Origin of the sequence: Nannocystis exedens, assembly GCF_002343915.1 — a bacterium.
GTDB lineage: Bacteria > Myxococcota_A > Polyangia > Nannocystales > Nannocystaceae > Nannocystis > Nannocystis exedens.
Genome location: NZ_NETK01000002.1, coordinates 173,015 through 288,357, shown reverse-complemented (window position 1 = coordinate 288,357; position 115,343 = coordinate 173,015). Strand labels below are relative to the sequence as shown.

Sequence of the window (115,343 nt, the reverse complement as noted above, 5' to 3'; positions counted from 1 at the left end):
TGCGCGTGCTCGACATCCTCCGCCTGTTCCGCGCCGACGTCGACCAGCCGCGCGACGACAGCCTCACCGAGCTGTTCGAGCGCTGCGACCGCGGCGAGGCCAGCGTCCTCGGCGACGTCACCTACCAGCACCTCATCGAGCAGGCCCGCGAGCGCCGCGGCGCCGGCGGCGGCAGCTCCTGACCGTTCGGACCTGCCCCTTCGGGCCTGTCCCGGCGGACCTGTCCCTTCGGGCCTGCCCCTTCGGGCCTGCCCCTTCGGACCTGCCCTCAGTACCAGGTGAACGTCAGCCCGAGCGTCCCTGCCGCGCGCAGCCCGAGCTGCGGCGCCGCCATCCCGTCGCTGCGGAGCATCAGCCCGAGGTTGAAGCGGCGAGCCAGCCAGAACTCGTAGCCGAGCCCGAGGCCGAACGCGATCCCGACGGCGGTGCGGCTGAAGCCGGCCGACGGATGGACGAGGTCGGTCACCTCGGCCTGAACGAAGGCGCCGAGCCCGGCCGCGCCCTGCAGCACCAGCCCCTTGCCCTTGATCGGGTAGCCGATGACCTCGGCCAGCACCGAGAACACCCCCTGGCCGCGGCGGGCTCCGCCGAGCGTCATCGACAACAGCCCGCCGACCAGCAGGTTGTCGCGGATCCGTCCGCCCGCGCGAACCTGGCCGAGCAGCGCCACCGACAGCGCGTTGCGCCCGGTGTCGGTGCGGCGCAGGTTGCCGACGCCGAGGCCGACGCCGAAGCCCGCGTACCAGTTGTGGCGCACGCGCCGGGCCGCCTCGACCTCGACCGCCGGCGGCCGCGGCTCGCTCGGCGCCGGCGCCGCCGCGGGCCCCTCGGCCACCGGCTCGGGCGTCGCAGGCTCCTGGGCCTGCGCCAGCGCCGGAGTCAGCGAGAGGACGACGATCACGGCGACGCGCGTGAAGGCGCGCCCGTGCAGCGACGAGCCGGGCATCGCGGCGACTATACCGAAAGTCCTGCGCCCCCGTGAAGCCGCGGCGGCGCCGGTCCCGGCGGTCTCGCGGACGCGTCGCGAAGCACGCCCGATGATTCGAACACCGCCCTTCCCGAGCGGCGTGAGGCAATTATCGGGGCACCCCGCTTTACAAGCCGCGTGAGCATTGTGTCAAATTCACGCATGTCCGACACGTCTCTGCGCCCCGCCCGTGCCCCCCTCGCCGCGGCGATCCTCGGCCTCCTCGCGCTCGTCGGCTTCGACGCCGCCGCGGCCGCGCCGAGCAGCGCGTCGACGAACCTCGCCGCCGCCGCCCCGGCCCCGCCCGCATTGACGCCGGCCCCCGCCCCGAGCGCCGCGCTCGGCACCCCGAGAGGCTCCGGCGAGACCAAGCCGCGCATGTGGGCGGTGAGCCTGTCGAACATGGTCGTCTACGAGAACGGCAGCGGCTACCTCTACGGGTTCTGGCGGCAATTCGGCGAGGCCGTCGAGAAGCCCGCCCGGCTCTACTGGGGCCGCGGCTGCCCCGACATCAGCGATCGCGTCTACCACGTCCTGCAGGCCGGTTTCGCCCAGCAGCAGCAGTTCTTCCTGATCGTCGACCGCGACCCCGACCCGCGCCAGCCGGGCGCCTTCTGCGTCCGCGGCGTCGAGCTCGAGAGCCGCTTCGGCGCCCCGCCGCCGGCGCCCGCGAGCCCCCCACCGCCCGCGCCGAAGACCGCGCCCGCGCCCGGAAGCAAGTGAGCGGCGCGGCCCGTCCGCGCGAATCACCGCTCCACCGAGTTCGCTCGCGCCGCACCGGCAGCCGCGTGCTCGCCACGCCGGCGCGGCCTCACTCCTGCGCGTGCAGTCGCCTCGCCTGCGCCCCCGCGACCCACGCTCCAGTCGCTCGCCGGCGTCCCGCGACCCACGCTCCAGTCGCTCGCCGGCGTCCCGCGACCCACGCTCCAGTCGCTCGCCGGCGTCCCGCGACCCACGCTCCAGTCGCTCGCCGGCGTCCCGCGACCCGCACCCTGTTCGCCTCACCTGCATGCCCGCGACCGACGCGGCGGTCGCCCGCCTGCGCCCCGCGACGTCGCCCCCGGCGCGCGAGGCCCGGCCTGCCCGGACGCGCGTGATCGCCTCGCAGCGATCGGCGGCCGGGCGACCGGCGCAGGCCCTCCGCTACGCGGCGCCAAGACGCCTGGCTTCCCCTGCAGGCCGCGGGGGCGCAAGGCCGCGGGCGCTCGTCGTCCTATCGCAGGACCGGCGAAGCTGCGATACTGCGGGCTTCGGACGGCTGCGCCATGAGACATCCCCGCCCCCTGCTCTCGCTCTCGCTGCTCATCCCCGCGCTCGCGGCGTGTCCCGGCGACCCTGGCGACACCGACGGCGGCACGACCACCGAGACCGGCACGGCCGCCGACACCGACTCCGACACGACCGCGCCCACCACCGGCGAGCCCTCGGCGCCGCAGCTCCCGACCGACCGCTTCTTCCTGCGCATCGACGACACCCCGCCGCCGCCGGTGGTGCTCGAGATGGACAAGGCCAAGGCGCTCGAGATCTTCGGCGAGGCCGCGGCCAAGGACATCACGCTGATCGAGCTCGACAGCGGCCCGCTGCTCGACAACGTCCTGGCGACCATCCAAAACTCGTGCGGCGACCAGTGGAACGTCTACGACGACACGGTCAAGAACGGCGACCTCCCGGTCAGTCCCAATCACGACTGCAACCTCACCGCGCTGGGCAAGCTGTACGACGGCGACCCGATCGCCAACGACCCGAACAAGTGGCGCACCTCGCCGCAGTTCGCCATGGTCCGCCTGCTCACCATGACGCCGCGCAACGCGGTCGTGGCGACCACGGTGATGGAGGACTTCCAGTACCTCTTCTCGCTGTACGACAACGAGACCGTCAACGGCCTCACCTTCAGCGACGTGCTGGCCGCCAGCCTGTTCTGCGGCGACCACGAGCTCGGCTCGGTCCAGTGCACCGAGAAGCTCAAGGACTCCAAGCTCGACAAGGTTCACGAGGGCGACCTGCACACGCGGCCGTTCATCCCGGTCGCCGTCCTGCGCGACGCCCTCAAGGTCACCCTGCTCGCCTCGCACCCCAACATCGCCAACAGCGAGGGCAAGCTGCCGGTCACCCTCTACGACGCGTTGATGGACATGCGGCCGCTGTCCGACAAGCTCGGCCCGGTCGGCGACCACCCCGGCCTGCTCGTCCCCGACGACGCCGACTTCACCACCTACAGCGACGCGCTGACCCCCGAGTTCAAGATGGTCGCCACCGCCGACAGCAACCTGCGGCGGGTCGACGGCATCGACGCCTCCGAGGGCGCCGGCGAGATGTTCCTCAGCCTCGCCGATGCCCCGCTCGCGTTCGACTTCAACGACCCGGTCAAGGTCGTCATCGAGGGCATCGCCGCCAACCCGACCGTCGACATGCGCATGGCGATCGCCGAGCTCGACACCAAGGTCCCCTCGTGCGTCGACGGCAACGCCACCTGCGCGCCCAACCTGCCGGACAGCCCGCTCGGCGACACCTACGTGTGGTCGCAGCCCGAATGGTCGCTCGAGCGGATCATCGCCCAGGCCGCCTACCTCGCCTTCAAGGACCTCGACTACCCGTTCTACTGCTTCGCGCCCGGCCTGCCCTGCCTCGCCGGCGCCTCGGTCGGCATGGTCGACCCCGGCTGGGCCGAGTTCGACATCCAGGTCCCGAACCTCGTCTCGCCGGCCCCGCAGTACCTGTGGGAGATGCTCCTCGACGTCGCCCAGGACATCATCCACGACCCCGCCGGCAACGACGCCTTCATGCGCGACATGAACGGCAAGATCGTCGGCGCCGAGCAGAACACCGCCGACAACCTCGAGGAGGGCGGCGCGCGCCCGGTGTTCGCGCTCAAGGGCGTGCCGATCGGCTTCACCGCCGACGAGATGATCGCGCAGATCCGTCCGACCCTGCAGAGCCAGGCCGACAAGATCGCCGACGTGATCCTCGGCAACTACTGGACCTCGAACGGCCGGCTCGACTTCTACTACCGGCGCGCCGCCGACGGCGGCACCCCGTACCTCTTCTTCGTCGGCCTGAACGACAAGCGGCCGGCCGCCGACGATCCGACCCAGCTCGCCGACTACACCTACACCAAGCCCGGGTTTTTCGCCGACCCGGAGCTGAAGGACAAGGTCTCGTCGACGACGATCGACGGCGTCGCCGACACCGAGCACGAGAAGTACCGCCTGCCCGAGGGCGAGTCGACGCTCTACATCCAGGACGACGTCGGCGACACCTACGAGCTGCGCTTCACCGTCCCCGCCGGCGCCGACCCGGTCGAGATCGTCGTCCGCGTCCGCAAGCTGTGAGCAGCGGGCCCGCCCCCACGGCCTCCTGTCCCTTCTTTCCTGTGCGATCCGCCATGTTTCGAAACACCTCCTCCATCCCTCTCCTCCTCGCCGCCCTGCTCGCGCCCGCCTGCGTCGAGGAGGTCACGGTGCCCGAGGCGCCGGCCGCCGAGCCCGTCGAGCTCGGCGACGAGCGGCGCGTCGAGCTGCGGTTCCTCCGCCTCGACGCCAAGGACTTCGTGCAGGAGCTGTCGCTCGAGGACATCAAGCAGCGGTTCCCGGAGAAGATCTTGCGCGAGACCTGGCTGCTCGACATGGACCTCGAGCCGCTGATCCGCAACGCCCTGCTGACGCTGATCGCCACCCCCGAGGCCGACGTCCCGCACCTTCCGCGCAGCGCCCAGAACATGTGGAAGCTGCTCAACATGACCGCCAAGTCGACCAGCCTCGACGGCACCTCGCTGGCGCCGCTGATCGGCGTCGGCGAGGCAGTCGGCCTCGGCCCGGCGACCATCCTCGCCGACCTGATCGCCGTCGATCCCAACGAGCCGATCATCACCGTCGACCTGACCACCCGCGCCGTCATCGACAACGTCGTCAGCACCCACCCGAACGCCCAGTTCCGCCCCGGCCCGGTCGACGCCGAGCACCCCGACGGCAAGTACCCGGTCGCGCCGGGCAGCCTGCCGGTCAGCCTGTGGGACGTCGTCACCGACTTCGCCGAGATGCCGGTGCGCTTCGGCCCGGCCGAGGCCGCCGACCCCGACGACCCCGATCACCCCGGCTTCATCGGCGGCGCCTTCAAGTTCAAGGCGACCACGCCCGACTTCAAGATGGTCGTCAAGGTCGACCTCAACGCCCTGCCGTACAAGGGCCTCGACCTGACCGACGGCACCGTCGCCAACGTCAACAGCACCAAGAGCCAGATCCTGAGCGCCTTCGACTTCACCAGCGAGGACTGGATGAACATCGAGGGCCTCGTGCCCGCGCTGGTCGTCGAGGAGATGACGATGACCATCGACGAGGACAAGGAGTTCGTCGCCAGCGGCACCAGCCCCGATCCTGCCCCGCTCGGCGACTCGGCGGTGTGGCAAAAGCCGCGCTGGCTGTTCGAGCGCCTGATCGCCGAGGTCGCGGTCGCCCGCGCCGGCAGCATCCCGGCCCACTGCACCGAGTACGGCCCCAAGGGTCAGGTCGACCCGCCGTTCATCGCCGTGCAGGCGTGCATCGGCCAGGGCGCCTTCGTCGACGGCGTGTTCGACCCCGACGCCGCCGCCCCCGAGTCGTGGACCTCGATCGCCATCGACGACAGCGTCCTGCTCGACTCGCCGCCGCCGCCGCCGTCGTACTTCTGGGACGTCCTGCTCGAGGTGGCCCAGGTCCGGCTGCACGACGGCGGCCTCGGCGAGGGCGAGGGCGACATCAGCTTCACGCTGAAGCAGGTCCCGGTCGGCACCACGGTCGACGACCTGGTCGCCCAGATCAAGACCAACATCCAGAAGAACCCGGCCGCGCTGTCGGCCATCGCCGAGCTGCTCAACGAGAACACCGAGGGCCGGGCCGACTTCTACTACTACGTCCCGAAGGCCGACAACCCGCCCGAGCTGCGGGGCGACTGGCTGTACTTCGTCACCGCCGCCGACATCGAGAACGACGCCGACGGCGAGCCCGTGCGGCCCTACGGCTACAAGAAGCCCGGGTTTTTCCGCGACGCCAAGCTGACCGACAAGGCCTCCGAGGTCGTCGCCATCGACGGCGACACCAGCCACGAGAAGGTCAAGATCGCCGCCGGCGACGTCCTCTACATGCTGGACGACGAGCAGCGGCTGTTCAAGCTCGTCGTCGAGGACAAGCCCGCCCCGCACAGCATCGCCCTGACCGTCACGCGCTCCCGCTGAAACCTGTCCTCAAGGCCAGCCTTCCATGACCACGCGTCGCCGCCTCGCCCTCGCCACGTCCGTCGTCACGGCCCTCCTCGGGCCGGTCGGCTGCATCGACGAAGTCGCCGTCCCCGCGGCCGAGGTCCCGACCGAGGCGCCGGTCGGCCAGCCGAAGCGGGTCGTGCTGCGCTCGCTCCGCTTCGAGGTCGACGACTTCGAGCAGGCCGTCACCCTCGAGCAGATGCGCAAGCTGCCGCGCAAGGTGCTCGACGACCTGTGGCTGCTCGACTACGACCTGACCGAGTCGGTCACCGTCGTGCTCGACGAGCTGCGCGCGCTGCCGCCGGAGGAGGCCGACGCGCTGGCGCCCGCGGCCCAGAACCTGCGCCGGCTGCTCAACATGAACCCCGACAACGTCGACCTCGAGGGCACCAAGCTCGAGGAGCTGATCGCCCTGTCGGCGTCGGTCGGCGTGCCGCCGGCGCGGGCCCTGGCCGCGCTCATGCAGATCGGCGTCACCGACGACGCCATCCCGCCGAAGGTCGTCTCCGAGACCTTCCTCGACGAGCTGCTCGGCTCGCACCCGGCCGCGCAGACGCGCAAGGGCACGGTCGACGCCGACCACCCCGACGGCCTGTGGCCGATCGCCCCGCGCGCCCTGCCGATCACCCTCGGCGACATCGTCTACGCGTTCGAGAGCCTGCCCGACCGGTTCGGCCCGGCCTCGCTCGACCCCGACGATCCCAACGCGCTCGTCCACCCCGGCTTCGTCCTCGCCGCCTCCGGCATCACCGAGGACGCGTTCACCATGTACGTGCGCGTCAACCTCAACGCCCTGCCGTACAAGGGCGTCGACCTCACCACCAACTACGTCGCCAGCGTCAACAGCACCGCCAGCCAGATCCACGAGGTCTTCGACTTCTCCGACCCCGACTGGATCCGCGTCGAGGGTCTGTCGGAGAACCTCACGATCTCGGAGATGACCGTGCGCGTGCTCGAGCACGACACCTTCGTCCCCGGCGGCGACAGCCGCGAGCCGCTGCCGACCGGCAACTCGCCGGCCTGGGACCTGCCGCCGTGGCTGTTCGAGCGCCTGATCGCCGAGATGGCCCGCCGGCGCACCGTCGAGGGCATCGGCCCGCACTGCGACGAGTACAAGCTCGGCACCGACGTCGTCGCCTTCGAGGCCTGCGTCGACGCGACCGGCTGGACCGAGATGACGACCTTCACCGACGTCGGCAACCCGCCGCCGCCGGCCTACCTCTGGGACCTGCTCAGCGAGGTCGCGCAGATCCGGCTGCACGACGGCGGGCTGGCCGAGGGCGACGCCGACGTCGAGTTCACGCTGCGCGACATCGTCATCCCGCTCGATCAGGCGACCATCGTCGAGCAGATCAAGGCCAACCTCGAGCGCAACCCCGAGGCGCTGATCGGCATCACCGAGCAGCTCAACGACAACGCCGACGGCGACGCCGACTTCTACTACTTCAAGCCCGCCCCGACGGCCGGCGGCGAGGGCGGCGACTACCTGTTCTTCGTCACCGAGGCCGACCTGCGCAAGGACGCCGACGGCCTGCCGGCGCGCCCCTACGAGTACGAGCGGCCCGGCTTTTTCGCCGACCCCGAGCTGACCGACAAGGTCTCGTCGAAGGCCGACATCGACGGCGACACCAGCCACGAGAAGGTCCGCGTCGCCCCGGGCGACGTGCTCTACGTCGAGGACGACGACCGCCGCCGCTACCGGCTCACCGTGCTCGACAAGCCGAGCGCCAACAACCTCGCCCTCGAGATCACCCGCACCCGTTGACGCGCCCCGCTTCACCTGCGCTTTCGGACCTGCCCCTTCGGACCTGGCCTTCAGTACCTGGCCTTTCGCACCTGTCCCCTGCACCCGCCCCCCAGCCACCCGCCATGCGTCTCCTCTCCCTCCGCGCCCTCGTCCCCGCCTGCGCCCTGTTCGCCCTCGCCGTCCCCGGGAGCGCCCGCGCGTCCGGCCTCGACGCGCCGATCGTCACCAGCGGGCAGTCGCACCCGACCGCGCGCGACGCCGCGGCGGTCTACTGGAACCCGGCCAACCTCGGCTACCTGAAGAAGGGCGAGGTGCTGGCGGGCGTCGGGCTCATCGTCGGCGACATCCGCTACGACCGCGAGCGCACCGGCACCTACCAGACCCCCGACACCCTGCAGTTCAACGCCCCGATCGACCCGGCCTACATCGACGCGATGAAGACCGGGCCGAGCGACCAGGTCAAGGCCAACCCGGTCGCGCCGAGCGGCAACTTCTTCTTCGCCTACCCGGTCGTCAAGGATCGCTTGACCCTCGGCCTCGGCATCTACGTCCCGTTCGCGGCCGCGCTCAAGTTCCCCAAGACCGGTGCGCAGCGGTGGCAGGCCCAGCAGGCGTTCATCGCCACCTCGCAGATCCACCTCGGCGCCGGCGTGCGGATCAACGACTTCGTCTCGCTCGGGGCCGGCGTCGCCTACGTGCTCGGGTTCGCCGAGCTGAGCAAGCTGCAGGACTTCGCCGGCGTGCAGGAGTTCGCCGACGGCCTCAACACCCTCGGCCAGAAGAACTCGTTCGGGCCCGAGGCGCCGACCGAGGTGCGCGAGCTCGACGTGCTGTCGCGCCCGTTCTCGCTCAAGCGGGCGATCGCCCACGGCGTCACCTTCAACGTCGGCGTCACCGTCAATCCGACCAAGCGCTTCAACATCGCCCTCACCTACTTCCACAGCACGGCGATGCGCTACCGCGGCAAGTTCGCGGTCGACCTCAACGACCCGTTCTTCACCCAGGACCTGGCCGCGCAGGGCCTGCAGTTCAAGCCGCTGGTCCGCGGCGACGCCACGCTGGAGTACACCCTGCCCAAGCGGATCACCCTCGGCCTCGGCTACGACATCGGCGAGCGCTGGCGCGTCGACGGCTTCGTGCAGTACGTCCGCTACTCCGAGCTCGACGCCTTCCGCGTCACCGCCAGCTCGCCGGACCTGGCCCAGCCGAAGCTCGGCATCGGCGACACGCTGGCGGTCAACCTGCCGCGCCTGTGGAAGGACACGATCTGGGTCGAGGCCAGCGGCCGCTTCCGGGCCACGGAGCGGATCCTCGTCAGCGCCACGCTCGGCTACCAGTCGCCGGCCTCGCCCGAGAAGACCATCGACACCGCCTCGCCCGACGGTCAGCGCATCATCGGAGCGCTCGGCGGCGTGCTCGACGTGAGCCCGCGCGTGTCGCTCCTCGCCGACGCGCGCTTCCAGGGGATCGCCCCGCGCGAGGTGCGGGGCTCCGACTACGACCTCGGCAACGGCACCTATCGCCTGTTCATCGCCGCGATCGCCGGTCATTTGCGGGCGCGCTTCTGAGCCGCCGGCGATTCCCCGCATGCCCCCAAGGACCTGCTTCTCGGGACAGCTGGGCCACGCGCCCGCCGCGTCGGCGAGCGCCCCCGCCGCCGCCCGGGACGCCTACAGGCGCCGTCCTTGACAGCCGTCCGGCGCGGCTCGTAGCGTGATCGACGAGGGGGTCGCGTGTCGCAGAGACATGGCGGGGCTTCTGCGCAGACTGCTTGAGAAGCCGAAGTTCGCGGACGAAGAGCTGGCCCGGATCGCCGGTGTCCTGCACACGATCCTCGTCATCAGCATCGCCATCTGCGCCGTCTCCGGCGTCCTGCAGGTGCTGTACCTCACCGACAGCGCCGCCGCGCTGATCATCTACCCCGGCCTCGGCCTGCTGAGCTTCGGCCTGCTGGTGCTCGTGCGTCGCGGCTGGCTGCGGCTCGCCGGCGCGATCTTCCTCGGCCTCTTGTGGCTCGCCGTCACCTTCGGCTCGCTGACCCATGGCGCCGTGCGCAGCCCGAGCATCGGCGGCTACATGCTGGTCGTCATCGTCGCCACCCTGCTGTTCCGCCAGGTGTGGATGCTCGTGTTCATCGGCCTCAGCGCCGCCGCGATCACCGGCTTCCTCGTGCTCGAGCAGATGGGCGTCGTCGTCCCGCAGCTCACCCCCGACACCCCCGAGCTGGCCTTCATCGCCCACCTGATCCACTTCAGCGCCGGCGGCGTGTTCCTGTCGATGGCCGTCAAGGGCCTGCGCAACGCGCTCGACCGGGCTCGCGCCGGCGAGCTGCGCTCGGCCGCGCTGCTGCTCGAGGCCCAGAGCGCGCGGCGCTACGCCGACAACATCCTCGCCTCGATGGCCGAGTCGCTGATCGTCCTCGACGCGCAGGGCACCGTGCAGACCGTCAACCGCGCCACTTTGCAGCTGCTCGGCGCCCCGCCCGAGCAATTGCTCGGCAAGCCGTTCACCGCCATCCTCCCCAGCTTCCGCGCCGCCAAGAACGGCGGCCGCGGCACCCGCGAGGGCCCCGCGCTGGTCGAACGCGCCTATCACACGCCCGACGGCCGCGACATCCCGGTGCTGTTCGCCCGCTCCGACCTGTTCGACGACGACGGCACCCCGCTCGGGGCCGTCTGCGTCGCCTCCGACATCACCCACCTCAAGCGCGCCGAGGCCTCGCTGCGCGAGGCCAAGGAGCTGGCCGAGGAGGCCAACCTGGCCAAGAGCCGCTTCCTCGCCAACATGTCGCACGAGCTGCGCACCCCGCTGAACGCCGTCATCGGCTACGCGGAGATGCTCATGGAGGAGGCCGACGAGCGCGGCCTCGACGACGGCATCGACGAGCTGCGCAAGATCCAGTTCGCCGGCAAGCACCTGCTGGGCCTCATCTCCGACATCCTCGACCTGTCGAAGATCGAGGCCGGGCGCATGGACATCCACCTCGAGACCTTCGACGTCGCCGACATGGTCGGGGCCGTGCTCGACACCGTGCGGCCGCAGCTCGACAAGGGCGGCAACAAGCTCGAGGTCGTGTGCCCGCGCGACATCGGCTTTGTCCACGCCGACCTGACCAAGACGCGGCAGATCCTCATCAACCTGCTGAGCAACGCGGCGAAGTTCACCGACAAGGGCGTCGTTCGTCTCACCGTCGCGCGGATCGGCGTGGAGCCGCCGCGCATGCTGCAGTTCATCGTCGCCGACACCGGCATCGGCATGACGCAAAAGCAGCTCGCGCAGCTGTTCCAGGCCTTCACCCAGGGCGACAGCGGCACCGCCCGCAGGTTCGGCGGCACGGGCCTGGGGCTGGCGATCTCCAAGGCCTTCTGCGACATGCTCGGCGGCAGCATCGAGGTGACGTCGCAGCTCGGCGCCGGATCGGCGTTCACCGTGCGCCTGCCGTACATGGATCCGCGCGAGCTGTCGACCAGCCGCCGCGGCGGGCCGGCCGAGGTCGTCGCCGCCGCCCGTGCGGCCGCGATGCGTGCGGGCCTCGTCGACGCTGCGAACGCTGACCTGCCCGATCAGCCATCCCCTGAGAACCTCGCCACGCGCCGCCGGTGATTTCCGCGCCGTCCGCCGAAGGTGCGCTTGACCGCGCCCGCGGCCCTGGTAGGTTGATTTCGAGCCGATGACGTCGCCTGCGCTCCAACGGCTCCGCCGCCTGTTCGAGGGCCCGCGGTTCGCGGACGAGGAGCGCACGCGCGTCGCCGGCATCGTCCACCTCGCGCTCCTCGTCGCCACCTCGGTCGGCATGGTCGGCGTGGTCGTGCAGGTCGTGATGGTCACCCGCGGCGCCGCCTTCTCGCCGCTCGACCTGCTGTTCCCCGCGCTCAGCCTCGGCCTGCTCGCGCTGCTGCACCGCGGCCACGTCTACTTCGCCGGCTACGCGCTCCTCGGCCTCGCGGGCAGCACCATGGTCGCGCACGCGGCCTACACCGGCGGCCTGCGCAGCTCGGCGCTGGGCGGCCTCATTCTCCTCGTCATCGTCGGCATGTTGTTGTTCGGCCGGCGCACCTTGCTGGCGATCCTCGGCCTCTGCCTCGCCTCGCTGGTCGGGCTCTACTTCGCCGAGGTCGGCGGCATGTTGCCGGCCGACGCGGTCCTCGAGGACGGCCCGCGCGCGTACCTGTCGCGCATGCTGCACCTCGCGGCCGCCGGCGTGTTCCTCTCGCTCGCCGTCCACAGCCTGCAGGACGCGCTCGGGCGGGCGCGGGCCGGCGAGCTGCGAGCCGAGCAGATCCTGGGCGAGGCCCAGCGCGCGCGCCGTTACGCCGACAACATCCTCGCCTCGATGGCGGAGTCGTTGGTCGTGGTCGACGCCGAGGGCCGGATCCAGACGGTCAACCGCGCCACCTTGAAGCTGCTCGACGTCCTGCCCGAGCAGCTGCTCGGTCGCCCCTTCGCCGAGCTCCTGGCCGACTACGCGTCCGAGCTGCCGCTGCCGCACGAGCCGCAGCAGGGCCTCGTCGAGCGCGTCTACCGGTCCCCGGGCGGCCGCGAGATCCCGGTGCTGTACGCCCGCTCCGAGCTGCGTGACGACCGCGGCGAGCCGATCGGGGCCGTCTGCGTCGCCTCCGACATCACCCACCTCAAGCGCGCCGAGGGCTCGCTGCGCGAGGCCAAGCAGATGGCCGAGGAGGCCAACCTGGCCAAGAGCCGGTTCCTCGCCAACATGTCGCACGAGCTGCGGACCCCGCTCAACGCCGTCATCGGCTACGCCGAGATGCTCATGGAGGAGTCCGAGGAGCGCGGCCTGCAGGGCTCGGTCGACGAGCTGCGCAAGATCCAGTTCGCCGGCAAGCACTTGCTCGGCCTGATCTCCGACATCCTCGACCTGTCGAAGATCGAGGCCGGCCGCATGGACGTCCACCTCGAGACCTTCGACGTCGCCGACATGGTCGAGGCCGTGCTCGGCACGATCCGCCCGCTCGCCGACCGCGGGCACAACCGCCTCGTCGTCGTCTGCCCCGCCAGCATCGGCTTCATCCACGCCGACCTCACCAAGACGCGGCAGATCCTGCTCAACCTCCTCAGCAACGCTGTCAAGTTCACCGACCACGGAGAGATCCGCCTCACCGCCAGCAAGACCCTGCGCGACGGCACCCCGGCGATCCAGTTCATCGTCGCCGACAGCGGCATCGGCATGACCCAGCAGCAGCTCGGAAAGCTGTTCCAGGCCTTCTCGCAGGGCGACAGCGCGACGGCGCGGCGGTTCGGCGGCACCGGCCTCGGCCTGGCGATCTCCAAGGCGTTCTGCGACATGCTCGGCGGCACCATCGAGGTCAAGTCGCAGCTCGGCGTCGGCACCATGTTCACCGTGCGCCTGCCCTACAGCGACCCGCACGAGCTGTCGCTGTCCCGCCGCTCCGGCAGCTTCTCGCGCACCGTCGCCGAGGCCGCCCGCGCCGCCGCCGCCCGCGCCGCCCAGCTCAAGGTCTGAGGGTCTGTCTTTCGGGACAGGTGCCAGGCGCCCGCGGGCCGCAGCTCGCCACGCCACTCCGGGCTGATCGCCGTCCTGCCGGCTCGAGCACAGCCGCCTCGGCGCCCGCGCCATTCTGCGGCGAGCGCCTGACCAGCGACAGGTTTTGCGCGCGCCGCGCCGCTCAGGGCGCTTGCTTCTCTGTCTCGGAGGACATGCCCTTCGCGTCCTGTCCCATCGCACAGGCGCGGACGAGCGCGATCAGCTCGCCGACCAGCACCGGGCTGTCGGCCAGGTCGGGGTTGGCCTGCATGTGCGCCGACAGGCCGACCGCAGCGCCGCCGCCGACGATGACCTTGCGCAGGTGGGCGTCGTCGACGCTGGCCTGCCAGGCCCTGTCGCCGAAGTCGCGCGGGCGCGGCGACAGGGCCCGCCCCGCCGGCCCGTCGCCGCGGCCGTGGGGGCCGTGGCAGTTGGCGCAGCGGCTGTCGAACAGCTGGCGGGCCGCGCGGACCAGCTCCGGGTCACCGGGCTTGAGCTCGACGCGCGGCTCGCAACCGGCGGGCGCCAGCAGCAGCGCCAGCGCGGCCGTCAGGCCTCGTCGGTCCATCGCCGGCCCGCCTTGGTGTCGCCGCGGCGCTGCTTCGCGGCCAGGCGGCGCTCCACCGAACCGCGCGTCGGTCGGGTCGGCCGCCGCGGCCGCGGCTGGCGCTGGGCCGCCTCGAGCAGCACGCGCAGCTTGGCCAGCGCGTCCTCGAGGTTGCGGCCCTGGTCGCGCGTGCGCTCCGACGTGATCACCAGCTCGTCGTTGCCGACCAGCCGGGTCTTGGCCAGCGCGCGCAGGCGGGCACCTGTCTGTTCGGTCAGCCCCTCGATGCACGCGATCGCCACCCGCAGCTCGACCTTCGACGCCACCTTGTTGACGTTCTGCCCGCCCGGCCCGCCCGAGCGCACGGCCTTCCAGCGCAGCGCCCACACGGGCACCCGCAGTCCAGGCTCGGCGATGAGCGGCCCCTCGATCACGCGCGGAGGGTGAACGATCGCCGGCCCCCGCGCAAGCTCCCGCGCGGTCGCCTCAGCGGAGTCTCCTCAGACCGCAACCGCGCCCCGGTTCGCTCGTTCCGCGCGGTCCAGCCCCGGCCCGCCCGCGCCGCCGGCGAGCCCGACGCACCGCGATCGGCTGCCCCTTCAGACATGTCCGAATCGCCATCTCACCGCCACGCCCGCCGCCCCGGCCCACGCTCGCGCCCGACGCCTCGGTTCGCAAGCCGAGCGCTGGCTCCCACGCGACGATGCGTCGAAGGCCCGTCCGCGCGGAGTGACGGACCGTCCAGGACCTCCCTTGCGCCGCACGCTTTCGCCGGCCCGTCCGCGTCCGTGACCTCGTGGACTTCCCGTCCGCCGAGGCCGACCGGTCGGCACGACGAGGGCCACCGCGGAGCGCCGCCGATGCAGGCGGCCTCGCCCGCTTGGACTCCCCCGTCGCTCACTCGCCGGAGCGGAGCGCCTCTTCGGCCCGCTCACGCAGCGCCAGCGCCACCACCTCGGGCGCGAGCGCGGCGGCAGCGAGCAGACACTCGGCCGCCTCCGAACCGCGACCTGCGGCCCTCAGCGCTTCCCCGGCGCGGGCCAGCGCCTCGCGGCGACCGACGACGTCCTCCACGGGCAGCAGCCCCGCCGCGTCGCGGTACAGCTCCGCCGCGCGGCGGAACGCCAGCGCCTCGGCCGCGTGCTGGGCGGCCACGCGGGTGACCTCGGCCGCGCGCACGCGATCGCCGGCGGCGCGGAGGTGGTCGGCCAGCAGCTCGGGCGGCACGCCGGCGCGGCCGAACAGCTGCTCGGCGATCTGGCCGTGAATCGCCCGCGCCTTCTCGTCGCTCACCCCGGCCAGCACCGCCAGGCGGATCCGGTCGTGATACGCCTCGACCAGCTCGCCGCGCGGCGACTTGCTGACGCGCACCAGGTGAGCCGCGCGCAGCTGCTGCAGCTCGCGCCGGCCGCCGCCGGACAGCGCCGACGCGATCTCGAGCTCGAGCGGGCGTCCGGCCACGATCACCGTCGCCAGCATCCCGCGGGCCGCCGGCGGCAGCCGTCCGACGCGCTCGGCCACCATCGCCTCGAGCCGCACGTCGCTGAGGGATGTCTCACCGACCATGGTCGTTCGGACATGGTGGGCCAGCTCGCGGACGAACAGCGGCACCCCGCCGGACTCGCCGGCGATCGCCGCCGCGCGGGCCTGCAGCTCGTCGGCCTCGAGCTCGCACGGCCCGCGGCGCAGCAGCACCTCGGCCAGCGTCGTCGCCTCGTGCAGGCGGAGCGGCTCGAGCCCCAGCTCGAGCACCGGCCCGTTCGCGCGCAGGCGCTCGACCAGGGTCGTCAGGTCGACGCTCGGCAGCGCCTCGCCCTCGCTGGCCGCGAGCACCACCAGGCAGCGCGGCGCGTCGGGCCCGCGCAGCAGCTCGACCAGCAGCGACGCGCTGTCGCTGTCGCCCCACTGCACGTCGTCGACCACCACCAGCAGCGGGAACCGGTCGGCGATCCTTCGGAACATGTCGCGAAGGACAGCCGACGCGTGGCGCAGCGACGCCGCGTCGACGTCGCCCGGCGGACCGGGCGGGCACGCCTCGGCGATCGACACCACGCGGCGGAGCACCGGGAACAGGCGGGCCACCGCGGCGATGTCCGGCGGCACCAGCGTCGCCAGCTCGGCCGGCCCGACGCCGAGGAGCAGCCCCGTGAGCGCGTCGATGACGCTGTCGAACGCGTTGAACGGCACCTGCTCGCGCTCGTAGCAGCGGCCCGCGAGCACCACCGCCGGCATCTCCAGCCCGACCGCGCCGGCCTGCGCCGCCTCGGCGAAGGCCCGCAGCAGCGCCGACTTGCCGAGGCCCGATCGGCCGCGCAGCAGCGTCACCACCGCGCGCTTGCGGCTCTCCATCAGCGCCGCGCCGATGGCCGCGAACGGCACCTCGCGACCGATCAGCCCACCGGGCGGGACCATCGACGCGTGGCCGCGGTGATTCGGCGGCACGTGCGCTCGCGGGAGACGAGGACTGTCGGCCTCGCGGAGCAGCGCAGCGATCTCCGCCCCGCCGGCGCGACGGTTCGGCTCACGCTCCAGGAGCGCCGCGCACAGCGCCGCAAGCGGCGGTTCTGCCGCGTCGCCGAGCGCCGGCGGCGCCACGCGCTCGCACTTGTCGCGCAGGACCTCGTGCATCGGACCCGCGAACGGCAGCTCGCCCGTCAGCGCCTCGAACAGCATCACACCGACCGAGTACCAGTCGCACGCCGGCGTCGGCGCTGCCCCGTACACGTGCTCCGGGGCCATGTAGGCCGGTGTTCCGACCACTTCGACGCCGCGGCCCGCGGTCAGCTCGTGGACCAGACCGAAGTCGAGGATCACGACACGGCCTTCGCGGGTCACCAGCACGTTTGACGGTTTGATGTCGCGGTGGAGCTTGCCGGCCGCGTGCAGGGCTTCGAGGCCCGCGGCCAGCTGCGCGAGGCACGCTCGCAGGCGTGCGGGGTGCTGGCGCACGTACGTCAGGAAATCGACCCCGTCGACCAACTCCATCGTCAAAAACGCCTGATCGCCGCGGACCACGAGGTGGTGGAGGAGCGACAGGTTCGGGTGCGAAATGTCGGCCAGGGCGCGGAATTCCAGCTTGAAACGGTAGAGAGCGGCCGGTTCGAAGCCGCGGAGGACCTTGAGCGCCACCGTCTCGCCGTCGCGTCCGACCGCCTCGAACACCGCTCCCGTGCCGCCGCGGCCGATCATTCGCCGCAGGGTGTAGCCGCCGAGGGTCGGCGCGCCGTCGAAGGTCCCGAACAGGCGCGCGCGCACGGACGACTTGATCTGCTGGATCTCCAGCCCGGGCGCGAACACGCGAGCGGCTTGGATCTGCTCGCCCAGCGTGTCTGCGCCCGACCTACCCTGCTGCACGGCCCACCTTACCATGGCTTCAACTCGGGCGGTGGCGGTGATAGAAATGATCGCGTAGCCACGTGGCGACGGATTTCGAGCTCCTGGATGCCTGGCGGACCGGCGACCGAGAGGCCGGCAACGCGCTGTTCGAGCGTCACTTCGACGCCGTCTGTCGCTTCTTCGCCAACAAGGTCACGCACGGCGTCGACGACTTGATCCAGAAGACCTTCCTGGGCTGCGTCGAGGCGCGCGACCGGTTCCAGAAGCAGTCGAGCTTCCGCACCTATTTGTTCGCGGTGGCCCACAACATCTTGCGGGCGCACTTCCGGGAGCGGCGGCGCGAGGGCCTGGCCTCCGACCTCAGCGAGACGTCGACCGACGAGCTCACGCCGTCGCCGAGCGCCGTGTTCGCGGCGCACGAGGAGCAGCGGCTGTTGCTCGAGGCGCTGCGGCGGATCCCGCTCGACTATCAATTGGTCCTGGAGCTCTATTACTGGGAGGACATGGCCGCGCCCGAGCTCGCGCAGGTGCTGGCCATCCCCGAGGGCACGGTGCGCAGCCGGTTGCGCCGCGCCAAGGAAGCGCTGGCCGACAAGATGAGCAGTCTGGCGCGGACCCCCGAGCTGTTGCGCGCGACCTTCAGCGATCTCGACGGCTGGGTCCGATCGTTGCGCGCGCAGTTGTCGGGCGAGTGACCCGCGGCGGTCCGGAGTTCGTTCGCCTCGGCGCCCTCGAGCGTGCGGGCCAGTGGTCGCGCGGCGGTCGTTCGCGACGGCCCGATCCAGGTGGCACCGGAGGCGGATTCACGAGGCATGTTGGAGGTGGCAGGTTCGCCGCGACGACGCGGAGCTCCCCCGGTCCACGCGTGTTGGCCAGGTATTCCGGCCAGTTCTTCATCCTGAGGGGTTTTCAGAAGAAAGTGGGATCGACCCGATCGCCACCCGCACTACCAGGACCGATCGACGGGGCAGCGGGCCCCATACGCGCTTCGGCCTTCGGGCCTGAACTCATCACCTTCGAGTCACTCACGCGGAACCTGGTATGCAGCTCGATAGCACCCATCCAAGCACTGTGGACACTGCCGCTCGCGGCGCAGCCAACTCATGGTCCAAGAGCCAACCCGAGGTCGACGCCAAGGAGACGCGGTCCGTGTCCATGGTGTCGGTCCTGACGGAGTTGGTCCACGGCTACCGACGTCCGGCCGTCGTGCTCACCGAGCAGGGGGCCATCCTCTGTATGAACGCCCCGGCGATGCGCGCCCTCGATCGCAAGCCGGGCGATCCGGAGCCGGCCGCCCCGGCTGACCCGAAGGACTGGCCGCGCCGCGCGACCATCCAGACCGACGGTCAGGTCTACACCCTGGCGATCCCGGACATGGCCATGGAGACCCAGAGCTCCGCGCCCGAGCCGCAGCTCCCGCCGCGCCTCGCCAAGATCGCCCGCCTCGTCATCTCGGGTTGCACCGACAAGCAGATCGCCACCCGCACCGGCCTGTCGTTCAGCACCGTGCGGACCTACGTGCGCCAGATCTACCGCCGGATCGGCGTCCACAGCCGCGTCGAGCTGGTCCACGCCACCAACCCGCACAGCATGACCCGCGGCCTCGACTGAGGCGCGGTCCCCCCGCGTGAGCGAAGAGCCAGGTACCGAAGACCAGGTACCCAAAGCCAGGTGCTGACGACCAGTGCCTTCAGAACAGGAACGGAGGGCCATGTCCCTCCGTTCCTGCGTTAAAAGCGTGCTTGATGGGCCGCCGCCGCGGCGACGCGGGAGCGCCCCTCGCCCCGCGGCGCCGGGCTTGCGCGCCGACGCGCTCGTGAGCCCGCCGGCGTCGGGCTCGTCCGCCCTGAGGCAGCGTCGCGACGCGGCCTCAGACGTCGAGCGCGTCGGCCTCGGCCGCGCGGTCCATGATGAACGAGTAGCGCGCGCCGGCGTCCTTGCCCATCAGGCTGCTGATCGTCTGATCGGTCTGCAGCTCGTCGCGGATCTTGACCTGGATCAGCGAGCGCTTCTTCGGGTCGAGCGTCGTGTCGCGCAGCGTCTCGGGCATCATCTCGCCGAGGCCCTTGAAGCGCTGGATCTCCGGCTTGCCGCGGCCCTTGTCGGCCAGGATCCGCTGCAGGTGGGCGTCGTCGGCGGCCCACAGCGTCTCCTTGCCGATGTCGACGCGGTACAGCGGCGGCTGGGCCAGGTACACGTGGCCGCTGCGGATCAGCTCGCGCATGTGGCGGTAGAAGAAGGTGAGGAGCAGCGTGGCGATGTGATGGCCGTCGGAGTCGGCGTCCATCAGCAGGATGACCTTGCCGTAGCGGAGCTGCTCGATGTTGACGTCCTTGCCGACGCCGCAGCCGAGCACCTTGACGATGTTGCCGAGCTCCTCGTTCTCCAGCACCTTGGCCAGGCTGGCCTGCTCGGTGTTCAGCACCTTGCCGCGCAGCGGCAAGATCGCCTGCGTCTTGCGGTTACGGCCCATCTTGGCCGAGCCGCCTGCGGAGTCGCCCTCGACGATGAACAGCTCGCACTTGGCGGCGTCGCGCTCGGAGCAGTCGGCCAGCTTGCCCGGCAGGCCGAGGCGCACGCCGCCGGGGCCCTTGCGCGAGACCTGCTGGCTGGCCGCGCGGGAGGCCGCCCGCGCGCGCGCCGAGGCGATCACGCGGGCGACGATCGCCTCGGCGGTGCTGCGGTTCTCGTGCAGCCACTGCTCGAGCGCCGGCCGGATCGCGCCCTCGACCTGCGACGCGACCTCCGGGTTGTTGAGGCGGTTCTTGGTCTGGCTCTGGAACTGGGGCTCGAGCACGTAGGTGCTGAGGATCGCGACCATGCCCTCGCGGATGTCTTCGAGGCCGATCGACAGGCCCTTCGGCTCGAGCTTGTGCGTCTGCATGTACGCGCGGATGCCCTTGCCGAGCGCCGCCCGCAGGCCCTGCTCGTGGGTGCCGCCGTCGGGCGTCGGCACGCCGTTGACGAACGAGTGCATCGCGTCGTCGGTGCCCTCGGTCCAGGCGAACGCGACCTCGAGCTTCGGGTCCTCGGCGCGGTCGAGGTAGAAGATACCGGGGTGCACCGCCGGCTTGGCGCGCACCTCGATCAACTTCTTCAGGTACTCCGACACGCCCTCGGCGTGGTGGAAGGTCTCGGTCTTGCCCGCCGCCTCGTCGACAAACACGATCTTGAGCCCCTTGTGCAGGTAGCTCTTGGCCTCGAGGCGGTCGCGGATGACCACCGCGTCGAAGGCGGTCGCCTTGCCGAAGATCTGCGGATCCGGCCGCAGATAGACCGCGGTGCCCGATCCACGGGCGTTGCCGAGCTTGCGCAGCTTGCCGTCGGGCACGCCGCGGACGAACTCGATCTCCCACATCGACCCGTCGCGCCAGACCTTGGCGACGAGCTGCTCCGACAGCGCGTTGGCGACCGCCGCGCCGACGCCGTGGAGGCCGCCGGAGTGCTTGTAGCTCTGGCCGTCGAACTTGCCGCCGGCGCCGAGCTTCGTATACACCGCGACGATCGCCGGCACCTTCAGCGTCGGGTGGAGGTCGACCGGGATCCCGCGGCCGTTGTCGGTCACGCTGACGCCCTTGCCGTCCTTGTCGAGCTTGACCTCGATCTGGCTGGCGTGGCCGTTGATGACCTCGTCGACCGCGTTGTCGAGGATCTCCCACAGCAGGTGGTGGAGGCCGTCCTTGCTGACGCCGCCGATGTACATGCCGGGGCGCTTGCGGACGTGGTCCACGCCCTCGAGCACCTGGATCGAAGACGCGTCGTAGTTGGTTGCCTTGGCCATCGCTAACGTCCTCCCCCGCTACGCCTTCTTGGTCTGCTTCTTCGCCGCCTCGGCCGCCTCGAGGTCGGGCAGCGCCGGCTCGGGCAGGACGATGCGCTTGACCGCCCCGCGCTTCCACAGCTCCGCCCCCTTGCCGCCGCGAGCCGTCGCCTTGACCGCGCCCGGGCCGACCTTCATCGACCCGCCGGTGGCCTTCTCGACCTCGACCGTCGCGGCGGCTGGGAACGCCCCTGCGACCTCGTCGCCGTCGTCGAGCTTGATCAGGATGACGCCGAGGCCCGGCCCCGACAGCAGGCTGACCTCCTGCGCCGTGCAGCACAGAAGCCGCCCCGACCGCGTCAGCGCGCACACCTCGTCCTCGGCGTAGACCTTGAACACCGCGACGAACTCGTCGCCCTCGCGCAGCTTGCCGAACATGCGCCCGCGCGTGGTGCTGACCTCGCGGTGCGGCCACAGCGTGAACCGCAGCGCCATGCCCGAGCGCGTCACCGCCAGCATGTGCGGGTACGGCTCCTCGTACTCCTCGCCGAGCTCCGGCTTCGGCATGCCGAACTCCGGCATCACCCGCGGGTCGGTGCCGACGGCCGCGACCAGGCGCTCGCCGTCCTTGAACTTGAACAGCTGCTGCACCGGCGTGCCGTGGCCGGTCGACTGCGGCACGTCGTTGATCCGGACGTTGTAGGCCGAGCCCTTGTTGGTCAGCAGGATCACCGACTCGGTCGTGCTGCCGCCGACCAGCGCCAGCGCCTCGTCGCCCTCGCGCATGCGCGTGCTCGCGAGGTTGATGGTCCGCTGGCGCTTGATCCACCCGTCGCGGGTGACCAGCACGATCGCGTCCTCCTTGACGATGAAGCTCTCGGCCGTGAACTCCTCGGTCACGTCCTCGTCGGAGATCCGGGTCCGCCGCGGCTCGGCGTACTCCTCGGCCAGCGCCTCGAGCTCGCCCCGGATCTCGGCCCACAGCTTCTCGGGGCTCTTGAGGATCGCCTCGATCTTGCGCGCCGCCTTGCGCTTCTCCTCGAGCTCCTCGCGGATCTTCTGGATCTCGAGCTTGGCCAGGCGATAGAGCCGCGTCTCGAGGATCGCGTCGGTCTGGACCTCGTCGAGGCCGAACGCCTTCATCAGCTTCTGCCCGGCGTCGGTGCGGCCGTCGCTGCGGCGGATGATCTTGATCGCCTCGTCGAGCGCGTCGAAGATCTTCTCGAAGCCCTCGAGGATGTGGATCCGCTCGCGCAGCTTGCGGAGGTCGTACTCGAAGCGGCGGCGGACGGTCTCCTGGCGGTACAGCAGGAACTGCTCGAGGATCGCCGCCAGGCCCAGGCGATCGGGGCGGCCGACGTCCGCGCCCGCGATCGGCACCAGGCAGGTGAAGTCGTACTTCACCGTGACCTGGAGGCGCGTGTGCTTGAACAGGTAGGCCATGATGAGCTCGGGCTCGGCCCCCGACTTGCGGCTGACCTCGAGCTCGATGTGGACGTCGCGCGTGCTCAGGTCCTGCACGCCGACCAGCTGCGGCAGCTTCTTGGCGGCGATGATCTCGCCGATCTCCTCGACCAGCGCCGACTTCTCGATCCCGTACGGCACCGAGGTGATGACGATGAAGGTCGACTTGTCCTCCTCGCGGACCTTCCACTCGCCCTGCAGCTTGCACGAGCCCTTGCCCTCCTCGTACAGCTCGGCCAGCTCCTTGCGGGTCGCGACCAGGCGCCCGCCGGTCGGGAAGTCGGGGCCCTTGATCGCCTTGAGCGCGACCTTGAGCGCCTCCTTGCGCCGCTTCTCGGCCGCCGCCTCGTCCTCGCGCGCGGGCGGCAGGTGGGGGATGAGCGCGATCGCGGCGCGCACCACCTCGCCGAGGTTGTGCGGCGGCACGTTGGTCGCCATGCCGACGGCGATGCCCGTGCTGCCGTTGACCAGCAGGTGCGGGAAGCGGGCCGGCAGCGTGATCGGCTCCTTGCCGGTGCCGTCGTAGGTCGGCCGGAAGTCGACTGTCTCTCGGGTCAGCTCGGTGAGCAGCTCCGACGCGACCTTCGTGAGGCGGGCCTCCGTGTAGCGGTAGGCCGCCGGCGAGTCGCCGTCGATCGAGCCGAAGTTGCCCATGCCGTCGACCAGCGGCGCGCGCATGACCCAGTCCTGGGCCAGGCGGACCATCGCCTCGTAGACCGCGGTGTCGCCGTGCGGGTGGTACTTGCCGATGACGTCGCCGACGACCTTCGCGCTCTTGCGGTGGCGGGCGTCGTGGGTGAGGCCCAGGTCGGCGAACATCGTGTAGATGATGCGGCGCTGGACCGGCTTGAGGCCGTCGCGGACGTCCGGCAGGGCGCGCGAGGTGATCACGCTGAGCGCGTAGTTGAGGTACTTGCGCCGGGCCTCCTCGGCGAGGTCGCCGGGCGTGACGGGGATCGGGCCGCCGCCCTCGTCGTCGTCGTGCGTGCGCGTCGCCTTGCGGCGGCCGCGGCTGGAGGGCCCTTCTTCGTCAGACGTCCGGACAGTCATCCTGCGCTCCCGAGGTTGGTCGCGCCGGAAACTGCTCCTGCGCGGCCTGCGACGCCCGTCTCGCCCGTATCCGGGGCCTGCCAGGCGGGGCCGAAGGTTTACCCGTGGGGCGATCCAGGTCAAGCTCCCCGCGCCGCGTTTCTCGGCGCCGGCCGCGGCGGATCGGCCTGGGCGCGGCCGGTCCGGTGTGTCATAAGTGGAGGTCCCTTGAACCAGGTCGCGACCAACGTTCGCTGGCACCATGCCGCCGTCGGCCCCGAAGAGCGCGCGCAGCGGCTCGGTCAGCGCGGCGTCGTCGTCTGGCTCACCGGCCTGTCGGGCGCCGGCAAGAGCACGATCGCCGCGCAGGTCGACGCCCAGCTCCACGCCCGCGGCCGCCACAGCTACATCCTCGACGGCGACAACCTGCGCTTCGGCCTGTGTCGAGATCTCGGCTTCTCCCCCGAAGATCGGGCCGAGAACGTGCGCCGCCTCGGCGAGGCCGCGCGCCTGTTGCAGGACGCCGGCCTCATCGTCCTCGTGGCCGCCATCAGCCCCTACCGCGACGACCGAGCCCGCGTGCGCGAGCGGTTGCCCGCGGGACGATTCCTCGAGGTGTTCGTCGACGCCCCGCTGGCCGTGTGCGAGTCCCGCGATCCCAAGGGCCTGTACCGTCGCGCGCGGGCCGGCGAGATCGCCGGCTTCAGCGGCATCGACGCCCCCTACGAGCCGCCGGAAGCGCCGGACCTGCACCTGCTGTTTCGCGCCGACGCGAGCTCGCCTGACGCGCCCGTCGACGCGAGCCCGGCTCATGCGGAGCACGGGCCCGGCGGCGTCGGGGAGCGCCGCGTCGCCGTCGGCGCCTCGCCGGACGAGCACGCGGCCGCCATCGTCGCGCTGCTCGAGGTTCGCGGCCTGCTCGCGCCGCCGGCAGGCGCCTGAGACGGGTCCATGGCGTGCGAACGGCCGCCGCGACGTCGCGCGCAAACGCACGAGTTTTCCGGGCCATGCCTGCGTGACGGTGCCTCCGGTCGGTGGCGTGCGTGACGGGGCTCCGGTGAAATCCCGCCGCCCCCCTGTTGCGCGACACCGGAGGGACCCATACTCTCCCCCGCGAATGAGCAAGGACGATCTGATCGAGTTTGAGGGAACCGTCACCGAGGTTCTCACAGGCGGTTTGTTCAAGGTGGAGATCGATCCGGACCACCACGTCCTCGCCCACCTCGCCGGCAAGATGCGGCGCTTCCGCATCAAGGTCGTGCTCGGCGACCGCGTCACCGTCGGCGTCACGCCGTACGATCCGACCCGCGGTCGCATCGTCTATCGCGCGCGTTGAACCCACCTGTCCTTCGGGACAGATCACGCACGCGCGAGCACGTCCTCCGGCGCAAGTGGGGGTGGCAAGTGGTTCGAGGTCGGCGCGGAGGCCTTTCAGGCGCTCCGCGCTTCGTTTATGCACGCGTCGCGCGAGCGCCCGCGGTTGCCGGCCCCCGGGATCGGTGGTAGTGGAAAAATCATGGCTTGGGCCGGACGCGGCGGAAAACGGGTGGGTTTGGTGGCGTTGCTGGCGGGCGTCGTCGCGCTGCAGCCGGGGTGCTCGAACGACACCGGCCAGACCCCTGTCACCGACGCCACCGGCTCGCCCGTCACCGAGGGCGACCTCACCGGCGACACCTCGACCGGCAGCACCGAGCCGACCACCACGATCGACACGAGCACCGGCCCGGTCGAGCAGTGCGGCAACGGGGCGGTCGACCCCGGTGAGACCTGCGACGACGGCAACCTCGACAACTCCGACGCCTGCCTGAACAGCTGCGTGCTCGCCGTGTGCGGCGACGGCTTCGTGCAGAACGGCGCCGAGGCGTGCGACGACGGCAACTCCGACAACTCGGACACCTGCACCGCGCTGTGCCAGGAGGCCCGCTGCGGCGACGGCTTCGTCCAGCTCGGCGCCGAGGCGTGCGACGACGGCAATTCGCAGGACGACGACGGCTGCACGACCGCGTGCGAGGCCGCCCCGGTGATGCTGTGCGGCAACGGCGAGGTCGACGAGGGCGAGCAGTGCGACGACGGCAACGCCCTCGACGACGACAACTGCCTGTCGAGCTGCGTGCCCTACTCGTGCGGCGACGGCTTCACCCACGCGGTGTTCGAGGAGTGCGACGACGCCAACCTCAGCACCGACGACGCCTGCGTCGAGTGCATGGCCGCCTACTGCGGCGACGGCTACCTGTGGCCCGACATGGAGGCCTGCGACGACGGCAACCTCGACAACAACGACGACTGCCTGGTCGACTGCTCGCAGGCCAGCTGCGGCGACGGCTTCGTCCACAACAGCGACGAGGTCTGCGACGACGGCGTCAACGACGGCAGCTACGGCGGCTGCGCCCCCAGCTGCGCCGCGCTCGGGCCCCACTGCGGCGACGGCCAGGTCGAGCTGAACATCGAGACCTGCGACGACGGCAACGTCGTCCCGCTCGACGGCTGCGACGACGAGTGCCAGAAGGAGCTGCCGGCCGAGTGCCTCACCTACGTGCCGCTCGCCGAGCCCGACCGCAACTCCACCTTCAACGACGGCCCGGGCAAGGTCACCAAGTGTGACAAGCTGCTCGAGAACAAGTGGTACCGCCTCACCGGCCCGGCCGGCACGCTGATGCCGACCACCGCGCTCGAGCCGTTCGACTGCGGCACCGACGCTCCCGGCTGGATGGTCGGCGTCCATCCGACGGTCGACGAGGGCGTCGTCGATCGCCAGGTCTGCTTCGCGTGGGACACCGACTGCCAGTGGGAGTCCACGATCCAGGTGCGCAACTGCGGCGATTACTACGTGTACAGGCTCGCCGATCCCCCCGACGAGTGCCTCCGCTACTGCGGCCTCGACGGCTGACGTCACGCCAGCCCCCGCGCGAGCCTCCGCTCTCCGGCGCGGCGGGCGCGATTTCGCTCACCCGCCCGACGGCCCGATTCGGCCCCGACGACGGCGATCCGTTGTACGCTGGCCGCGGAGACGCGCCATGCACCTGACCCCCGAGCAGGAGTGGATCCTCGTCGCCTGCGGCCTCATCGCCCACGCTGACGGCGAGATCAAGCCCGGCGAGGCCGACCTGATCCTGACCATGCTGGACGAGCACCTCGACGAGGCCGAGAGCCGGCGGTGGTTCAGGATGCTCGGCGACCTCAACGCGCTCCACCGGCTCTTCGACGACCTCCCGCCGCCGCTGCCCGCGTTCACCGAGACCACGCTCGAGCGCGCCTGGGCGATGGCGCTGGCCGACGGCGAGGCGAGCGCGGCCGAGGTGGCGATGATGGAGCGGATCGCCGCGCAGCTCGGCGTCACGCCGAACGAGCTGGCGCGCTGGCGACGGCAGTGGACGGAGCAGGCCGCCGACCTCGGCGAGCACATCGCCGCCTTCGCCGCGGTGATGATCCACCTCGACGGCGTGCTCGACCCCGAGGAGATCGATCAGTACCGCGCGCTGCTGGGCCGCCTGCCGCTCACGCCCGAGCGCCGCGACGTGCTCGCGCGCGAGTACCTGTCGAAGCGGCCGGAGCTCGACCACGTCGGCGCTCGCCTGGCGGCGCTCCCGCGCGAGCGCCGCTTCGCCGTCCTGCGCGCCATCGGTCCGCTCGTGTCCGCCTCGAGCCGCGCCGACCTCGGCCGCGACTTCTTCCTCGAGCTCGCGGCCTTCGCCGCGGTCCCGCGCGAGCAAGCGCTGCGCCTGCTGTACGCCTGAAGCGCGCGCGGCTTGCCCCGGCGCCCGACCGCGGGGACACTGTGAGCATGCCGGGTCCCGAGCCGCGCGCCGCGTCCGACAACCTGCTGTGGCCGATCGATCGCGTCTTCCTGTTCGGCTTCGCCCCCGCCGGCCTCGCGACCGCCGGGACGCTGGTGATCCTCGCCCTGCTGGCGTGCACCTGCCCCGACGCCCACGAGGCCCTGGTGACCGCCCTGTTCGTCGGCCAGGGCGCGCTGTGGCTGGTGTTCGCGCCGATTTACCTGCTCGGCTGGGTCCACCGCCACCCCCGCCGCGCCGTCGCCGAGACCGGCTGGCTCGGCTCCGCCGCCCTCGCCGCGCTGGTCTGGCTGCTCAACATCCTCGTGTTCGCCGCCCTGATGGCCGCCTTCGGCTGGGGCGAACGTGTCCCGTGGGTCATGCTCTGAGGAGCATGACGCCAAGGACATGACGCGAAAAGCATGCTTTTCGCGACATGTCCCGGAGAGCACCTCAGCGGGTCACGCTGAGCTTGCTGCGCGCCGCGTGGTGCGCGAGGGCCAGCTCGCACAGCTGGCTGATCAGCTCGGCGTAGGGCACCCCGGCCCGCTCGACCAGCTTCGGGTACATGCTGATCGTCGTGAAGCCGGGCATCGTGTTGATCTCGTTGAGGTACGGCTGGAGCGTCTGGCGGTCGACGAGGAAGTCGATGCGCGCCAGGCCCTTGCAGCCGGCGACCCGGAACGCGCGCAGGGCCAGGTCCTGCAGGCGTTCGGCGGCGGTCTCGGGCAGGTCGGCGGGGATCTGCAGGGTCGCCGCGTCCTTCAGGTACTTGTTCTCGTAGTCGTACCACTCGCCGGGCGGCAGCCCGATCTCGCCGGGCGCGCTGACCAGCGTGTGCGCGTCGCCGTTGCCGAGCACCGCCAGCTCGATCTCACGGGCGTCGATCCCCTTCTCGACCACCAGCTTGGCGTCGTAGCGCGACGCCAGCGTCAGCGCGCGCCACAGCCCGGCCTCCTCGTCGACGCGGCTGATGCCGACCGAGCTGCCCTGGTTGGCCGGCTTGACGAAGCAGGGGAACCCGACCTCCTCGACGATCGCGTCGACGATCTCTTGCCGCTGCGCCGCCGTGCCGAGCCCGTGGGCGTCGACCTCGAGCCACGGCACGACCGGGATCGCCGGCGACTGCGTCGCGAGCACGTGCTTGAGCAGCGCCTTGTCCATGCACAGCGCCGACGCCAGCACGCCCGAGCCGACGTACGGCAGGCCGAGCACCTCGAGCAGCCCCTGGAACGTCCCGTCCTCGCCGTAGGGCCCGTGCAGGACCGGGAACACCAGGTCGGGCGCCAGCTTGCGCAGGTCGGACACCGGCTCGCCGGTCTCGAGCACCGCCTCGAGCGACCACTCGGCCGGCCCCGTCCACCAGCTGCCGTCGCGCCGGATCCCGAGCAGGATCGGCGTGAAGCGCTGGCGATCGATGGCCTTGAGGATCTCGGCCGCGCTGCGGAGCGAGATCTCGTGCTCCGAGGAGCGACCGCCGAAGACGATGAGGAGACGTCGGGCTGGCATGGGCGGGTGGACGCTACCACCGCGCGACGGCGATGGCGATACGGCGCCCCGCCGTGACGCGCTGGCGCCGGCGGACATTCCCCGGCCGCCCGTCGCGCGCCCGGCGACCGATCTCCTCGCCCCTCGCGCGCCCGTGGCCCGCGGACGAGTCCGGCCGCCGCCGCCGCAGACCTGTCTCATTCGCCAGGTCGGCCTCGGCGACCGCGACCTCGCGCGGCCGCGGAGGCCCGGTCCGGACATGCCTCCGCTCGGCCGCTCGCCGCCCGCTCGGCGTCCGCGTGGCAGCCCTTCGGCGCGCTCGCGTCACCGGGCATCACCGTGTGGCCGGCCGTTCGGCCCGCGGAGTCGCGGCCTTTCGACGGGACGCGCGGTCGGGGGCGGGCCAGCGAAGGACGAGGCCGCGCGCCGGGCCGCCCACCTGTCCCCTCCGCCAGGTCGACCGCCGGACCTCGGGCTCATCCCGCTCGCCCGACCGCGTCTCCCGCGGCGGCGCTCAGCCTGCCCGTTCGATCATGTCCTCGCGTACCTGTGCGATTCACCAGGAACAAACGCACAGGTCCGATCGGTCAGCCCGCGTCGAGGTGCTCCAGCAGCGCCAGGACGATGCGATCCTGCAGCCGGCGGCTGCGCGGCATCGCCAGGTTCTTGCCGTTGATCAGCACGCTGAAGCCGAGCGCGCGGCGGCCGTCGGGTGTCGCCGCGATCCCCGACAGCGCGCTCACTCCGCCGATCGTCCCCGTCTTCCCCCGCACGCGCCCGTGGCCGCCAGGCATGCGCAGGCGCAGCGTCCCCTCGCCGCCCGCGCCTGCGAGCGCCGGCACGATGCTCGCCGCCGCCCCCCCCTCGTCGCGGGCCAGCGCCAGCACGCGGACCAGCCCGCGCGCGCTGACCCGCCCGCGCAGGCTCAGGCCCGAGCCGTTCTCCGGCTGCAGCTCGCGCGGATCGTTGCCGGCCGCGCGCCAGAACGCCTGCAGGGCCGCCCGGCCGTTGTCCCACGAACCTGGCGCTCCGGACATCCGGCGCCCGAGCGTGCGGACCACCTGTTCGCTCGTGAAGTTGTTGGAGTACTTGAGCGCGCTCGCCAGGATCTGCGACAGCGGCGGCGACACCAGCGTCGCCACCTCGCGCGCATGGGCCGAGGCCGCCCCGCTCTCGACCGGCAGCAGCGGCCCGCCGAGCTCGTGCAGCACCGCCGCGAACGCCTCGCCGGCGAACTTGCCGGGGTCACAGATCCGCCGTCGCACCGTGATCGGCTTGCGCTTGGCCGCCCCGGTCACCGTCAGCACCGTCCGTCCGCCCTCGCACGTGCTCGTCACCTCGAGCGCGCGCCCGCGGAGCGGCCGGGCCTTGTTCACCACCGTCACGTGCTCGCTCGCCGGCGTCACCTCGACGTGGACCGCCTTGCCGTCGGTGCGGACCGTCGTCTCGACCGTGTTGAAGCTCAGCGACAGCGCCCCGCTCGGCGCGAGGTAGCTCGGGCCCGGGCCCGGCGGCTCCTCGTAGCCGGGCCCGACGCGCTCCGGCGAGAAGGCCCGCTCGTCGATCACGATCCGCCGCACCCCGGCCAGCGCCTCGGCGGCCAGCGCCTTGCTGGCCAGCGCGTGCAGCCCTTGCAGCTGCAAGCTCGGGTCGCCGTCGCCGATCAGCACCAGCGCGTCGCCGTCGCGGACCAGGCGGGTCTCGAACCGGTAGTCGGGCCCGAGCAGCTCGAGCGCCGCGACCGCGGTGAGCACTTTTTGGTTCGACGCCGGGTTGAGGCGGGCCGCGCCGTTCTGGTCGAAGAGCCATGTCCCTTCGTCCAGGTCGGCGACGTGGACCGCGACCCCCGGGCCGGCGCGGCGGACCAGCTCGGCCAGCTTGCGGCGCAGGCTCGCGTCGCCGGTCGGATCGGCCGTCCAGTCGCGCGCTCGCGCCCGCGCCGACACGTCGGCCAGGCGCACGGCCACCCGCTGGGGCCACGTCTGCGCCGCGAACGGCGCGCCGGGACGCGGCGGCAGCACCGGCTCCTCCGGCTCGACGGCCTCGCGGATCGACTGCGGCGCCGGGGCCGGGCCGGGCGAGCGCGGACCGGCGGTCGCCAGGCCCGCATACGCGGTGATCAGGGCGAGGGCGAAGCTTGCGAGCTGCGGGAAGGAGCGGGTCACGGCGGGATATCCCACCATGGCGTACCCGCCCTCAGCGCTCAAGAAATCGGACTTTCCGCCCGTTCGGGGCCATCGCCCCGACGCGCGCCCTCGGATCGACGAGGGACGCGGCCTGCCCGGCGCGCTTTCGCGCTGACCTTCGGGACAGGCCGTCACCTCGGCGGGACCGACTAGCCCTTGTCGGTCTTCTTCTTGGCCTTCGTCTTCTTGCTGCCGGACTCGGCCTGGACCTGCTGCTTGTTGGCCAGGCGGGTCGCCTTGACCTCGGCCGCCTTGCGCTTGAGGCGGGCGATCAGCTTGTTCCGGCTCCGGCGCTGGCGCATCTTCGGCGTGTGGCGGTTATCTCCGTATCCCATGGCGGCAAGGACCTCTGTGGCGGCAAATGTTGGTCTGCGGGGCCTGATTCGCCCGTATTCGGGCAATTGGGCGGCCCCGGGCCGGCCGGGGGCCGGCGCTTTCGGGCGGCGTAGGATGCGTGAGCGGCCCCTCAGGGTCAAGCGCTGATTTCCGGCGCGGCCGCTGGCGCCGCGCGAGCGCCCCCTTCCCCCGCGCGCGGGGCCTGCTAATGTCCGCGCCCCATGCTCGACATCCACGTCCTCCGCGAAGACAGCGCCCGGATCGCCCAGAACCTGCGCGACCGCCACGCCCGCGTGTTCGAGGACCTCGCCCCCGGCGCGGCCGCCGACCCCGCGGGCGCCGACTGGGCCGCGCAGACCGTCGCGCGCCTGGTCGACCTCGACGCCGCCTACCTCGGCCTCCTCCGCCGCCAGGACGAGCTCCGCCAGCAGCAGAACCAGACCAGCGCCGCCATGAAGTCGGTCGGCTCGCTGCCGAAGGACCAGCAGGCGGCCGAGCGGGCCCGCCTGATCGAGCAGGGCAAGCAGCTGCGCACCGACGAGAGATCTCTCGTCGACCAGACCGAGGCCGCCCTGCGCGCCCGCGACGAGGCCTGGGCTCGCGTCCCCAACCTCACCCACCCCGACACCCCGCGCGGCCGCACCGACGACGATCACCGCGAGCTGCGCCGCGTCGGCACCCCGCGCGACTTCGCGGCCGAGGGCTTCGCCCCGCGCGACCACCTCGCGGTCGCCGAGTCGCTCGACCTCGTCGACTTCGAGGCCGGGGCCAAGGTCGCCGGCCAGAAGTTCTACTACCTCAAGCACGAGGCCGTGCTCCTCGACCTCGCGCTGCAGCACTTCGCGCTCGGCGTCGCCGCGCGCCACGGCTTCGCGCTGCACACCACCCCCGACCTCGCGCGCGACGAGATCCTGCGCGGCCTCGGCTTCCAGCCGCGCGGCGAGTCGACCCAGGTCTACAGCGTCGCCGACAGCGACCTCTGTCTGGTCGGCACCGCCGAGATCACGCTCGGCGGCATGCTCGCCGACGCGATCCTCGAGGAGGAGCAGCTGCCGCTGCTGCTCGCCGGCCTTTCGCACTGCTTCCGCACCGAGGCCGGCTCCGCGGGCCAGGAGTCGAAGGGCCTCTACCGCGTGCATCAGTTCACCAAGGTCGAGCTGTTCGCCTTCACCACCCCCGAGCAGAGCGAGGCGATGCACGAGCGCCTGCTCGCGATCGAGGAGGAGATCTTCCAGGCCCTGAAGATCCCCTACCGCGTCCTCGACATCGCCAGCGGCGACCTCGGCGGCCCGGCGTTCCGCAAGTTCGACCTCGAGGCGTGGATGCCCGGCCGCGGCGCCCACGGCGAGATCACCAGCACCTCGAACTGCACCGACTACCAGGCCCGGCGCCTGCGGATCCGCTACCGCCCGGCCGGCGAGGGCAAGCCCAAGCCGCGCCACGTCCACATGCTGAACGGCACCGCCGTCGCCACCTCGCGGGCGCTCGTCGCCATCCTCGAGAACTACCAGCAGCAGGACGGCACCGTCGCCGTCCCCGAGGTGCTGCAGCCGCTGGTCGGCAAGCCGGTGATCGGCCCGCGCCGCCGCGCCTGAACTCCTCGACAGGTTTTCCACGACAGGTCCTTCACGACAGGTCCCAAGCGCCATGTCCCAAGCGCCATCCCCTGCTCCGCGCGTGCTGTCGGGCATCCAGCCCTCGGGCGTGCTCCACCTCGGCAACTACTTCGGCGCGATCGCGCAGCACATCGCCCTGCAGGACCGCTACCCGGGCGAGGCGTACTACTTCATCGCCGACTACCACGCGCTCACGACCCTGCGGAACCCCGAGGCGCTGCGGCAGAACGTGTTCGACGCCGCGGTCACCTACCTCGCGCTCGGCCTCGATCCGGCCAAGGCGCTGCTGTTCCGCCAGAGCGACATCCCCGAGGTCCACGAGCTCGCCTGGCTGCTCGCCTGCGTGACGGGCCTCGGCCTGATGGAGCGGTCCACCAGCTACAAGGACAAGATCGCCCAGGGCATCAAGCCGAGCGCCGGCCTGTTCAACTACCCGCTGCTGATGGCCGCCGACATCCTGATCTACGACGGCACCCTCGTGCCCGTCGGCAAAGATCAGCTCCAGCACGTCGAGTTCGCCCAGGACATGGCCACCTACCTCAACGAGGCCTACGCGGCCGGCGGTCCGCCGCTGCTCGTCCGGCCCGAGGCGATCCTCGGCAGCGCGCCGATCGTCCCCGGCTTCGACGGCCGCAAGATGTCGAAGAGCTACGGCAACCTCTTGCCGCTGTTCGAGTCGGGCAAGAAGCTGCGCAAGCTGGTCGGCCAGATCGTCACCGATTCGACCCCGCTCGGCCAGCCGCTGAACCCCGACACGTGCAACGTCTACGCCCTGCTCAAGCTCCTCGCCGACGAGGCCGAGCTGGCGCAGATCGCCGAGTGGTACCGCGCCGGCGCTCGCGACGGCCAGCCGTTCGGCTACGGCCACGCCAAGATGCTGCTCGCCGACAAGCTCGACGCCCACTTCGCGCCCGCCCGCGCCCGCCGCGAGCACCTGCTGCAGCACCCGGACGAGGTCGAGGCCATCCTCCGCGCCTCGGCCGAGCGCGCCCGCCCGATCGCCCGCGCGACGATCGACCGTTGCCGCCGCGCCGTCGGCCTCGCCTGAGCGGCCGGCACCGCGCCGGCAGAGCTCGGCCGAGAACACGGTCGTCCTCGCCTCTGAGCGCACGCCGCCGTGCCGCTCGGCGCAACCGCGCAGCTCGTCGCCTGCGCAGACCTCCTCGCTCCCGAGCGCACGCCGCGGTGCCGCCCGGCGCAACCTCGCGGCTCGTCGCCTGCGCTGGCCTCCTCGCTCCCGAGCGCACGCCCCCGTGCCGCTCGTCGCAACCTCGCGGCTCGTCGCCTGCGCAGGCTCCCTCGCTCCCGGGCGCACGCCGCGGTGCCGCTCGGCGCAACCTCGCGGCTCGTCGCCTGCGCAGGCCTCCTCGCTCCCGGGCGCACGCCGCCGTCCGCCTGTCGCGACCCCGCGGCGAGCAGCCTCCTGGCTGTCGCGGACCGCCGCCTCGCCTCGCCCGCGCGGCTCGCCTCTGCCAGACTCGCCGCGCCATGGACGTCGAGCTCCGCAGCCTGCGCGGCGTCGCCACCGACGCGCTCACGGCCCTCGCCGAGGACATCTTCGGCCGCGGCGAGCGGGCGCCGGGGTGGTTCGCGCGCAAGCTCGAGCGCGAGGGCGTCGACCGCGAGCGCTCGGTCCTGGCGGTCGCCGCCGGTGCTCCGGAACATGTCCCTCATGACATGCTCTTCGGATACTTCCTCATCGGCCAGGATCCATCCGACCGGATCGCCCACTCGGCCGGCCTCGGCGTGATCGCGGCGCGCCGCGGCGGCGGCCTCGGTCGCGCGCTCGTCGAGGCCGCCGCCGCCCGCCTCGCCGGTCGATTCACGGCCCTGCGCGTGCTCGCCGAGCCCGAGCGCGAGGCCTTCTACGCCCGCCTCGGCCTCGTCGTGACCGCCCGGCGCCTGACCCTCCTGGCGCATGGGACATGCCCGATCTCCCATGCCCGATGGGACCGTGAGCTCGCCGATCAGGCCAAGCAGCCATGGTCCCCCGCCCCCACGAGCAGCGACGCGATCGAGGTCTGCGCGTGGCGCCCCGGCGCGTGGGCCCGCACGCCGCCGGCGCTCGCGGCCACGCTGGAGCCGCTGCCGGGCGCGTGGGCCCACGTCTCCCGCGAGGGTCGAGCGCTGCTGGTGCAGCGCATGCTCGTCGCGCGCGGCGTCGATCCGCTGGCTGCGGTCGCGGCCTTGCTCGCGACCACTCCCACGACCATGCCGCTGCTCCTGTACGGAGTCGACCCGGTGAGTTCGATCACCGCCGCGTTGCTGCGAGGCGACGACGCCGGGCGCTCGCGGGACGCCTTGCGCCCCGCGCAGCAACTCGCCGAGTTTCGCGTCGCGCAGCGGTTCGCGGCCATGGATCTCGCGCTGACGCGTCAACTAGACAAGCTCGCGCCGGGCGATGGATGATGCGCGCGGATCGATCCGGAGCTTCACCGTGACCTTCGTGCATGACCTCGCCAAGACTGCAGCCTTCGCCCTCACCGCCGCCCTCACCCTCGCCGCCTGTCGCGGCGAAGATCCGCTGACGAGCGCGAGCGCCGGCACCGACACCACGACCACCAGCGGCGGCGACACGAGCTCCACGACCGGCACGGACACGCCGACCACCAGCAGCACCTCCACCACCAACGACAGCTCCACCACCGCCGTCGATCCCACGACCGGCACGCCGACCACCACCAACATGTCGGCCGGCTTCATCACCACCGACACCACGCAGGGCACCACCGGTCCGGGCAACCCGCAGCCGAACGGCGGCATGTGCCAGACCGACGACGACTGCGAGTCGATGAACTGCTACACGAGCCCGCTGTTCCCCGACGGCGGCATCTGCTCGGAGTGCAACGAGGACGCCGACTGCGTGCGCGCCGGCACCGGCATCTCCTGCTCGCTCGGGCCCAGCGGGGCCACCTGCGCCGCGGGCGGCTACGGCAACCAGTGCATGTCGCAGGACGCCTGCCAGGACGGCCTGATCTGCGGCCCCGCGGTCGACCTCCCGATCCCCGGCATCATCCCCGACACCTGCGGCGAGTGCTCCGAGTCGGCCGACTGCGACATGGGCATGATCTGCACCCCCGAGCTCGACATCCAGGCGTTTAGCGGCGCCAAGAAGTGCGTCGAGCCCGGCAGCGTCGAGAACGGCGCCCTCTGCCCGCTCGGCGAGGACGACGCCGACGCCGCCTGCGCCTCGGGCAAGTGCGGCGAGGTCGACGTCATGGGCTTCTTGACCCTCGGCGTGTGCGGCGAGTGCAAGACCGACGCCGACTGCATGAACGGCACTTGCACCCCCGGCTCGCTCGGCCAGGGCGGCGCGATGGGCAGCGTCTGCCAGTGACCCGTCGTTGACCCGCGAGGTCCGCGCCTCGCGCCCGCGGGCCTCGTCCGTTCTCCATCGCCGCAGGAAGAGACATGTCCACATAGACATGTCCCTCGGCACACCTTCATCACGAGGTCGTCACCCGGGCGCTGATTCCCGCGACGACGCGCCCTCGATGGCCGTCACTCGCGGGTCTCCCCGCGCCGCCTGCGACGCCGAAGCGACCGGCGAAGCTGCGGAACGAGAGCGGTCGCCGAGCGGCTGTACCTCCATCAGCGTTTCAGCCGCTCGCGCCTCTCTCTCTCCCGCCCCGCACCGACTCCCGCGCTCCGTCCTCGCGGTCGTCACCCGCGCCGGTCGCGACGCACCGCTCGCGCTCAGGCCGCTGCGGCGCCCCGCGGCTCGTCCGGCCTACGGACGACCAGGCCCGGCGCGACCGCTCACTCCCCCGCGCGGCTGAGCCACTCGCGGCGGCCCTTGCTCCCGGCCTGGAACGCGATCCCCGCGGCTGCCTCTTCGGCCATGTTCCACACGCCCTGTCCCCAGATTCCTGCCCCGACGAGCATGCCCGAGAGGACAGCCGCCACGACCAGCGCCGCTCCCCGCGGTCGCGCCGGCCGCTCCGCCTCGCCGGGGGCCGGGGTCAGCGCGGCGAGCAGCGGGCGCAGGCAGGCCCAGCCGACCAGCGCCGCGCCGGCCGCGGCGGCCGCGGCCATCGCCCGGACCAGCACGTTGCTGTCCTCGAGGACAGCCGTGAACAGCCACCAGCGCCCCGGCAGCCCCGCGGTGGGCGGCGCCCCGGCCAGCGCCAGCGCGCAGATCGCCAGCGAGGCCGCCAGCACCGGGCTGCGCCGGACCGCGCCGGCCAGGTCGACCAGCCCGCGGTTGGCGTGGACCGAGGCGGCCGCGGCCATCGCCGCCGTCGCCGCCAGCACGAACACCGCGTGACCGATCACGGCCGCCGCCACGGCCGCCTCCGCCGCCGTATGACCCCAGAGGTAGTGATCGGCGACCTCGAGCCCGCCGGCGCGCAGCCCCGCGTGAGCGACGAAGTTGGCGGCCGCGGCGATCGCCAGCAGCGTCAGCCCGACCTGCGCCGCCCCGGCCCACGCCAGGAGCCGCCGCAGGTCAGCGGCCCGCACCGCACGGATCCCGCACACGACCACCGAGACGCCGGCGACCACCGCCGCCGCGGTGCCCCAGCCGTAGGGCGCGTAGACCACCCGCGGGGCGTGCAGCGCCGCCACGAACACGCGGATCAGCGCCGCCACCGCGGCTGTCCTCACGACCAGCTCGGTCGCCACCCAGCCGCACAGCCCCGCGCGCCCGGCCACCCGCGTGCGCCCGGCCAGCAGCGGGAACGCCCCCGCGCGGACCAGCAGCCCCGCCAGCACGAGCAACGCCCCGGGGACGTACAGCGCCGCCGGGGCCATGCCCTCGACGGCCGCGTCGCGCGCGTGGGCGATGAGCCCGGCCGGCATCGCTTCCTTCGCCTGCAGCACGTCGACCGCGGCCTGCGTCGTGTTGGCACCCCAGCGCAGGAACACCGCGCCGACGCGCGCCCCGAGCTCGTGCAGCCGCACCGTCCCGGTCGCCGCGACGACCAACCCGACGCCGAGCCACAGCAACCCCGCGCCGACGCCCTGTCCCAAGAGCCAGGTCCGCGCCGACTCGCGCCCCGCCGCCGTGGCCCCCTCCGCCGGCTCGCCCTCGCGGCCGGCCGCCAGGCACAGCCCACCTGCGAGCGTCGCCAGCTCGAGGCCGACGCACAGGCTGGCCCAGTCGGCCGCGCGCACCGTCAGCATCGCCCCCGCGCCCGCGAGCAGCAGCATGCCGCGGCCCCAGGTCGCGCGGGGATCGGTCCCCGACCGCGGGTCGGCGACCACCGCCGCCAGCAGCACGGTCACCAGCAGCGCGTCGAACAGCGCCGCCAGTCGATCGACGACGATCGCCCCGCGCGCCTGCAGCTCGCCGATCAGCTCCGGCGCGGTGAGCCCCGCCAGCGCCGTCACCAGCGCGAACGCCAGCCCGCCCGCCGGGACCGCCCGACCGAGCGCGAGCCGTCCGAGCGCGGTTGGTTGCCCCGCTCGCGCCGCGAGCAGGCTGAGCACGCCCCACAGCCCGACGATCAGCGCCGAGGCGAACGGCACCAGCGCCTCACTCATCGCCCGCCCTCCCCCGCGACGCGGCCCTGCCGCGCGCCCCACTCGCCGAGCCCGCACACGGCCCGCCGCGCGTCGATTCTCGCTGCGACGCGGTCGCGCTGCGCTCCGCCTCCGGCACGGCCCCCGGCCCGCCCACTCGCCGAGCCCGCACACGGCCCGCCGCGCCTCGATCCTCGCTGCGACGCGGTCGCGCTGCGCTCCGCCCCCGGCACGGCCCACCGGCCCGCCCCCTCGCCGAGCCCGCACACGGCCCGCCGCGCCTCGATCCTCGCTTCGACGCGGTCGCGCTGCGCTCCGCCTCCGGCGCGGCCCCCCGGCCCGCCCCCCTCGCCGAGCCCGCACACGGCCCGCCGCGCCTCACTCACCGCGCACCTGCCTCTCCGCCTCGCTGGCCAGCCCGGCGCGCAGGCCCGCGAGCGGCGACTCGCAGCGGGTCGGCAGCACCGGCGGCAGCAGCACCGGCACGACCCGCGGGTCGACCAGCGCCAGGCAGCGCTGCAGCGCGCTGGCGCGGACCCACGCCTCGCCCGCCTCGTCGACGCGCCCCAGCACCAGGTTCGGCCGCGCGATCGCCACCGCCACCACCACGGCCAGGGCCGCCGCCGACCAGCGGGTCGGGACATGTCCCGAAGAATCTGCTCCATCAGCCATGTCTGCGACGACATGTTCCTTCGACCCTGTTCCCCGGGACATCGCCGAGCCGGCCAGCCCGAGCGCCAGGGCGGACCCGCAGGCGCACCACGGCCCGAGCGCGCCGAGCGTGAGATCGGCCGGACGCAGCGCCGCGCCGACCACCAGCGCGCCCGCCAGCGCCGCGGCCAGGCCGAGCACCACCCGGGTGACCGCGTCGGCGCGCGCCAGCCCCGGCTGGCCGAGCCCGGCCACCACCGCCAGGAGCAGCGCGCCCGCCAGCCCCTCGTGGGTCAGCGAGGCCACGCCGACCACCGCGACGCTCCAGCCGACCAGCGCGATCCGGGCCGCGCGGCGCTCCGGGTCGGTCTCCACGCGCGCCGACAGCCCGGCGTAGATCGCCCCCAGCGTCGCCAGCCCGGCCAGCCACGGCGCCGTCGCGGCCGCGCCGAGCGGGACCAGCGGCGCCCACACCCGGATCAGCGCGTCGAGCCCGAGCCAGCGGACCGGCCCGGCCAGCAGCCGCGCCGTCCCGCGCGAGCCCACGGCTGTCCCTTCGACCAGCCCCGCGTGCAGCGGCCACAGCCCGATCGCCAGCGTGCCCGCCAGCGCCAGCGCGGCCGCCAGGGCCGTCCCGGCGCCCGCGGGCACGCGCACGCTCGCCAGGTCGACCAGCGCCGCGCTCCACGTCCCGCTGCTCGCGCCGCGGTGGGCCACGGCCAGGCCCGCGCCGACCAGCAGGATCGCACCTGCCCCGAGGGACAGGAACAGCGCCAGCGCCCGCCCGGCGATCCGGCCCTCGGCCTCGCTCGCCCGCGCCCCCAGCAGCCCCAGCACCAGCGCCGGCGCCAGCGCCCACGCCGCCGCCAGCACCACCGCGTCGTCGGCCAGCAGCGCCCCCAGCACCGTCCCCTGCAGCGCCAGCAGCCCGGCCAGCCGATCCCGACGGCGCGTCTCCTCCTCCAGCACCGCCAGAAGCCCCGCGATCGCCGTCGCCACCAGGCCGAGCGCCGCCAGCGGACCGAGCGCCAGACGCAGCGCGACCCCGCGGCCGAGCCACGGCAGGTCGATCGCCGGCGCCCCGGCCGAGCAGGCGAGCGCCGCCGCCACCCCGATCGCCGTCGCCCCCAGCGCGCAGGCCCGCGCCGCCTGCCGGGGCAGCAACAGCACCGCCACGGCCGCGAGCCAAGGCAAGCCCGCCACGATCCGCAGATCCGCCAGCGCGCTCACGGCCGCCCTCCCGCGGGCCCGGCCGCGCCCGCCGTCGCGCCGCCCTGTCCCGGCCGTTCAAGACCTGCCCCCTCGGACATGTCCCCAGCACCAGGCCCAGGCGGCTCGCCGGCGCGGGCGGAACCTGCCCCTTCAGACATGCCCGCTCGGCCAGCCCCGGTCGAGCGCACCGGCGCCCCTCCGACTCGCCCCGAGCCTGCCCCGTCGCTCTCCCCGGCGGTGGGCGCAGCGCTGCCGGAACCTGCCCCTTCGGGCATGTCCCCGGCGCCAGCCCCGGACTTCTCGGCGCGGCTCTCGCCCGCCCGCGCGGCACCGGCCCCTTCGAGCATGTCCCCGGCGCCTGCCCCCGGGCTCCCTGCGCGGCTCTCGCCCGCCCGCGCGGCACCGGCAGCGCTTGCCCCTTCGAGCATGTCCCCGGCGCCAGCCCCGAGGTGCTCTGCGGCCGCGCCGGCGCCTGCCCCTTCGGGCATGTCCCCCGCGCCAGCGCCTGCCCCTTCGGGCATGTCCCCCGCGCCAGCCGGATCCAGGCCGCGGGGCGCCGGTCCGATGTCCTCGCCCTGCCCTTCCAGCCCCGGCCCGGGCCCGCGCACGCTCGTCTGCGGGGCCGCCTGGCCGCCTCCGCGGCGGGCGCCGGCCATCGCGGCGTCGAGGCCGCCGAGGTCGACCGGATGCACCCGCGTCGGCCCGAGCACCACCACGTCGGGGTTGCAGAACACCGAGCCGAGGATCGCCAGCGTCCCCGCGATCGCCAGCAGCAGCGGCCCGCGGACGTCGAAGCGGCCGGGCGCGACCGTGACTCGCTCGTCACCTGGCCACAAGGTCAGGCGCCCGACCAGCCGCTCGCCGAGCCGCAAGAGCCGCGGGATCGTCGGCCCGGCCGCCCCCGCGGGACGCGGGCGCGTGCGGGCGGGCGCCGGCTGGATCCGCGGCGCCAGCGCCAGCCCCACCGCGATCCCCGCCGCCACCAGCCCCGCGCCCACCCATGGCCCGACGATCCACGCGCCCGGCCGGGGCCCCAGCGCGTAGGCCCCCTCGAACATCCGCCCGGCCACGAACAGCGGCCAGATCCGCGGCGCAAGCGGCCACAGGGCGGCCGCCACCGCCGCGAGCGCCAGCACCGCGCCGACCCCGAGCAGCAGCGGCGGCGCCTCGGGCCGCGGCCAACCTGGCGCATCGGTCCTGTCCGTGAGGACACGTCGTACCCCGCTCGCCGCCCCCGCCACGCCGACCAGCGCGAGCGCCGGCGCCAGCGCGTTGAGCCCCGACGACCACGCGCTGAGGTCGTTCCACAGCGCCGCCACGGCCGGTCCGAGCGCGACCGCCAGGCCGAGCGCCGCCACCGCGGCGATCCCCGCGCGCAGCCGTCGCGGCGCGAACAGCCCGGCGATCGGGGCCGCCCACGCCAGCCCGCCGGCGACGAGCAGCTGGGCCGCCGCGATCGGCTCGCCGATCGCGATCGTCGCCGTCGCGATCGCCAGCGTCGCCACCGTGCCGCACGTCAGCGCCCGCGCGCTCGTGCGGGCCCGGGCCGCCTCGATCCCGGCCCACGCCGCCGTCCCGGCCGCCGCCGCGGTGAGCAGCGCCAGGGCCGTCGGCGCGGTCGCCAGCGCCACCTGCGTCCGCAGCAGCACCACCCCGAGCGCCGGCGCCGCCACGCACGTGGCCACCAGCGCCGGCGCCGGGCCCTCGGCCCACGCGCGGGCCAAAAGCCGCGGCCACGCGACCGCCCACGCCAGCGCCGCCGCGCCGGCGGCCAGCGTCGCCACCGCCCCCGGCGGCAGCCCGAACAGCGGCCCGCCGATCCGCCCGCGGACCAGCTCCGAGCGCTCCTGCGCGAACGAGGCCCGCTCGAGCCGCATCAGGTCGAAGTCGCCGGCGGCCGCCAGCCAGGCGACGATCGCCAGCGCCAGCCCCGCGCCGACCAGGCTGAGCAGCCATGTCCGATCGGGCATGTCCGAAGATACATGGTCGCTCGGCCATGCCCTGAGGGCCAGCACGACGAGGCCGACCCCGATCGCCAGCTGGACCAGCGTCCCGCCGCTCGCCACCACCAGCGCGCCGCCGGCGGCGAGGGCCAGGCGGGCGCCCGGGCGGCCGCCGCCGGCTGTCCCGAAGGCCAGGCTGGCGACGACCCCGAGCACGAGCGCCGCCAGGGCGACCACGGCCAGCGCCAGGCCGAGCCCGTCGAGCTGGACGATCCAGTCGATCGTGGTCGTGCGGCCGACGCGGATCCACGCGAGGCGGTGCTCGAGCTGGTCGCGCTGGATCGCCTGCCACAGCACCAGGCAGGCCAGCACCGCCGCCAGCAGGGCCGCGCGGGCCGCCGCCGCGTTGGCCGAGGCCACGCCCCAGCGCCGCTCGAGCGGCCGGGCCAGGCCGACGAGCGCGAGTCCGACCGCGGCCGGGAGCAGCGTCGCCGCCAGCGCGCCCATCACGAGCCTTCCCGGTCCGGCTCGGGCGAGAGCGTCGCCAGCACCACCGCGTAGGCGCCGGCGAGCGCGAGCAGCAGCGCCGCCAGGCCGTGGATGTCGGCGTTCGCCCACGCGCGCGCGGCCCCGACCAGCACCGTCGCCGCGCCGACCAGCATCACCACCAGCGCCAGCGTCCGCGCCCAGCCGTCGGGGCGCAGCAGCACGCCCGCGAGCCCGAGCAGCCACAAGCCGCTGGCCAGGTAGTAGACGTGGGTGATGGGCACGCGCGGTCTTATATCCGATGCCGCGGCGGCCCGGCGCACGCGGCTGCCGCCACAACGATCACGAGCCCGACGCCGAGCAGCCCCGGCGCGCCCGCGAGGGCGGCCCCCAGCCCCGGCAGCTTGCCCCACCCGGAGCCCGGCGCCAGCTCGCGGCCCGTCCACAGGAACTGGCGCGCCCACGTACCGACCAGCACGAACACGAGGCCCGCCACCGCGCCCGTCACCGCCGCGATCCGCCGCGCACCGAGCCTCGCCGGCGGCGGCGCGCCGCCCTCGGGGGCGCCGGCGCGCGCCGGGCTGCGCACCACCCTCATCACCAGCGCGGCCGCGCCCACCGCCGCGACCGTGACCAGCGCCAGCCCGGTCGCCTCGTACAGCAGCATCACCCCGGCGAGCGCCAGCGCCAGCACCATCGGCGCCCACGCCGGCGCGCGCCACACCGCGACCACGCCGGCCGCCAGCGCGACCGCGGCGAACGCGGCGAACAGCGCGGTCGTCATCATCCCCGCTTGTAGCTCGGATCGATCTTCATGCACACGGCGCGCTCGCCGAGCACGAAGTTGGGGTCACGGCGGATCTGCGGGTCGATCTCCTCGACCGAGGCCGGCGTCGCGCCGAGCTTGCCGGCGAAGAAGTCGGTCGCGTCGGTGGTGACGAGGTAGACCTGCTGGACCCCGAGCATGCGCGCGCGCCGGAGGATCCCGTCGGCCAGCATCCAGCCGAGGCCCTCGCCGCGGCGCTCGCGGTCGATCGCCAGGTTGAACAGCAGCGCCTGCGCGCCGACCATGCGCAGCGACACGCAGCCGACCACCGCGCCCTCCGGCTCGCGGATGATCAGCGTCTCGGTGGTGTCGCCGGGGCTCGTCGGCGCCAGCCCGTACGAGGTGCACAGCGCGTGCACGGCCGACAGATCCTCCGGGGTCGCGAACATCACCGCGTCGCCGAGCGCCTTGAGGATCTTGTCGCCGAGCCCGCCGAACGAGCCCGAGGTGAGCAGCAGGATCGTGTCGCCCGGCGCGGCCTCGGCGAGCACGCCCTGCGCGAGGTCGTCGACGTCGGCGTGGGCGGTCGCCTCGACGCCGTGGGCGTTGATCGCCTTCGCCAGCGCCTGCGGGTCGAGGCGCTGGTCCGGCGGGATCTTCTCCGGCCGGAACAGCGGGCCGACGAGCACGCGCGACGCGGCCGCGAAGCTCTCGGCGTAACCGTCGCTGAACACGGCTCGCCGCGACGACGCCGAGCGCGGCTCGAAGCACACGAACAGGCGGCCGTTGGGGAAGCGGCGGCGGATCGCGGTGGTGGTGAGGCGCACCGCCGTCGGGTGGTGGGCGAAGTCGGTGACGACGCGGATCCCGCTGGCGATGCCGAGCAGCTCCTGGCGCCGCTTGACGCCGAGGAACCGGCGGACCGCGTCGTGCAGCGCCGGCACCGACGCGCCTTCCTGGCGGGCCACGGCCAGCGCCGCGAGGACGTTGCCGAGGTTGTAGGTGCCGACCAGCGTGGTCTGGAACTCGCCGAGGCTGGAGCCGCGCTCGAACACCTCGAACACCATCATCCCGCGGCCGCGCTTGGCCTCGACGCGGCAGGTGTAGTCGGCGGAGCGCGGGTCGTCGCCGTCGCCCAGCACCCGGTAGGTGGTGACCTTGCAGCGGGCCGCGCGGGACACCTCCATCGCCCCGGCATCGTCGGCGCAGACCACCAGGTCGCCCTCGGGCGGGATGAGCTCGACGAAGCGGACGAACGCCGCCTTGACCGCGTCGAGGTCGGCGAAGATGTCGGCGTGGTCGAACTCGACGCTCGTGACGATCGCGCGGAACGGGCGGTAGTGGAAGAACTTCGAGCCCTTGTCGAAGAACGCGGTGTCGTACTCGTCGCCCTCGAGCACGATCGCGGGCCCGCGGCCGAACAGGTAGCCGCGGCCGAGGTTGATCGGCACGCCGCCGACCAGCGCGCTCGGCTGCTGCCCCGCGACCTGCAGCATCCACGTCAGCAGCGACGACGTGGTCGTCTTGCCGTGCGTGCCGGCGACCACCAACGCGCGCCGCTCGGGCAGCACCACCTTCTCGAGCAGCGACGGGAAGCTCTCGAGCGCGAGCCCGCGCGCCTGGGCGCCGACGACCTCGACGTGTTCGCGGCCGCACACGTTGCCGACGACCACGAAGTCCGGCCCCCAGTCGAGGTTCTCGGCCCGGAACCCCTCGAAAACGGGGATCTTGGCCGCCTCGAGCTGGGTCGACATCGGCGGGAACAACTGGGTGTCGGAGCCGCGGACGTCGTGCCCGGCTTCCTGCAAAAGCCCTGCGAACGCGCCCATACCGGTGCCGCCGATGCCAATGAGGTGGACCTTCAAAGCGGCGGCAAGGATGGACCTCTCCCGCGCGGACGGTCAAGCCGGCCCATGGGTGCGACCGGACACACGCGCGGCGTCACTGTCTCTGGCGCGCCCCGCGAATTGGTTCACAAGAAGGAAGACACGCCGGTGGTCGGCGCCGTCGCTTGCCGGGGGAAGGGCCATGGGAGATCTGACCGTTCGTCGCGAGCGCCGTGCCTTCCCGCGCGTGCGTGTCCGCATCGACTCGCTGGTGAGCACGCCCGAGGGTCCGGTGCGCGGACAAACCCTGGACCTCTCGGCCGGCGGCGCCTTCGTCACCACGCCGCGCACCGTCGCCGTCGGCACGCCCGTGCGCCTGACGATGCACCGCGGCGAGGCCAGGAACCCGCTCGTGCTCGACGCCGAGGTCGTGCGCGTCGGCGGCACCCGCGAGGGCCGCTTCCCTGGCCTCGGCTTGCGCTTCGTCGGCCTCACCGAGCTCGAAGCGATGCTGCTGCAAGCGGTGCTGAGCAGCGCCGCCTGAGCTATAGATCGCCGCCATGCTCGACCTCAAGGCCAAGCTCGCCGCCGCCGGCCTCGTCACCCCGGAGCAAGTCGCCGCCGCCGAGCGCAAGAAGGCCGGCAAGCCGGCCGCCAAACCCGCCGCCAAGCCCGCGCCGGCCGCCCCGGCCAGGCCCAAGTCGGGGCTCGACGTCGCCGCCCTCAAGAAGGCCGGCAAGAGCGAGATCTACGACACCGTCCGCCGCGTCGTCGACCGCACCCGCCTCGACCCGGTCGGCGGCCTGCCGAGCGAGCGCGCCGAGGCGTTCCACTTCCCGACCGACAAGGGCTCGCTCGGCCGCCTCACCCTGGAGCCCGAGCTGCACGCGGAGATCGCCGCGGGCCGGGCCGCGATCGTCGCGTACATGAGCCACCACGGGCTGGCCCACTGCGTCGTCCCGCGCGCCCTGGCCGAGGACCTGGCCGAGGTGGTGCCGCTGTGGCTCCGCGTCTGCAAGGACCACCCCGCGGCCGGGCAGCTCGCGCCGCCCCCACCCCCTCGCGAGGACCGCGGCGCAAAACCGACGCAATCGGGCTAGCCAACCCCACCGGCCTGTGATACACACCGCCTCCCCGGTCGCCCGGGGGAAACCACAGAAACACGGCGATTATAGCTCAGCTGGTTAGAGCGCTCGGTTGTGGTCCGAGAGGTCATGGGTTCGAATCCCATTAATCGCCCTCCAAACAGCAAGTTCAGCGCCCCACAGCCTCCGGCTCGTGGGGCGCCCGAGCTTTCGGGGCCCGCCGGAGCCTGGCCGCCCCCCCTGACGCAGCCCGCAGGCCGTGCGCGCCGGCCTCCGCTTCCGCCGGCGCGGCCGCCCGCGTGGCGCCGGCGGTCCCGTGGAGTCCGCCGCGCCCGCCGGTCGAGCCCGGCGTGCGTGCTCGCTCGCTCGCGCGGGCCCTCGCCGCGGCCCGTGCGGGCCGGCCGGCATGCTACCCTGCACGGGTTCCACGCACGGCAATTCGCCGCGCGTCTCGCCCTCATGACGCCGCACAGAGTCGCGTGACAGGTCGCACGCCAAAGACTCACCCCCTCGCTGCGGCTGCAGCCTTTGCCGGCATCCTTCAGCTCGTCGCCACGCTCGAGCTGTCGCTGTCGAGCGACGCCGCCGTCATGCGCGCCGCTCGCGAGGGCCCGACGATCTACCTGCTCGCCGCCGCCGCGCTGGCGATCGGCGCCGGCGTGGTCGCGTGGCAGCGCCACCGGCCGCCGCTCGTGTGCATCGCCCTCGGCCTGCCCGCGGTGGTGGTCGCCGCGCTCCTCGTGCGCCTCGGGGGCTCGCTGCTCGGCCTCGCCTACCACGGCGAGTTGCTGCTCCACCACTTCCTCGCGGTGCTGTGCGCCGCGGCCTGCGTCGCGGTGGTGCTCGGCTGGGCCGCCGACCCCAAGCTCGGGCGCTCGCGCCTGATCCCCGCGCTCCCGGCCGTCGGCGGCGCCACGCTGCTGCTCGCCGAGCACCTGTCGCGCCCCCCCGACGCGGCCATCGGTCTCTTGGGACAGGTCGGAACGGCCAGCCTGCTGCTGTCCGCCCCGCTCGGGCTCGCGGCCCTGTGGTCGCACCTCCAGCCGCTCGCGCTGCGCTGGGGCGCCGTCGCCCTGCTCGTCCCGCTCGCGGTCCGCTGCGCGCTCGGGGGCAAGTCTGTCCTTTCGGGCATGCCCGTCGGGACCGACGGCGCCGCGCCGATCCTCGTCAGCACCGGCGTCGCGGCGCTGCTCGGCGTGGCGGTGATGCGGCCCCGGGCCGAGCGCGGCCTCCACGGCGCCGCGCTCGCGCTGTCGGCGGTCGCCTGCTTCACCCTGCACCGCGGCTATACCCAGCGCTTCGGCGAGCTCGAGGCCGCCGTCGGTCAGCTCGCGCGCTCGCTCCTCGGCTTCGAGCTGCCCTACCCCGGCTACCTCCCGGGCTGGCGGATCGTCGGCGGCATGCTGGCGCTGTTCGTCGTGTTCGCGCTGACCGCCACCTCGCTGCTGTCGCGCCGGGATCACGTGCGCGGCCTCTGCCTCGTGATCCTCCTGTGCGCCGGCCTCGGTTTGTCGACCCCGCAGCTGGTGCTGATGACCGGCGCCGGGCTGCTGCTCGCGTTCGACACCCTCGTCGGCGCGCCGGCCCCGGCCCCGCAGGTCCTCGCCCCGCCGCGCCCGCTCGAGGCGATCGTCGGCGAGGCCGCGGGCCTGCTCGGGCTGCCGGCGCCGACCGTGCTCGAGCAGCAGCGCGGCGCCGTGATCGCCCTGCGCGGCGAGGTCGCGCGCGTCGCCGTCGACCTGCGCGCCCGCCAGGACCGCGGCGGCTGGCACGTCGTCCTGCAGGCGGGCGTGCTCGGCCGCGGCGCGCCCGACGTCGAGCTCGTCCCCGGCCGCGCCGGCGACGAGCCGCACCCGCTCGTCGCCGGCCACCGCGCCCGCGGCGACGCCCGCCGGCTCGAGCGCCTGCCCGAGGCGTTCTTGCAGGCCCTCGCGCCGTTCCCCGAGCACCGCACCCGCGTGTGGCCGGGCGGCGTGCAGGTCGAGCTCGGCGGCCGCCTCGAAGCGCTCGACGCCGCCGCGCTCGCGGCTGTCCTTCGGGGCATGTCCGAAGCGACCTAGCGCTTCGAACATGCTCTAGGGAGCATGCCCGTCGGACATGCGCGCGCTCGCCCTGTCGCTGCGGCCTCCCCCCACGCGCGAAACGGCGCGGCGCGGCGCGTGTGAAGACCCGACGATAGCCTGCCCGTGGGTCGTGAATACCCGGCGGGGATTTGCGTTCGTCAGGCCACAACGTCGAGTCCTCTCGCATTAGGAAGCTGCATGAACGTCCCGTTCCGCTCCGCTCACCCCGTCCTGTCGACCCTCCTGATCGGCGCCGTCGCCCTCGCCCCCGTCGCCGACGTCCAGGCCTCTCCGTTCCGGCTCCGCAGCGCCATCGCGCTCCAGCCCGTCGAGGGCGAGGAAGCCCCGGCCGCCGAGGCGGCCGAAGCAGCGCCGCCCGCCGAGGGCCCCGCCGCCGAAGGTCCCGCGCCCGCGCCCGTCGCCGCGCCGCCCCCCGGCCCGCCGCCGAAGAAGGGCCTCGGCATGCTGATCACCGGCGCCGTGCTGACCGGCGCCTACGCCCTGCCGCTCATCGGCTACGGCGCGTTCGTCGTCGCCGCCGGCAAGAAGGTCGACGACGAGACCGGCGTCGTCGAGACCGGCGGCAACATCGTCGGCGGCGTGCTGCTGACCATGGGCATCATCGGCCTCGCCGTCGGCGCCCCGCTGCTCGGCGTCGGCGCGGCCCGCTTCAGCAAGTACCAGAAGTGGAAGAAGGGCCAGCAGGCCAAATTCCTGCCGGCGGCCGGGCGCACCCCGTTCGGGACGATCACGCCGGGCTTCGAGATCCGCTTCTGAGCAGTCGCCTGTCCTCGCGGGCAGCTCGTCGGGTCCCCCAGCGGCCTGACGGATCGCGCATGTCCGTTCGAACCTGACCGCACGGGCATGTCTGGACGGGCATGCCCGATCGCGCATGTCCAGCGGGGCATGCCCGGCGGCCTCAGAACCGCAGCCGGACCTCGAACTGGGCCCCGATCGGCTGCTGGAACTGGGTCTGCACGCCGAAGTTGCCCTGCGCCGGCACGACCGTGCGCTGGAAGTAGGCCGTCGGCGCGTTGGCGGTCTGGACCTTGGCGTGCTTGAGGTCGTCGAGGTCGCCGCCGGCGATCGCCCGGCTCTGCGAGAACGAGTAGGTCTCGTCGACCCGCAGCACCGCCTTCGAGTTGGTGAGGTTGACGAGGCGCGCCACCACCTCGAGCTCGAGCTCGCCGGGCAGCGGGTAGGCGTAGGAGATCCCGAGGTTGGCGAAGTAGTTGGGCTCGAGCCGCCCGCCGGCCCCGCGCGGCAGCATGTACACCAGCGACTGCCCGGCGTAGCGGTTGTTGTCGGCGTAGACGCTGATCGGCGAGCCCGACTGGTAGCGGAAGTTGACCCCGAGCGTGAGCCGGCCGCCGCGGCGGAGATCGAACGTGTAGTAGCCGTCGAGCTTGAGCTGGTGCGGCCGGTTGTCCCACAGCGGCCCGTAGCTGTTGCGGACCAGCTCGGGGATGTCGTAGGTCGTGCTCGCGCCGATGTTGATCGCGCCGGTGTTGCGGTCGACGAACCCGTCGTAGTTGCCGATCAGCCGGCTGTAGATGTAGCTGCCCTGGAACACCCAGTTCTTGGCGAACCGCTTGGTGATCTGGAACACCCACGCGTCGTAGTTGCGGATCGGGCGCGAGAACAGGCCGCCGACCTGGCGGAACGACGAGGCGAGGAAGTCGCAGCGGTTCAGCTCGCGGATCGCGTTCTGCCGCTGCGGGTCGTCGGCGTCGGTGGCGTCGACCGCGGCCTGCAGCTCGGTGCAGCGCTCCTCCTGGCGCGCGATGTCGGCCCGCGACACCGACTCGCCCGGGTTGGCCAGCAGGAAGTTGAGGCCCCCGTTGGTCGACACGTCCTCGATCGCCCGCCCGAGCCCGTCGTGCTGCCAGCGCACCCCGACCAGCAGGTCCTCGATCACCTCGTGCTCGTAGCCGGCGTTGAAGCGCTGCACGTACATGCCCTTGAGGTCAGGTACGACCGCGCCGAAGGTCAGGCCGCTGGTGTTCTGGCCGCCGTCGGTGCACCACTCCGTCGGCGCGGCGCCGTCGAGCCGGTCGTGCGTCACGCCCCCGATCGTCACCGGCGCCTCGCAGTCGGAGTGGCGGTAGGTGCGGTTGACGTTGACGAGCCCGCCGAAGATCCGGTTGCCGAGGATCGCCGGGACCTGGGCGTAGAACCACCCGTAGCTGACGTACAGCCGGCTCTTGCCCTCGTCGGTCCAGTCGTACACGAGGCTCGCCCGCGGGGCGACGTTGTCGGCGATGAGCAGGCCGCGCCGGCCGAAGATGTCGCGCAGCTCCTGGATCTCCCAGCGCACGCCCCCCGAGACGTAGAGGTTCGACAGGATCGACCACTTGTCCTGGACGAAGAACGCGTAGTTCTGGCTCGACAGCGACGACGCGTAGGCCGGCACCCGCACGCCCGCGCCGAGCGGCGTGGCGATCGCCCGCAGGTCGTCCTGCTCGTAGCGCACGCGGCCGAACCCGAGCGTCTGCCGCTGGTCGGGGTTGTCCGACTGGACCACGATCACGCGGTTGTTGTTGACCCGGTTGGCCGTGTTGATGGTGTACTCGCCGCTCGCCGGGTCGAAGCAGTACTCGCCGCCGCCGACCTGCCCCTTGGGACAGTTGGCGTAGAAGTCGGGGTCGTTGCCGCCGGAGTAGGCCGAGCGCTGGCGGATCTGCGAGCCGTCGATCTCGAGCCCGTACTTGAACTGGTGGGCCCCCGCGCGCTTGCCCGAGAAGAAGTGCGTCAGCGCGAACCCGCCGCCGATCCGGTCCTGCTGCGTGCCCGAGTACGAGCCGATGCCGCCCGACAGCCACACCCGCGTCGGGCACGTCAGGCCCGGCAGGTTCGAGTCGTTGCACGCCTCGCCGACGCCCTGCACCAGCCGGGTCGCGTCGTCGCGGTCGAGCAGGTCGTACAGGTTGCGGCCCTGGGTGTCGCGCTCCTGCGTCAGCGGGATCTGGCGCATCCCCTCGTGGTCGAGCTTCCACGCCTGCTGGCTGCGCAGGCGGGTGTAGTAGAGGTAGCCGTCGAGCTCGAGCTTGTCGTTCAGCGCCCGCCCCTCGTACTCGAGGCCGACGCCGGTGCCGTTGCCGTAGTCGACGCCGAAGCTGTCGTTGACCACGCCCGAGGCGACCCGCGAGGCGCCGCCGAGCGTCGCGTTCGGGTTGGTGCCGAACGCGTTGGGCTCGGTCCCGGGCGGCTGCCGGAAGCTGCGCCGGCGGAAGTTCGGCCCCCCGCCGCCCGACAGCCGCAGGCGGTGGCGCGGGCTTATCTGCCAGTCGAGGCTCGCGGTCCAGCCGAGGTCGAAGCGGCCGGTGCGGAACTTCTGCTCGGCGAACTTGACGGTGTCGATGTAGTTGCCGTTGGCCGCGCAGTCGTTGACCCCGTTGGCGTACGGGCAGGTCTCGTAGCCGCCCGAGAGGTCCTTGTCGCGCCGGCGGTAGAACGACTGCACCAGCGAGTTGTTGCTGCCGCTCGGGGCGACGCCGACGGCGAAGAACAGCTTGTCGCGCACGATCGGGCCGGCCAGCGTGACCACGCCCTGCATCTCGTAGTTGTAGATCTCGGCCACGCGCAGCGACTCGTCCGTGGCGTCGATGAAGCGCGGCGGGGCGATCCGCGGCGTGAAGCGGAACAGCGCCTGCCCGCGCCACTTGTTGGTGCCGCCGATCCGGCGCGCGCGCACCAGGCCGCCGCTGGCCCCGCCGTTCTCGGCGTCGAACACCCCCTCGACGACCTCGACCTCGTCGACGAACTCCTGGACGATGCTCGCGCCCACGGTGCCGAACGCCGGGCTGGTCGTGTTCTGGCTGTCGACGACGTACTTGCTCTCGGCACTGGTGGCGCTGCCGATCCGGATCCCGCCGGCGTCCCTGCCCGCGGTCGGGGCGATGTCGACGACGGCGGTGTAGTCGCGGTTGGTGCCGCCGAGCGGAATCTTGCGCATCCGCTCGACGTCGACCTTGGTGACGTTGGCGCCGTCGGTCCGGATCGGCGCCGCATCGACCACGATCGTCTCGACCCACCGCTGGTCCGGCGCGAGCTGGAAGTCGATCCGCACCTTCGCCCCCGGCACCAGCTCGACGATCCGGTTGAGGTCGTTCTCGCGGTACAGCACCTGCACCGTGTAGATGCCCGGCGGCAGGTCGCGGAAGGCGTAGATGCCGTCGGCGTTGGTCTGCGTCTCGCGCGGCCCCTGCAAGCAGTTGCACTGCGCGATCACGAGGACGCCCGCCAGCGGCTCGCCCGTCTGCTTGTCCTTCACCGCCCCGTTCAAGCCCGCGTTCTCGAGCGCCCGCGCCGTCTGCGGCGCCAGGGTCGCGAGCACCGGTGCACCGACGAGCGCCGCCGCCACCAGCGCGGCGCAGCGAGGTCGGTGACGGACACGGGTCGGCATGACTCGATCGTAGGCGAAGTCGCGGCCCCGCGATCCGCTCCCCGATCGGACCGCTCTGCAGCGAACAGGGCGCCCTCTGCAGACGCGTCCGCCCGGGCGCCGAGTTTCACCCGCCCGACGTGAGGAAGCGAGCCGGCGCCGCGCCCCGCAGCTTCGGAGGTCGGCGACCTGTTCGGAAGGCCAGGCTGCCGGGGCTCGGAACGCCGGTGCGGCGCGACGCGTCGACGCCTCGTCGTGAGCCCGGCGACCTGCCCCGAAGACCAGGCCGTTGCTCGACGCCGCCGAGATCGGGCGCGCCGACCCGACCGAGAGCCGGTCAGGCATCTTGCCCCGCAGGGTCCGATCCAGACATGCCACCAAAGCCAGGTCACGGCCAGCCGCCCCGCAAGCGAGCTCCGAACCCGACCTGCCGCCAAAGCCAGGTCACATCCAGCTGCCATAAAAAATTAGCGCCCCCCCGCGCTCGAGCGGTCACGGGCGACCTCGCCCGACCTGTCCCGAAGGCCACGCCGAACCTCGGGCCACCCCGCCGGGCGGAGGCGCTCCGCCCGGCGAGAGCACCGACCTGGCCCAGAGGCCAGGTCGGCGCCGAGCTCCGCCGTTCAGCCCTCGAACGGCCCGCGCAGGCGGTGGGCGACGAAGCGAGCCAGGCGTTCGCCGGCGACCGGCTCGGCGTCGGCGGCCTCGGCGAGCAGCAGCGCCTCGGTGAGGTAGCCGGTGGCCAGGGCGATCTTGCGGGCGCCGGCCTGCATGGCAGCCTCGCCGCGGGCCATGTTCGCCTTGACCTGGCCGATCAGGCTGCGGACCCCGGCGCGCAGGGTCGCCAGGTCGCCGGCGGACACGTTGGCGTACGAGCGCTCGGCGCGGGCGGCCAGGTCCTGGACCAGGGCCGTGAACGCGCCCTCGCGGGCCTCGGCGCGCAGCACGTCGAGCGACAGCACGTTGGTGGTGCCCTCCCAGATCGGGAGCACCTGCGCGTCGCGGAGCAGGCGCGGCATGCCGGTGTCCTCGACGTAGCCGGCGCCGCCGAAGCACTCGAGCGCTTCGGACGCGATCGCCACCGCCTGCTTCGCGGTCGTCAGCTTGGCGATCGGGATCAGGGCGCGCAGGCGCCGGCGCTCGGCCTCGGTGGCCGTGCCGGCCTCGCTGCGGCCGAGCAGGGCCGCGGCCTCGAGCACCAGCGCGAGCACGGCAGCCGCCTCGGCGTCCATGTCGTCGAGCGTGGTCTGGTGCAGCGGCAGGTCGATGAGGCGGGCCCCGAACGCCGAGCGGCGCGTCGCGTAGTCGCGGGCCAGCGCGCAGGCGCGGCGGATCCCCGACGCCGACGCGATCGCGTTGTGCAGCCGCGTCACGTTGAGCATCCCCGAGATGTTGGCCACCCCGCGGCCGGGCTCGCCGATCAGCGTCGCCTCGACCCCGTCGAGCGTCAGCTCGGCCGTCGGCACCGCCTTGGTGCCGAGCTTGTCCTTGAGCCGGTTGACCTGGATGCCGTTCCACCCGCGCCCCGGCTCGCGCGCGATCTCGACGCAGAACAGCGACAGCCCGCGCGAGCCCGGCGTGGTCCCGCCGTCGTCGATGCGCGCCAGCGTCAGCGCCATCTCCGACGTCGTCGCCGACGTGAACCACTTGACCCCGTGCAGCGTGTAGCGCCGCTCGTCGCCGACCACCCGCGACGGCCGGGCGATCGTCTCGCTGTTGCCGACGTCCGAGCCGCCTGTCCTTTCGGTCATCCACTGACCCGAGGTGATGAACTTGTCCGGGTCGCGCGCGGTCAGCCCGGCGACCAGGCGGTCGCGCAGGTCCCCGGGCGCCAGGTCGAGCAGCACCCGCGTGGCCGCGTCGGTCATCGCCAGCGGGCACGAGTAGGTCGCGGATGTCCCCGAGAACAGGTACAGAAGGACAGCTTGCGCCACGCGCCGGTGCTCGCCGAGGCGCTCGTCGTAGCCGGTGGCGATCAGGCCGTGGCGGGCCGAGAACTTGCGCAGCTCCTCCCACGCGGGCGAGGTCCGGATCTCGTCGACTCGGCGGCCCCACGGATCGTACGGCACGTGCACCGGCGGCTCGGCCTCGGCGCGGATCATCCAGTCCCACAGCTCGCCGGTGGTCGCGCGACCGATCGCCTCGTACTGCGGCCGGATCTCCTGCAGCAGCTCGGGCGGGAGGCGCTGGCGCAGCAGCGCGTGCAAGGGTTCGTCGCTGGCGTACAGATCGGGGCGGCCCGGCGGCTCCTGGAAGAACATGCGCGATCCGTAGCACGATTCGCCCCCGCACCGAATCGGTCGCCACCGGAGCCGCACGCTGCGAGCCTCCTCGGGCACGCCGAAGCCTCGTTCCCCGCGGTCGCGCAGGGTTCCGCGCCCCCGCGGGCTGTCCGTGCGAGCTCGGCCGCCCGCGCTCGCCGCAGCACGCTGCGCCCCCGCGGCCGCCTGCCCCGACGAACTCGGCAGCCGCGCTCGATGCCGCCCTGCTGCGCACTCGACCGCGCCCTTGGCGTCGACCTGCGCGGAGCCCGGCGCGACGATGCACGGCGGCTCGCGCCTTCGCCCGGCAGCGTGGGGGCCACGACGTCAGCGGTTCGCCGCGACCCGGCGCAGCGCCAGGCTGCTCAGCACCACGGTCACGCTCGACAGCGCCATCGCCCCGGCCGCGAGCGCCGGATCGAGCGCGCGTAACCAACCCGGCAGGCTGCTCAGCGGGTACAGCGCGCCGGCCGCGATCGGGATCAGCACGAGGTTGTAGGCCGAGGCCCAGAACAGGTTGCGGCGGATCGTGCGGACCGTCGCCCTGCCGATGGTGAGCGCGTCGAGCAGCCCGCGCAGGTCGCTGCGCAGCAGCGTCACGTCGGCGGCGTCGACCGCGACGTCGGTCCCGCTGCCGATCGCCACGCCGACGTCCGCCTGCACCAGCGCCGGCGCGTCGTTGACCCCGTCGCCCACCATCGCCACCGGCCCCATGCGTTGCAGCGCCGCCACGGTCGCCGCCTTGTCGGCCGGCAGCACCTCCGCGTACACGTCCGCCGCGTCGATGCCGACCGCGGCCGCGATCGCCTGCCCCGTCGCCCGTCGGTCGCCCGTCAACAGCGCCACCCGCAGCCCCTGCCCGCGCAGCGCCGCCACCACCTCCCGCGCCTCCGGCCGCGGCGCGTCGGCCAGCGCGATCGACCCGAGGTACCGCCCGTCGCGCGCCACGTGGACCCGCGTGTGACCCGCCCGGTCGCCAGGCATTTCAGACATGTCCGAAGAGACAGACACATCGACCGCCACGCCCTGCGACTCGAGCCAGGCCTGCGTCCCGATCCACACCTCCGCGCCCTCGACCAGCGCTCGCAGGCCGCGCCCCCCGATCGCGCGCACCCCGGCCGGCGCCGGCAGTTGCGCCCCGCGGGCCCGCGCCGCCGCCACGATCGCCCGGCCGAGCGGGTGCTCGCTGCCCTGCTCCGCCGCGGCCGCGAGCGCCAGCAGCTCGTCCTCGGCGACCCCGGGCGCCGGCGCGATCGCCTGCAGCTCCGGGCGACCGAGCGTCAGCGTCCCGGTCTTGTCGAACACCACCACGCGGACCGCCCGCATCGTTTCGAGCGCCGCGCTGTGCTTGAACAGCAGCCCGCGGCGCGCGGCCGCCCCGGTGGCGACCACCAGCGCCGTCGGCGTCGCCAGCCCGAGCGCGCACGGGCACGCGATCACCAGCACCGCGACCGCCCGCATCAGCGCGTGGGCGGCCCCGTGCGATGAAACCATGAGCCATGTCCCGAAGGTCAGGATCGCCAGCCCGACCACGACCGGCACGAACACCGCCGCGATCCGGTCGACCAGCGCCTGCACCGGCGCCTTGCTGGCCTGGGCCGCGCGCACCAGGCGGACGATCTGCGACAGCGCCGTGGCCGCGCCGACGCGGGTCGCCGTCAGCCGCAGCAGCCCGGGCCCGTTGAGCGTCCCGCCGGCCACCGTGTCGCCGACGCCCTTGGCCACCGGCAGGCTCTCGCCGGTCAGCACGCTCTCGTCGACCGCCGACTCGCCCGCGATCACGCGGCCGTCGACGGGGATCGCCTCGCCGGGGCGCACCACCACGACGTCGCGGACCTTGACCGCCTCGGCCGGCAGCTCGACCTCGACGTCGTCGCGGACCACCCGAGCCCTCCGCGGCCGCAGGGCCAGCAGCGAGCGCAGCGCCTCGCCGGCGCGGCCGCGGGCGCGCGCCTCGAGCAGGCGGCCGAGCGCGACCAGGGCGACGATCGCCGCGGCTGTCTCGAAGTACAGGTGGTGGCCGGCCGCGGGCGCGAGCACCACCGGCACGCTGGCCGCGAACGCCACCCCGGCCCCGAGCGCGACCAGCACGTCCATGTTGGCCCGGCCGGCCCGCAGCGCCCGCGCGGCCCCACGGAAGTGCGGCCCGCCGGTGTACGCCAGCACCGGCAGCGTCAGCGCCAGCATCGCCCACGGCAGCCACGGCCGGTCGCCGACCGCCCCGAAGTCGCGCGCCATGCTGACCGCCATCAGCGGGGCCGTACACGCCGCGCCGACGAGGAAGCGGTGCCAGCTGGCCCGAAGTTCAGCGGCCCGCGCGGCTGTCTCTGCGGACAGGTCGGTCGCGTCGGCGCCGACGATCACCCCGAAGCCCGCGCCCTCGATCGCCGCGACCAGCGCCCCGCGGGTCGCCGGGTCCGCCTTCGTGAGCGCGACCGAGGCGGTCTCGCTGGCGAAGTTGACCTGCGCCGCCGCGACCCCGGGCACCCGCGCCAGCGCGCGCTCGATCGTCCCCGCGCAGTTGGCACAGCGCATCCCGGTCAGCGCGAGGTCGATCGACTCGGTCGCGGCGGCGGCGCTGACGGGGGCGTTCACGCGGGCCGGAGCATAGCCGAGCGGCGCGGCGCAGGCCGGTAACCTGGCTTTTGAGTCATGTCACCGCGCGGCCTCACCCGCCCGCTCCGCCCGCCGGCGGCTGCCCTCCCCGCCACGCGGCTGGCCCGTCGCGGAGCTCGATCACCTCGCCCAGGCGCGCCGACGCGGCGCGGAGCGCCCATCGGCGTGCGCGTGAGACCGCGCCCGCGCCTCGCAGAGCTCCCATCACCTCGCGGTGGGACTGCGCCGGCGCGCCCCGCAACTCCGATCGATCGGCGCGTGAAGCCGCCCCGGCGGACAGGCTGTCCGACGCTCACCAGCAGTAGCTGCCGTCGCCGTTGGGCAGCGCCACCAGCTCGCACGCCATGCCGGTCGGGCAGTCGGCGTCGGTCACGCACTCGAGGAAGCACGCCTTCTGCATCGCGTCGATGTCGAGGCAGCGCGTGATCGCCGGGCTGTTCGGCTTCGGCTGGCACTGCGCCTCGCTCTGGCAGAGGATCGTGCAGAAGCCGTCGAATGCGACCATGTCGGCGTCCTGCAGGCTGAGGCAACCGCCGCCGTTGAGGCCGGGGCACATCTCGCTCGGGAAGCAGTTCGAGTAGAGGCCCGTGGCCGGCTGCGGATCTTTCGTCGGCGGCGGGTCGGTCGTCATCATCATCGTCGTGCTCGAGCTCGACGACGAGCTGGTGTCGTCGGTGGTCGAGCTCGATGACGAGCTCGAGCTCGAGCTCGACGACGAGCTCGAGGTCGTCTCGTCGGTCGTGTTCGGCTCCGACGTCGCCGTCTGCGGCGGCTCGGAGGTGGACGTCGGCGGCGCGCTGGTCGAGGTCGGTTCGACGCCGGTGCTCGGGTCGACCGGCTCCGTGCTCGTCCCGGGGTCACCCGACGGGTCGTTGGTGGTCTCGCTGGTGCCCGGCGTGGTGCCGGGCGTCGTGCCGGGCGTGGTGTTCGGATTCGTCGCTCCCGTCACGTTGGTGACGAAGCCGGAGAACCCGCTGGTCTGGTTGTCGTCGTCGCCGCAGCCGGCGGTCGCAACGAGAAGCCCGCCGAACAGCACCCCTCGCAAGCCACGATCGATAAGCATCGCCGTCGTACCTCCGCGCGCGACGCCTGTCGCCCGCCACAGAAGCAATCCCAAACCGCGCCAGGAGCGTCAAGCACGATCGCGCCGGCGCACTTGCGGCGACGGGGGCCCAAAACACGGCCCTGCTGGCCACACAGGCCGAGTCATGCACCAGCCCGCATCCGCGAGCGCGCCCGCCTCAGCAGCGGCCGCAGGAGCCACGCCAGCGCCACGCCCTCGGCGAGGCTGCGGACCACCACGAACAGCACGCTGACGGTGGCGCTCCAGCGCGGCATGAGCGGCGGGCCGGGCTCGCCGAGGCCGAGGCCCGGGAGCAGCCACACCTCCGGCGCCCGGCACAGCACCAGCGCGGCGGCCAGGAGCCCGAGCGCCGGCGCGAGCTGGGCCTGCGGCGCCTGCCCGGCGAGCCCGAGCCCCAGCGCCAGCGCGGCCGCGGGCAGGCACGCGAGCCACAGCTGGAGGCCGCGCGGCGCGAACACCGGGGGGTCCGAGAGCGACGGCCACCCGTGCATCACTGCGAGGCCCACGAGCGCCAGCAGCAACGCCCAGGGCACGCGTCGCCACCACGCGCACGACCTGTCCGATCGCACACCCCACGCGAGCCCGAGCGCCGCCAGCAGACCCGCGACGGCCAGGCGCAATGCTCCCGGACGCGGCAGGGTCGCGCCCGGGGCCGGATCGGCGAGCGCGTCCGTCCACGGTCGCCCGCGGGCGTCGCTGGGGAGCTCGGCCCCCAAGGCGTCCGCGAGGGCCCGCGCGAGGTCGACGAGGTGGATCGTCGCGATCGTCGGCGACGGCGCGATCCCTGGCCCGGCGACGCAGCCACGGACGATCCGGATCTCCGGCTCCTCGCCCCCGTGTCCGCCCGCGGGGCGGTGCCCGTGGTCCGCGAGCACGATCCACAGCGCGTCGGCCGGCCCCGCCGCGCGCAGGCGAGCGAGCAATTCGTCGGCGCCGCGGACCGCCTCGGCGTAGGCCGGCGAGGCCGCGCCCGCGGCGTGGCCGGCCTCGTCGACGCGCAGCACGTGTACGTGCACGAGCCGCGACGCGGACGCGACCGCCGCGACCGCGTGCTCGGGGAACTCGGCGCGCCACGCCTCCGGGTCCCCGGGGTCGCGCGACGGATCGGGGCGCGCGCTCGCGAACCCGAACGAGCGCACGATCTCGGGGTGTGACTCGGCCAGCGCGACGCTGTCCGGCACCTGCGCCGGGGTCGCGCCGGCCGGCGGCGCCTCGAGCTGGGTCGCGCGGTACTGCAGGCCCGACTGCTGCTGCGTCCTTCCGGTCCACAGCGCCGCCTGCACCGGCAGCGAGACCGTCGGGAAGCCGACGTCGATCCGCAGCTCCTGCCCCGCCGCGCACACCGCCGACAGCGCCGGCAGCTCGCTCGCGGCCGCCGCCCCGAGGCCGTCGAGCAGCACCACCCGCACGCGCGCCGCGGGTGCCAGGCCGGGCCCCGAGGATGTCCCGAGGAACATGTCCATCGGGACCTGTCCGTCGCGCCCGACGAGCGCGCGCACGAACGCCTTGCGCGCCGGGTTGGCGCCGAGCGCCAGGGTCGCCAGCGCGGCCGCGCCGAGCAGCCAGCGCGCCCCGGGGCTTGTGCGGAGAGCGGTCACCCGCCCGGCACGCTAGACCGGCGCCCGGCGCGTGTCGAGGCCGACGCGGCTGCGCTCGCCGAGCGAGGGCGTCGCGCTCGAGCAGCGCACCTCGACACGACGGACGGGCTCACGGCGACAGGCGGGCCAGCAGCGCCACCACCGCCGTCTCGACCCGCAAGATCCGCGGCCCGAGGTCGATCGCCTGCGCCACCTGGGCCAGCGCGGCCACCTCGGCCGGGATGAACCCGCCTTCGGGGCCCACCATCAGCGTCGCCGGGCCGATCGGCGCGCGCGGGCACGGCGTCGGCGCGCCGGGGTGGGCCACCAGCAGCGAGCGACCTTCGCTCAGCGCCGGCAGGCGCTCGCGGACGAACCGGCCGAAGTGCTCCGGGTGGATCTCGACCGTCGGCACGATCGTGTCGCGGGCCTGCTCGAGCCCGAGGCGGAGGTCCTCCGCGATCGCCGTCGCGTGCAGCCCGTGGCTCGAGAAGTAGCTGCGTTCGACCCGCTCGGCCCGGAACAGCGCGAAGCGCTTGACCCCGAGCGCGGTCGCCTGCTGCAGCACCTTGCGCAGCGTCGGCGGCCGCGGGAGCGCCAGCGCCAGCGTGACGTCGAGGGCCGGCGGCGGCGGCTCGGACAGGCGCACCTGCAGTTCGGCCGCGTGGGCGTCGAGGGCGACGACGGTGGCGCGACCGATCGCCCCGCCCTCGACGCCGACGCCGACCTCGTCGCCGGCGCGCGCGCGCAGGACCTCGCGCAGGTGCTGCAGTCGCCTGTCCGCAAGGACAGCCCGATGCGAGCCCGCCTCGGCCGCCGCGAGCTCGTCCGGGCGCAGCAGGATCAAATTCACTGCCCGAGCTGCTGCTGGCGGGACAGGTAGGCGAAGGTGCTGGCGATCTGGAACCCGAGCAGGCGGCCGATCCACGGCAGCGCCTCGGGCTCGGCGGCGGCGCGGATCTCCGCCGCCAGCACGCGGACCTTGGCCGCCTCGACGTCGTTGCCGGACAGCCACAGCGTGACCGCGCTGTCCTCGAGCAGGTTGGCGACCTGGGCCTTGAGGTCGGCGCGCAGCGTCTCGTCGCCGCGGGCGCCCGCGAGCAGCGCGTCGTAGCGGGCGTCCTCGGGGCTCTGCTCGTTGAGCTCGGGGTGCTTCTCGTTGACGCGGCGCATCATCGGCTCGACGTCGATCACCGGCGGCCACACGTTCACGCGCGCGTTGGCGAGGACCATGATGACGTTGTCCTTGTCGGGCGCGAAGTCGACGGGGGGCAGCACGCCGTCGAGGAAGCTGGTCGGGCGGCTCGCCGGCGCCTCGCCGAGGTGGACCAGCATGTCGTCGAGCTGGCGCGGCACGGCGAAGCCGGACGACAGCGTCTGCTCGCGGGCCCAGCGGATGCGGGCGCGCGCCCAATCGGCGGGCACGCGGCGGTCGCTGCCGCGGTCCCAGTCGCGGATCATCCGCGCGCGCTGGCCGTCGGTCTGCACGTAGGTCGCGAAGTCGACGATCTGGTCGCGGCCGCTGATCGCCGCCACCCACAGGTAGCTGCGCTCTTCCTGCGGGGCGCTGATCATCACCCGGGTCAGGCCCGGCGTGCTCTCGGTGTCGATGACGGCCACGGCCGCGAGGTCGCCGCGGAGGTCCTTGAGGTCGCCGGCGGACCAGCCGCGCGGGGCGTCGGTCTCGGGGATGGTCACGCCCTTGCTGCGCAGCGTGTGGATCGCCTTGCGCGCGGCCTTGCGGACCTGTTTGTCGTCGTGGTCCTGCAGGGCGACGAGCGCCGCGGCGTCACGAGCGGCGACGAGTTTGGGGATCGACTCGAGGAGGGCGGGGCCGGATGCCATGCGCGGCGATTACTACATCCCGTGGTCGAGCGCAAAGGCCGGCTGGAGGTCCGCGCCGGTCCCCCAGCGGCTCCGCTTCCACCGCCCTTCGGCCGCCATCTCCCACGCCAGGGCGGTGCGGGTCAGGCGAAGGGCGATCCCGCCGTCGTCCTCGAGGTCGCGGGTCTCCCCGGGATCGGCCGCCAGGTCGTAGAGGCGCTGCGCGTCGCGGCCGCTGCCGACGATGAGCTTGTAGTCGCCGAGGACCGCCGCGCGGGCGCCGTCCCCGAGGTAGGCCGTCACCAGCCGGGGCGGCGGCTGCGGGTCGTCGATGAGCGGCACCAGGCTGTCGCCCTGCCACTGCGGCGGGAACGGCAGGCCCAGCAGGTCGGCCAGCGTCGGCGCCAGGTCGAGCAGATCGACCGGCGCCGTCACCCGCCCCGGGGCCAGCAGGGCCGGCGCGCGGATGACGAGCGGCACCCGCAGGCTCTCCTCGTGCAGCGAGAAGCCGTGCAGCGCCCCGCCGTGCTCGAAGAACTCCTCGCCGTGCAGCCCGACCAAGACCAGCGCCGCCTCGTCGAGCCCGCCCTGCTCCTCCAGCGCCGCCAGCAGGTCGGCGAGCGCCGCGTCGACCACCTGCAGCTCCCCGCGGTACAGCCGACGCACGTAGTCGCGCTGGGCCGGCTCGGCCACCACCCGGCCCGCGCGCACCCGTCCGAGCCACAGGTGCGTCAGGTGCGGCAGCGGCGCGTCGGGCGGCGGCGGCCCGCCGACGTGCTCGCGCGGCGGATCGTAGGGCGCCTGCGGATCGGTCACGTCGGCGTACACGAAGCGCGGCGCCGGTCGGCCCGTGATCGCCTCGAGCGCCGCGCGCACCACCGATCGCGCGTCCTTCCCCGCACCTGTCCCTTGGGTCAAGTTGCGGACGTGGTCGAGGCCCTGGACCAGCCCGCGCTCGGCGTTGAAGTCGGCGTTGGCCGCGACCGCGACCCCGTAATAACCTGCCCGATCGAGCAGCTCCGGCAGCAGCACCTGGCCGTCGGCGACGAACGTCCCGCGCACCGTCGCGTGGCCCGGCGGCGGCACCGACGACAGCAGCGCCGCGTGGGTCGGCACCGCCCACGGCGACACCGCGTAGGCGCGCTCGAACACCAGCGACTCGGCCGCCAGCCGCTCGACCGCCGGGAACCGCGGCCCGCCGAGCAGCACCCCGAGCAGGTCGTCGGCGCGCGCGCCCTCGACCGCCACCACGATCAGGTCGCGCGGCTTGCGTTCGCGGCGATCGACCGGCCGCGAGCGGCCCGCGACCAGCTGCAGCACCCGCAGCGTCGCCCCCTCCCCGCCCGCCGGCGTGCGCACCTCGATCCGCAGCGGCTGCCCGCCGTAGCCCGAGAGGTCGAGGTCGCGGCCCGCCGGCCCGAGCGCCCCGTCGAGCAGCAGCGCCGGCGGCCGGCCCTCGCGGTGCTCGGCGTCGGTGCTGACCAGCACGGCCACCTCCCCGCGGCCCTCGACGCGCAGCCGCCCGCGCCGCGGCGCCAGGGCGTAGAACACCAGAGATGTCCCTTGAGCCAGGTCGAGCGAGACCTCGTCGCCGTCGCCCGCATGCACGCGGTAGCCGCCCGGCTGCGTTGCCGGTCCGGCCACGATCGCCGCGCGCGGGCCGACCTCGACCCGGCCGATCGCCGCGCTCGGCTGCCCACCGCGGCCCAGGCGCGAGAAGTGCAGGCGCAGCCGGTTCTCGCCCGCGCGCACCAGCGCCGCCGGCAGCGAGAACGTGCGCCGCTCCCACTCCTCCCCGATCGACAGGTGCGCCAGCGGCTGCTCGTTCCACAGCGCCGTGACCGCCTGCCCCGGCACCATCGCCCGCAGCGTCACCGCCATCGCCAGCCCCGGCTGCCCGTCGCTGTCGGGGTGCAGCTTCGGCGCCAGCTCGCCGTCGAGCGGCAGCGTCAGCGTCCCGCCGGCGCCGAACACCAGCGCCCCCCGCTCCTCGCCGAACTCCTCGCCGAGCCGGATCGCCGCCCCGGTCCCGAGGTCGAGGTTGGCCCGCGCCTGCACCCGCCCGAGCTCGACCACGAGCCGCCCGTCGACCAGCGTCAGCGCCCCCGGCCGCTGCGCGATCAGGTCCTGCCACAGGTCGGCCGTGACGATCCGGGCCACCGGCGCCGGCGCGGCCGGCCGCGGCGCGCTCGCCGGCGCCGGGGCCGCCTCGGGCTTGATGGCCTCACAGCCAGGTCCGAAGAGGCATGTCAGCAAAAACATGCCCCCGAGGACATGCCTCTTCCACCATGTTCGCCGGGGCAGCCCAGCGCCGCCCGCCCCCTGGACATCGAGGGTCGTGCGCAGCGACGCCTCGGCCGTTCCTCCCGAGCCGACGGCCTCGCCCCCGGGCGACGAGCGACGACCCGGCCTCGCGGCGCCCTCCACCGTCGACTCCTCCTGCGAGCAGGAGCGCCGCGCTCCGAACCCCATGCGCGAGCGCGGCGCCGTCACCCGTCCTGCCCCTTGATCTCGCGCGGCTGGCGGGCCGGGTCGCGGACCAGCCCGAACACGATCGCCAGCAGGTCGTCGTCGCTCACCACCATCGGCGCCGCCTCGCGGCCCGGCGCCGCCGCGAGGCCGACGATCACCGCGTCGAGCACCGCCCCGCGGCGCTGGGGCGCGAGCCCGGCGACCAGCTGCTGGAGCGCCTGCTTGCGGGTCGCCGCGTCGCCCGTGGTCGCCAGCGCCGCGGCCGCCCGCACCCGCGCCGGCCCGCTCAGCCCGCGCAGGGCCGCCAGCCTGGCCGGCTGCATCGCGTCGACGGCGCAGAACGCCTCGGCCTCCGCCGGCAAGCCCCGGCCCGCGCCGTCGGCCCCCGTCGCGCCGGGTCCCGAGGGGCCACCGCCGGCCATGTCCTTCGCGCCCTGTCCCGCTGAACCTGCCCCTTTGGCCATGCTCTTCTCGCCAGGTCCCTGGGGACCTGCCCGTTTGGACATGTCCTTCCCGCGTGTCAGCCGCGGATCGCCGAGCGGCGTCACCGGCGCAAGTTCGGCCGCCAGCTGTCCCGGCGCCAGGGCGGGCGCCGTGACCCCGGGGACATCGCCGCCGAACGCCCGCTCCAGCCGGCGGAACCCGGCCGGGTGCGTGAGCACCACCGCGAGGTCGGGCCACAGCGCCGCGCGCACGAGCGCGGCCGCCTGCTCGTCGGTCCACGCGTACTCGGCCAGCGCGAACGCCAGGGCCTCGCGGGCGTGCCAGCGGCGCGCCGGCGGGACCTCGGCCAGGTAGCTCTCGACCCCGCGGATCAGCGCCTCGCGGCCGGCCTCGGCCTGGCGCGGCGCCCACGCGTCGTTGGCGTCCCGCACGGCCCGCACCGTCAACCGCAGCCGCACCGCGTCGGCCTCGGGGCCGTCGACCCCGTGCAGCAGCAACTGGCGCAGCGCCAGCAGCTCGTAGTGTCGGGCGTCGATCCACTCGGCCATCCGCGCCGCCCGCCGCCACACCGCGAGCGGATCGGCCGAGGCCGCCGCCGAGGCCTGGGCCAGCTGATCGGCGTGATCGCGGCGGCCCAGCACCAGCGCCAGCTCCGACTGCAGCGCCAGCTGCCCGGCCGCGACCTCCTGCGGCACGTGCGCGAGGCTGTCGGCCAGCGCCTCGGCGGCCACCCGGGTGTCGGCCGCGTACATCAGCGGCACCGCGATTCGCCCCGCGCAGTCGAGCGTCAGATCGGCCTCGATCGCCCCGCGCAGCGCCTCCCCGAGCTCCGGCGCCCCGAGCCCCTCGGCCCGGGCCCGCCGCAGCGTCGCCGCCAGCGGCCCGCTCGCGCCCGGGGCCAGCGACTCGGCAAGCAGCGGACACGCCGCCCCGCGCGGGCTCGCCGGCGCCCGCGCGTGGGCGGACTCGATCGCACGCCGCTCCTGCTCCAAGAGCCATGTCTCTCCGAACAGCTGCGAGACCGCCGCGCGGTCGTCGGCGTCGCCGCAGCGCTCGCCGCAGGCCGCCTGCTCGAGCACGAGCGCCGAGCCTGCCGCGCGCACGACGTCGTCGGTCGGCGCGCTGCGGACCACCGTGGCCAGCGCCAGCGCCGCCCACGGGCGGCCGGCCGCCAGCTCGTGCCGGGCCTCGGCCGCCGCCTCCTCGGCGATCGCCGGCACCCCGCGCGCCTGCCCCTCGGCCAGCCCCCACGCCGCGATCGCCACCGCCTGGTCGCGCCGCCCGGCCGCCCCGCGCAGGCGGGCCAGCTGCAGCAGCCGCGGCAGCGTCGACGCGTCGACCGCCACCCGCGCCGACCACAGCGCCGGCGGCGGCACCAGCCGCTGGCCCGGCCCGGTCGCACCTGGTCCGGAAGACATGTCCGTTCGGACCGTCGCGCCACCTGTCCCTCCGGACAGCTTCGCATTCCCGTCCGCGCCCGTCGTGCCGCCCGCCTCCGCGGGCCGCCTGGCGTCAGCAGCCGCCGCGCCGCCTGTCCCGGCGGACCTCTTCGCGTCCCCGGCCGCGCCCGCCGTGCCACCTGTCCCGGAGGACATCTTCGTGCCCCCGCCCCGCTTCGCGCCCCTCTCGCCGCCGCGCTCGCCGGTCGTCTCGCGCGCCAGATCCTCGTCGACCGCCGCCGCGCGCCCCGGCGAGGTCCCCCCGCCGAGGCTGCCCGTCAGCGCCATCTCGGCGCTGGGCAGATCTCCGAGCAGCACGAACACCCGCCAGCTCATCGCCGCCGCCCCGGGGTCGTCGTCGGCCGCGTCCAGCAGGCGGATCACCGTGCTCGCCGTCGACCGCGCCGCGTCGTCCCCCGGCAGCTCGTAGCCGGGCCCCAGCTGGGCCAGGCGCAGCCGCACGTAGTCGCGCGCCAGCTGCGACACCCGGGCGTCCGCGGCCGCGACCACGTCCGCCGCCGCCGACTCGCCGATCCACCCGCGCAGCTCGTCGAGGTCGACCAAATCGAGCCCCAGCTCGCCGCGCAGCTCCGCCGCCAACAGCTCGGCGACGTCGCTCGGCTCGAGCTGCACTGCCAGCCGGGCCGCCGCCTCGCGCAGCGCCGCCGGTCCGGCTGCCCGCGCCTGCGCGAGCGCCTGCGTCAGCGCCTGCGCGCGCGCCGCGAGCGACTGCGGTCGGCAGCGCTCGCCCTCGCAGCCGACCAGGGTCCGCTGGGCCCGCGCCTGGATCTTCGCCGCCGCGACCACTTCCTCGTGCAGCGCCCGGTCGGCGCGCCACTGCACCTCGTCGGCGCTCGACTTGCCCTTGGGGCAGATCATCGCCACGCGCCGCAGGTCGAGGTCGGCCGCCAGCGCCTCGCCCTCGGCCAGGAACCGGGCCGCGCGGCGGCGGAACAGCTCGCACACGTCGCGCCGCCCCGCCAGCGGATCGGTCTCGAGGCTGGCCGCGCGGGCGTAGTGCGCCGCCGCCAGCCCGGTCTGGCCCTCGGCCGCCTCGAGGTCGGCCAGCGCCACCAGCGACGGCAGCTCCGCGTGCTTGCGGAAGTCGCGGAGCAGCACCGCCCGCGCCTCCTCGGTCCGCCCGAGCGCCACCAGCGAGCGGGCCCACGCCCGCGCCGCCTTGCCGCGCGGCAGGATCCGCGCCTGCCCGGCCCGCGCCACCACCTCCTCGTGGCGGCCCTGCTCGGACAGCCGCGGCAGGCGCGTGTGGCACGCGACCACACCTGTCCCGAAGAACATGGTCCAGGCGACCAGCGCTTTCCGCCATGTCCGAAAGGACCGGCGAGGGCCGCCTCCGCCGGCGGCGGCCGTCATTCCTCGGCCCCGCTCACCGGCGCCGGACAGGCCAGCGCCGCCGCGCCGCCGACCTCCTCGATCAGCTTGGCCAGCAGCCGGCGGTCGCCCGCGCCGAGCCGATCCTCCATCCCCTTGGCCGCGCACAGCGGCTCCTTGGCCGAGTCCGCGTCGCCCAGGGTGATGTAGCCGCTGGCGAGGCGAAGCTGGCCGATCGGCCGCTCGGGGTGGGCCTCCACCTCCTTCTCGAGCAGCTCGATGCCCGTCTCCGAGTCGCCGTGCTTGAGCAGCCGCGACGGCGCCGCGACGTACAGCGACCCGAGCAGATGCGTCGCCGCGCCCTCGCGGAAGTCGGGCTCCTTCTCGCGGGCCTTGCGGGCGTACGCCTCGGCCTCGGTCACCAGCCCGCCCGCCTGCAGCCCGCGGTTCTCCGCCAGCCGGCCGGCGATGGCCGCGCGGGCGAACGCGTAGGCGGCCGTGTCCTCTTCCCAGGAGGTGATCAGCGCGTAGGCGTCCTCGCGGTCGGACGGCTTGTCGGTCTGGGCGTCGATCAGGGCCTCGAGCGCCTCGTACACGGCGATTGGGTCGTGGGCCTCGGCGGCCGCCGCGAACTTCGGGTTCTGCGCGTTGCCGTGCGGGCGGCAACTGGCGAGCGCGACGAGGGTGACGGCGAGGAGCGAGCTGCGCATCGCCGGCAGGAATACCACGGCGCTCGCCACGCGGTCACTTGTCGTAGGCCGACATCACGCTCGCGTAGTCGGCCGCGCTCGCGCTCTTGAAGGCCGACAGGCCGGCCTCGCGGCAGGTCGCCTTGCCGTCGCCGGCGCAGATCTTCCCGAGGCTGCTCTGGAACGCCTTGCGCTCCGCCGCGGGCGCCGACGGGAACGCGACGACCACCATCGGCGGCAGCTTGTCGGACGCCCAGATCGACTTCACCGCCGCGCCGCCCTCGATCTTGGCGAGCTCGCCCAGCTGAGCGTCGTCGACGAGGGCGCACTCGGCCTCGCCGCTGGTCACCTTCTTGAGCGTCTGCACCGGCCGCTTGGTCTCGACCAGCGTGAAGTCGCCGAGCGAGAACTTGCCGCCGGCGACGACCTTGTCGATGAACTTGCGGTCGTCGGCGTGGTCGCTGGCCAGCGTCTTGCCCTTGCAACCGGCGAGGTCGGCCTGGTTCTTGCTGATGATGTGGTACTGCCGCCCGCCGGCTTGAGCGACCTCGGCCTGGCCGATGACGTCGAGCTTGTGCTTGGGACCGAGGGCCAGGAACGCGGCCAGCGACAGGATCCCGTAGTGCGGGTCGACCGAGTGGATCTGCGTCTCGGCGGCCTCGCGGCTCGTGAGGTACTTGCCCGCGCTCGCGGTCCAGCCGTTCTGCTTCGCCACCACGGCGATGAGCTTGTCGATCAAGGGTTGAGCCTGCGCCGCGCTGCCGACTCCGTGCTCCTTGACCACCAGCACGTTGACGGTGCCATCACCCGCCCGGGCCGTTTGCGTCGCCGTCCCGAGGGCGGCACAGCAAGCGGCGGCGAGGGCAATGGAAGCGAGTCTGCGTGAAACGGGCATGTTGTCTCCTGGCGCGCTTGGACGGGCCTGCCTCTGAACTATGCACCGTCTCGCGGCCGCGGCGAAATCTCGCGCGGGCGGGCCGCCCGCACCCGTTTCGACGCGAATTGCCGAGCCCGGCAGAGGCCGCCAGGACGTCCGCCAACTCACGCCTTGCCGACTTGCGCAGGACCTCGAGATCGGTCTGCGAGTGATCGACAGCACAAATCGAATCACGCGCGCGAGCACGCCAACACGTACGCGAGCAACCGACACGAACCCCCTCGCGCGCGACGGCCCGTGGAGCACGCGAGCCACGATACGAACCCCTCACGCGCGCGACGGCCCGTGGAGCACGCGAGCCACGACACGAGCCCCTCACGCGCGCGAGCGCGACGAGGGCCCCCGGTGCACGCGAGCAACCGGCACGAGCCAGTCACGCAACAGCAACCCGCCGTGCACGCGAGCTCACGCGCGCGAGCGCGGACGACGGCACGGCATGAACGCGAGCAGCAGCGCCAGCGCGACCGCGGCGCCCACCGTCGCGAGCCCCCACGCGCTCGGGCTCGTCGCCTCGCTCGCCAGCCCGAGCGCGGCCCGGGCCTGCGCCAGCACGCTGCCCCGCTCGCTGAGCCCGAACAGCGGCGCCAGCGTGGCGTACGCGGCGATCGTCGCCAGCGCGTAGAACAGCCCGAGGATCCAGCTGCGGATCCGCGGATCGAGCCCCGACCCGGCGATCTCGACCGAGTGCGTCGCGTTCAGCACGTCCTTCGCGAACATCGGATCGTTGCGCTGGCGGACGCTGTCGAACAGCTCGAGCTCGCGGTCGACGAAGCGACCGAGCTCGGCGCGGCACTCCGGGTCGGACTCGACCAGCGCCCGGATCTCCGGCGGCAACCACGTCTGGCCGCGAGGGTCACGCTTGAGCGTGCTCGACTGGACGTCGAGCTCCTCGAGGAAGGAGCGCAGCCGGACGATCGATGGCGACGACTCAGGCATCCTCGGCCTCGACCTCGCCCGAACCCCAGCCATCGAGGTGCTCGCGCAGCATCCGCTTGGCGCGGTGCAGGTGCGTCTTGACTGTCCCGAGCGGCAGCTCGAGGATCTCCGCGATCTCGGGGTACGACACGTCCTCGAGATAGTAGAGCATCACCACCGCCCGGTAGCGCTCGGGCAGCGCGGCGATCGCCGCGTCGAGGTCCTTGCGCATGTCGCAGCGGCTCGCGCTGGTCGACGTCTCGGGGGCCATCGCGCCGGCCTCGAAGTTCTCGGGCAGCGCCGCCAGCTCGCGCACGCGCGCGCGGTGGTTCAAGTACACGTTGTAGGCGATCCGGTACAGCCAGGTCGAGAACCGGGCCCGGCCCTCGAAGCCACACAGACCGCGATAGGCGCGGAGGAACACCTCCTGCGCGAGGTCGTCGGCGAGGTTGCGGTCGCTCGTCAGGCGCAGGAGCAGGCCGCGGACCTTGCCCTGGTGCCGCCGGAGCAGCTCGCCGAACGCCTTTTCACCGTCGGCCCGGCCGGCCGCCTGGACCAGCGCGTCGTCACCGAGTTCGGCCAGGTTCTGGGTCTTGCGGAGCCCGAACCCGAGCCAGGAGAGCGCTGCTGTGGACACCTTGCTCATGAGTTCCTTTTGCGCGACGCGGCGAACGAAGCGAGATAGCCGAGACCGATAAAGCCGGGGATGAGGCCCGTGGGGCCGAGGCCGGGCATGCCGACCGAGGCGCCGAGCAGACCGAGGCCCGCGAACACCAGCACGATCCCGCGTCGCAGGTCGCCCTGGGCCGACGACGGGAACAGGTCGTGCGGGGGATCCATGCCCTTTTCCAGGTAGCGTCGCGCCAGCTCGAATCGGCCTTCCTCGCCGCGCTGGCGGATCCTCACCACCGCGATCACCGCGATCACCAGCAGCGCGAGGAACGCCACATCGACGATCACCGACGACGCGCACACCTCCGCGGTACCGCTCGGTCCGGTCGGCCCACCCCACCAGAACGAGCCGATGCGGGTAAAGCAGCCCCGGGTCGCCATCGCGGCGCCTTCGACCAGATCATCGATGTGCAGGCCGAACCCGCCGTAGTCCAGGGATGACAAGAAGGTGCGCAGCATCGACCCTCGTACGACCCGGCCAGGGTCCCCGCGGTTTCACCCGGAGGCAAGCGGCGATGCAGGCAGTCGCCGGCGATAGCGCGCCCACAGGGCCTCGAAGGTGAGGTGTTGGGGGGGCTCGGCCTCTGCATCCGCAGCCCCCACCGCCCGCAAAGCTTGCGCCACCGCCCGGTAGGCCGCCTCGACCGTCGCCGGCAGCTCGCCCGGATGCGCCGCTCGCGTGGCGTCGACCAGCGCCGCGAACTCGGCCCCCTCGCTCACCCCGTAGAAGACCCCCTGGATCTCGACCTGCTCCTTGAACCACGCGTCGACGTCCCCGCCGGCCGGCGCGTAGGCGCAGGACAGCACCGAGCAGGCCAGCTCCTCCCACAGCAGCGCCCGCTGCTCGGCCACCCGCAGGTCGAGCGGGATCAGCCCGTAGTCGAAGCCGTGGTCGTCGGCCAGGCGCCTGGCCTGGATCGCGTGGGCGAACTCGTGGACCAGGTTCGGCAGCCCGGCCGCCACCACCACGAACGGCCTGTACCCCGGGTCATCCGCGCGGCGGGCCCGGATCAGGTTGTCGTCGCCCGCCGCGATCACCACCTCCGCGCCCATCTCCGCCAGCGCGCGGGCCATGACCTGCAGCAGCGACGCCCCGGCGTCCGGGTGACCTGGCTCGACGAACAGGTTCAAGCCCGCCTCAGAACGCCCACTGCAGCCCGAGCACCAGCTCGCGCCGGCTGGCTCGCAGGTCGGCCCGCAGCCGCTTCTGCTGCAGCTTGCCGACCGTCAGCATGGCGATCCCGCCGGCCAGCAGCAGCACCCCTGGGATCAGCAGCGCGGCCGTGGCGCGATTTCGCGCCTCCTCGAGACAGCCGTTGCCGGCGTGGTCGCGGCGCGGGTCGCAGGCCTCCTGCTCCGCCAGCGTGTTGACCTTCGCCTGCGACATCCCGATTCCGCCGCCCGTCAGGACCGCGCCGATGCCGATGAACACCGCCCCGCTGCGCACCCAACTGCGGGCGCGCTGCGCCTCCGGGCTGTCGACGAGCGGGTCATAGGGGACCTCGTCCGCGTCCTCTTCCTCGTCCTCGGCGGGCCCCTCCGGCTGCACCGGCGGCGGCGTGGAAGTCTCGGGCGTCGAGGCCGACGGCGCCGTCGCGCTGGCCGAGCTCGTGCCCTCGGTCGACAGCGGCGCGCCCGTCGGCGCCACCGCGCCCGGCGGCGGCTGCAGCCCGGTCGGCGGCGATTCCGGGACCACGGGCGTCGTCCCGCCGACGTTCGGCGCCTCGATCACCGCGTCGTCGCCGGTGTACTCGCGCGTGGTGGGCGGGCCGGCGAGGAGCGACCCACTGACCAGGACATGCAGGGCGGCGCGCAGCACGGGCGGCGAGACTACCACGGCCCACGGCGCTCGAAAGGCCGCGACCGGCCGGGCCGACCTCCCCGCCGGGTCTCGCGCCCTGCCTTGAACAAACCACCGCGGCGGGTCAAAGTGGCCGCGTGCTCCTCGCCCCCGCGCTCGCCGCCGTGCTCCTCGCCGCAGCGGCCGCGCGCGGCCACGACTGCCCCAAGCCCGCCCTCCACCTCGGCCCGGTCGACGCGCCCCTGGCGATCTCCGCCTTCCTCGACCCGTTCGCGCCCACCACCTTCAGCCTGTGGCTCGACCTGCGGCGGCTCGTCGCCGATCACGAGGGGGCCGTCGGCGTGCGCGTCGTCCCGATCGGCACCAGCATGGTCGAGAGCCTGGGCGACACCCGGATCCTCCGCCTCCTGCTCGGGGCCGGCGCACGCGGGCGGCAGGAGGCCGCGCTGCGGGTGCTCGACCGCGACGGCCGCGATCGCCTCGCCGTCCGCCTCGGCGATCCCGCGGCTCGCGCCGTCCTCGCCGGCGAGCTCGGGCTGCGCCCCGAGGATCTCGCCGCGATCCTCGACGATCGCTGCCTCGACGTCGCCGTGCGCGCCGGCAAGGCCGAGCTCCAGCGCCTGCACCAGGCCGCGGGCGGCTACCTCGGCCGCCCGCCGATCTTCGCCGTCGGCCAGGCCGCGGCCTTCGAGGACGGTCCCGGCCTCGAGCGCGTGCGCGGCGAGCTCGCCCGCGAGACCCAGCGGATCCGCGGCAATCGCCCGCCCGTCCGCCCGCTGGTGGTCACGCGGCGGGGCGTCAGTCAGCGGCTCATGCGCCCGCCGGTCCAGGCGGGCATGCTCGTCGGTGGGGTCGGCCTCCCCCACCGCCTCGTCGTGTTCGCCGAGCACGACGAGCACCCCAATTTCTCGCTGCTCGCCCCGGTACTCGAGTTTCGCCGGCAAAACCCCGGCGTCCTGGCGGTGCAGGTCATCGCTCGTGGCACCAACGCCGGCGCCCGGCAGCTGCGGGTGCGCACCTGCGTGGCCGAGCGGCTGGGGCTGCAGCTCGAGTACCTGCGGATCCTCGCGCGCGAGGGCGAAGGCGCCCGGAGGGAGCCGCGGAGCGCCGCGGCGGCCAATTTCATCGCCCGACTCGACGAGGCGCCCGAAGCGCAGACCTGCGAGTCGGGCGAACCCGAGCTCGAGCGGGGGCCGGGAGGCATCACCGCCTTGCCCGAGGGGGTTTGGCTCGACGGCGCCGCGGTCGGCCAGAGCGATCTCGACGCGCTCGCCGCCAGGCTCGCAGGAGCCGACGCCGCCCAGCGCCCGCTCGATGCCGTATTCTCGGCGGCGGCGCCGGAGCCCTGAGGTCCGGCCGCGATGAGGTCCATGGCGATGGAGATCAAGCACTGGGCAGCGACCGATGTCGGGCGAAAGCGGTCGCACAACGAGGACAATTTCCTCATCGACAAGAACCTCAACCTCTTCATCGTCGCCGACGGCATGGGCGGCCACGCGTCCGGTGAAGTGGCGAGCGCGCTCGCGGTCCACACGATCCGCGACGTCGTCAGTCGGGAGCGCGACCTGCTGACGCGCATCGGCGACTTCGACGCGACCGCGCAGATGGAGCTCTGCACGCTGCTCGAGTACGCCGTTCACTCGGCCTCCGCGCGGATCTACCACAAGGCCCAGCAGGAGCCGGAGAAGCGCGGCATGGGCACCACCGTGGTCGCGCTGCTGATCATCGGACAGCGCGGCTTCATCGCCTACGTCGGCGACAGCCGGATCTACCTCAGCCGCAACGGCGTGGTCTATCCGCTGACCGAAGATCACTCGCTGATGAACGAGCTGATCCGCAGCGGCAAGGTCCGCGCCGACGAGTTCGCGGTCAGCCCGTACGCCAACTTCAAGAACGCGATGACGCGGGCCGTCGGCGTCTACGAGCACGTCGAGGTCGACATCCTCGACTTCGAGATCCTGCCGGGCGACGCGTTCCTGCTGTGCTCCGACGGCCTCTACGACTACCTCGACGACGCCGAGATCGCCAGCAACCTCGCGCTCACCAACATCGAGGACATCCCGGGCCGCTTCATCGACCTGGCCAACAGCCGCGGCGGCAAGGACAACGTCACCGCGCTGGCGGTGCAGGTCCGCGGCGACGCCACGCGCGTGGCCCAGCTGCAGTTCACCGTCGAGACCCTGCGCCGCGTCCAGCTGTTCGAGGGCCTCAGCTACCAGCAGCTGTGCAAGCTGATGAACATCTCGCGCGTCCAGGCCTGCCACAAGGGCGAGGTCCTCGCGCGCGAGGGCGAGGAGCCGAGCGACCTGTTCGTCGTGCTCGACGGGCGCGCCACCCTCTCGCGCGGCGGCAACCACCTCGTCACCGTCAACGCCGGCACCCTGCTGGGCGAGAACGACCTCGTCGGCACCGACACCGCGCGCATGACCCTCACCGTCGAGGCCAACGGCAAGCTGCTGCGGATCGGACGGCGTGATCTGCAGGAGCTGATGCGCCGCGATCACGCGCTCGCGTCGAAGCTGCTGTGGAGCCTCGCCACCGAGCTCGGGCGCCGCCTCGAGGACTCGCAGCTGCAGCTCGCCCGCGCTTTCGGCGACAACAGCGAGCGGACCATGGTCGTCGACGTCAGCGAGGCCGAGGCCGAGCCCGACGTCGGCGTCGACGTCGACGAGACCGAGTCGTTCGTCGAGACCAACCCGCGCGGCCTCGTGATCCCCAAGCTCACCAAGGCCGAGCCCGAGCTCGTCGAAGAGATCGAAGAGATCGAAGACGTGATGGATGACGGCGGCTGATCCACAAGAAGCCGCGCTCGTCGCCGCCGCGACCGAGGCCCGCGGGCGCGCCCGCTGCCCGTTCAGCGGCTTCGCCGTCGGCTGCGCCCTGCGCGACACCGGCGGCACGATCTGGACCGGCGCCAACGTCGAGAACGCCAGCTACACCCTCGGCCTGTGCGCCGAGCGGGTCGCGCTCTTCTACGCGCTCACCCACGGCGCCGCCGCGATCGAGGCCGTCGCCGTCGTCACCGGCGCCGACGTCCCGACCCCGCCGTGCGGCGCGTGCCGCCAGATCCTGTTCGAGTTCGCCGCCGACGCCGACCTCGTCCTCGTGACCGCGAGCGGCGCCCTGCTGCGCTCTCGGGTCCGCGATCTCTTGCCGCTGGCCTTCGACGCCAGCTTCCTCGCGCCGCGCGTGCCATGAGCTCCGAGCGCACGGAGGACACGCTGGCCGCGAGCACAGCGCTGCCGACGCGCGCCGCGACGCCGCCCGTCGACGACGAGGTCGCCACCATGCCGCCGTCGGAGGCGCCCGCGCCCGTGCCCCGGCTGACGCCGGCGACCAGCCGCCTGCCGCAGATCGAGCGCCACACCTACGTGATCGCCGGCCAGTTCGCGCAGGGCGGGATCGGCCGGATCTTGCGCGCGCACGACCCCAGCCTCGATCGCCCCGTCGCGCTCAAGGAGCTGCTGGTCCGCGGCCGGCCCGTCGACGAGGAGCGGTTCGTCCGCGAGGTCCTGCTGACGGCGCGCCTGCAGCACCCGGGCATCGTCCCGGTCTACGCCGCCGGTCGCTGGCCCACCGGCGAGCCGTTCTTCGCCATGAAGCTGGTCTCGGGCCGCTCGTTCGACAAGGTCATCGCCGAGGCCCGGACCCTCGCCGCGCGCCTGGCCCTGCTCCCGCACGTGCTGGCGATCGCCGAGACCGTCGCCTACGCGCACAGCCAGCGCATCATCCACCGCGACCTCAAGCCGCACAACGTGCTCGTCGGCGCCTTCGGCGAGACCGTCGTCATCGACTGGGGCCTCGCCAAGGAGCTCGACGTCGCCGACCTCGGCGCCGGCGAACCGACGCCCGTCACCCCGGGCAAGGACCTCACCTTCGTCGGCGCCGTCGTCGGCACGCCCGGCTACATGTCGCCCGAGCAGGCCGAGGGCGCCGAGGTCGACACCGGCACCGACGTCTACGCGCTCGGCGCGATCCTCTACCACGTCCTCTCCGGGCAGCTGCCGCACGACGCCGGCAACGCCATGGAGATGATCTACAAGACCGTCTACGAGTCACCTGTCCCTTTGTGCAGCCGCGAGCCGGGCGCGCCGGACGAGCTGGTGGCGATCGTCGACAAGGCGATGGCGCGCGACCGCCGGGCCCGCTACCCCAGCGCCAGGGAGTTCGCCGACGACCTGCGGCGGTTCCAGACCGGCCAGATCGTCGGCGCCCACCGCTACACCGCCTGGGAGCGGGTGCGGCGGTTCGTCCGGCGCCACCGCGCCCTGCTCGGCCTCGCCGCCGTCAGCGTCGCGCTGATCGTCGGCGTCACCGCGCTGAGCTTCCGCCAGGTCCGCGCGCAGCGCGACCTCGCCGAGAGCGCGCGCGACCTCGCCGAGGACGCCGAGCGCCGGGCCCAGGCCGCCCAGGTCGAGGCCGAGCGGCGCGCCGACAACCTGTCCTTCGAGCAAGCTCGCCTCGTCCTCGGCAGCGACCCGATCGAGGCCTTGCGATTGCTCGACAACCTCTCGCCCGCGGCCGACTGGCGGCGCGCCCGGCAGATCGCCGCCGACCTCGAGGCGCGCGGCCTGCCGCGGGTGCTCCGCGGTCACCGGGCGGCGATCAGCCGCGCCACCTTCTCGCCGACCGGCGACCTGCTGGCCACCACCAGCGACGACTGCACGCTGCGCGTCTGGGACATGTCCTCCTGGACATCTCGCGTCTTCCGCGGCCACACCAGCGACGTCTGGCGCGCCGCCTTCTCGCCCGACGGCCGCCGCGTCGCCTCGACCAGCCGTGACCACACCGTGCGCGTGTGGGACCTCGGCGGCGGCGAGCCGCAAGTGCTGCTCGGCCACACCGACGGCGTGCGCAACGTCGTCTTCAGCCCCGACGGACGCCGCCTCTACACCGCCGACGACGCGCTCGCGCTGCGCCGCTGGGACCTCGACACCGGCGTCAGCGAAATCATCGACCGCTGCTTCGCCAACTCGGTCCCGTGGACCGCGAAGCACATCGGCTGCATCGACATCGACAAGAACCAGGCCTACCTGCACGACCTCACCACCGGCGTCCGCACCGTCGTGCACCCCGGCGACGTCGTCCTCCAGCAGGCCGGCGGCGTCTCGCTCGACGGGCGGTGGTTCGCCAGCCCCGTCGCCGACGGCAGCGTGTGGCTGTACGACACCCGTGCCGGCGCCGGACGGCGGCTCACCTGGCCGCCGGCGCCCTCCGACGTTTGGCTCGGCTCGCTGCGCGAGATCCGTTTCTCGCCCGCCTCCGATCAGCTGATCGCCCCGGCCTCCACCACCTACCTGCGTCACTACGACCTCGTCCGCGATCGCGGCGTCTTGCTCGCCCCGCACGCCGGCTACATCCGCCGCGCCAGCTTCTCGCCGGACGGCACCAAGATCGCCTCGGTCGGCGGCGACGCCCGCGTCGGGATCTGGGACCTGGCGACCGCCACCTCCTATCCGCTGGCCGTGCCGGCGCACATGCTCGACGCCCAGTTCTCGCCCGACGGGCGCTGGATCGCCGCCGTCGGCAACGACCCGCGCGTGTTCGTGTGGCCGGCCACGGCCTTCGCCCGCGAGCAGTACGTCGCCCCCGAGCCGATCACGCGCGGCGCCGTCGTGATGGCGGCGGCCGCCGGCCGGGTGCTGCTCGGCGGCGCCGCGGCGCTGCACGTCGTCGACACCGCGGGCATGCGCTCGCTGGCCGCGATCCCGGTCGAGCGGCCGATCGAGCGCGTGCTCCTCAGCCACGACGGTCGCCACGGGCTCGTCCTCGACGACGGCGGCGAGCTGCTCGGGATGTCGCTGCCCGACGGCGTCGTGTCGCTGCGCACCACCGTCGGTGCGGGATGCGAGGGCCTGCGCGCCGGCGTCGATCCGTCGCGCCCGCGCTTCGCCCTCGGGTGTGAGGACGGACGGATCCTGCTCGTCGACCTCGCCGCGCACGAGCCGGTCCGCGAGCTCGAGCGGGTCGAGGGGACCCCGCCGACGCTGTTCTTCCCCGGCGAGTCTGCGCTCGTGATCGGCGGGCCGTACGGTCAGCTGTTCCGCCACGACGGCGACGCCGGCCTGCGCGAGCTCCTGCGCGTGCGGAACCGGGTCGCCGTGACCGTCGCCATCCCCGGCACGCGCGAGCTCGTGTTCGCGGCCGAGGATCACGTCGAGCACGTCGACCTCGACGGCCGTCGCCTCGGCGAGCTGCGCGGGCATCGCCTGCAGGTCGGCGAGGTCGACGTGTCCGGCGACGGCCGCTGGATCGTCACCGTCAGCCGCGACAACATCCTGCGCGTGTTCGACAGCGTCAGCCACGAGCTGCGCATCGAGCTCGCGCCGCCCGACCTCGTCGACCTCATGGTCGCGGTCTCGCGCGACGGCAGCCGGGTCGCCGTCGCCGTCACCGGCGGCGACATCCTGCTGTGGGACATCGGCGACGAGCCCGACCCGCTGGCCCCGCGCCGCGACTTCCGCCGCCTCCGCGGCCTCAAGCAGGTCGCCGCCCTCGCGCTCGAGGACGACGGCCGCAGCGTCGTCGCCGTCGGCGCCGACGGCCGCGTGCTCCGCTGGCGCGACACCCTCCCCACCGACGCCGAGGGCCTGCGCGCCTTCATCTCCGCCCGCGCCGACGCCGACGACCCGCCGAGAGCCGAGGTCGGCTGCGCGCCGCCCGAGTGACGGCGCTGGCGGTACATGCGCGAACGGACATGTCCCCGGGGGCATGCTCTCTTCGGCATGTCCTAAACGACCTGTCTGCCGGGGCATGCCCGCGAGGCACGCCGACGACGCCCGACGGGCTCAAACGAGTCACGTCGACAGGCTCGCGGCCTGTCGACATGACCGCACGGCGCTCACCCGCCGAGCCGCGTCAGCGTGGCCTGGAGGCGCTCGAGGTCCCCCTTCAGCTCGACCAGACGCGCTTCACCCCTGGCGATCACGTCCGCCGGAGCCTTGCCGCGGAAGCCCGGGTTCTGCAGCTTCGCCGTCAGGCCGTCGGCCTCCTTGCGCGCCTTCTCGAGGTCCTTCGACAGGCGGGCGCGCTCGGCCGCGAAGTCGACGAGACCGGCGAGCGGCAGGATGACCTCGGCCCCGCGCACCACCTCGGTCGCGGCCTCTTTGGGCGCGGCCTCGTGCGGCTCCATCAGGCGCAGCTGCTGCAGCTTGGCCAGGTGGACCACCAGCGGGTGCAGCCGCGCCACGCGGGCCCGGATCTCCGGGTCCTCGCTGCGCACCAGCACCTCGACGCGCTTGGCGGGCGGCAGCTTGAACTCGGCCTTGAGGCTGCGCGCCGCGGTGGTCAGCTCGACCAGCGCCGTCATGTCCTCGCGGGCGCGGAGCGTGCCCTCCTCGGCGAGGATCGCCCCGACGCGCTGCACCGGCCCGTCGAGCTCGAGCACCTTCTCGCCGTCGCGCGTGCGCGGGCGGGGGAACGGCGCCAGCATCAGGCTCGCCGGCGCGTCGGCCGGACGCGGCAGGCGCTGCCAGATCTCCTCGGTGATGAACGGGACGATCGGGTGCAGCACCCGCATCACCAGGTCGAACACCGTCGCCAGCGTGCCCTGCGTGGCCCGGCGATCGGCCGGCGGCGCGCCCTCGCGGAGGTTGCTCTTCGCCAGCTCGAGGTACCAGTCGCACAGCTCGTACCACACGAACTGGTAGACGGTGTGGGCCGCGAGGTCGAGGCGGTACTGCGAGAACAGGTCGTCGACGGCGATCGCGGTCTCGAGCGCGCGCGCGAGGATCCAGCGGTCGGCGATCGCCAGCGGGCCGACGTCGGCCTTCTCGATCACCTGCGCGCGGTAGGCCGCGAGCTCCTCGGGGCCGAAGTCCTCGAGGTTCATCAGCGCGAAGCGGGCCGCGTTCCACAGCTTGTTGCAGAAGTTGCGGTAGCCCTCGACGCGCGCGCGGCTGAAGACGATGCCCTGGTCCTGCCCGGCCATCGTCGACAGGTAGAAGCGCAGGCTGTCGGCGCCGTACTTCTCGATCAGCTCCATCGGGTCGACGACGTTGCCGCGCATCTTCGACATCTTCCGCCCGTCCTCGCCCAGCACCATGCTGTGCAAGAACACGGTGCGGAACGGCACGTCGCCGCCGAAGTACATGCCGAACATCATCATGCGGGCGACCCAGAAGAACAGGATGTCCCAGCCCGTCTCCATCAGCCCGGTCGGGTAGAAGCGCTGCAGGTCGGCGGACTTGTCGGGCCAGCCGAGGCAGGTCAGCGGCCACAGTCCCGACGAGAACCACGTGTCGAGCACGTCGTGGTCCTGCTCGATCGCCGTCGAGCCGCAGTGGGCGCACGCGGTCGGGTCCTCGCGACCGACGGTGATCTTGCCGCACGCGCTGCAGTGCCACGCGGGGATCCGGTGGCCCCACCACAGCTGCCGCGAGATGCACCAGTCGTGGATGTTCTCCATCCAGCGGAAGTAGTCGCCCTCGCGGTGCTCCGGCAGGATCTTGGTGCGGCCGCTGCGGACCGCCTCGATCGTCGGCTCGGCCAGCGGCTTGGTGCGCACGAACCACTGGTCGGACGGCAGCGGCTCGCAGACCACGCCGGTGCGCTGCGAGTAGCCGAGGTTCAGCTTGTGCGGCTCGACCTTGATCAGCGCGCCGGCCTCGGCGAGCGCGGCCACCACGGCCTCGCGCGCCTCGGCCACCGAGAGCCCGCGGAACCGCTCCGGCGCGTTCTCGTTGAGCTTGCCGCGCTTGTCGATGACGACCACGAGGTCGAGGTCGTGGCGCTTGCCGACCTCGAAGTCGTTGAAGTCGTGGGCCGGGGTGACCTTGACGGCACCTGTCCCGAAGTTCATGTCGACGAGGATCGGGTCGCCGACGATCGGCACCTTGCGGCCGGTCAGCGGCAGGATCACCCGCCGACCGATGAGGTGGCGGTAGCGCGGATCGTCGGGGTGGACCGCCACCGCGGTGTCGCCGAGCATCGTCTCGGGCCGGGTGGTCGCGACCACGAGGACGTCGTCCGAGCCCTCGACCGGATACGCGAGGTGCCACAGCGAGCCGTCGGACTCGCGGTGCTCGACCTCGAGGTCGCTGAGCGCGGTCTGGCTGGCCCAGTCCCAGTTGATCAGGCGGAAGGCGCGGTAGACCAGGCCGTCCTCGTAGAGGCGGACGAACGCCTCCCGCACCGCGCGCGACGACACCGGGTCGAGGGTGAAGCGGTAGCGCGACCAGTCGAGCGAGGCGCCGAGGGCCTCGTGCTGGCGGTCGATGATGCCGCCGTGCTCGCGGGTCCACTCCCACGCGCGGCGGATGAACTCCTCGCGCCCGACCTGCTCGCGGCTGGTGCCCTCCTTGACGAGCTGGCGCTCGACCATGACCTGCGTCGAGATCCCGGCGTGATCGGTGCCGGGCAGCCACAGCGCCGCCTCGCCGCACATCCGGCGCCAGCGGACCAGCGTGTCCTCGATGGTGGCCGTGAGCGCATGGCCCATGTGCAGCCGGCCGGTGACGTTCGGCGGCGGCAGCACGACCGTGTAGGTCGGCTGCTCGCCGGGCGCCGGCTGGAAGTACCCGGCGTCGCGCCACCACGAGTAGAGCCGCGACTCGACGGCCTGCGGCTCGTAGACACTGTTGAGCTTCTCCATGCTCCCTCCGGCCCCCATCGGGGCGGCATCTTCAGTCGCACTCATCCGGCCCATGGCGCCGAGACTCTGTCACGTCTCGGCGACTGCGCACCTGCGCCGCGGCGGGCCTGCACCGCGAACACGGCAAAGCCGCCACGCATCGATCTGGGAGCGATCCAGATCGCGCGAGGCGGCCATCCAACTTGAAACTCCGGGGGTGTCCCCGGGACGGCGCTCAGTGCCGGGCCTGTTGCCCGCGCGAGAGGATCTGCTCGGCCATGTCCGGGACGACCTCCCAGACGACCTGCTCGATCACGTCACGGCTGAGCGAGAGCAGCGCCTGCACCGCCTTGGGGTCGAGACCGGTGCCGGCCCCGCCGGCCGCCTGGAGGCGCTTGAGCATGCCGGCGGTCGGCGCATCGGCGGGAGCGAACGGGATGGGGGTCGCGATCGGGATCTTGCTGGCCATATCCTCTCCTGAGGCGAAAGCTGCCGGGAAATTCTTGTTGCCGCTGCTCGCAGGGGCCGCCGCGGGGCGTGCAGCTGCGGCTGCGGGGGTCGGCGCGGGCTTGGGCGCCGCGGCCGGGGGCGTGGTCGGAGCCGGGACCGGACGGGCGGCGGCCGGCGTCGGGGCGGCGGCCACGGGTGTGGGCGCCGGCGCGGGCCGAGCCGGGGCGGCCGCGGGCTGCGGCGCGGGCGCGGCCTTCGGGACCGACTTGCCGCTCGAGATCGACTTGCCCTGCGCGAGGGCGGTGACCTTCTCGAGCATCTCCTGGGTGTCGAAGGGCTTGGTCATCGCCCCGTTGGCGCCGCAGGCCTGGACCTGGGCCTCGTCGATACCGACCTGGTTCGAGACCAGGAGGAGCACCGGGATGTGCGCCGTGTCGGGGTCGGCGCGCACCGCCTTGACCACTTCGTACCCCGAGGGCTCGCCGGCGGCGAGCGCGGCGTCGACGATCAGCACGTCCGCTGGCATCTGCTTGGCGCGAGCGACCGCCTCGGAGCCCTTGCTCACCGCGACCACGTCATAGTCTTCGGCCGCGAAGGTGATCTTGATGGCGAGGCGCATGGTCTTGCTGTCGTCGATCGCGAGGATCTTGGTCGGCATCGAGGCTCCTTCGAGGGTCCAAGGGGTACCATGGAGCCTGTGAGCGGGTCAACGAATCCACGGTCGTCGGGCGCGAAGGGCCGCCAGGGCGCGGCCGCACCGCCTCCGCGGTCCAGCGAACAGACCTGGTGGGGCGCGCCCGTCCCGGCGATGACGGACCCGGTCCCCGGCGCGTCCGAGCTCGCTCAGGCGCTCGCGGGCGAGGCCGTGCTCCGCCACGTGGCCGGCCGCCGCGTCCTCGACCTCGGTCACGGCGCGCCGGAGATCACCCAGTGGGTCCGCCGCGTCGCCAGCACCGTCTCGGTCGCGCCGCTGGCCGAGCTCGACCAACACGGTGACGCGCTGCAGATTCCGGCAGCGGACACGACCTACGACGCCGTGTATTGCCTGCGCACGCTGCCGCACCTCGGCCGCGACGAGGAGAGCTCGCTGGCGCTGGTGCGCTCGCTGCTGCGAGAGGCTGTCCGCGTGACCGCGCCCGGCGGGCTGCTGCTGCTCGAGATCAACAACCCTCGCAGCCTCCGGGGGCTGGCCCACGGGATCCGCCACCCCATCACGATCGTCGCCGCCGGCGGCGTGCTCGTCGAGGGCGACCACCACGTCACCCGCTACGACTCGCTCGGCCGCCTGCTCAAGCTCGCCCCCCGCGAGCTGGAGCTGGTGCGCGTGTACGGCATCCGGGTGCTCGTGCCGATCTCCCGGATCCTCTCGTGGCCGCTGCTCGGCAGGGTCCTGGCGGCCGGAGAGTGGTGGGCCCGCGACAGCTTTCTGCGCCAGTTCGGCGCGCACTTGCTCGCCGTTCTGCGCAAGCCCGACCCGAACGCGGGCCGGATCGCGCATCCTTGAGGCTACCGGACGGGAGCGCGCGAGATACCCCCAAAGTCCTGTGCGAATCTGGATCCTTGCATCGGAGCCGAGTGTGATCGAATTTTGAATAGCGTTTACCTAGGAAGTGAAGCGGCCAGCCCCGGTGAGCCGCGTGTCACGCCGACAGACCCAGCAGCCTCCCCCGTCCGGCTGGCCTTCGGCCGCTCCACCGACGCGAACATGTCCCCCCACGCCCATCGCCCGCCTCCCCCACCACGCTCCGGTCGCGCGCGCCGGGGCCTGTCGTCTCTCGACTCGCTGCTCGTGGTCGCGATCGCGGCGATCCTCGCGACCCTGGCGGTGCGCGAGCATGCGGCGATCAAGCGACACGAGCGTCACACGGCGGCGGTGACGGTCATGGGCGAGCTGTTCAACGCCACCGCGGCCTACTACCACGAGCGGCGGCCGAGCTTCACCGACGACGGCGCCGAGGCCCCGCACCGCTGCCCCCACCCGCCGGGCGCGCCTGCGGGCGGTGAAACAGGTTTCACTCCCGGCCTCGACATCGTCTGCAGCGACGCCGCCGGCGGCGCCTGCACACCCGGCGCGAGCGACATCCCCGGCGCCTACCCGCTGGCGGCATGGACCACGCACCCGATGTGGATCGCGCTCGGGTTCGTGCAAACCACCCCGCACGCGCACCACTACAACCTGATCACGCGCAACAACAACCCCGACGACCACGGGGTGTGCCGCTTCACCGTGGTCGTCCGCGGCGACGACGAGGACGACCCCTGCAACGAGTTCCGCCGCGACGGCGTCGCCACCGCCGAGGGCGTGGTCGCGGGCCCGCTCCAGGCCTGCCCCGAGGCGCTGTCCCGCTGAGGTCTGCGCTGCCCCCAGGGACATGGTCTGGGGACCCTAGCCTTCGGGCCATGTCCGATAGACCAGAGTCCATCAGGCCCACCCCCAGAGGTTTGCGACGGACCTCCCGACGTGGACGCTCGTCCGTTGAGAGCTGCGCCCCGACCTGGCCCGAGAGCCAGAGCGGGGAGCCCGACCTCGCCTCGCCGGCGCCTCCGCTCGGATCGGCCGGCGCTCGTCGCGGTTCCGCGCTCGCTCCGGCTCGCGTCCCCCCGATCCGAGGCGCCGCCGCGATTCCGTGTCTGCGCCGCGACGCCTCACGCGCGCTTCACGGGCTCACGCCGCGATTTACGTCCCCCCAAGCCTCGCCGCCTCGCGTCTCCACGCCGCGATTCGCTCACCCGGCCGTGGCCTCGCGGCGTCCCGCCAGGCGCCGGGCCGCGGCCTCCGCCTCACCGTGTCACCGACACAAGCGCCTCGCCGGCCGTGCCCTCTGCCCGCTTCAGCGCCGCGCCGGCCGGCCCCCATGGCCTGCCCAAAAGGACAGGACCCGAAGACCATGGCCTTCGGGTCCTGTCCTTTGCAGCATGTCCGGAAAGACCTGTCCAATCGAGCAGGCGCTCAGGGCGTGCCCTTGATGACCTGCGCGCCGTCGGTGGCCGTGATCTTGCGGGTCTCGGTCTTGCCGTCGGGGTACTTCCACTTGATGGTGTGCGGCCCGGGGGCGACCATGACGACGACCGGGGTCGGCTTGGCCTGCTTCTGGTTGTCGACCCACACCGTGGCCGGCGGGCGGCCCGGGGCGCTGCCGATCTTGAGCTCGGCGGTCTTGGCCTTCGGCTTCGGCTTGTCCGGCTTCGGCTTGTCGGACGGCGGCTTGGGCGAGGTCGTCGTGTTGTTGTTGGCCGGCGGCGTGACCGTGTTGTTTTCCGGCGGCGGCGTCGGGCCCTTGGCCTTGACGAGCACGACCTCGGCGCTGTCGGACGCCTCGCCGCTGAAGCTCAGCGGCACCTCGCTCGGGTCGAACCCCGGCGCCTCGACCAGGACCTTGTAGGCGACGCCGGGCTTGCGCGACAGCTTGAAGCTCTCGCCGCCCTTGCCGACCGGCAGCGGCGCCGCGCCGGCCTCGAGCAGCTTGACGGTCGCCTCCGGCGGCTTGGTGTTGATCGTCAGCGTGACGTCGCGGACCTGCAGCTTGACCGGCAGCGTGAGCTGCTGGCCGGCGGAGATCGGGACATCCTGCTCGAACGGCAGGAAGCCCGCGTCCTGCGAGACCACCAGCTTGTGCGTCCCGGGGCCGAGGTTGGAGATCAGGCGCGGCGTGTTGCCCGGGTACTCGACGCCGTTGACGGTGACGCGGGCGTCGGCCGGCTTCACGTCGAGCTGGATCGTGCCGACCGTCGCCGCCGGCTGCGGCGGCGCGGCGGTGTCGGCGACCGCGACCGGATCGGTGGGCGGCGGCGTGGCCGGGTCGCCGCCCCGGACGAACATGACGACGACGACCAGCAGCAAGAGCGCGCCGACGCCGGCCGCCGCGTAGAGGGCGATCGGCGGCGGGCGCTTGCCGGCCTCGGTGTCCTCGACCTCGACCTCGGCCGTGACCGCGTGCGTCTGCGCCTGCGCGACCGGACGCGGGCCCGTGACCGACGGCGAGATCGGCGCCGGCGCACGGCTCATGCTCGACGAGGGCGGCGGGCTGTGCGTCGCGCCCGGAGGCGGCGCCGGCATCGCCTGCGACGGCCCCTGCGCCACCGAGGCGGCCAGGATCACGGCCGCGGCGCTCGGCGGGATCTGGACCGTCGGCGAGCCCTCGTCGGCGTCGGAGTCGATCTGACCGGCCTGCGGCGGCGGCTCGGGCCGCAGCGGCCCCTCGTTCTCCGGCCGCTTGGCCTTGGGCCCGCCGACCGGATCGTCGAACAGCTTGGTCTCGAGCTCGTCGTCGTCCCAGTCGAGGTCGGACGCGGGCGCGGCCGGAGCCTTGGCGGCCGCAGGCGGCGCCGCGACGGGGCGCGGCGGGGCTGCGCCGGCCTTCGCGGGCTGCGGCGGGGCGCCGCCGGGCACGATCGTCGATTTGAGCGGATCCTTCGGGCCGCCCATGCCGGGCGGCAGCGTCGGCACGCTCCCGGTCGCCGGCGTGCCCGGCTTGAGCGTCGACGGCCGGTTCGACGGCGACATCAACATCGTCTTCGACCGCTTGCGCGCGGCGGCCAGTTGGTCCTCGCTCGGCTGCAGCGGGTCGGCGTCCTTGGCCTCGGCTCTCGGCGCGGCGGGTCGGCCGGCGGCCGGGGCCGCGGCGGGCCTCGCAGCGGCTTGCGGCGGCACCGTCTTGTTGCCCGGCGGGCGCGGCGGCGGGGCCTTGCGCGGCGGGGCTCCGGGCGGCGCGGGCCGCTGCCCCGGGGCCGGCGGAGCCTTGCCGGAACCCTTCTCGAGCTCGATCTCTCGCGCGTACTGCTTGCGCATCCACGTCGCAAGGTCCTTGCGGCTGTAGAACATGCCGTGCGCGAACATGAAGGCCTGGAGGTCGTCGTGGAGCTCCATGGCCGTCTGGTAGCGGGTCTCGGGCTCGCCCGAGAGCGCCTTCATGATGATGTTCTCGAGGTCCTTCGGGATCTCCGGGTTCTTCGAGCTCGGGGCCGGGACGTCGACGGTGCGCACCATCTCGAGGGTGGCGAAGTCGGTCTCGCCCTGGAACAGGCGGTTGCCGACCAGCACCTCGTAGAGCACCACGCCGAGCGAGAACACGTCGCTGCGGCGGTCGAGCGGCATGCCGCGGACCTGCTCCGGGGACATGTAGCCGAACTTGCCCTTGAGGATGCCGGCCTGCGTGCGCGAGACCCTGCCGGCCGCCTTGGCCACGCCGAAGTCGATCAGCTTCACCTCGCCCTCGTAGGACACGAGGATGTTGGGCGGGCTGACGTCGCGGTGGACGATGTTGAGGTGGCGGCCGTGCTTGTCGCGCTTGTTGTGGGCGTAGTCGAGGCCCTCGCAGACCTTCATCACCACGAAGCAGGCCTGCGCGAGCGGCATCGGCTTGCCCTGCTGCTGGCAGCGGGTGAAGATGTTGCGGAGGTCCTTGCCGGCGACGTACTCGAGCGCGATGTAGAAGCTGTCGCCCTGCTGGCCGAGGTTGTAGATCTGGGCGATGTTCCCGTGCTGGAGCTGGCCGGCGATCTTGGCCTCGTCCTTGAACATCGTGATGAATTCGTCATCCTCGGCGATGTGCGGCAGGATCCGCTTCACGGCGACGATCCGTTCAAAGCCCTCGACGCCCTGCTCGACGGCCTTGTACACCTCCGCCATGCCGCCCACGCTGATGCGCTCCATCAGCTTGTAGGGGCCAAATTGGGTGATCTGATTCAACGCGAACTCCGGCCCGTGCACGCGAGGAAGCAGGGCCCCGCCATGTGACCCCGGGCGCGAGCGAAAGTCAATCGGCCGGCGCCGGCGGCCCCGCGCGCGCCTTGGCGGCGGCAAGCGTCACGGTCTGGGCCAGCGCTGGAGAGCGACCTCCGGGGACCCGAGCGACGGCTCGCCGCGGCGCCGGCCACCACCGGGTGACCTCGCCACCTCACGGGCGCCTCGCAGGTCGCGCGCCGTCCTCGCCGGGCGAAGGTGAGCCGCGCGCCCCTGACAGTGCTCGCCGGACCTGTTACCTTCGCCGGCGAGACCGATGCGGCCCATCGCCGACGACCCCACGACGGTCGCGGGCATCACCCGCGCCGAAGGCTCGCAGTCCGTCAGCCCGGCCGCCGCCGACGCTGTCGCGGCGACCCCCTCGACGGCTCACGTGTCGCCCGGCGAGGCGCTCGCGGCGGCGGTCGCTGCCGGTGAACTCGATCCGGCCGTCGCGGCGGAACGGCTGGTCGCGGCGACCGTCGCGGCCCAGCGCCCGGCCCGCGTCAGCCCCGAGGTGTGGTCTGCCGTGGAACGTGAGGTCTCGGCGCTGCTCGCCGACGACCCGGCGCTGGCCGATCTCTTGGCGCCGATTTAGTGCCGACCGCGGGGGTTTTGCCGCTCATCCGGCGCCGTCGCGGGCGCCCGCGGGCGTCGGGCCGACGAGGGACATGTCCCCGGGGCCAGGCGACATGTCCCGAAGGACATGGTGGCCGCGACCGCGACGGGTCAGGGCTCGAGCAGCGCGCGCACCTGCGGCGACACGAAGTGCGCCTCGGTGTCGAAGCCCTTCAGCGAGTTGGCGAGCACCTCCAGGCGCTCGGCAGGCTTGAGGCGCTTGTCCATGATGACCCGCCACTCGCCGCGGACCTTGCACAAGCCGCCGCTGCCCTGCGACAGGCCAGTCATCGCCTCGTAACAGACCCGGACCCCGAGGTTGCTCGCCAGCTGCTCGAGCTCGCCGAGCTGCTTTTGCACGTCGCCCGCCACCGGCCGTCACCTTAGCGCCGGACGCCCGCGCTTGAGAAGACCCCGGCCGCGCGGCCTCCGGGCTACTTGCCGGCGACCGGAGACAGCGGGTAGTGCGTGCAGACCGCCGACTTCAGCGCGCCCGACACCGCGGCGCCGAAGTTCAGCGCGCCCGACGCGACCTCGTCGATGTCGAACACCGCCCCGCCGGTGGCCGCCGGGATCGCCTGCTGCCCGCGGTACGGCGTGAACAGCCCGGCGCGCACGTCGAGGCACTCGCACTGCCCGCCGACCTTGGCGGCGAAGCTGAACAGCCGCACCTCGGCCGCGCGCAGGGCCGCGACGGTGTCGCGGTAGCCGTGCTGCACGCGCTGGCCGCTCTGCACCGCGGGCGCCTCGCCGAAGTCGTCGTCGGTGGCGTGGACCACCGCGCGCAGCGTGGCGGACGGATCGCGCCAGGCGAACTGGGTCGCGGCGGCGTGGAGCGCGTCGAGGGTGTTCTCCGGCCAGTCGAGGTTGGCCGCGTTCGCGCCGATCTCGCGGTTGCTGGCGGTGAACTGCTGCCACTTCGCCAGCTCCTGCTGCAGCGCCACCAGGTCGGCGAACGGCTGGCCGCCGTTCGTGACCATGACGTCGTCGACGAACACGACCAGGCCGTAGCGGGCGTCGAGGTTGTGGGCGCGCACGGCGGCGTCGACCGCGGCGATCTCGCGGCCGATCTTGCCGAGCATGAAGTTCATGGTGGTCGAGACATCGACCGCGAACACGACGTCGATCTGCTGCTTGCGCACGATCGCCGGGTCGGCGCACGAGGCCTCGACCACCGCCGCCGCCAGGCCGTCGCGCTCGCCCCGCGTCGCGTTCGCCCCGAGCGACGCGTGCGAGCTCGGGCCGCCGAGGGCTGCTCCCGGGACCATGTTCGGAGGGACATGTCCTTCGACACCTGGGGTTTGGGGCATGCTGCTGTCGAGCACCACGCCGCCGATCACCCCGCCGATCACGCCTCCCTCCACGCCGCCTTCGACGCCGCCGACCACGCCTCCCTCCACGCCGCCTTCGACGCCGCCGACCATGCCCGTCCCGGCGCCGCCGAACACCCCGCCGACCACGCCTGTCCCGCCGCCGCCTTCGTCGCCGAGGCCGCCAGGGCCGCCGAGGTCGCCGATCGCGCCGCCCTGGAGGGCTCCTCGAGGTTGATCCCGCAGCAGCTCACGCACGGCCAAGGACTCGTCGATGCTGCTCCCGCGCGTCCCGAGCAGGCCGACGAACGCGCTGTCGTCCTCCGCGACGAAGGCGCCGATCGCGTTGCCGTCGCCGTTCAGCGCGCTCATCATCGCGTATTCGCCGACGTCGAGCCGGTCCGGCCCGCGCTTGCCGCGGCGCGCCTTCTTGCCCCGGCGCGGCGCCAGGGTCGGCGCCTCCTCGGCGCGTCCCGGCGCCACGTCCACCACCTCGACCAGGCCCTCCTGTGCGAGCGGGATCGCCGTCGGTCCGCTCGCCACCCGGTCGAAGCCGGGCTCGGCGGGCGCGGGCGGCGGCGGCGGTGGCGGCGGCAGGTGCGCGACGAACAGCTCGCGGGCGCGGATCACCTCGACGGGCTCGGCCGTGGGCGCGTAGATCACCCGCATCAGCGGCGAGTCGTCGTCGGCTGTCGGCTCGCCGCGCAGCTTGAGCACGTTCTCGACCTTCTCGATCCGCCACAGCAGCGCCACCATGCCGACCAGCGCCGCGCCCGTGACGATTTGCCGGGCCAGGTCGCGGGCGTGGAAGCGGGCCGACCACGGCAGGCGCTCGCGCGTGACCCGCTGGATGTCGAGGGCGATGTCCGGGTGGGCCGCCACGCGCAGCGAGGCCCGGTCGCCGGGGGACAGGGTCACCCTGCCCTCCGCCGCCTGCGTGCGCTCGCCGACGTGGACCTCGCCGACGAGGCCGGCGGGGATGACGAGGGTCGCGCCGTCGGTCAGCAGCGTGCGCTCGCCGAGGCCGGGGAGCACGAGATCGCAGTCCTTGCGCTCGCCGAGGGCGACCGGGGTCGCGTCGTCGGCCGCGATCTGGGCCACCGTGCGTCCGAGGAAAAAGAGGCGGATCCCCCAGCCACAGGGCTCCCCGGGCGCGGCGCTGGCCTTCGGCATGGCCCCGAGAACGTAGCCTTCCGGCGCGAGATTCACCAGCGCCGGGCCGGGGACGGGCGTCGGGGCCGGTCCGCGCTTGTGAGCTACGCCGCGCACGCGCGCGGGTCGGCGCACCGGGGGGGCCCGTGGTAGAAACCGCGGGCTGTGTTTGAGACGATCTCGAAGGGTTTTCGCGCGGCGCGGGAGCGCCTGACCGGCAAGGGCGAGCTGACGGACGACGTCGTGGCGGCGGCGCTCAAGGACGTCCGCCTGAGCCTCCTGGAGGCCGACGTCGAGTTCAACGTCGTCAAGCGCTTCCTGCAGTCCGTCAAGGAGAAGGCGCTCGGCGAGAAGGTCACGCTGGTGGCCAAGAAGCAGGGCGAGACGATGCGGGTCCGGCCGGAGGACCACTTCGTCAAGATCTGCCACGACGAGCTCATCGCCTTGATGGGGCCGGTCGACACCTCGCTGAACCGGGCGCGCAAGGGCTGCACGGGCATCATGATGGTCGGCCTGCAGGGCTCCGGTAAGACCACCACCGCCGGCAAGCTCGCGCGCAAGCTGCAGAAGGCCGGCTACAAGGTCATGCTGGTCGCGGCCGACGTCTACCGGCCGGCGGCGGTCCACCAGCTCAAGGTGCTCGGGCAGAAGATCGGCGTGCCGGTGTTCTCGGTCGACGGCGCCAACCCGGTCGACATCTGCGCCGACGCGACCGACCACGCGGCGGCCGAGGGGCTCGACTTCGTCATCTACGACACCGCGGGTCGCCTGACGATCGACGAGCCGCTGATGAAGGAGCTCGACGACATCAAGGCGCGGGTCCAGCCGGCCAACATCTTCCTCGTCATCGACGCGATGATCGGCCAGGACGCGGTCACCACCGCCAAGACCTTCGACGAGCGGCTCGACGTCACCGGCGTGATCCTCACCAAGCTCGACGGCGACGCCCGCGGCGGCGCGGCGCTGTCGGTCAAGGCGGTCACCGGCAAGCCGATCAAGTTCCTCGGCATCGGCGAGTCGCTCGACAAGCTCGACGAGTTCCGGCCCGAGGGCCTGGCCAGCCGGATCCTCGGCATGGGCGACATCGTCGGCCTGATGAACGACTTCACCGAGGTCGTCGACGAGGAGCAGGCGATGAAGGACGCCGAGAAGATGCTCTCGGGATCCTTCACGATGGATGACTTCCTGAGCCAGATCAAGACGATCCAGTCGATGGGCAGCATGAAGGACATCCTCGAGAAGATGCCGCTCGGGCAGATGTTCGGCGCCAACATCCCGCCCGAGGCGCTCGAGAAGGCCGCCGACGACAAGGAGCTCGTGCGCGTCGAGGCGATGATCCGCTCGATGACGAAGGAGGAGCGGAAGAACCCCGAGGTCTTCCTCGACGACGACGGCAACAGCGGCCGCGGCAGCCGGCGGCAGAAGCGGTCGATCCACAAGAGCGCCAAGGAGAAGGACCCCAACGACCTGCGCCCGGAGGACTTCGTCGCCGCCCGGATCACCCGCGTGGCCCGCGGCTCCGGCCGCACCGAGGACGACGTCCGCGGCCTCGTCAGCCGCTTCATGACCATGCGCGGCATGTTCGGCATGCTCGGCGACATGTTCGGCGGCCTCATCCCGGGCATGCCCGCCAAGCCGCAGGGCATGATGGACAAGGTCCCGGGCATGAAGATGCTCAAGCAGATGAACGCGATGCGGAAGATGCTGTCCGACCCGAACGCGCTCGGCTCGCTGATGAACAGCCTGGGCGGCGGCGGAATGCCCGGCATGGGCGGCCTGCCCGGCATGGGCGGCTTCCCCGGCATGGGCGGCTTCCCCGGCCTCGGCGGGCAGCAGCAGAGCGGCGGCGGCCAGGCCCCGCGCTCGCCGTCAAGGGTCGACTACAAGAGCCTCGCCGACAAGCGCCGCGCCGAGAAGCTGGCCCGCCGCAAGAACCGCGACAAGAAGTGAGCTGCCCGAACGGGCAGGTCGTTTCGAGCATGGCGCCTGGGACATGGCGCCATGCTCATGTCGTGAGGGACATGTCGCTTCGACCGGGTGGCTCGAGGTGAGGGCCGTGACGCTTGGACCGTCAGCTCGGCGAGCTCGCCGGACCGCTCAGTTCGCGCCGCGGACGCCCGGCTCCTCGTCGTCGGCGGTGATCGGCCGGGAGATCCGGTACGCCTCGCCGAGCCAGTTGCCGAGGTCGATCGTCTTGCAGCGCTGCGAGCAGAACGGCCGGTACGCGAAGTCGTCGGGCACCTCCTGCTCTTTGTGACAGATCGGGCAGCGGATCTTCATGACCCTGCCGACGCTAGCACGCCCACACGCCGACGCCACCAGCGCCGGGCCTCGCGCGCGCGTGGCAGCTCGCGCGCGCCTCGCCGCGCGTCGGCGTCGGTCACGTGCCGGGCCCGGCCGCAGCGGCCGATCTCGCCGCACGTCAGCGGGCGCACCGCCCTGCCCTGCCCCTCGCCTGCGAGTTCTGGGCCCGCCGGTGAGATCACGACCGCCGGTGAACCCGTCGGCCATCGCTCTCGCGTCGCTCATAGTTCCGGAGCATGTTGGGGCGAGTCTTGCTCGGCCTGTCGCTCGTCGGCTCGCCGACCATGACGGCGGCCAAGGGATCCGAGAGCGTGCGACCGACCAGGGCCCATGGGCCTTCGCTGTCGACGCGGACCGCGAACGACCCGCCTCCCGTCGCCGCCGGCTCGGCGGCCGCGCGACCGGCCCGCCCTCCCCTGCCGGCCCGCGCCCGCGTCCGCCGCAGCGCCGCCCTCCTGGCGCTCTCGCTGCCGCTCCTCGCCACCGGTTCGGCGCTGGTGGTGCTGCGCACACGCAGCTTCGATCGTCAGGTCGGCAGCTGCGCGATCGGGCCGACAGAGCCGCTGTGCAGCGAGCCTGCGATCGTCGCGCACGCCCATTACGCGGCCGCGGGCGCGGGGCTCGTCGGCTCCGGTCTCGGCCTGATCGCCGCCGGCGTCACCGCGGCCGTGCCGGTGCGGCGCCGGGTGTGGCTCGCGCAGGCGATCGTCGGCGGAGTGACGCTCACGCTCGGGGCCGCGTGGCTGGCCGCCGAGAGCGCCGCCTACCCGCGCAGCGACGCCGACGACTACGCGACCCGCGTCGGGCCGTGGTTCGATCGACGCGCCGTCGCGGCGTCGCTGCTCGGGGCCGGACTCGGGCTGGCGCTCGGCGCCGGCGTGGGTCTGTTGCCGCCGTCGCGCGGCGCCCGGCGCCCGGCCTCGCGGCCGACGCTGAGCCCGCTCGGCTTCGGCGTGGTCGGCCACTTCTGAGCGCCCGCGGCCTCGGCCTCGCCGACCGACCCAACGACAAGAGGAGGCCGGGCCTCCTCTTGCGCTTTCAGGACAGGTCCCGAAGGACCTGCTCTCGCGGACAGCTCACTGCGCCGGGCGATCGGCGCCGGCGTAGTCGGTCTCGCCGTCGGTCGCCGGGCGCGGGTCGCCGTTGAAGTCGGTGGCGGGGTCGCCATCCTTCCACACGGCGAGCGTGGCGATCGGCGTGTCGGCCTTGGCCTTGTACACGCCCCCGACCTGGCCCTCGAACCATACCATCGCGTCGGCCATGGTGGCGGCGAGGTTGGTGTCGCCGTCGGTCTTGCCCTCGTCGATGGCGGAGTTCTCGAACGTCGCCGTCGCGCAGTCGATCGACGGGGCGACGAAGGCGATGATGACCGAGTTGCGGACCGTGGCCGCGCCGGCGTCGGGCATGCACAGGAGCGAGCGCGCGCCGACCTCGGACAGGTTGTTGACGACCGTCGAGTAGACCAGGTTGAGCTCGTGGCTCTGGCCGGTGAGCAGGCCGCCGTAGTTGGCCTCGGCGTTCGCGCCGTTGTTGGAGATGTAGCTGTTGACGACCGCCGTCGCGCCGGCGCCGAACGCCGACAGGCCGCCCGAGGTGTTCTTGTAGAACACGGTGCGGTTGAAGTGCGCGGTGCAGTCGGTGCCGACGTAGCCCTGGCGGTTGAGGCTGAAGTTCAGGTCGGTGCCCTGGACCTGCGAGCCCGTGCAGGTGAGGCCGGTGTCGTCGGCGTTGCTCGAGAAGTTGAGCTTGCCGAGCAGGACCTTCGACGACGGGTTGATCTGCAGCGTCGGCCCGGTGTTCGAGCGGATCTTGGCGATGCCGCCGTCGCCGACGATCGCCAGGTTGCTCGCCTCCGGCACGACCAGCGACGGGTGGATGTAGTTGCCGGTCTTGACCTTGATGGTCCAGCCGAGCGACGGGTCGTTCATCGCCACCTTGTCGAGCGCCTGCGGGATCTGGCAAAACGGCGCCTCCTTGGTGCCGTCGCCGATGTCGCACTGGGCGGCGCCGTCGACGTGGACGACGTAGTCGAGCGCGAAGCAGGCGCCCGTCTCGGTGTTGCAGGCGCTGTCCGGGCAGTCGTCGTGCTCGACGCAGCCGACGCACTCGTTGGTGGCCGCGTCGCACACGGGCGTCGCGTCGGTGCAGAGGCCCTGGTTCTCCGGCGTACACACCACGCAGGCGCCCGAGTCCGGGTCGCACACCGGCGTGGCGGCGTCGACCTCGGCGCAGGTGGCGTCCGGGTCCGGCGTGCCGTCGCAGCCGACGCAGGCCTGCTCGATGCAGAACGGCTTGTCGGGGTCGGTGCAGTCGCCGTCGCCGGCGCAGCCCATGTTCCCGGTGGTCGGCCCGGTGGTCGACGTGCTCGTGGTGGTGGTCGACGTCTCGGGCTCCGTCGTCGGCGTGACCGTGGTCGACGTCGTCGTCGTCACCTCGGGGGACGTCGAGGTCGACGTGTCGGTCGTCTCGCTGTCGGTCTCGGTCCCGCTCTCGGTCTCCCCGGGGGTGTAGGTCGGCGGACAGCCGGCGACCAGCGGCGCGCAGGCCAAGATTGCGACGGTCCAGTACTGTCGGGTCATCGGTAACTCCTAGTGCACAAGGGGATCGCGGCCAGGATGCACCGGGCCACGCGAGTTGTCCACAAAGCCATTCCCCGGACCGGAAAACTCGCCACCGGCCCGGCGACCGCGGCGCTTTTCGGCCGCGGAGGCACAATTCGCGCTCACGGCGGGGGCTGATCCGCGCCGGGGAAGCTGGGTTCATCCGTCGGTCGCGGGTCGCCCTCGAAGTCGACGTCAGGGTCTCCCCCCTCGAACATCGCCACCCCGTCGAGCTTGGTGCCCGGCACAGGCCGGTACACGCCCGGGATCGCCGCGTCGGCGCCGACGAGCATCGGCACCTCGGCCGTCGCCACCCCGAGGTTGTCGTCGTCGGGCTCGTCGGTCGCGGCCGAGTACGCGGTGTGCGACACGACCTCGACGCCCTCGCAGTTGAAGGTGCTGTACCCGACGGCGTTGAAGGCGATTGAGTTGCGCAGGCTGACCGACTCGACGCCCGGATCGGGCTCGCACTCGACCGACAGCCCGCCGCCGGTGTACGCGTTGTTGCCGACCAGCGTGACGTAGACCAGCGTGGCGGTGGCGCCGCCAGCCAGCGCGAGGCCGCCGCGCGGGTTGTCGGCGTTGGCCTTGTCGCCGTTCTCGGTGATGAAGGTGTTCTCGAGCCGCACCGCGCCGCCGGACACGAACAGGCCCTCGCCGAGGTTCTTGTTCAACGCGCTCGCGCGCACCTGCACGTCGCACCCGACGGCGGAGACGCCGCTGACGTGATGCTGGCGGATCAGGCTGCGATCGATCCACAGCTCGCCCCCGTCGCAGACGACCCCGCTGCCGACGTCGTTGCCGCGGAGCTCGAGCCCGTCGAGGTAGACGCGGGCCTGGTTGCCGAGCCCGAGCGTGGCGTCGCCGTTGCCCAGGATCTCGACGGCGCCGGCGCCCGCGCGGACGATGGCGACCACGCTCGACTCCGGCACGACGAGCGCGCCGTCGTAGACCGCGGGGCGCACCAGGATCGCCTGCGGATCGGCGGCCACCACCCGCGACAGCGCCTCCGCGATCGTACACAGCGGCTCGGCCTCGCTGCCGCTCGCGGCGTCGTCGCAGTCGCCGGCGCCGTCGACCCACAGCGCGCCGTCGGCCGGGAAGCACGCGCCGGTGGCGATGTCGCAGGCGGCGCCGCTGCACTCGTCGTGGCTCGTGCAAGCGTGGCAGGTCTGCGTCTCGGGGTGGCAGACCGGCGTGGTGCCGGTGCAGCCGGACGTGTCGTCCTCGGTGCAGGCGACGCACAGGCCGCTGACCGCGTCGCAGGCGGGCGTGGCCGGATCGACCGCCGCGCAGCTGGCGATCCCGGAGCACGGCACACACTCGCCCAGGGTGCTGCAGTACGGCTCGTCGGACCCGCAGACCGCGTTGGGCTGGCCGTTCGCCGGCTCGCACTCACCCGCCGAGGTGTCGGTCCCCGCGGTGGGCTGGCCCGTGTCCGTGTCCGTGGTCGTGACGCCGGTGCTGGTGTCGTCGAGCGGCACGCAGATCTTCGAGGCGCACACGAGGTTGCCGTCGCAGGTGCCGCCCGGGGTGCACTGGCAGCCGACGCTGCCGACCAGGCACTCGGTGTCCCCGGTGGTGGTGTCGTCGCCCTCCGTGGTCGTCGCGGTCGGGCCCGTGCATGCGACGCCGAGGGAGACGCCGAATCCGAGCCACAGGGCCACATGCGCTGGCGAGAGCCGCATCATTCGCTCGAGTATTCCCGTTCGCCGGCCCGGTCGCAACCTGTCCCCGAGGACACTTCATGAAAGCGCGCACGCGCGGGCCCGCGCGCCGCGATCGAGCGCGCGAGCACGACGAACGCTGCGCAGGGTCGCCGCGCTCGCCGTCGACGTCGCTCGCACGACGTCGCCGTCGATCACGGCAAGCGATCGGCGCCGGCCCAGTCGGGCGCGAGGTCGACGTCGGGCCGCGGGTCGCCGTCGTAGTCGACCGCAGGATCGTCGGTGCGCCAGCGCCCCAACTCCGCGAACGGCGCTCCGGCCTTGACGTGGAAGTCGCCACTCGCGGCGTCCTTGAACCACGCCGACTGCGCCGAGACCTCGACCGTCACGTTGCGACCGGCGAGCAGGTTGCTGTCGACGAGGCTGTCGCTGGCGGTCGCGCCGTCGCAGCTGACCGAGGTCGCCTGCGACTGACCGAACAGCACCACGTTGCGAAGGGTGACCGGGCCGGGGTCGGCGCAGTGGAGCGAGTCGGCGGTCGCGTCGCTGTTGTTGCCGATGATCGTCGAGTAGACGATGTCGAGCTCGCCGCCGCTGACGACGTGGACGCCGCCGTACTGCGAGAAGTTGCCGCCGTTCGAGGTGACGAAGCTGTTCTCGATCCGCGCCTTCCCCTTGTCGACCTTGATCCCGCCGCCCGGGTTCGCGTAGAGGCGCGAGCGCCGGATCTGCAGCGTACAGCCGATCGCGTCGACCGCCACCGACTCGCGCGACGAGAACTCGACCCTGTCGGTCCACACCTCGGCGTTGAGGCACACCAGCCCGTTGCCGGCCGACATCGAGCTGCCGACGAAGCGCAGGTCCTTGAGGTAGACGCGGGCGTCGTCGTTGACGAGCAGCGCGTCGACGTCGACGTCGATCGTCGCCGACCCGCCCTCGCCGGCGATGGCGACGATGAGGTTGCTGCCGACGTCGATCTTGGTCTTGTAGGTCGTCGGCCCCGACCGCACACGCACGATCGTCGGCGTGTCGGTCGGGATCGTCGCGATGGCGTCCTGGATCTCGCAGAACGGGGCCTCTTCGCTGCCGTCGCCGTCGCAGGCGGCCTGGCGATCGACCCACAGCGCGTCCTCGAAGCAGGCGCCGGTGGCGATGTTGCACGCGCCGCTCGGGCACTGCTCGTGGGCGACGCAGCTGGTGCAGGCGTTCGCGGCGGGGTCACACACCGGCGTGTTGCCGCCGCAGGCCGAGGCGTCGGCCTCGGTACACTCGACGCACAGGCCCGAGGCGGCGTCGCACGCCGGCTTGGCGGCGTCGACGTCGGCGCAGCTCGTCAGGCCCGAACAGTCGGCGCACACGCCCTCGGCGAGGCAGTACGGCGCGGTGTCGGGGCACTGCTGCGAGACCCCGGGGCCGTCGTCGCACTGCGGGGTCTCCGTGGTCATCGAGCCCTCGGTGGGGTCCGTCGTGCCCGGCTCGGTCTCGGTCGCCGTGGTCGGCGTCGACGAGCCCGTCGTCAGCGTCGCGTCGGAGGTCGCGTTGCTGTCCTCGACGCAGTAGCCCGACGCGCACACGAGGCCCGGGTCGCAGCCGTTGGCCTCGCACACGCAGTTGAGCGAACCGGGCTGACAGGCGTCGCTGTCGCTCTCGGACGAGGTTTCGGTCTGCGGGCCGCCCGGCGTACACGCCGCGGCGAGGAAGCCGAGGCCGAGGCCCAACCAGAGGCCCCGACAAGACAAGGGGATACGCATGGTCCCGCCAGTATCTCCAACGGTTTCGCGGGCCGCAACGCGAGCCGTTCGCGCGCCCATGCGCAAGCGCCGACGCGCGAGCGCGTGCGCGCGAGCGCGCACGCGTCACGGGCCCATGACGTCGGCGCCGACGTAGTCGATCTGGTTGTCCTTGGCCGTGCGCGCCTGGCCGTCGAAGTCGACCCGCGGATCGCCCTTCGTCCAGATGGCGAGCGCGAGGTCCTCGGGCGAGCCCATGGGCGGCTCGGGATTAATCGGTTTCGCACCCGTGATCGTGTTGGTGTTGAAGTACTGGAGAATGTCCTCGCTGGCCTTCTTGTGGTTGCCCATCTTGAACTCTTCGCTGTCGAGCAGGGTCTTCTGGAAGGTCAGCTTGGCGGTGCACTTGATCGACATCGCGTTGCCCATCTGCTTGCGGCCGATGACCGAATTGCGGATGAGGCCGTCCACGGTGTCGCCGACGCAGTGGATCGAGTCGCCGCGGGCGAACATGTCGTTCAGGTCGACCTCGGCGTTGTTGCCGAGGATCCCGCTGAAGACGATGTCGAGGGTGGCGTTCTCGGCGAAGATGCCGCCGCCGCCGTCGCTCTGCACGTGCTGGTTGTCCGAGATGTAGCTGTTGATCATGTGGAGCTCGCAGTGCTGCTCGGCGCAGTTGAGCTCCACCCCCTCGGTCCGGCTCTTGTAGATGCTCGAGCGGCGCAGGTAGACGTCGCACCCGAACGAGCGGATGCCGGAGCCGCGAGTGTCGCGGATGTAGCTGTCGTCGAGGAACACGCTCGAGTTCTGCAGGCAGCCGATGCCGACCGCGTTGTCGTCCTGGTTGCTGATGCTGTAGATGCTGAAGTTGTTGACGTAGGCGACGACGTTGGCGCCGACGGTCATGACGGCCCCGTTCGACTGCAGCCGCGTGTACTGCAGCTGGCTCAGCTCCTGCTGCGGGAAGCTGCCCTCGTGGACGAACGCGTAGCTGATCGGCTCCCCGACGTCGACCGACGGGATGTGGATGTCGCCGTGGAACGTGGCGGCGTCGGTGTCGAGGAATTTGAAGGTCCAGCCGCTGGTCGGCCCCTCCCACTGGGCGTGCTCGATCGCCAAATTGGCGTTGCAGTACGGCGCCTGTTCGTAGCCGCCCTGGGGCACCTTGTTGGTGCACTCCTGCTGGCCCTCGGTGCCGTGGCGGACGTAGATCACCTGGTCGATCGGGAAGCACTCGCGCTTCAGGATGTCGCACGCGGTGTCGGGGCAGTGGCTGTGCTCGAAGCAGCCCTCGCAGGTGTTGTTGACCGGGTTGCACGCCGGCGTCGCCCCGGTGCAGAGCGACTGGTCGTCGACCGTGCAGGCGACGCACTGGCCGTCGTCGGGGTTGCAGATCGGCTTGTCCGGGTCGACGATCGCGCAGCCGTCGGGCGGCAGCACGGTGCAGCCGCCGCACACGCCGGCGTCGGAGCAGAACGGCTGCTGCGGGTCGATGTCCATGCACTCGACGTTCGGCTGGCCGTCGTCCGGGTTGCACGGCGTCACCGGGCCGGTCGTGGAGGTGTCGCTGGCCGTCGTACCGGGCTCGACCGTGGTGGTCGCCGTGGTCTCGTCAGGGCCGGACTCGCTGGTCGTGGTCTGCTCGGCGGGCTCGCACTTGTTGTCCGGCGAGCAGCTGAGCCCCTCGTTGCAGGCGCCACCTTGCGTACACGCACAGCCGAGGTCGCCGATCGGGCAGTCGTCGCTGCTGGTGCTGGTCGTCTGGACCTGTCCTCCCGTCGTCGGGTCGCTGTCGGTGTCCGTGGCCGCCGGCGAAGTCGGACACGCGCCGAGGACGAAGGTGGAGGCGAGGTACGTCACATAAGACCAGGCACGGGGTGAACGCATGGCAAGTTCGATTATCGCTCACCCTCCCGTGCCGGACAACCGCCCTCGCGCAGGGAGCCGGCCGAACCACGTATCTGGCCCACACTTCGCCAGGCCACCTGAACGAACAATCAGGCGGCTACGCGGGCTCCGGCTGCAGCCCTGGCCGGAAATCTCTGCGCGCCGCCGCACCCACATCTAGAGCGGCTGCCGGGCGCCGGCGAAGCTGGGCTCTTCGGTGGGGATCGGCGTGAGACCGGTGAAGTCGAACCGCGGATCGCCCTCCCCCCACATCGCGGTGTCCTCGAGCGGGTCCATGACGTTGTCGCTGTCCTTGGGCGTGTAGACGTCCTGGACCGGCGCGTTGAACCACTGCGACATCAGGCTGTCGGCCATCGCGCCGTCGGGGACCTCTTCGAAGCGCCCGTTCTCGAACGTGAGCCGCTCGTCCATGTCGTTGCAGTTGGTGAGCTTGGTGACGCCCACCACCGCGGAGTTGCGGAGCACGATGTCCTGGCCGTTGCCCACGCAATTGAAGGTCGACACGGTGTTGACGACCCTGTTGAGTGCGATGGTCGAGTACGTGATGTGGGCCTTGGCGTTGGTCAAGAAGTTGAAGGCCGGGTGCTGGGCCGTCGGCGCGCCGTTCTCCAGGATGAAGCTGTTCTCGATCCGCACGTCGCTGTTGGCGACCTGCATCGCCGCGCCGCAGCGCAGGATCTTCGAGCGGTGGACGGACACCTTGCACGAAGAGGCGTCGATGGCCCGCGCCGAGTTGATGCCGTTGCCCTCCCAGATCGCGTCATGGGCCCACAGCGAGCCGCCGGCGCACTTGACGAGAGAGCCCTGGCCGAAGCGCAGCTTGACCCCCGACAGGTACAGCCGGCTGTTGAGGCCGAGCGACACCGGGGTGCCGAGGATGTCCTGGCCGTTGATCTCGGGCACCGTCGCCTTGTGCTTGACGATCGCCACCACGCTGTTCTCCGGCACGGCCAGACCGCCGGGCGGGGTGGTGCTGGCGATCAGACGGATGGTGACCTTGGCCGCGTTGAGCGGGACGTCGGTGAGCTTGCAGAACGGGTCGTTCTCGGTCAGGCCGGTCTTGGCCTGGCAGTCGATCTTGCCGCCCTGGACGTAGAATACCGAGCCCTCCGTGTCGGGGAAGCAGCTGCCGTCGAAGATGTCGCAGGCCGTGGTGCCGCACTGCGAGTGCTCGGTGCACGGGGCGCACTCGTGGGTCTCTTCGTCGCACACCGGGGTGTTGCCGGTGCACAGCTGCGCCACGTCCTTCGTGCACTCGACGCACTTGCCCGAGACCTCGTCGCAGGCCGGGGTGGCGGCGTCGACGTCGGCGCAGGTCTTGTCCTGCGGCAGCGAGGTGCACCAGCCGCACTGACCGGCGGCGACGCAGTACTGCTCGCCGCAGTTCGGGTCGTTGAGGTTCATCGGGTCGCACATCGTCTCGATCGTGGTCTCCGGCGCCTCGGTGGTGCTGGTGTCGGTCGTCGTCTCCGTCGTCGTCTCGGTGGTCGACGTCGGGCCCATGGTCGTGACGCCGACCGTCGTGCTGTCGGTGGTGGTCTCGGTCGTGTCGGTGCCCGTCGGCACCGTCGAGGGGCCGTCGGTGGGACCGATCGTGCCGGGCTCGGTGCTGGTGCCGATCGTGCCGCTGTCGCGGCACTGCGGCTCGATCGAGTCGGCCTCGCCCTCGGGCACGCAGCCGTTGTTGTCGGCCGCGCACACGTTGCACACGAAGCCCGCGGGACACGGGTTGTCGGCCCCGTTCTGGTGGTAGCCGCAGTGCGCGGTGTTGGTGATGAAGCAGCCGCCCGCGAACCCGATCAGCGCGCCCGCTCCGAGCAGCAGCGACAGCGTTCGCACCCCGAGACCACGCAAACCAAGCTCCGACATAATGACCTCTAGCCTCGACCCCGCAGGGTATCAGAAGCGGCCGGACCACTGCAGCCCGACCACGCCCGCGCCGAAGCTGGGTACGAGCGCGGTCTGCGAAGCGCGGGCCTTGCGGTGGCCGACGACGAACAATGCCACGCCGGCGAGCGCCGCCGCGCCGCCGATTCCGAGCGTCACGTACCCCGGAACCGTGGTGCTGCGCAGCTCGTAGCCGATGTTCGGATCGATCTGGCGATCGGGCAGCACCGCGAGGCCGATGCCGACGCCGATGCCGACCACGCCGGCCGCCATCAGGCCGATGCCCGCCTTGCACAGCGGGTGCATCGGCGACGCGTCCGCGCCCGGGCCCGCTGCGGCTTCAGGAGCGCCCGGCGTCGCAGCCCCGGCCTCGGCGCTCGGCGGCGCCGCGGCGGCCTCGGCCTGCTTGTTGTCGGCGTCGACCTTGGCGTTGTACTCGTCGATGTAGACGCGCAGCTGCTGCAGCGCGAGGCGAGCGTCGGTGCCGACCTTCTCGACCAGCTCCTTCTCGATGCAGTCGACGCACTCGCCGCGCAGGCTGCCGCCCGAGATGGCCTGGTCGCTGCCGTGGCGCACGTCGATGGTGTAGCTCCACCCGATCGCGTCGCCACCGAGCTCGCTGACCTTGATGGCGACCTGCGGCAGGCCGGCGTCCTTGCCCTCGGTGATGTTGAACGCCTTCATCGCGTCGACCACCCGGGCCTGGATCCGCGGGTTCATCAGCTGCCCCTCTTCGCCGGCGGCCGCGGTGTCGATGGCGACCGAGGCCGACGCGGCCAGGCGCTCGCGCTTGGCCGGAGGCGGCTTGGGCACGCCGCGCGAGGCCGGCGGCAACAGGACGCGTTCGGCCTGCGCCGGCTGCGACGGCGCGCTACGGCAGACCCCAGGCGCAGGCGAGAGGACGAGCGAGAGGGCGACCAGGATCGAGGCGTACATGAGCGCGGGGGGACCCAAAGGGCCGGGAGCGGCGGGCTAGGGTGACACCACCTGCCCCGCCCTGACAAGGGAGGCGCCAATTATGGCCCCACACCTCCCCGCGCGTCCACTTCTCAGAGGCTTCGGGCGGCGCGCGTTCGCGCCTTGATCCCGGCGCGATCACGCAGGACCGAACCGGCGCGCTACCCGGCCTCGCGGCGCTCGCAGAACTTGACCCACTTGACCACGTCCGCGTCGGTCTGTCCGCGACCCGCGCGGGCGCACTCCTTCCACTTCTCGAGCTCCTTGTACGCGTAGGTCTTGAGCTTGGCCGACTCCGCCTTGCTCTTCCAACAACCTGGCTCTGCGTTCAGGTAGCGCAGCATCTCGGCCGGCTTGCCGCCGGCGCGGGCCGACTTGACCTTGTCCAGCGTCTGCTTGCAGAACTCGCTGTTGGGGTCGCGGCCGGGCTTCGGGTCGCTGCCTCGCTTGCCGGGGTCCTTGTCGCCCTTCTCGTCCTTGCTGTCGCCGTCGGTGTCGCCGGCCTTCTCGGGCTCTTTGGTCGCGGGCGGGTTGAGGAGCTTGGGGTCGACGACCACCGCGCCCCACTGCGGGTTGCTCTTCTTGGCCGGCGGGTCGATCGTCGGCTGCGGCGGCTTGTTCACCGGCTCGCCGGGGGTCTTGATGGCGACCTCGCCGCCCTCGTCGCCGGCGCCCTCCTCGGTGCTCGGGCCTGCCTCCAGGCCAGGTGCCGCCGTTCGTGTTCGTCACGACCATGGCCCGCGAGAGCGACCGCTACTGGGGCCTGCGCAACGGCGCCCACGGCTACGTCATGAAGCCGTACGAGGACGACCTGCTGCAGGCGCGCATCCGCGACGTCCTGCGCGAAGTCCAGCCGGAGAAGTTCGGCCTGCTGTGATCCGCGTCGGCGGTCGGCGGGCGTGGCGACGCGCTCCGCAGCGCCCGCACGGCGGCGAAGCTCGGCGATGCGCGCTGGAGCGAAGCGACATGTCCGAATCGACATGTACGCTCGGACATGCTGCAGGCGGCGGGTCGGCGACGTACGCCGGAGCGGAGTGACATCTCCGAATCGACATGGACGCTCGGACATGCCGCAGGCGGCGGGTCGGCGACGTACGCCGGAGCGGAGTGACATCTCCGAATCGACATGGACGCTCGGACATGCCGCAGGCGGCGGGTCGGCGACGTACGCCGGAGCGGAGTGACATCTCCGATCGACATGGACGCTCGGACATGCCGCAGGCGGCGGATCGGCGACGTACGCTGGAGCGGAGTGACATGTCCGAAGCGACATGCGCGCCGGGGGTGGCCCGCGCGGGCGAGCGCGGATCGGCCACGCGCTGGAGTGACATGCCCGCCGGCCATGCCCTCTCGGACACGCTCGCGCGGGCGGGCGGGAGGTCGGCGGCGCGCGCTAGCGCCAAAGGACATGTCCAAAGCGCCATGCACGTCGGGACATGCCCTATTGGACAACTTATAGGGCGCCCGCTCGACCGCGCGCGTCCCCTGCCCGCTAGCAGCCCTGCGGCGGGGCGTCGATCGCCGGCGTCCCGTCGGTCGCCAGCACGGCGGACTGCGACACCGACGCGCCGCATTGCCAGCCGACCACCGCCGCCTTGCACTGCGAGCAGGTGACGTTGTCGAGGCGGAGCTCGGCGGGCGCCTCGACCCACACCGCCGGCTCCGCGCCGGTCTGATACAGCAGCACGTGCTGCAGCGTGCTGGCCAGCGACTTGCCGTGCAGCTTGATGCCCTTCCACCCCCCCGCGGTCGCCCTGAACTCGATCGGCGCGTCCGCGGTGCCCTGCGCCAGCAGAGCCGCCGGCGCGTCGGCGCCGACGACCAGCGCCGCCTCGGGCCCGGCGAGCACGCGGAGACCTGTCTCGAGGGTCAGCTCGGCGTCGACCCGGACCTCGCCGGTCAGCTCGAGCGGCGCACCGTGGGCCGCCCACGTCGCCTTGGCGGCGACCGGACCGGGCGTGACCAGGATCCGCCCGTCGCTGTCGAACGCGTTGCCCTCCCCGAGCGCGCCGACCAGGTTCGCCGGCAGCTCGACCGCGCGCCGCGTCGCCGCGAAGCGGTTGTCGGCGAACGCCCGCAGCGTCGCCGCGCCGCGGACCAGCACGCCGGCCTTGTTGCTGCGGAACGTCGTCTCGCGCAGCGACAGCGCCCCGTCCTCGACGACCAGCGCGGCGCTGCCCTCGTCGCCGCCGCCGCCGAACTCGAAGGCCGCGTGCTCGAGCTCGGCCTCGCCGCGGGCCCAGATCCGCAGCCCGCCCCACCCGCCGGCCTGGCGGCGGTCGCCGGCCGTGAAGGTGATCGGCGCCTCGCTCGTGCCGCGCGCCACCAACCCGCCATCGGCGCTGCTGCCGATCGACAGCCGGCCCTCCGGCCCGAACCGCAGCTCTGTCCCCGGGGACAGGTTCAGGACCGCCCGCTCCGGACCGGCGCCGTCGACCCGCACCTCCTCGTTCAGCCGCAGCGGCACGCCCGGGTTGGGCCAGGTCGTCGACTTGGCGACGTCGCCGCCGAGCACCTGGACCACCGCCTCGCCGTCGTAGCGGTTGCCGCCGGCGAGCCCGACCAGCCCCGCCGGCGGGGCCACGATCGCCGCCTTCGAGCCGAGCTTGCGCAGCGTGTTGCCGGCGAACGCCGAAAGGCTGCCCGCGCCCGCGATGCGGATCGCCGGCCCCGGGGCCTCGCGGATCGTCGAGCCCTCGAGCGCCACCTCGGCCGCGGCGAGCAGCAGCGCGCGCTCCTCGGTGCCCGCGAACTCGATCACCGCGCCCTTGATCTGCGAGCGCGCCGCCTTGTCCCCCAGCTCGACGCCCCGCCACGCGCCCGCCGCCTTGTCGCTGGCCGACGTCAGCGTCACCGGCTCCTCCGGCGTGCCGACGACCAGCAGCTTCGCCGTCTCGGACGCGCCCACGATCAGCGCCGCGCCGTCCTTGAACTGCAGCGTCGCGCCGGCCTCGAGCGTGAGCGAGCCGTTGTCGACCCGGTAGTCCTCGACCACCGTGACCGGCCCGCAGTCCTTCGAGATCACCCGATCGATCTGCGTCTCCGCGCCCCCGAGCGTGCGCGGGCACTCCGTCACGCGCGCGGCTCCGGGGGTGATGCCGCCGGCCGCGCTGCGCGGCGCCTCGGCGATCGCAGGCGTGGCCGCGGGCCTGGCCTCCTTGGCCGGCTCGGCCTCCGGCTTGGTGCAAGCGGTGACGGACAGCGCGAGCGCGGCGAGCGGGGCGAGCCTCATGGCCGGCGGTTTTAACCCGGCCGCGCGCGCGCCAGCAAGGTCGCCTGCACTCGCGCGTCCGCGGCCGGGGCGCCCGGGCGCGGGGCCGTGGTTGTCCTTTCGGACATAGCGCATGGAACCTGTTCTTTCAGACAGGCCATCGGCTGACTCGCGGTCGCCCCCCGACGCTGGCTTCGCGGACCCCGCACTGTCTCACGTGCGCGCCCGCACACGGCCTCACACCTGCCCGCGCGGCGAAGCTTGCCGCCCCCGCCGCCACGCACGGCGGGGTTGTGGTCTATCCTGGTGGCGTACGCGCCTCAGGCGCAGACGGACGAAGCCGAGACATGGATACCCACGATCCGAGCCGCGCAGAGTCTGCTTCCCCTGCCCGACCGTCCGATGGGAGCGCCGAAGCCCGGCCCGAGAGCGGCCGCCTGCGCGACTTCCCGCTGCCCGAGCTGCTGTGGCAGTTCCACAGCGAGGGCCGCACCGGCTGCCTGCGCCTGCGCAAGGGCGCGCTCGAGAAGACCCTGTGGATGGTCGCCGGGGGGCCGGTGTTCGCCCGCAGCAACGAGGCCGGCGACCGCCTCACCGACCGCCTCCTGGCCCGCGGCCTGCTGACGCGGGCGCAGTACGACCAGGCCCAGGACCTGCTGGCGCGCTCGAGCGGCAAGCGGATCGGCGAGGTCCTGCTCGAGAACGGCCTGATCCGCGAGCGCGAGCTCAACGAGGCGCTCGGCGAGCAGATCCTGCGCATGATCGAGTCGATGTTCTCGTGGAACGAGGGCAGCTGGCAGTTCGAGCCCGGGCCCTGCGCCGACCGGATCGTCCTCGACCGCTCGACCGCCGCCATCCTCATGAGCGCGGCCCGGCACCGGATCCCGCTGCGCCGCCTGTGGGACGCGATCGGCGATCATCACCAGCTGCCGCGCCTCGCCTACGAGCACCGCACCGACGACGGGCGCGCCGAGCTGACCGCCACGCTCATGCTCGAGCCGAGCGAGTCGGCCTGGCTGGCGCGGCTCGACGGCTCGCGCTCGCTCGCCGAGCTGCTCGACGACTTCGACGTCGACGAGCACGAGCTGCTGGCCCTGCTCTACACGCTGCGCCTGCTCGGGCACCTGCAGCTCGAGCTCGGCGGCGTGCCGGCGCTCGCGTTCCAGCGGTGAACGGCCGGCGCGAGCCGCCTCTGCGGCAGTGCGGTCTTGGGGACATGCTCGCTTGAACATGCCCGCATGAGCATGCGTGACCGGACATGTGCATGGCGACATGTCCGTTCGCTCATGCCTCCCGCCGCTCCCCCTCGTCTTCGCGCCACTCGACCGCGCCGGTGAGCGCCGCGAACCGCTCGGCGTGCTCGCTCAGCCTGGCCTGCAGCCCCTCGGGCACGCGCCCCTCCAGCGCCGCCGCGACCGCGCGGAAATACCACAGCTGCTTCGGCGCCGGCGCGTTGAAGCGCGCGAGGGTCGCGACCCCGTGGAGCTCGAGGTCGACGAGCAGCGTCGAGGTGTTGTGCAGCTTGTCGCAGGCGATCACCAGGGCGCTGCGCGGCTGGATGATCCGCAGCCGCTCGAGGTACGCGCGCTTGCGGACCAGCCACGGCCGCTTGTTGCCCGGCGTGTCGTCCGCGTAGGTGTCGGTGCAGTCGGCGACGATGCCGCCGACCCCGGGACCGAACGCGGCAGTCACCTCGTCGAGGCTCACCGGCGTGTCCTCGACGACGTCGTGCAGCAGCGCCGCGGCGGCCTGCTCGAGGTCGCCGCCCCATTCAAGGACGAGCCCGCTGACCTGCAGGAGATGGCTGACGTACGGGATCGTGGTGCCCTTGCGCGTCTGGTCGCCGTGGGCGACCGCCGCGAACTCGAGCGCCCGCGCCAGCAGTGGACGGTCGGCTGCCATGCCCGTCACTTTAGCGCACGGCTCCGCTATGCTGCCGCCCATGCTCCGCTCGCTCGCGCTCCTCGCCCTGGTCGCCGTCGCCTGCGACTCGTCCTCCTCCACCCCCGCGAAGCCCGCCCAACCCGAGGTCGCCAAGGCCGCCCCGGCCGATTCGAAGCCGAGCCCGGTCGCCGCCGCCGAGGGCCCCGTCATCGACCACACCGTCGAGACGCTCGACGGCGGCCAGCAGAAGCTCGGCGACCTCCGCGGCAAGGCGATCCTGCTCGTCAACACCGCCTCCGAATGCGGCTTCACCCCCCAGTACGCCAAGCTGCAGGAGCTCTACGGCCGCTACAAGGACCGCGGCCTGGTCGTGCTCGGCTTCCCCTCGAACGACTTCGGCGGCCAGGAGCCGGGCGACGCGGCCCAGATCAAAAACTTCGTCGCCAGCAAGTTCGCCGTCGACTTCCCGATGATGAACAAGGTCCACGCGAAGGGCCCCGAGATCGCGCCGATCTACAAGACCCTGACCGAAGAGACGCCCGAGGGGATCCGCGGCGAGGTCAAGTGGAACTTCACCAAGTTCCTCATCGACCCGAAGGGCCACGTGGTCGCCCGCTTCGAGTCCCCGGTCGACCCGCTCGCGCCCGAGGTGACGGCGGCGATCGAGAAGGTCCTGCCGGCGGCCGGCTGATTCGGAGGGGCGAGCCGCGCGGCTCGTCGCAGGGCGGGCCGGGACCTGTCCCGGCGGACAGGCCGAGCTGTCTCCTCGGACATGTCCTTCGCTCGTCCCCCGCGGATGAACCATCGGCGGGGCCGGTCGCTCGCCGCGGCCCGATGAGCCACGAACGGCGAGGCCGTGAGCCGTCGCGGCCGGCACGCGGCCTCAATCGTCGTCGGCGTCGGGCGGCGGCGGGTCGAGGCGGGTGTGCTGGCGCGGGACCAGGTACGGCGGCAGCTCGGCGACCATGAACTCCTCGAGGTCGTCGAGGGCGGTCGAGCCGGTCGCGCGGTAGCGCAGGTGGACGAAGGGGTTGCCGTCGACGTCGTACTCGACCTCGGCCTCGGCCTCGGTGATCCGCCGGTGCTTGCGCATCGCGGCCTCGATGCTGCGCAGGCTGGCGCGACGGCCCTCGAGGTTGACGAGGCTGTCCGTTCGGCCAGGTACCTCGCCGAGCGAGCCGACCGAGTTGAAGTGGCCGGCGTAGCCGGTGTGGATCCACGCCGTCTCGCCGGCGACCGGGCCGCCGGGCTCGCCGGCCGCCAGCAGCGGGCGCGTGCGCACCGGGTGAGGCGAGCGCGCCAGCACCTCGTGGCCGCCGTCGCTGGCCTTGCCGGGCCGCAGCTCGACGCCGGGCGACGGCTCGAAGCGCTCGCCGCGGGCCATGACGCGGGTGCCGAGGATCCCGATCTCCTCGAGGCACAGCAGCTGCACCGGCGGCGCGCCGAACACCTGCTTGAGCAGCTTGCCGTGCGAGGTCGCGATCGTGGCCTGCGGGATCACGGCCAGCAGCTCGCGCTCGGCCCCCGCGGCCTTGAGCGCGCGGGCGGTGCGTTGCAACGAGTAGAGCAGGTCGACCACGACCAGCCGCTCGTAGGTGCCGAGCGGCGGCAGCACCGACTCGAGCGTGGGGTTGTCGGCCATCGCCAGCCGCGCCTCGGAGGCCAGCCAGCCGAGCACCACCGCGTCGAAGAAGCGCGGGCTGGTGAACGCCTGCGAGCATGCGAGGTGGGTGCCCGCCCCGAGCTCGAGCCGCGCCGCGGCGGTCTCGCCGATCCAGCGCAGGTGCGCGCCGCTGCGGAAGATGTCGTGGACCGCCCCGTTGGGGCTGACCGCCTCGAGGATGAACTCGGTGTCCCCGGGCACCACCTCGCGCAGGTCGGTCGGCGGCTCGAGCACGTCGACCTCGAGCAGCGAGCCGCTGAGCTTGCGGCGCGAGTGCAGCGTGTAGCCCTCGGGGTACTCGAGCGGCGAGTTCTCGAGCCCGCGCGGGCGCCGGAGCACGGCGCGGATCGGGATCCGGCGCGCGGCCGCCAGCAGGCTGCGGTCGCCGTTGGCCGGATCGACCGGCATCGCGATCGCCCCGAGCTTGCTCACCGCGAGCAGCAGGATCACGAACTCGGCCACGTTGCCCATGCTGAGCGCGACCACGTCGCCGGCCCCGACCTTGAGGCCGGCCAGCTCGCGGGCCCGCTTGTCGGCGCGGATGATGAGCCCGCGGCGGCTGAGCGTCGTGTCTTGACTGTCGAGCGAGCGCTGACTGCCCGCTCGCGGCACGGCCTCTTCGAGCCAGCGGTAGAACTGTCCGGCGTCGGAGGCGGTCATGCGTGCCGCCTCCGGGCGCCACGCCGTCGCGGTGTGTTCACCATGTTCGACCTAGAATCGGAACGAGTACCCCGAGTCGACGAGGACGAGCCACCTGGCTCTCGGGACATCGAGCTGAGAGAACGACGGCTCGCAGCCGGCGGCCGCCGTGCCCTGTCCGAAGCCGAGGATTGCGGTGGAGAGTCGCACGCCGATCTCGTGGTTTTTGCGCGCTCCAAGTAGCACGTGGAGACCGACCCGTCCACCCGCGCCCGCCCCGCCCCGCTGACTGACGAGCGCGCCGCTGGAATGCGCCACACAGACCGGGCGTTGGGGTTCGGCGCGGATCCGCAGAGTCTCGCGCGCGCCGACGAGGAAGCCGCCGGCGACGACTTCGACTCGCCGCGCGCGACCGACCGGATGTCCGTACTCGAGGTCGAGCAGCACCGCTTGCATCTGCAGGGCGAGCTTGTCGCTCGCGGTGACGCCGGCGCCCGCGAGCAGTCCGGCGCCGCCGATGTAGACCCGACGGCGCGCGCCGACGAAGCCGCCGAGCCGCGCCATCGCGAAGCCCTGCACCGCGCCGTCGAGCCGCGACGTGCCGACTTGCGGCTGCCCGTTAAGTCCGAAGGTCACACCCACGCGACCGCGGAACCGCGGCGTGACCTCGGCCGGTAGCGACGGCGGCGGCGACGTCGAGTCGCGCGCGTCCGCCCCCGGCGGCGGCGGAGCCACGGGCGCAGGATCGGGGACAGACCCCGGCGGCGGCGCAGGGACAGGTGCGGGTGACGTCGCCGCATCTTCGCGTCCGACAGGTGTCCCCTCGGCCCGCGGGAACGGGATCGGTTTGAGCTGAAATTGCGGCGTCCCGCCGAGATCGCGGATCGTCGCCTCCACCTCGACGCGGTCCTCCGCGTCCGGCAGCTCGCGGAGGTAGGCCTTGTACGCCTCGACGGCCGCGGCCGCGTGCAGCGACTCGGCCTCGACGTCGCCGCGCTCGCGGGCGGCGAGCATCAGCTGCTGGCGACACACGCCGATGTTGTAGTGGATCTTCGACGACGGCCGCAGCGCCATCGCCCGCTCGAACTCCGCCAGCGCCTTGGCGTAGTCGCCGGCGGCGTACGCCTTCGCGCCGGCCTCGAACGCCGCCCGCGCCTCGGTCGCCGGCGCGGCCGGGGCCGCGATCGCCGGCTGTCCCGAGAGACAGATCGACAGACCTAGCCCGAGAGACAGGGCCCATCGGACATGACCCGAAAGACACGTGCGAGTGGCGCGGAGGACGGCTGCGGCGCTGGCTCGCACGGCGCCATCTTTGCCGCCCGGCCGGTCCGGGCGCAAGCGCGTACGGGCGCGCGCGGTCGGACGTCGCTCGTCGCCTTCGCCAGCGAGAGGCCCCTCGGCTCGTCGCCGACGCGTACGGGCGCGCGCGGTCGGACGCCGCACCTTCGCCGGCGCGGACGACAGGCGTCGGCCTCGTCGCCCACGGCGCGCAATCCGAGCTGGGCGGCGCCGCCGCGGGCGCGACCGACAGGCCGCCTCAGTTTCGCCGTGGCGCGTACGGGCGCGCGCTCAGACGCCGCTCGGCGCCTTGCCGCTCGCGGCCTGCGGCCTTGCAACAGGACCGGGCACCGGCGGCAGCGCGTCGGGGTCGGGGCGCGCGGCCGGGGCCTTGCGCGCGGCCACGGCGTCGGGCGGCGCGGGCTTGCTCGGGCTGGCGGCGGGCGCCGCCTTTTTGCCCTCGACCGGCAGCTCGACGCCCTTCTTCGTCAGCTTGGCGAGGCGGTGATCGGCGATCGCGTCGCGCCGCTGCAGGTAGATCTGGACCAGGCGGCGGGCCGCGTAGTGGGCCTTGATCTGCCACTTCGGCTCGTTGGCGAGGAGCACCGCGAACGCGATCTCCGGGCGCTCGGCCGGCGCGTAGCCGACGAACCAGTTGTAGTTGAGGCCCGGGGCGCGCTTGCCGGTCAGGCTGCCGGTCTTGCCGGCGACCTGCACCTCGGAGATGTACGAGTTGCCCTGGCGGTCGACGAAGCTCGCGCGCGCGGTGCCCTCGGTGGTCGTGCGCACCATCATCGCGCCGACCGCCTCGGCGACGTCCTTCGACAGCACGCGCTCGGTCTTCGGCAGCGCCGGCGTGCGGTCGGTGCCGTCGGGCCCGAGCACCTGCGAGATCACGTGCGGCGCCTGGTACACGCCGTCGCGGGCGAACACGCTGGCGAGCAGCGCCCCGTGCAGCGGGCTCATGTCGACGTGCCAGAACCCGGCCGCGACCTTGGCCCGCTCCTTGGCGTCGGCCGGGATCAGCGCCGGCGAGCGCTCGACCGGGAATTCGAACGGGATGTCGCTGTCGAACTTGAACGAGCGCACGGTCGCCTGCAGCGCGTCGGCGCTGAGGTGCTTGAGCGCGAGCTTGGCGATCACGACGTTGTGGCTGTGGGCGACGGCGCCGCCGAGGTCGTCGCAGCGCTCGTCGCGGCGCGGGTCGTCGAGCAACAGGTCGTCGGTGATGCCGTGGAGGCCGCCGCTGAAGCACACCCGCGTCTTGCTGTTGACGTGCTTGTTCGCCAGCAGCGAGGCGGCCGTCACCAGCTTGAAGGTCGACGCGGCCGGCGCCCACGCCGTCGTCACGATCTCGAGCGGGTCGACCTCGGGGTCCATGCTCGAGTGGCCGGCCAGCGCGAGCACCGCGTTGTCGCGCACGTCGAGCACCACCGCGGCCGCGTACGGCACCTCGCGGTTGCGGAAGATCTGCAGCGCCGCGTCTTGCAGCACCGGGTCGAGCGTGTAAAGGATCCGGTGGCCGTCGCTCAGCTCCTGCACCAGGCGCGTGCGCGCCAGATCGGTGGCGAGCGACGGGAAGTCCGGGTCCGCGGTCTTCGTCGCCTTGGCCGGCGTCGGCGCATCGGGGCCCAGCGGAGCCGGCGTCGCGGCCGCGAGGTCGAGTCGGTCCTGCCACGGCAGCGCGGCGACCGGCGCTTCCTCCGGCGCCGCCTGCGTCCCCGTCGCCGCGGTGCGAACCACGTCGTGCGTCTCCGGGACCTCCTGGCGCTGCACGTAGAACGCGATGGCGCCGAGAGTTCCGACGAAGAAGAGCGCGCCGAGTCCGCTGAGTCGGGTGTTGGGGGCCGACATGTCGGAGGGTCATA

Annotated in this window: 84 protein-coding genes and 1 tRNA gene (1 of these 85 cut by a window edge); 36 read left to right on the top strand and 49 right to left on the bottom strand. The window is 73.1% G+C overall.

What is annotated here, in order from left to right; all coding sequences use genetic code 11:
• Positions 1-182: the 3' end of a YhjD/YihY/BrkB family envelope integrity protein gene (locus NAEX_RS45155; protein ID WP_096334128.1), read on the top strand. The gene continues 1,168 nt to the left of window position 1, outside the view; 182 of the gene's 1,350 nt are visible here — the last part of the coding sequence; its start codon lies off the left edge, out of view; it ends in the stop codon at positions 180-182.
• 86 nt (positions 183-268) lie between these two features.
• On the opposite strand, the gene NAEX_RS45150 is transcribed toward NAEX_RS45155, so the two are convergent.
• Positions 269-946 carry a hypothetical protein gene (locus tag NAEX_RS45150; protein WP_096334127.1) on the bottom strand — a complete coding sequence of 226 codons (678 nt, stop codon included), beginning with the start codon at positions 944-946 and terminating at the stop codon, positions 269-271.
• A gap of 183 nt (positions 947-1,129) precedes the next feature.
• Here NAEX_RS45150 and NAEX_RS45145 point away from each other — a divergent pair, with 183 nt between their 5' ends.
• From NAEX_RS45145 to NAEX_RS45115, 7 genes are all read left to right on the top strand, one after another.
• The gene (locus NAEX_RS45145) at positions 1,130-1,690 is read left to right on the top strand and encodes a hypothetical protein (RefSeq protein ID WP_096334126.1); all 561 of its coding nucleotides are present in this window, start codon (positions 1,130-1,132) and stop codon (positions 1,688-1,690) included.
• 542 nt (positions 1,691-2,232) lie between these two features.
• Positions 2,233-4,296 (top strand): hypothetical protein, encoded by a 2,064-nt coding sequence (locus NAEX_RS45140; RefSeq protein WP_096334125.1) that lies wholly within the window; start codon positions 2,233-2,235, stop codon positions 4,294-4,296.
• 53 nt (positions 4,297-4,349) lie between these two features.
• On the top strand, positions 4,350-6,173 hold the full coding sequence (locus tag NAEX_RS45135; protein WP_096334124.1) for an acetyltransferase: 1,824 nt from the start codon (positions 4,350-4,352) through the stop codon (positions 6,171-6,173).
• 25 nt (positions 6,174-6,198) lie between these two features.
• A complete protein-coding gene (locus tag NAEX_RS45130) occupies positions 6,199-7,962 on the top strand; it encodes an acetyltransferase (RefSeq protein WP_096334123.1) in 1,764 nt (587 codons plus the stop codon).
• 104 nt (positions 7,963-8,066) lie between these two features.
• Positions 8,067-9,512 (top strand): OmpP1/FadL family transporter, encoded by a 1,446-nt coding sequence (locus NAEX_RS45125; protein WP_096334122.1) that lies wholly within the window; start codon positions 8,067-8,069, stop codon positions 9,510-9,512.
• Between the two features lie 178 nt (positions 9,513-9,690).
• Complete coding sequence (locus NAEX_RS45120) at positions 9,691-11,547, top strand: PAS domain-containing sensor histidine kinase (protein WP_096334121.1); 1,857 nt, start codon at positions 9,691-9,693, stop codon at positions 11,545-11,547.
• 67 nt (positions 11,548-11,614) lie between these two features.
• The gene (locus tag NAEX_RS45115; RefSeq protein ID WP_096334120.1) at positions 11,615-13,426 is read left to right on the top strand and encodes an ATP-binding protein; all 1,812 of its coding nucleotides are present in this window, start codon (positions 11,615-11,617) and stop codon (positions 13,424-13,426) included.
• Between the two features lie 163 nt (positions 13,427-13,589).
• Here the strand turns inward: NAEX_RS45115 and NAEX_RS45110 are convergent, their stop codons facing one another.
• The 3 genes from NAEX_RS45110 to NAEX_RS45100 form a co-directional block, all read right to left on the bottom strand.
• Complete coding sequence (locus tag NAEX_RS45110; protein ID WP_096334119.1) at positions 13,590-14,015, bottom strand: c-type cytochrome; 426 nt, start codon at positions 14,013-14,015, stop codon at positions 13,590-13,592.
• Positions 13,997-14,428: an alternative ribosome rescue aminoacyl-tRNA hydrolase ArfB gene (arfB, locus tag NAEX_RS45105; protein WP_245914008.1), complete on the bottom strand. Its 432-nt coding sequence runs from the start codon at positions 14,426-14,428 to the stop codon at positions 13,997-13,999. The genes NAEX_RS45110 and arfB overlap by 19 nt, the downstream gene beginning before the upstream one ends.
• A gap of 463 nt (positions 14,429-14,891) precedes the next feature.
• Positions 14,892-17,363 (bottom strand): serine/threonine-protein kinase, encoded by a 2,472-nt coding sequence (locus tag NAEX_RS45100; RefSeq protein WP_096334118.1) that lies wholly within the window; start codon positions 17,361-17,363, stop codon positions 14,892-14,894.
• 47 nt (positions 17,364-17,410) lie between these two features.
• On the opposite strand from NAEX_RS45100, the gene NAEX_RS45095 reads away from it, so the two are divergent.
• Both NAEX_RS45095 and NAEX_RS45090 read left to right on the top strand, forming a co-directional pair.
• Complete coding sequence (locus tag NAEX_RS45095) at positions 17,411-18,025, top strand: RNA polymerase sigma factor (protein ID WP_096334117.1); 615 nt, start codon at positions 17,411-17,413, stop codon at positions 18,023-18,025.
• A gap of 460 nt (positions 18,026-18,485) precedes the next feature.
• Entirely contained in the window at positions 18,486-18,941 is a 456-nt protein-coding gene (locus NAEX_RS45090) for a helix-turn-helix domain-containing protein (protein ID WP_245914033.1), read from the top strand.
• Positions 18,942-19,200: 259 nt separating this feature from the next.
• Here the strand turns inward: NAEX_RS45090 and NAEX_RS45085 are convergent, their stop codons facing one another.
• Positions 19,201-21,111, bottom strand: coding sequence for a DNA gyrase/topoisomerase IV subunit B (locus NAEX_RS45085; protein ID WP_096334115.1), 1,911 nt, complete (start codon positions 21,109-21,111; stop codon positions 19,201-19,203).
• Between the two features lie 18 nt (positions 21,112-21,129).
• Positions 21,130-23,604 carry a DNA gyrase/topoisomerase IV subunit A gene (locus NAEX_RS45080; RefSeq protein ID WP_096334114.1) on the bottom strand — a complete coding sequence of 825 codons (2,475 nt, stop codon included), beginning with the start codon at positions 23,602-23,604 and terminating at the stop codon, positions 21,130-21,132.
• A gap of 207 nt (positions 23,605-23,811) precedes the next feature.
• Between NAEX_RS45080 and cysC the strand changes: the two genes are divergently transcribed.
• The 5 genes from cysC to NAEX_RS45055 all read left to right on the top strand — a co-directional run bounded on the left by cysC (position 23,812) and on the right by NAEX_RS45055 (position 27,745).
• Positions 23,812-24,525 (top strand): adenylyl-sulfate kinase, encoded by a 714-nt coding sequence (cysC, locus tag NAEX_RS45075; RefSeq protein ID WP_096334113.1) that lies wholly within the window; start codon positions 23,812-23,814, stop codon positions 24,523-24,525.
• Between the two features lie 175 nt (positions 24,526-24,700).
• Positions 24,701-24,919: a translation initiation factor IF-1 gene (gene infA, locus NAEX_RS45070; protein ID WP_096334112.1), complete on the top strand. Its 219-nt coding sequence runs from the start codon at positions 24,701-24,703 to the stop codon at positions 24,917-24,919.
• A 180-nt stretch (positions 24,920-25,099) separates the two neighbouring features.
• Positions 25,100-26,470, top strand: a complete 1,371-nt coding sequence (locus NAEX_RS45065; RefSeq protein WP_170136574.1) for a DUF4215 domain-containing protein — start codon at positions 25,100-25,102, stop codon at positions 26,468-26,470.
• A 127-nt stretch (positions 26,471-26,597) separates the two neighbouring features.
• On the top strand, positions 26,598-27,317 hold the full coding sequence (locus NAEX_RS45060; RefSeq protein WP_096334110.1) for a tellurite resistance TerB family protein: 720 nt from the start codon (positions 26,598-26,600) through the stop codon (positions 27,315-27,317).
• A gap of 47 nt (positions 27,318-27,364) precedes the next feature.
• Positions 27,365-27,745 carry a hypothetical protein gene (locus NAEX_RS45055; protein WP_096334109.1) on the top strand — a complete coding sequence of 127 codons (381 nt, stop codon included), beginning with the start codon at positions 27,365-27,367 and terminating at the stop codon, positions 27,743-27,745.
• Between the two features lie 64 nt (positions 27,746-27,809).
• On the opposite strand, the gene NAEX_RS45050 is transcribed toward NAEX_RS45055, so the two are convergent.
• The 3 genes from NAEX_RS45050 to NAEX_RS45040 form a co-directional block, all read right to left on the bottom strand.
• On the bottom strand, positions 27,810-28,865 hold the full coding sequence (locus NAEX_RS45050; protein ID WP_096334108.1) for a D-alanine--D-alanine ligase family protein: 1,056 nt from the start codon (positions 28,863-28,865) through the stop codon (positions 27,810-27,812).
• Between the two features lie 566 nt (positions 28,866-29,431).
• On the bottom strand, positions 29,432-31,009 hold the full coding sequence (gene dacB / locus NAEX_RS45045) for a D-alanyl-D-alanine carboxypeptidase/D-alanyl-D-alanine endopeptidase (RefSeq protein WP_170136573.1): 1,578 nt from the start codon (positions 31,007-31,009) through the stop codon (positions 29,432-29,434).
• A 170-nt stretch (positions 31,010-31,179) separates the two neighbouring features.
• A complete protein-coding gene (locus NAEX_RS45040; RefSeq protein ID WP_096334106.1) occupies positions 31,180-31,365 on the bottom strand; it encodes a hypothetical protein in 186 nt (61 codons plus the stop codon).
• Positions 31,366-31,587: 222 nt separating this feature from the next.
• On the opposite strand from NAEX_RS45040, the gene serS reads away from it, so the two are divergent.
• From serS to NAEX_RS51745, 4 genes are all read left to right on the top strand, one after another.
• The gene (gene serS, locus NAEX_RS45035) at positions 31,588-32,961 is read left to right on the top strand and encodes a serine--tRNA ligase (RefSeq protein ID WP_096334105.1); all 1,374 of its coding nucleotides are present in this window, start codon (positions 31,588-31,590) and stop codon (positions 32,959-32,961) included.
• A gap of 52 nt (positions 32,962-33,013) precedes the next feature.
• A complete protein-coding gene (trpS, locus tag NAEX_RS45030; RefSeq protein ID WP_096334104.1) occupies positions 33,014-34,030 on the top strand; it encodes a tryptophan--tRNA ligase in 1,017 nt (338 codons plus the stop codon).
• 440 nt (positions 34,031-34,470) lie between these two features.
• Positions 34,471-35,391 carry a GNAT family N-acetyltransferase gene (locus tag NAEX_RS45020; protein ID WP_100792726.1) on the top strand — a complete coding sequence of 307 codons (921 nt, stop codon included), beginning with the start codon at positions 34,471-34,473 and terminating at the stop codon, positions 35,389-35,391.
• A 28-nt stretch (positions 35,392-35,419) separates the two neighbouring features.
• Positions 35,420-36,319 (top strand): hypothetical protein, encoded by a 900-nt coding sequence (locus NAEX_RS51745; RefSeq protein ID WP_170136572.1) that lies wholly within the window; start codon positions 35,420-35,422, stop codon positions 36,317-36,319.
• A 422-nt stretch (positions 36,320-36,741) separates the two neighbouring features.
• Here the strand turns inward: NAEX_RS51745 and NAEX_RS45010 are convergent, their stop codons facing one another.
• From NAEX_RS45010 to NAEX_RS44985, 6 genes are all read right to left on the bottom strand, one after another.
• Entirely contained in the window at positions 36,742-38,466 is a 1,725-nt protein-coding gene (locus NAEX_RS45010) for a proton-conducting transporter transmembrane domain-containing protein (RefSeq protein WP_096334100.1), read from the bottom strand.
• A 357-nt stretch (positions 38,467-38,823) separates the two neighbouring features.
• Positions 38,824-40,326 carry a hypothetical protein gene (locus NAEX_RS45005; protein WP_096334099.1) on the bottom strand — a complete coding sequence of 501 codons (1,503 nt, stop codon included), beginning with the start codon at positions 40,324-40,326 and terminating at the stop codon, positions 38,824-38,826.
• Complete coding sequence (locus NAEX_RS45000; RefSeq protein WP_096334098.1) at positions 40,323-42,758, bottom strand: hypothetical protein; 2,436 nt, start codon at positions 42,756-42,758, stop codon at positions 40,323-40,325. Before NAEX_RS45000 ends, NAEX_RS45005 begins: the two co-directional genes overlap by 4 nt.
• Positions 42,758-43,021, bottom strand: coding sequence for a hypothetical protein (locus NAEX_RS44995; RefSeq protein WP_096334097.1), 264 nt, complete (start codon positions 43,019-43,021; stop codon positions 42,758-42,760). The genes NAEX_RS45000 and NAEX_RS44995 overlap by 1 nt, the downstream gene beginning before the upstream one ends.
• A gap of 8 nt (positions 43,022-43,029) precedes the next feature.
• Complete coding sequence (locus NAEX_RS44990) at positions 43,030-43,524, bottom strand: hypothetical protein (RefSeq protein WP_143140190.1); 495 nt, start codon at positions 43,522-43,524, stop codon at positions 43,030-43,032.
• Positions 43,521-45,368: a GNAT family N-acetyltransferase gene (locus NAEX_RS44985; protein WP_256253998.1), complete on the bottom strand. Its 1,848-nt coding sequence runs from the start codon at positions 45,366-45,368 to the stop codon at positions 43,521-43,523. The genes NAEX_RS44990 and NAEX_RS44985 overlap by 4 nt, the downstream gene beginning before the upstream one ends.
• Here NAEX_RS44985 and NAEX_RS54265 point away from each other — a divergent pair.
• The 5 genes from NAEX_RS54265 to NAEX_RS44960 all read left to right on the top strand — a co-directional run bounded on the left by NAEX_RS54265 (position 45,346) and on the right by NAEX_RS44960 (position 49,254).
• Complete coding sequence (locus tag NAEX_RS54265) at positions 45,346-45,873, top strand: PilZ domain-containing protein (protein WP_096334094.1); 528 nt, start codon at positions 45,346-45,348, stop codon at positions 45,871-45,873. The two genes, NAEX_RS44985 and NAEX_RS54265, sit on opposite strands and share 23 nt — an antisense overlap.
• A gap of 16 nt (positions 45,874-45,889) precedes the next feature.
• The gene (locus tag NAEX_RS44975; RefSeq protein WP_096334093.1) at positions 45,890-46,429 is read left to right on the top strand and encodes a DUF2058 family protein; all 540 of its coding nucleotides are present in this window, start codon (positions 45,890-45,892) and stop codon (positions 46,427-46,429) included.
• 64 nt (positions 46,430-46,493) lie between these two features.
• Positions 46,494-46,569, top strand: a tRNA-His gene (locus NAEX_RS44970).
• Between the two features lie 435 nt (positions 46,570-47,004).
• Complete coding sequence (locus NAEX_RS44965) at positions 47,005-48,474, top strand: hypothetical protein (RefSeq protein WP_100792728.1); 1,470 nt, start codon at positions 47,005-47,007, stop codon at positions 48,472-48,474.
• Between the two features lie 201 nt (positions 48,475-48,675).
• A complete protein-coding gene (locus NAEX_RS44960) occupies positions 48,676-49,254 on the top strand; it encodes a hypothetical protein (RefSeq protein ID WP_096334091.1) in 579 nt (192 codons plus the stop codon).
• Positions 49,255-49,396: 142 nt separating this feature from the next.
• On the opposite strand, the gene NAEX_RS44955 is transcribed toward NAEX_RS44960, so the two are convergent.
• The 16 genes from NAEX_RS44955 to NAEX_RS44880 form a co-directional block, all read right to left on the bottom strand.
• The gene (locus NAEX_RS44955) at positions 49,397-52,882 is read right to left on the bottom strand and encodes a TonB-dependent receptor (protein WP_096334090.1); all 3,486 of its coding nucleotides are present in this window, start codon (positions 52,880-52,882) and stop codon (positions 49,397-49,399) included.
• Positions 52,883-53,484: 602 nt separating this feature from the next.
• Positions 53,485-55,122, bottom strand: a complete 1,638-nt coding sequence (locus NAEX_RS44950; RefSeq protein WP_096334089.1) for an acyl-CoA dehydrogenase family protein — start codon at positions 55,120-55,122, stop codon at positions 53,485-53,487.
• 327 nt (positions 55,123-55,449) lie between these two features.
• On the bottom strand, positions 55,450-57,717 hold the full coding sequence (locus tag NAEX_RS44945) for a heavy metal translocating P-type ATPase (protein ID WP_245914007.1): 2,268 nt from the start codon (positions 57,715-57,717) through the stop codon (positions 55,450-55,452).
• Between the two features lie 313 nt (positions 57,718-58,030).
• On the bottom strand, positions 58,031-58,801 hold the full coding sequence (locus tag NAEX_RS44940) for a hypothetical protein (protein WP_143140191.1): 771 nt from the start codon (positions 58,799-58,801) through the stop codon (positions 58,031-58,033).
• Between the two features lie 143 nt (positions 58,802-58,944).
• Entirely contained in the window at positions 58,945-60,420 is a 1,476-nt protein-coding gene (locus NAEX_RS44935; protein WP_096334087.1) for an alkaline phosphatase family protein, read from the bottom strand.
• Between the two features lie 109 nt (positions 60,421-60,529).
• Complete coding sequence (locus tag NAEX_RS44930; protein WP_096334086.1) at positions 60,530-61,252, bottom strand: 16S rRNA (uracil(1498)-N(3))-methyltransferase; 723 nt, start codon at positions 61,250-61,252, stop codon at positions 60,530-60,532.
• Positions 61,249-62,244, bottom strand: a complete 996-nt coding sequence (locus tag NAEX_RS44925) for a hypothetical protein (protein WP_096334085.1) — start codon at positions 62,242-62,244, stop codon at positions 61,249-61,251. Before NAEX_RS44925 ends, NAEX_RS44930 begins: the two co-directional genes overlap by 4 nt.
• A 12-nt stretch (positions 62,245-62,256) precedes the next feature.
• Positions 62,257-64,485: a sulfatase-like hydrolase/transferase gene (locus NAEX_RS44920; protein WP_096334084.1), complete on the bottom strand. Its 2,229-nt coding sequence runs from the start codon at positions 64,483-64,485 to the stop codon at positions 62,257-62,259.
• 227 nt (positions 64,486-64,712) lie between these two features.
• Positions 64,713-67,877, bottom strand: a complete 3,165-nt coding sequence (locus tag NAEX_RS44915; protein ID WP_143140192.1) for a hypothetical protein — start codon at positions 67,875-67,877, stop codon at positions 64,713-64,715.
• Between the two features lie 71 nt (positions 67,878-67,948).
• Positions 67,949-68,620 (bottom strand): tetratricopeptide repeat protein, encoded by a 672-nt coding sequence (locus NAEX_RS44910; protein WP_143140193.1) that lies wholly within the window; start codon positions 68,618-68,620, stop codon positions 67,949-67,951.
• A gap of 34 nt (positions 68,621-68,654) precedes the next feature.
• Positions 68,655-69,338 (bottom strand): PhnD/SsuA/transferrin family substrate-binding protein, encoded by a 684-nt coding sequence (locus NAEX_RS44905; RefSeq protein WP_177325859.1) that lies wholly within the window; start codon positions 69,336-69,338, stop codon positions 68,655-68,657.
• A gap of 603 nt (positions 69,339-69,941) precedes the next feature.
• A complete protein-coding gene (locus tag NAEX_RS44900; protein ID WP_096334080.1) occupies positions 69,942-70,472 on the bottom strand; it encodes a hypothetical protein in 531 nt (176 codons plus the stop codon).
• Positions 70,465-71,097, bottom strand: a complete 633-nt coding sequence (locus tag NAEX_RS44895; RefSeq protein ID WP_096334079.1) for an RNA polymerase sigma factor — start codon at positions 71,095-71,097, stop codon at positions 70,465-70,467. The genes NAEX_RS44900 and NAEX_RS44895 overlap by 8 nt, the downstream gene beginning before the upstream one ends.
• Positions 71,094-71,582 carry a DUF6249 domain-containing protein gene (locus NAEX_RS44890; protein ID WP_096334078.1) on the bottom strand — a complete coding sequence of 163 codons (489 nt, stop codon included), beginning with the start codon at positions 71,580-71,582 and terminating at the stop codon, positions 71,094-71,096. The genes NAEX_RS44895 and NAEX_RS44890 overlap by 4 nt, the downstream gene beginning before the upstream one ends.
• 36 nt (positions 71,583-71,618) lie before the next feature.
• Complete coding sequence (locus NAEX_RS54185) at positions 71,619-72,254, bottom strand: hypothetical protein (protein WP_096334077.1); 636 nt, start codon at positions 72,252-72,254, stop codon at positions 71,619-71,621.
• Between the two features lie 7 nt (positions 72,255-72,261).
• Complete coding sequence (locus tag NAEX_RS44880; protein ID WP_096334076.1) at positions 72,262-72,942, bottom strand: hypothetical protein; 681 nt, start codon at positions 72,940-72,942, stop codon at positions 72,262-72,264.
• 119 nt (positions 72,943-73,061) lie between these two features.
• Between NAEX_RS44880 and NAEX_RS44875 the strand changes: the two genes are divergently transcribed.
• The 4 genes from NAEX_RS44875 to NAEX_RS44860 are packed head-to-tail and all read left to right on the top strand — an operon-like array spanning position 73,062 to position 79,592.
• The gene (locus NAEX_RS44875; protein WP_096334075.1) at positions 73,062-74,273 is read left to right on the top strand and encodes a thioredoxin domain-containing protein; all 1,212 of its coding nucleotides are present in this window, start codon (positions 73,062-73,064) and stop codon (positions 74,271-74,273) included.
• Between the two features lie 21 nt (positions 74,274-74,294).
• On the top strand, positions 74,295-75,716 hold the full coding sequence (locus NAEX_RS44870) for a protein phosphatase 2C domain-containing protein (protein WP_170136570.1): 1,422 nt from the start codon (positions 74,295-74,297) through the stop codon (positions 75,714-75,716).
• A complete protein-coding gene (gene cdd, locus NAEX_RS44865) occupies positions 75,703-76,122 on the top strand; it encodes a cytidine deaminase (RefSeq protein ID WP_096334073.1) in 420 nt (139 codons plus the stop codon). The genes NAEX_RS44870 and cdd overlap by 14 nt, the downstream gene beginning before the upstream one ends.
• Positions 76,119-79,592, top strand: a complete 3,474-nt coding sequence (locus NAEX_RS44860; RefSeq protein WP_096334072.1) for a WD40 repeat domain-containing serine/threonine-protein kinase — start codon at positions 76,119-76,121, stop codon at positions 79,590-79,592. The genes cdd and NAEX_RS44860 overlap by 4 nt, the downstream gene beginning before the upstream one ends.
• Before the next feature lie 173 nt (positions 79,593-79,765).
• Here NAEX_RS44860 and NAEX_RS44855 read toward each other — a convergent pair whose 3' ends face one another.
• Positions 79,766-82,516, bottom strand: coding sequence for a valine--tRNA ligase (locus NAEX_RS44855; protein ID WP_170136569.1), 2,751 nt, complete (start codon positions 82,514-82,516; stop codon positions 79,766-79,768).
• 214 nt (positions 82,517-82,730) lie between these two features.
• Positions 82,731-83,603, bottom strand: a complete 873-nt coding sequence (locus NAEX_RS44850; protein ID WP_096334070.1) for a response regulator transcription factor — start codon at positions 83,601-83,603, stop codon at positions 82,731-82,733.
• Positions 83,604-83,753: 150 nt separating this feature from the next.
• Between NAEX_RS44850 and NAEX_RS44845 the strand changes: the two genes are divergently transcribed.
• A complete protein-coding gene (locus NAEX_RS44845) occupies positions 83,754-84,449 on the top strand; it encodes a class I SAM-dependent methyltransferase (RefSeq protein WP_170136568.1) in 696 nt (231 codons plus the stop codon).
• Between the two features lie 285 nt (positions 84,450-84,734).
• Entirely contained in the window at positions 84,735-85,295 is a 561-nt protein-coding gene (locus tag NAEX_RS44840; protein WP_096334068.1) for a hypothetical protein, read from the top strand.
• A 600-nt stretch (positions 85,296-85,895) separates the two neighbouring features.
• On the opposite strand, the gene NAEX_RS49180 is transcribed toward NAEX_RS44840, so the two are convergent.
• The gene (locus NAEX_RS49180) at positions 85,896-88,634 is read right to left on the bottom strand and encodes a serine/threonine-protein kinase (protein WP_143140195.1); all 2,739 of its coding nucleotides are present in this window, start codon (positions 88,632-88,634) and stop codon (positions 85,896-85,898) included.
• Between the two features lie 310 nt (positions 88,635-88,944).
• On the opposite strand from NAEX_RS49180, the gene NAEX_RS44830 reads away from it, so the two are divergent.
• The gene (locus NAEX_RS44830) at positions 88,945-89,265 is read left to right on the top strand and encodes a hypothetical protein (RefSeq protein WP_096334067.1); all 321 of its coding nucleotides are present in this window, start codon (positions 88,945-88,947) and stop codon (positions 89,263-89,265) included.
• A 131-nt stretch (positions 89,266-89,396) separates the two neighbouring features.
• Here the strand turns inward: NAEX_RS44830 and NAEX_RS44825 are convergent, their stop codons facing one another.
• On the bottom strand, positions 89,397-89,657 hold the full coding sequence (locus NAEX_RS44825; RefSeq protein WP_096334066.1) for a hypothetical protein: 261 nt from the start codon (positions 89,655-89,657) through the stop codon (positions 89,397-89,399).
• A 62-nt stretch (positions 89,658-89,719) separates the two neighbouring features.
• The gene (locus NAEX_RS49175) at positions 89,720-91,768 is read right to left on the bottom strand and encodes a vWA domain-containing protein (protein WP_143140196.1); all 2,049 of its coding nucleotides are present in this window, start codon (positions 91,766-91,768) and stop codon (positions 89,720-89,722) included.
• Between the two features lie 144 nt (positions 91,769-91,912).
• Here NAEX_RS49175 and NAEX_RS44815 point away from each other — a divergent pair, with 144 nt between their 5' ends.
• Positions 91,913-93,697 carry a signal recognition particle protein gene (locus NAEX_RS44815; protein WP_096334065.1) on the top strand — a complete coding sequence of 595 codons (1,785 nt, stop codon included), beginning with the start codon at positions 91,913-91,915 and terminating at the stop codon, positions 93,695-93,697.
• 147 nt (positions 93,698-93,844) lie between these two features.
• Here NAEX_RS44815 and NAEX_RS44810 read toward each other — a convergent pair whose 3' ends face one another.
• Positions 93,845-94,027, bottom strand: a complete 183-nt coding sequence (locus tag NAEX_RS44810) for a DNA gyrase inhibitor YacG (RefSeq protein WP_096334064.1) — start codon at positions 94,025-94,027, stop codon at positions 93,845-93,847.
• A 260-nt stretch (positions 94,028-94,287) separates the two neighbouring features.
• Here NAEX_RS44810 and NAEX_RS44805 point away from each other — a divergent pair, with 260 nt between their 5' ends.
• Positions 94,288-95,022 (top strand): hypothetical protein, encoded by a 735-nt coding sequence (locus NAEX_RS44805; protein ID WP_143140197.1) that lies wholly within the window; start codon positions 94,288-94,290, stop codon positions 95,020-95,022.
• Positions 95,023-95,127: 105 nt separating this feature from the next.
• Here NAEX_RS44805 and NAEX_RS44800 read toward each other — a convergent pair whose 3' ends face one another.
• The 7 genes from NAEX_RS44800 to NAEX_RS44765 form a co-directional block, all read right to left on the bottom strand.
• On the bottom strand, positions 95,128-96,630 hold the full coding sequence (locus NAEX_RS44800; protein WP_143140198.1) for a hypothetical protein: 1,503 nt from the start codon (positions 96,628-96,630) through the stop codon (positions 95,128-95,130).
• A gap of 143 nt (positions 96,631-96,773) precedes the next feature.
• Positions 96,774-98,318 (bottom strand): hypothetical protein, encoded by a 1,545-nt coding sequence (locus NAEX_RS44790; protein WP_096334060.1) that lies wholly within the window; start codon positions 98,316-98,318, stop codon positions 96,774-96,776.
• Between the two features lie 194 nt (positions 98,319-98,512).
• Positions 98,513-100,069 carry a hypothetical protein gene (locus NAEX_RS44785; protein WP_143825772.1) on the bottom strand — a complete coding sequence of 519 codons (1,557 nt, stop codon included), beginning with the start codon at positions 100,067-100,069 and terminating at the stop codon, positions 98,513-98,515.
• Positions 100,070-100,174: 105 nt separating this feature from the next.
• Complete coding sequence (locus NAEX_RS44780; RefSeq protein WP_143825771.1) at positions 100,175-101,935, bottom strand: right-handed parallel beta-helix repeat-containing protein; 1,761 nt, start codon at positions 101,933-101,935, stop codon at positions 100,175-100,177.
• Positions 101,936-102,112: 177 nt separating this feature from the next.
• On the bottom strand, positions 102,113-103,795 hold the full coding sequence (locus NAEX_RS44775; RefSeq protein WP_096334057.1) for a hypothetical protein: 1,683 nt from the start codon (positions 103,793-103,795) through the stop codon (positions 102,113-102,115).
• 60 nt (positions 103,796-103,855) lie between these two features.
• A complete protein-coding gene (locus tag NAEX_RS44770) occupies positions 103,856-104,779 on the bottom strand; it encodes a hypothetical protein (RefSeq protein ID WP_096334056.1) in 924 nt (307 codons plus the stop codon).
• Positions 104,780-104,961: 182 nt separating this feature from the next.
• Positions 104,962-105,423 (bottom strand): hypothetical protein, encoded by a 462-nt coding sequence (locus NAEX_RS44765; protein WP_096334055.1) that lies wholly within the window; start codon positions 105,421-105,423, stop codon positions 104,962-104,964.
• A 95-nt stretch (positions 105,424-105,518) separates the two neighbouring features.
• On the opposite strand from NAEX_RS44765, the gene NAEX_RS51735 reads away from it, so the two are divergent.
• The gene (locus NAEX_RS51735; RefSeq protein ID WP_177325860.1) at positions 105,519-105,677 is read left to right on the top strand and encodes a hypothetical protein; all 159 of its coding nucleotides are present in this window, start codon (positions 105,519-105,521) and stop codon (positions 105,675-105,677) included.
• A gap of 615 nt (positions 105,678-106,292) precedes the next feature.
• Here the strand turns inward: NAEX_RS51735 and NAEX_RS44760 are convergent.
• Positions 106,293-108,032 (bottom strand): hypothetical protein, encoded by a 1,740-nt coding sequence (locus NAEX_RS44760; protein WP_096334054.1) that lies wholly within the window; start codon positions 108,030-108,032, stop codon positions 106,293-106,295.
• Positions 108,033-108,358: 326 nt separating this feature from the next.
• Between NAEX_RS44760 and NAEX_RS44755 the strand changes: the two genes are divergently transcribed.
• Positions 108,359-109,183 carry a DUF4388 domain-containing protein gene (locus NAEX_RS44755; protein WP_096334053.1) on the top strand — a complete coding sequence of 275 codons (825 nt, stop codon included), beginning with the start codon at positions 108,359-108,361 and terminating at the stop codon, positions 109,181-109,183.
• Positions 109,184-109,295: 112 nt separating this feature from the next.
• Here the strand turns inward: NAEX_RS44755 and NAEX_RS44750 are convergent, their stop codons facing one another.
• The gene (locus tag NAEX_RS44750; protein ID WP_170136566.1) at positions 109,296-109,913 is read right to left on the bottom strand and encodes an HD domain-containing protein; all 618 of its coding nucleotides are present in this window, start codon (positions 109,911-109,913) and stop codon (positions 109,296-109,298) included.
• Between the two features lie 40 nt (positions 109,914-109,953).
• Between NAEX_RS44750 and NAEX_RS44745 the strand changes: the two genes are divergently transcribed.
• Complete coding sequence (locus NAEX_RS44745) at positions 109,954-110,586, top strand: glutathione peroxidase (protein ID WP_096334051.1); 633 nt, start codon at positions 109,954-109,956, stop codon at positions 110,584-110,586.
• A 192-nt stretch (positions 110,587-110,778) separates the two neighbouring features.
• Here NAEX_RS44745 and NAEX_RS44740 read toward each other — a convergent pair whose 3' ends face one another.
• The 3 genes from NAEX_RS44740 to NAEX_RS44730 form a co-directional block, all read right to left on the bottom strand.
• The gene (locus NAEX_RS44740; RefSeq protein WP_096334050.1) at positions 110,779-112,218 is read right to left on the bottom strand and encodes an AMP-binding protein; all 1,440 of its coding nucleotides are present in this window, start codon (positions 112,216-112,218) and stop codon (positions 110,779-110,781) included.
• 51 nt (positions 112,219-112,269) lie between these two features.
• Complete coding sequence (locus NAEX_RS44735) at positions 112,270-113,499, bottom strand: tetratricopeptide repeat protein (protein WP_100792735.1); 1,230 nt, start codon at positions 113,497-113,499, stop codon at positions 112,270-112,272.
• A 267-nt stretch (positions 113,500-113,766) separates the two neighbouring features.
• Complete coding sequence (locus tag NAEX_RS44730; protein ID WP_096334048.1) at positions 113,767-115,329, bottom strand: penicillin-binding transpeptidase domain-containing protein; 1,563 nt, start codon at positions 115,327-115,329, stop codon at positions 113,767-113,769.
• Between the last annotated feature and the right edge of the window lie 14 nt (positions 115,330-115,343).

Coding starts and splice junctions, on each gene's coding strand:
- NAEX_RS54265 (WP_096334094.1), top strand. CDS start 45,346: ATGCCAATGAGGTGGACCTTCAAAGCGGCGGCAAGGATGGACCTCTCC.
- NAEX_RS45010 (WP_096334100.1), bottom strand. CDS start 38,466: ATGAGTGAGGCGCTGGTGCCGTTCGCCTCGGCGCTGATCGTCGGGCTG.
- NAEX_RS44900 (WP_096334080.1), bottom strand. CDS start 70,472: ATGCCTGAGTCGTCGCCATCGATCGTCCGGCTGCGCTCCTTCCTCGAG.
- NAEX_RS45100 (WP_096334118.1), bottom strand. CDS start 17,363: ATGGTAAGGTGGGCCGTGCAGCAGGGTAGGTCGGGCGCAGACACGCTG.
- NAEX_RS44960 (WP_096334091.1), top strand. CDS start 48,676: ATGAACGTCCCGTTCCGCTCCGCTCACCCCGTCCTGTCGACCCTCCTG.
- NAEX_RS45050 (WP_096334108.1), bottom strand. CDS start 28,865: ATGCCAGCCCGACGTCTCCTCATCGTCTTCGGCGGTCGCTCCTCGGAG.
- NAEX_RS44850 (WP_096334070.1), bottom strand. CDS start 83,603: ATGCCGACCAAGATCCTCGCGATCGACGACAGCAAGACCATGCGCCTC.
- cdd (WP_096334073.1), top strand. CDS start 75,703: ATGACGGCGGCTGATCCACAAGAAGCCGCGCTCGTCGCCGCCGCGACC.
- NAEX_RS44805 (WP_143140197.1), top strand. CDS start 94,288: ATGTTGGGGCGAGTCTTGCTCGGCCTGTCGCTCGTCGGCTCGCCGACC.
- NAEX_RS45150 (WP_096334127.1), bottom strand. CDS start 946: ATGCCCGGCTCGTCGCTGCACGGGCGCGCCTTCACGCGCGTCGCCGTG.
- NAEX_RS45020 (WP_100792726.1), top strand. CDS start 34,471: ATGGACGTCGAGCTCCGCAGCCTGCGCGGCGTCGCCACCGACGCGCTC.
- NAEX_RS44990 (WP_143140190.1), bottom strand. CDS start 43,524: ATGATGACGACCGCGCTGTTCGCCGCGTTCGCCGCGGTCGCGCTGGCG.
- NAEX_RS44950 (WP_096334089.1), bottom strand. CDS start 55,122: ATGTTCTTCCAGGAGCCGCCGGGCCGCCCCGATCTGTACGCCAGCGAC.
- NAEX_RS45130 (WP_096334123.1), top strand. CDS start 6,199: ATGACCACGCGTCGCCGCCTCGCCCTCGCCACGTCCGTCGTCACGGCC.
- NAEX_RS44750 (WP_170136566.1), bottom strand. CDS start 109,913: ATGGCAGCCGACCGTCCACTGCTGGCGCGGGCGCTCGAGTTCGCGGCG.
- NAEX_RS45065 (WP_170136574.1), top strand. CDS start 25,100: ATGGCTTGGGCCGGACGCGGCGGAAAACGGGTGGGTTTGGTGGCGTTG.
- NAEX_RS44755 (WP_096334053.1), top strand. CDS start 108,359: ATGGATACCCACGATCCGAGCCGCGCAGAGTCTGCTTCCCCTGCCCGA.
- NAEX_RS45055 (WP_096334109.1), top strand. CDS start 27,365: ATGCCGGGTCCCGAGCCGCGCGCCGCGTCCGACAACCTGCTGTGGCCG.
- NAEX_RS45060 (WP_096334110.1), top strand. CDS start 26,598: ATGCACCTGACCCCCGAGCAGGAGTGGATCCTCGTCGCCTGCGGCCTC.
- NAEX_RS45000 (WP_096334098.1), bottom strand. CDS start 42,758: ATGGGCGCGCTGGCGGCGACGCTGCTCCCGGCCGCGGTCGGACTCGCG.
- NAEX_RS44870 (WP_170136570.1), top strand. CDS start 74,295: ATGGCGATGGAGATCAAGCACTGGGCAGCGACCGATGTCGGGCGAAAG.
- NAEX_RS45040 (WP_096334106.1), bottom strand. CDS start 31,365: ATGGGATACGGAGATAACCGCCACACGCCGAAGATGCGCCAGCGCCGG.
- NAEX_RS44760 (WP_096334054.1), bottom strand. CDS start 108,032: ATGAGGCTCGCCCCGCTCGCCGCGCTCGCGCTGTCCGTCACCGCTTGC.
- NAEX_RS44845 (WP_170136568.1), top strand. CDS start 83,754: ATGACGGACCCGGTCCCCGGCGCGTCCGAGCTCGCTCAGGCGCTCGCG.
- NAEX_RS45140 (WP_096334125.1), top strand. CDS start 2,233: ATGAGACATCCCCGCCCCCTGCTCTCGCTCTCGCTGCTCATCCCCGCG.
- infA (WP_096334112.1), top strand. CDS start 24,701: ATGAGCAAGGACGATCTGATCGAGTTTGAGGGAACCGTCACCGAGGTT.
- NAEX_RS44910 (WP_143140193.1), bottom strand. CDS start 68,620: ATGCGCAGCTCGCTCCTCGCCGTCACCCTCGTCGCGCTCGCCAGTTGC.
- NAEX_RS44770 (WP_096334056.1), bottom strand. CDS start 104,779: ATGTACGCCTCGATCCTGGTCGCCCTCTCGCTCGTCCTCTCGCCTGCG.
- NAEX_RS45110 (WP_096334119.1), bottom strand. CDS start 14,015: ATGGACCGACGAGGCCTGACGGCCGCGCTGGCGCTGCTGCTGGCGCCC.
- NAEX_RS44785 (WP_143825772.1), bottom strand. CDS start 100,069: ATGCGTATCCCCTTGTCTTGTCGGGGCCTCTGGTTGGGCCTCGGCCTC.
- NAEX_RS45080 (WP_096334114.1), bottom strand. CDS start 23,604: ATGACTGTCCGGACGTCTGACGAAGAAGGGCCCTCCAGCCGCGGCCGC.
- NAEX_RS44745 (WP_096334051.1), top strand. CDS start 109,954: ATGCTCCGCTCGCTCGCGCTCCTCGCCCTGGTCGCCGTCGCCTGCGAC.
- serS (WP_096334105.1), top strand. CDS start 31,588: ATGCTCGACATCCACGTCCTCCGCGAAGACAGCGCCCGGATCGCCCAG.
- NAEX_RS44955 (WP_096334090.1), bottom strand. CDS start 52,882: ATGCCGACCCGTGTCCGTCACCGACCTCGCTGCGCCGCGCTGGTGGCG.
- NAEX_RS49175 (WP_143140196.1), bottom strand. CDS start 91,768: ATGCCGAAGGCCAGCGCCGCGCCCGGGGAGCCCTGTGGCTGGGGGATC.
- NAEX_RS45120 (WP_096334121.1), top strand. CDS start 9,691: ATGGCGGGGCTTCTGCGCAGACTGCTTGAGAAGCCGAAGTTCGCGGAC.
- NAEX_RS44740 (WP_096334050.1), bottom strand. CDS start 112,218: ATGACCGCCTCCGACGCCGGACAGTTCTACCGCTGGCTCGAAGAGGCC.
- NAEX_RS44830 (WP_096334067.1), top strand. CDS start 88,945: ATGCGGCCCATCGCCGACGACCCCACGACGGTCGCGGGCATCACCCGC.
- NAEX_RS44780 (WP_143825771.1), bottom strand. CDS start 101,935: ATGCGTTCACCCCGTGCCTGGTCTTATGTGACGTACCTCGCCTCCACC.
- NAEX_RS45125 (WP_096334122.1), top strand. CDS start 8,067: ATGCGTCTCCTCTCCCTCCGCGCCCTCGTCCCCGCCTGCGCCCTGTTC.
- NAEX_RS44860 (WP_096334072.1), top strand. CDS start 76,119: ATGAGCTCCGAGCGCACGGAGGACACGCTGGCCGCGAGCACAGCGCTG.
- NAEX_RS44855 (WP_170136569.1), bottom strand. CDS start 82,516: ATGGAGAAGCTCAACAGTGTCTACGAGCCGCAGGCCGTCGAGTCGCGG.
- NAEX_RS44965 (WP_100792728.1), top strand. CDS start 47,005: ATGCGCGCCGCTCGCGAGGGCCCGACGATCTACCTGCTCGCCGCCGCC.
- NAEX_RS44895 (WP_096334079.1), bottom strand. CDS start 71,097: ATGAGCAAGGTGTCCACAGCAGCGCTCTCCTGGCTCGGGTTCGGGCTC.
- NAEX_RS45115 (WP_096334120.1), top strand. CDS start 11,615: ATGACGTCGCCTGCGCTCCAACGGCTCCGCCGCCTGTTCGAGGGCCCG.
- NAEX_RS45135 (WP_096334124.1), top strand. CDS start 4,350: ATGTTTCGAAACACCTCCTCCATCCCTCTCCTCCTCGCCGCCCTGCTC.
- NAEX_RS45145 (WP_096334126.1), top strand. CDS start 1,130: ATGTCCGACACGTCTCTGCGCCCCGCCCGTGCCCCCCTCGCCGCGGCG.
- NAEX_RS44730 (WP_096334048.1), bottom strand. CDS start 115,329: ATGTCGGCCCCCAACACCCGACTCAGCGGACTCGGCGCGCTCTTCTTC.
- NAEX_RS44920 (WP_096334084.1), bottom strand. CDS start 64,485: ATGTTTTTGCTGACATGCCTCTTCGGACCTGGCTGTGAGGCCATCAAG.
- NAEX_RS44975 (WP_096334093.1), top strand. CDS start 45,890: ATGCTCGACCTCAAGGCCAAGCTCGCCGCCGCCGGCCTCGTCACCCCG.
- trpS (WP_096334104.1), top strand. CDS start 33,014: ATGTCCCAAGCGCCATCCCCTGCTCCGCGCGTGCTGTCGGGCATCCAG.
- NAEX_RS44890 (WP_096334078.1), bottom strand. CDS start 71,582: ATGCTGCGCACCTTCTTGTCATCCCTGGACTACGGCGGGTTCGGCCTG.
- NAEX_RS44915 (WP_143140192.1), bottom strand. CDS start 67,877: ATGTTCTTCGGGACAGGTGTGGTCGCGTGCCACACGCGCCTGCCGCGG.
- NAEX_RS45090 (WP_245914033.1), top strand. CDS start 18,486: ATGGTGTCGGTCCTGACGGAGTTGGTCCACGGCTACCGACGTCCGGCC.
- NAEX_RS44810 (WP_096334064.1), bottom strand. CDS start 94,027: ATGAAGATCCGCTGCCCGATCTGTCACAAAGAGCAGGAGGTGCCCGAC.
- NAEX_RS44940 (WP_143140191.1), bottom strand. CDS start 58,801: ATGCTTATCGATCGTGGCTTGCGAGGGGTGCTGTTCGGCGGGCTTCTC.
- NAEX_RS45085 (WP_096334115.1), bottom strand. CDS start 21,111: ATGGCCAAGGCAACCAACTACGACGCGTCTTCGATCCAGGTGCTCGAG.
- NAEX_RS44800 (WP_143140198.1), bottom strand. CDS start 96,630: ATGACCCGACAGTACTGGACCGTCGCAATCTTGGCCTGCGCGCCGCTG.
- NAEX_RS44925 (WP_096334085.1), bottom strand. CDS start 62,244: ATGGCATCCGGCCCCGCCCTCCTCGAGTCGATCCCCAAACTCGTCGCC.